Raw genomic sequence first — 114950 nt, 5'->3', positions numbered from 1 at the left:
CCCCGCCGCTCATCTGCGCGCCCGGTCGGTCCAGCAGCCTCTTCAAATTGGGAAATATTTCGATGATGCGGTCCAGCGGCCACCGCGTGTTGCTGCGTCCACGCAGCCGGCCGACCTCAAGATTTTCGCGGACCGTCAACTCGGTAAAGATCCGCCGTTCTTCCGGGACATAGCCAATGCCGGCGCGGCTGACCTTATAGGGCGGCAGCGTAGCGATTTCGGCGCCGTTGAAGCGGATTGATCCGGTCTTCTCGGTGATCAGCCCGATGATGCATTTCATCAAGGTTGACTTGCCGGCGCCGTTGCGGCCGAGGATGGCAACCGTCTCGCCGCGATTTACTGTCAGATCAAGGCCGTCAAGCACGCGGGCCTTGCCGTAACGCGCCACCAGGCCCGAGACTTCGAGAAGCGGCGACGACGTCATGACGGTTGCTTCTCTGCGGACCCGGTATGGTCGTCTCTGCCGAGGTAGATCTCCTGGACCCTGGGATCGGCGCGGATGACATCGGGGGTACCGGTCGCCAGCAACTGTCCACGATTCATCACCACGATTCGATGCGCCAGCGAGAAAACGATGTCGATATCGTGTTCCGTGAACAGCACGCCGATGCCTCGGTCAGCGGCCAAACGCGCCACCAGCGCCATCAGTTCGTTGCGTTCCGCCGGAGCCATCCCGGCGGTCGGCTCGTCCATCAGAAGCAAACGCGGTGCGTTGGCGAGCGCGATCGCCAACTCCAGCCGCTTCAGGTCACCGTAAGCCAGCACGCCACAGGCCCGGTCACGCTGGCCTGTCATCCCGATCAATTCCAACAAGCGGTCGGCTTCCTCGCGATACAATCGCCGCGCCGAGACCCACGGCGAAAACGTCCGCCGGTGATAAGATATCAGCGCGACCTGCACGTTCTCCCGAACCGTCATGGTTGGCACAGTCGCGGTAACCTGAAACGTGCGGCCCACACCGAGGCTAAAGATGGTTTCGGGGAGTAGGCCGGAGATGCTTTTTCCGTCCAGCAACACTTCGCCTGCGTTGGGCGGCCGTTGACCACTGATCGCGTTGAAGCAGGTGCTCTTGCCGGCGCCATTCGGCCCGATGATGGCGATCAGCTTGCCTGCTTCGACATCAAGACTGACGCCGTTCACGGCGAGCGTTTCGCCGTAACGCACCAGAAGGTCTCGGACCTGCAAAAGCGGTGCGGTCGGATGTTGCGGAGTCATCGGGATTCCTCTCCGCGCAGCCGTTGGCTGATAGAGCCAACGACTCCCTTTGGGAACACCAGCACGATCAGAATGATCAATACCCCCAATACCAGCCGCCATCGGTCGGTATAGCGAAGTATCTCGGTCTGCATTAGGTAGAACATGGCCGCCCCCACCACCGGTCCGGCAATCGACTCGACACCGCCCATCAGTACCATGACCAAACCATCGATCGATCGGCCAATGCTGATCGCGGTCGGAAACACGCTGCCTTTGGCGAAAGCCGACAAGCCGCCGGCCAGACCGGCAAAAAGACTCGCGATCACGAACGCGAAGAGCCGTACCAGGCGTACGTCGATGCCGATTGCCGCTGCCCGCGCCGGCGAATCTCGCGTGACACGCAAGGCGTAGCCGAGCGCGCTGTGCGGGATCCAGCCGAGGATTGCGATGGATCCCGCGGTCAGGGCAAGCGTGACGAAATAGAAAACCAGCGGCGACAGGCTGGTTGGCCAAAGTCCGATCAGGCCGTTATCGCCGCCTGTCACATCGTACCACTGGAACACGACCGACCAGACGATCTGCGCCAATGCGAATGTCAGCATGGCGAAGTAGACACCGGAGACGCGAACCGACAGCCAGCCGAAAGCGAGGGCGAACAGGCTCGCCGCCAGCGGTGCCAGCACGAGGGCGCTCGCGAACGACAAACCGGCATAGCGTATCCCCAAAGCGACGGCATACGCACCGACGCCAAAATAGCAGGCGTGGCCGAAGGTCACGAGTCCGCCCGGCCCCAGTATCAAATAGAGGCTGCCGGCAAACACGATCGCAATCATGACATCGACGACGACGCTGAGCCCGTAAGTCCCGAGTACGGCCGGTGCAATGGTCAGCAGCGCGAGCAACGCAATCGCGGCGAAAGCCAGCGGGCGGCTGATGGCCCGCAGCGGCGGTTCGTCCGAAAATTCATGCTGGCGTGTCAACGCCTCGGGCTTGCCGAACAGGCCCGATGGCCGCACAGCGAGAACGGCAGCCATGATCAGGAACATCAGGACCAGGTTAAGCTGCGGAAAATATGCGACACCGAGCGCGGAGAGTTCACCGATCAGGATCGCTGCCACCAGTGCGCCGGTAACGCTTCCCATGCCGCCGATAACGACGACGACGAAAGCTTCAGTGATCGCACTGGTGCCCATGCCGAGATTGGCCGATGTGCGCCCCAGTTGCAGCGCGCCCGCAAGGCCGGCGAGGAATACGCCGAGCGTGAATACACCGGTGAACAGCCATGCCTGATTGACGCCGAGAGCGCCGACCATGTCGCGGTCCTGGGTGGCCGCGCGAATGAGAACGCCCCATCGCGTGCGCGTGATCGCAATGTAAAGAAGCAAGAGCACGATCGCCGCGGCTGCGATCATGTACAGATCGTAGACCGGCATCCGCGCGCCGAAAAGGTCGATACCGCCCCGCAACGACCTCACCCGCGGAGCAAGCAGGTCCTCCGGGCCGAAGATGATCGGAAGGATGTCGTCAATCAGCAATGAAACGGCGAATGTTGCCAGAAGCTGAAACAGCTCCGGCACCTTGTACATGCGTCGCATCAACAGCAGTTCGACCGCCATTCCGATCGCACCGACGATGACGGCGGCGGCAACAACGCAAAGCCAGTAGGACAAGGCATCGCTGGCCGCAAAGTAGTTCGTCAGCGTGTAGCCGACATAGGCGCCGACCATGAAGAACGCGCCGTGAGCGAAATTGACAACCCGGGTAATTCCGAAGACGAGCGAAAGTCCGACCGAAACGAGGAACAGCGTCGCTGCGGATGCCAGCCCCGTGAGGGCTTGCGCGAGAAAGAGGCCAAGCGACATCGCGCTGTTTGTCCGATTCGATCAGTTTTGTGGACGTAGCCGGCGAACTTCGTCGTCGGGGGGCAGGTACTTCGCGCCGTCGGCATAGTGGAAATCGGACATCGTTCCGACGCCGTTCTTGAGGGCGATCCTGCCGACATACATGCCCATCGTGGATTGATGGTCGATGGAGCGGAACGTTACCTTACCAAACGGACTTTCGACGTCGAGGCCGCTCATGGCGTCAACGATACTCTCGGAATCGGTCTTGCCGGCGCGCACCATGGCGGCGGCGAGGGCCTTAATCGTCGTGTAGCCGCTTACCGATCCGGCGCGCGGATAATCGTTGAAGCGTTTGCGATAGGCGGCGAGGAACGCCGTGTGCTCCGGCGTCGTGATCTCGCCCCAGGGATAGCCGGTGACGATCCAACCAACCGGCGCTTCGTCCTTGAGAGGATCGAGGAAGTCCGGCTGACCGGTCATGACGCTGACGATGGCCTTGCCCTTGAAGAAATCGCGATCGTTTCCTTCGCGAACCAGACGAACGAGGTCGGGCAGCACCATGGCATTGAAGATGGCGTCGGGATTCGCCGCGCCGATCGCCTGCAGGGTCGCGCCGGCATCGATCTTGCCCTGGGTCGGAAACTGCTCTGACACCCATTCCACGTCGCTGCGCTTTTCCGACAGCAGCTTCTTGAAGGCGTTGACGACGGCGTGGCCGAACTCGTAGTTCGGCGCGATCACGGCCCAGCGCTTGGCCGGCAATTTTGCGGCTTCCTCGGCCAGCATCGCGGCCTGCATGTAGGTGCTGGAGCGGACCCGAAAAGCGTAGCGATGGCCTTGCTGCCAGGTCAGCGCATCACTGAGCGCTTCGGCGGCCAAAAACGGCACCTTGTTGGTCTTGGCGAAATCCGAAACGGCCAGTCCGACATTGGAAAAGAAGGTGCCGCTCAGGGCGACGACCTTTTGGTTGAAGACGAGGTCGTTGGCGGCGCGCAGCGCGTCTTCCGGCTTGCCGTTGTCGTCACGGCTGACGAGTTCGAGAGGGCGGCCCAGAACGCCGCCGGCAGCATTGATTTCTTCGAGTGCCAGCGTCGCGCCGTTACGATATGGAATCGTGAATGCCGGAATCGCCGAATAGCTGTTGATGTCGCCAATTCGAATGGGATCGGCGGCGAAACCGGACACCGTCGCGGCAAACTGCAACGCTGTCGCAATTCCAAACGCAGCAAATTTCATCGCGCAACTTCTCCATGGCTCGTCGAGGTGATGGAAGGGGCAGCATGCACCCGGGTCGGCTCGCCCCGCGCGAGATGAACTTCCGCAACGGGGTGGAGGCCGCGGATCCAGCTTGGGTGGCGGCTGAATATCTGCGGATCGTGTCCGGGAATGATGCGATCGAGATTGTCAGCGCCGACCGCTTCGAGCAGCCGGCGATAGGTCTTCATCAGGTTCCAGCTATTGCCCTGGACATAACCGGGCGGCCACATGCGTTCGATGTTGAGGTACAGATAGACGCAATCGCTCGCGATGACATAAGGGCCGTCGGCGGTTTCGATCTCGATCCATTGCATGCCGAAAGTGTGGTTATCGGGCGCGAGGTGACAGCGAATACCGGGGCTGATCTCCAGATCGCCATCGATCAATTCGATGCGGCCGGCGTCGACCGCGGCGTCGAAGCGCGCCATCACATCGAGATCGATCGACGACAGTTCCCAATGTTGCCGGCCCTGCGATTTGTCAGGCATCGCGGCAAGATGTTCTTTCCAGCCGTCATATTCACGGCGTTGCACCAGAATGCGGGCATTCGGGAATGCATCGAACGCGCCGGCGTGATCGAAATGCAGATGCGTAAGCACGACGATATCGATGTCTTCGGGGCCGACCCCTACCTTGGCCAATACCGTGGATGGATGCTCATTGCCCTCGAAGGCGCGTCCGGTCATCGAGACGGCGGACAGGAAGCCGGTGTCGACCAGGATATTGAGCGGCACTTCGGCCGCCGGCGCCGTGCGGATCAGCGAATAAACCATCGTGATGTCAACGAGGCCCTGATTGCTGCGGATCGGGGTGCCTCCCATAAAATCACCGGGAAGTTTCCCCGCGCAGTATTCGAAGGTCCAGATCGAATGGTCGCGCATCGTGACGTCTCTTTCAGATCAGGTCGGGGAGAGTCGCAGATGAAACTCTGCGGCGGCTGTTCTTGGCTGACGATGATGGAGGCAGCCCGCGGGAGAGAAGTCCAGAAAAGAAAGGAGGCAGGCCAGCCTTCATGATCAGCAATTTCGAAGTCTTGCGACTTCGAATCCAGCAAGCGGGGGTCGCAGATGATTGCTGACTTCCATGCCGAATTATTTCAGTTATCGGCCATGCCGGGCCAATGAAAAATGGGAACTGCGGTATCGAAAATGCTTATCGGGATCGCTTAATTCCAGGAGGCGGCGGGCCGTCGCCGCTTGTCATCGCCAATAACCAAGTTAGATCGGAGTATTAGTATTTATGCCTTGCGCGGTCCGTGTTCGCGCAGGACCTTGAGGCCTGCAATCGCTCCGGCCGAACCGGCGGCGGCCATGATCCCCGGTTGTCGACAAGAATAAGAGAATCCCGAATATGAGAACTCAAATTGGTATCATCGGCGCCGGGCCTGCCGGGCTGTTTCTGTCCCATCTCCTGCATCGCGCCGGCATCGACTGCGTGGTCCTCGAGGCCCGGAGTCGCGCTTATGTGGAAGGCCGTGTGCGGGCCGGCGTACTCGAGCCGGGGACGATCGAAACCCTTGAATATCTCGGCCTTGATGCACGGATGCGGCGCGAGGGCATGGTCGACGAAGGCCTCGACATCCGCTTTCGCGGCAAGACCATCCACCTCGACCTTCCCGGGCTGACCGGCAAGCGGGTGACGATCTATGGCCAGCAGGAAGTGGTCAAAGACCTTATCGAAGCGAGACTGAAGGATTCGCAGCCGCTGCTGTTCGATGCAAAGGTGTCGGGGATATCCGATCTCGATGGCGATCGGCCGAAGATCCATTTCAACCATGACGGCCGGGACGAGGTGCTTGAGTGTGATTACGTCGCCGGCTGCGACGGCTTCCATGGCGTCAGCCGGGCTGCGGTACCTGCCGGGCGGATCACCGACTTCGAGCGCGTCTACGATTTTGCGTGGCTCGGCGTGCTATCGAGATCGAAGCCGCTTGCCGACATGACCTACAGCAACAGCGACCGCGGCTTTGCACTGTGCAGCCGGCGCTCCGGCACCGTGTCCCGGCTTTATCTGCAGATCGATGCCAATGACGATCATGAATCGTGGTCCGAAGACCGCTTCTGGGACGAACTGCATGCGCGCATGTTCGACGAGAATCGCGACGAAATCGTCGAGGGCGAGATATTCCAGCGCGATATCGCCCGGCTGCGTTCCTTCGTCGCCTCGCCGATGCAATATGGCCGGCTGCTGCTCGCCGGTGATGCCGTTCACATCACGCCGCCGGCGGGCGCCAAGGGCCTCAACCTGGCGGTGGCCGATGTCCGCGTCATGGCGGCGGCGCTGGTCGACTTCTACCGAACCGGCAACCGCGACCGCATTAATGGCTACTCCGGGAAGTGCCTGGATCGGGTCTGGAAAACGGTGCGGTTCTCCACCACGCTGACCGGGCTGCTGCACAAATTTCCGGAGCATTCGCCGTTTGAACGCAACCTTCAACTCGCGGAGCTGGAATATATCTTCGGCTCCCGGGCAGCCCAGACCACCATCGCCGAACGATATGTCGGCACGCCACTCGATCCGCTCTGAGCGGCGTCTGGCATAGCCCGGTCAAAGTTCTCCGATCGCCCTGATATTGGCCATCAGCAGCCGGGCGGCGAGCGAGGGACTGCTGGTCGACCGCTGCAGGATGCCGATCGGCCGGCCCGTCTCCGGCAGCGCCAGAGGTAGCACCTTGAGGTTTCCGGCCTCAATGTCCTCGTAGAACAGGTGCGCGGAAACCGCGGTCACCATGTTGCTGCCGAGCAGGATTCCCCGCGTGATGGCAAGATCGGCGGTCTCCACGGTGACCCTCGGCTCGGGGAGACCATGGGCTTTCATCGCGCCTGCGAGCAGCTCTCGCGTCGGGGAGCCGTGTGGAGGCAGCACCCATTCGGCGGACATCAGATCGGAAAACGAAGGCTGCCGCTTCTTGGCGAGCCGGTGCGATTTTCCGACCACCAGCGACAGCACGTCGTGTGCCACGACTTCTCGCATTAGGCCGATCGTATGTTCCTGTGGGCGCAGGGCGCCAAGGATGAAATCGACGTCGCCGGCGCGAAGCCGCATCGCAAGGTATTCGAACGCACCCTCGATCGTTGAAATCGTGAGATTTGGATAGGCCTGCGTCAACTGGATGATGGCCTTGGGCAGCAGCCGGGTGCGGCCGAGCGACAATGTCCCCACCACGACGCTGCCGGCAATCGCGCCGCGCAGCGACCTGATCTCGACCTCGCCGGCGCGGATCTCGGCGAGGGCACGCCGGATGTGCATGCCCAGCAGCGCCCCCAGCGGCGTCGGCTTCATGCCGCCGGGGCCGCGGATGAACAGCCGGCAGCCGATGCTGGTCTCGATCTCCCGCAGCGACTGGCTGGCGGCGGGTTGCGAAATACCGAGGCTGTCCGCCACCGCGCCCATATGATGCTGCTCCACCAGCTCGGCGAACACCAGCAGCCGCTGCCGGCTGATCGCGAGCGAGAAGATCGGCGCCTTGTCGATCAGGCCGGGCGATGACAGGGCGTCCTTGATGGCGGCTTTCGCCGTTTCCATCTCGAAGAACGCGCGTTCAACCCGGACTCTCAGGACGCGTCCGGCTTCCGTCAGCAGCATGCCCTGGGATCGCCGCTCGAACAGCGGGACGCCGACCTCTGCCTCGAGCTCCTTGATCGAGCGCGTCACGGCGGATTGCGCCCGCCGGATCAGCCGGCTCGATTGAATGACGCTTCCGGAATGGGCGACCGAGACGAAAGCGCGAAGATTTCTGATGTTTAACAAAAGCTGGCTGAACTCCGTCGCCGCCGGACTTGGCCGTCAAGGTCATCATATAACGAATTTAGATATCATCCGGTGGGATTTGCAGCTAGGCAGCGCCATCGGGCAAGCTAATTTACCTGACCTTATGCGCAACCGATGAGCCTTGGGACTGGATCAAGATGACATCACCCGCAGCCTACGAGATGCCGCCTTACGTGATCGATCGGGTTATGAAAAAACGCGGGCGGTTGCGCGTTTTCGACCGCTTCGAAGCCAGCGAGACGGCGCTGGTGGTCATCGATATGCAGAAATTCTATGTCTCCGATGTCCCGGCTGCGGTTGCCATCGTGCCGAACATCAACAAACTGGCCGCGAAGTTCCGCGAGCGGGGAGCGAAGGTGGCGTGGGTCAAGATGACGGCCGGCGATAACGGGAAAAGCCTGTGGCCGCTCTACCATGACTATTTTTTCAGCAAGCAGAATGCCGCCCGCCATCGCGATAATTTGACCGAGGGCGTTGAGGGGCACGAGCTGTATCAAACGCTCGACGCGCTGCCGACGGACATCCATGCGAGCAAATCACGCTTCAGCGCGTTCATGCCGTCAAAATCGGAGCTACCCGAGAAGTTGCAGGAAGCGGGAATCAAGAACGTCGTGATTACCGGGATGTTGACCAACATGTGCTGCGAAACCTCGGCACGCGATGCGATGATGCTCGACTTCCGTGTCGTGATGGTCCCCGACGCCAACGCGGCGCGCTTCATCGAGGATCACAATATCGGCTTCTCCACGGTGTTTCAGAGCTTCGGCGATGTCATGACCATGGAAGATGTACTCAACGACCTGGTGGTGTAAGCCCGGCGTTGGGCAACGGCGCTTCGGCCGCAGGCTGGTGCTCATACGGCGCAGCAAGAAGGAACGACAGATGGCAAGAATTATTGGCGGCATCGGCTCTTCCCACGTACCGACGATCGGGGTGGCCTACGACAAGAACCGGCAGGATTTTCCGGCATGGGCGCCGCTGTTCAAGGGTTTCGAGCCGGCATTCAACTGGCTGCAGGAGAAGAAGCCCGACGTTTTGGTGTTCTTCTATAACGATCATCTCAACGCGTTCTTCTACGATCTGTATCCCACCTTCGCGATCGGCGTGGCGCCGAGTTACGGCGTGGCCGACGAGGGCGCGGGTCTTCGTCCGCTGCCGGCGCTGCCTGGGCATCCGGAATTTGCGCGGCACATCGCCGAGAGCATGATCAACGAGGAATTCGACCTGTCGGTGTTTCAGGACCGGCCGCTGGATCACGGCGTGTTCTCGCCGCTACCGCTGCTCTGGCCGCATAAGGATGGCTGGCCCGGCGCGGTGGTTCCGATCCAGGTCAATGTCGTCCAATATCCGCTGCCGACGGCGATGCGGTGTTTCCGGCTGGGCCAGGCGCTGCGACGTGCCATCGAATCCTATCCTGAAGATCTTAAGGTCGTCGTGGTTGGAACCGGCGGTCTTTCACATCAGATCCATGGCGAAAGAACTGGCTACAACGATACTGATTGGGACATGCGATTCATCGATTTGATCGAGAAGGATCCGATGGTGCTCGCCGAGATGAAGCATGTCGACTACATCCGTCTCGGCGGCGCCGAGAGCGTTGAAGTCATCATGTGGCTGGCGATGCGCGGCGCGCTTAGTAACGACATCAAGAAGGTCCATCAGAACTACTATCTGGCGACCACGACCGCGATGACCGTGCTGGTGTTCGAGGAGAACGATCAGACCGCGAAGAACAACGCCATCGTTTCACAGAATCCTCAACTGACCGGGATCGAGGATATCGCCGGGACCTATGCTTTCGACATCAAGACCGGAACCGAATCCATTCGCCTGAACCGGTTCTTCTGGAACATGAAGACGCCGGCAAGCCGGGCGGAGTTCGAGCAGGACGAAGCCGCAGCCTGTCGCAAGGCCGGGCTGACCGAGGAGGAGACCGCATTGGTGCGCGACCGAAACTGGCTGGGCTTGATCAAGCATGGCGCCAATTTCTTCGTCCTCGAGAAGTTCGCGCGACTGGTCGGCCAGACCAATCTCGAAGTCTACGCCTCGATGCGTGGCGAGACCTTCGATGAATTCCTCGCCACCCGCCAGGTTCCGGAGGCTCGCTGAGCTCAGCCAGCCGCGGGTTCGCTGCGGAGCCTTTGGAGGACCGATCTCAACAGGATTCGGTCCATCTCGCCGCATCCTTTTCTTCAGGGCACCGCTCTGATCGCGAGTCCTGAGGCGCGGATCAGTTGAAACGCCAGGGCATCAGCAGCCGCTCCAGCTCGTTCAACGCCAAAGTCGATACAAAGCCGATCAGGGCAATGGCGAACAGGCCGACATACATGTCTTCGACGGAGAAAGTCTGCCAAGCGTTCCACATCATGAAGCCGAGGCCGTTACGGGCGCCGGTCATCTCGGCAATGGCGATCAATACCAATCCCATGCCGATCCCCAACCGAACGCCGGTCATGATTACGGGCAAAGCGCCCGGCAGCGCGATCGTCCAAAACGTATTCCAGCGCCCTGCCTTGTAGTTTCGGCCGACATCAAGAAAGATTTTATCGATCCCCAGAACGCCGGTGCAGGCGTTGATGACCACGGGGAAGAAAACACCTATCGCGACCATGAATATCTTCGAAGATTCACCGAGGCCGAATATCAGAAGCACCAGGGGTACGATGGAACTCTTCGGCACCGGATAGATCGCGGCAATCAACGGCTCCGTCATGATGCGTAGCGTTCTGTTCAATCCCATCGCGATGCCGAGCACGAGTCCGGGGACGGCGCCGGTAAGGGTTCCCCAGAACAATCGCTGCAACGTCAGCCACGTGTCGCGCTCCAGACTGCCGCTGCGAAGCAGCGACACCATCCTCGACAGGATAGCCGACGGGGCCGGGAAGAACCGGACATCGATCACGCCGGTACGCGCGGAAATTTCCCACAGCATCAACAGCACGACGGGCGACGCGATGCCGATAATGCGTTCGCGTGTGTGGTTCGACAATAACGGCGCGCGTTTAACCGGCCTTGCGGACGCAGGCTCCAGACCAATGCTGCTCATCCGCCCTCCGTCTGTTGTTTTGCCCGGTTCACTTCCTCGCGCAAACTGGTCCAAAGGTTATGGACGAGTTCGCCATAGGCCGGTTCCCGCTGCAGCTCCATGATGTCACGCGGGCGGGGCAGGCTGACGTCGACGAGCGTTTTGAGGGATCCGGGCTGCGCCGTCATCACCATGATCCGGTCGCCCAGGATCACCGCCTCGTCAACGCTGTGGGTGATGAACACCACCGTCTTGCGGTGCTCTTCCCAAATGCGCAGCAACTCCTCTTGCAGCAGCAGCCTGTTCTGCGCATCCAGCGCCGAGAAGGGCTCATCCATCAGAAGAATGTCGGGATCGTTGGCGAAGGCGCGGGCGATAGAGACGCGCTGGCGCATGCCGCCGGAGAGTTGATGCGGATACAATTTGGCAAATCGGGTGAGTCCGGTCCGATCAAGATAATGGCTAACGGCCTCTTGGATCTGGGACGGCGGCGCTCGACGCATTTTCAGGCCGTAGGCGGCATTGTCCCATACCGTCATCCACGGGAAGAGCGAGTCACCCTGGAAAACCATGGCGTTGCCCGGTCTGTCCTGACCGCTTGCACTGATTTCGATTGTGCCGCTGCTCGGCTGATCCAGGCCGGCAAGGATTCGAAGCAGCGTCGTCTTCCCGCATCCCGACGGACCAACGATAACAAAGAACTGCCCGGCGGGGATGTCCAACGTCATTCGATCGAGCGCGACGAAGTCGCCGTAACAGCACATCAAGTCCCTGATACGGATAGCCGTCCCAGCCTCGCGACCGTATGATGCTGACAACCCCGTCACTGTCTAACACCGGCCGATGGCACGCGACAGAATGGCGCCAGCATCGGCTGGAGTCTCCTGACCGGCCCAGGCAACGAATTGGTCCGGACGGACGAGAACCAGGCGGGCTTCGTAGGCCTCCCGGCCTTCCGCCGACGTATCCCGGACCAGCTTGAGCGGGACGCCCAAAGCCGCAGCCGCGTCGCTGAACGCCTTGACGGCATCGTCATCGGCATCGAACCCCAACAACGTGAAATCGCGATCAAGGACATCGAAGATGCTTTGTCCGTTTGAAAGGCGTTGCGGCGCCAAATGATGCCCCGGCCGGGCGCGCAGCATATGCGTCCCGCTGGCGCGACATCTTCCATCCGGCGGTCCCCAGATGATGGGAGAGCCCTCGTAATTAGGTTCATAGTCTCGTACCCGCGTGCCGTCGTCGGCGTCTATCCTGCTCCATTCGCGTTCGAATTCCACCCGGTCGCGCTCGGGGCTGTAGGTTTCCAGGAAAGCCTTCTCGGCCCGGATGCCGGCGGCGATGAAGTCCTCGCCCAGTTCCTTGAAGATCGGACTGCGCTCAAGGCTGTAAGACGGCAACAGGTCTTTGCCGCCCCAGCCGCGCAACGTGGCGGCCAGCTTCCAGCTCAGATTGACGGCATCTTCCAGGCCGTTGTTCAAGCCGAAGCTCCCATAGGGCGGGTGGCTGTGCGCGGCGTCGCCGGCAATGAAGACGCGTCCCGCCCAATATTCATCGGCGACGGACACCGCGAGATCCCAAAAGCCGACATGTTCGAAGGTGCATTCGAACTCGAACCCCGCCGCTTCCTGAAGCAGTCCCTTGAAGTCGAAGTCCTGCGAGCGCGCCGCGCGCGGGACGGGGGCGTGAAAGAACCAGGTTTCATCTGCGTCTACCCGGCCGAAAAATTGCCAAAAGCCCTGCAACGCGGGACTCATCACCCGGTAGGTGGAACGCCCCGGAAAGCGCTTGAGACGTTCATGCAACTCGCGCGAACGGAACACCACGAGCACCATCATTTGCTCGAAATCCGTCCCGAAGCGCTGAATGCCGGCAAGCTCGCGAATGGTGGACCGTCCGCCATCGCAGCCTACGATATAATCGGCCTCCAGCGTCAGGTTTCGTCCATCGTCGGCGACTGCCGAGACGCGCGCACCCGCTGCGTCCTGCTCCAGCGCGGTCACGGTCCAGCCGAAGCGGGTATCGACGCCCTGCACGGTCTGCAGCTTATCGCGCAGCACCTGCTCGAGCTGATATTGCGGCATCCGATCGTTGTCCTGGGCGTAGAAGGCGCGCACGACTTCCCGGCCAGGGGGCGCCTTCCAGTATTCGGACAGGAGATTCCCGTAGGCGGTCACGCCACCGATCGGAAAGCCCGGCGGCATCACCCGCGCGGCGCGCAACGTATCCGCAATTCCCCATACCTGAAAATGCTCCAGCGTCCGTTGAGTCAGATTCTGACCTTTCGGAATGCGCTGGATCGTGTTTCGCCGCTCCAGCAACACGCATGAGACGCCGCGCAGCCCGAGATCGACCGCCAGTCCCACGCCGACGGGGCCGCCGCCTACGATGGCGACCTGGTAGCGCATGTCCGTCATTGCTGTTCTGCTTCCGTGTAATCCAGGCGTATCAATGGGCACCGTTATCGAGCTGGGCATTCGCCGCCGTAACCACCGAAAGATCGACGGCCCGCTTGAGGATGTCAGGGTCCTTGACCCAGCCGTGCTGCACGAAAAAGGCGAGGTCGATGGCCAAACTGTTCATGTCGAGCTGGCCGCTGGGGTCGATCGCGTTGGGAGAGATTCGCCGGAGCAACGCCTTGTCCTTGACGATGGAGTAGCGAGAAAGGATGTCCACGACTTCCTCGCCCTGGTCGCCGAAGAAGTGGCCGTCCTTGAGGGCGCCGTTATAGAAGCGCGCCGCCCTCAGATAGGCGCGCATGAAGCGGGATGCGGCATCGGCATTCTTCAGGAAGTGCTCGGAAAACAGAACGACCGCCGTTTGCTGATTTGGATAGAAGCTCGCCACGCTGGCGAAGCGCACCGCCGTGCCCTGATCCAGAATGCGGGTGGTGGAAGGTTCCGCCGTCAGGCTCGCGTCGATCGCGCCGTTGGCATAGGCCGCGACATGCTGGCCCATGCCCAGAAAAACGATTTCGGCGTCGTCGATGGTGTGATCGCCTTTGCGCATCGCCTGATCGATCGTGGAAAGGTCGGTGATGCCGGGTCCCGCCACGGCAACCTTGAGCCCTTTGAAGTCGGCAAAGGATTTGACCTTGCCGCTGTCGACCAGCGCCTTGCGGACCATGATCGAGGAGTAGCTGTAGCCGGGGGAGTTTCGCGCCTTGTCAGCAACGATTTTGATTCCCAGTCCCCGCTCGATCGCATTGAACAGACCAACCGAGACGGCGCCGGCTCCGACATCCAACTGTCCCATGCCCATGGGTGCGATCATGTTGGCCGCGGAATCGAAGGTTGAAATCTCGACCTTCAACCCTTCGTCGACGAAATATCCCTTGGCTTCCGCGATGAAAAACGGTGCGTCGCTGATCGAGCCGACCACTCCCATGGAAACGCTCTGCTGCGCCTGCGCCATGCCAGCAGTGGCGGAGCAGGCGGCGAGTGCGGCCGCCACCAGGGCACCCACGCGCCGTTTCGATCGCCACATCAGCCGGTCCTCGATTCAGTCATGACGAAATTATCCACCGGCCTTGCTGCATCGCTTGATGCCGGAGGAAGCCTATCGGCGGGTTTTAAACTCGTCAAGAAAATTATAATGTAATTCTATATTGTGGGAATAAGACGACTGAGTGAGCGACCGGGCCGCACGTTCGGATTACTCTCTTCCTCGCCTGAATCGCTGAGCGCGCGCGTAATGGCGCGCGCGCAGAAGGTGGTCTTGTCCGCAATGACGGAGAGGCGCTCTTCCGAAAGATCGGTCCTGCGCAGGACGACGCTGAGGCTTCCGGCCACATTCTCGCGGCCATCGAAGATCGGCGCGGCGACGCCGGTTACGCCGGATGTCACCTGTCCGATGGTGACATCCCAGCCGCGTTGCCGGATCGTTTTCAGGCTTTGACGAACCGCTTCGATATCGCTTCCCAGTCCCGCGAGCCGAAACGCATCGGCGTGATCGTCAAATAGCTTGGCGACCATTTGGTTCGGCAAGTGCGCGAAGATCACCCGCGACGCCGAGCCCATCAGCAACGGCCTGGACTGCCCTTTGAGATATCCGCTGCGGAACCCGTCCGCGCCTTGCTCTTGATGAACGCACAAGACCTTCTGCCGGTAGTTCCGGCACAATGCCGCGACGCCGCCGAATTCCGCGACCAGCTCCTTCATCAAGGGGCGGCTGGCGGTGATCAATGGATCCTGCCGCTGGACGATGCTTTCCAGCTCGATGATCTTGGGGCCCAGCGTGTACCCCATTTCCGGCAGAGAGGTCAGAAACTCAGCGTCAACAAGCTCGCGCAAGTAGCGGTACAGCGTCGATCGGGGGAGGCTGAGCCGGGCCTCCATCTCCTCGATTGTCCAAGCGAACTTCTGGTCGCTGAACAGAGTCATAATTCCCAACATCTTGTTGAGACTGCTCATTCGCGATTCCCCCGTGTGCCATTGATCAGCTTCTTGCCTTAAATACCACAATACGATAATAGATGATAATAACAAGGCGTGTTTGATGCTGCGACGGGTGATGTGGGTGACAAAATGGGTGAGATGATTGTTCTTCAGGCGGCCGACGGGCATCGGCTCTCTGCCTATTGCGCGTCACCGACCGCGCCCTTGGTGGCGCCGCTGGTCGTGTTGCACGAGTTCTTCGGGCTCAACAGCCACATTCGGAACGTGGCCGACCGGTATGCGGCACTCGGCTATGATGTCATCGTTCCCGGCCTGTTCGACCGGATCGAGCCCGGCGTCAATTTCGACTATAGCCCAGAGGGTATCGAAGGCGGCCGGCGGATGCGAGCGCAGGTGCAGCCCGCGGACAGTCTGCTCGACACGCAGGCGGCCATCGATCATGTGAAGTCGCGCGGCAAGCTCGGAATCATTGGTTATTGCTGGGGAGGAACGCTCGCTTTCCTAAGTGCAACGCGTCTTGCGGCGGTTGCTTGCTCGGTCGGCTATTATGGAAGTCAAATTGTCGACTACCTGGGAGAGCCTCTTAAAGCTCCGTTGATGTTACACTTCGGCGACACCGATGCGAGCATTCCCTTGAGCGATGTCGAGCGTATCCGCTCAGCCTATCCGGACATTCCTGTGCACATCCATCCGGGGCGCCACGGTTTTAACTGTGATGAGCGAGCCAACTTCGTGCCTGAATCGTCGGCTGCGGCATTGAAGCTTTCACTTGCTTTTTTTGCCAAGCATCTGACGTAAACGGTCGCTGGTTGGACGCCTTCAAAAACCCCGCTCATTGGGCTGGCGATATGATTCTCTGGAGCTTCGGCTGATTGGGAGCGGCTGAGGGGAATGTTCGGTCATCGTCTGCTATGAATGTTGAAACAAACAGCTTTCTCGTAGCATTACCGATATCTGATCCTTACGCTTCGCAGCGGACGGGAAGTTCCGCACGGGCAATCAATACTGCCCGTAATAATCGGAAGGCCGCGCTTGACCAGTTGCTCCGCCAAAAGCCGCGCCACATGCCTTTCGACTTGTTGCCCGAACTTATAACCTTACGTGAAATCAATGGTCGGCATGCCTATTTAAATCCGCGGCCTGAAGACCTTGCCGCCACACTTGGACCGGGTATTGAACTCAAGCACCTTATTCTCCCACTAACGGATAATCCACTAACGCCGCAGCCGGCGATATGGCCGCAATGGTTAAGGGAGGAGAGGCACTTTTATAGCGGCAAACTTTTTCATATACTCAAGCGCTGACGTGACTTTGTTACATGTGCATCGCGGCAAGATGGGCGACGCTGGTGTCGACGGTAATGACCAGATCGAGGCAGCTGATCAGCGCCGCGGTCTCGTGGAAGTCGGTGAGATCGGCAGTGAGGTCGATGATGTCGGTCTGCGCGAGTAGTACCCGGCCATCGGGTTTCGGATCTTTCTGCAAGCTGATGAACGTCGCGTCAACGTCGAGAAAGCGGGACATCAGCCGGAGAAACGCCGATCAACCGGTTACGATCGTTCACATGGCCCGGATTGCCGGACCAGACCTACCTGCAGCTTGCTGTCATTGCCGAGGCATTCGGAAAGCCGGGTTGCAGATCGAGTGACCGGTCGTACCACAGCAGCGCCTCGTCATCTCTTCCGAGCCGGGAGAGAAAAAGACCGGCATAGTTGCAGATTTCGGCGTTCGCCGGATCGAGTGCGTGGGCGTTTTTGATCTCGGCCAAGCCCTCCTAGACCCTGTTGAGAATGAACAAGACCAACGCATGCATCAGCGGCTTGAGAGCGCTGCCGGCCGCGATCCTTTCGTGCAGGTTGAAGCAGGCCAAGGCTTCTTCGATCCGCCCCAGTTCACGCAGAAGAAGGCCGGACTTATACGCCTTGTCCCCGTCATCGGGATTGAACTTGAGCGCCTGCTGATAGCTCAGCGGCCGCTTCTTCCTCCCTCCGAAGCTGGCCTGGATGATACCAAGTATCCTCCATACGCTTGCGTCGTCCAGCTTCAGCTGCGCTGTCCTGGCTTGAGCGCGCCTTGTGTTCGTGCAGATTAACGCGAATTTAGTAGAAGCGATCAGCAGGCATTCCCATCTCCAGTCCATCGCGATGCTGGCGTTTAACATGCTGAGACACGCCAACGTCTGACAACGACCGGGCGGAAGGTCCGCCCGTCACAACGGAGAGTGTCATGAGAGGACGAGTAACGATGATTTTGGCAAGCGTCATGCTTGCCGGCAGCCTTCTTGCCACGGGTGCACAAGCCCGCGGCGGTGGCGGCGGAGGCGGAGGACACGGTGGTGGCGGCTTCGGCGGCGGTCACATGGGTGGCTTCAGTGAAGGTCACATCGGCGGCTTTGACGGCGGCCACGCCGAAGGTCTTCGCGGAGATCACGTCGATGGAGCTGGCGGCGATCACATGGCCCGCCTGGACCCCGATCATCTCGGCGCTGGACGACGTCGTTTCAGCGGCGGCTACAACGGTTACAGTTATGGCTACGGTCCCGGCTGCCCGTATGACCCATATTACACGTCATACAGCTTGCCATATGTCTGCGCTTACTGAGTAGCAGACCGATCTTGGGCCACCTGGAGAATTGGCGAATAACGTCAACTCTGCCAGGCGAGCCCAACCCACGAACGCGGTGGCTTCGACTCGACGTTATACGAGGCGCAGTTCGATCGGTCTCCTGCGCGCGCTCATTAGCGGTGAACCCGCAGCCAATCAACGGCGATCGGAAATCCGCCAAGCAGCATACGAGATACATGCGTTAATTCGAATTTACGGTCGTTAATTTCAATTTAATGGCAGCTCCGCGCGCTGCACCTATCATTTAATGATCCGATCGAATTTCGAACGATCAAAGTTATTCCATTTCCAACGATGGAGAGATTGATATGAGCATTGAGGGACAATCCGTGAGCCTCACAGCTCGAACAAAACCCGCGTTTGCCAACGACGGACCCGACAAAGGTTATCTCTGCGACATCCGGCGCTTTGCGTTGCTCGAGCGGGAACAGGAGTATGAGCTCGCCAAACGGTGGCGCGACCGCGGTGACCGTGATGCCGCGAACCAGCTTGTCACGAGCCACCTGCGTCTTGCCGCAAAAGTCGCCAGGGGTTATCGCGGTTACGGTCTACCGTTTTCGGAAATCATCTCCGAAGGCAATGTCGGGCTGATGCAGGCGTTGAACCGCTTTGAGCCCGAAAAAGGCTTTCGCTTCGCCACCTATGCGATGTGGTGGATCAAGGCCTCCATCCAGGACTATATTCTGCGTTCGTGGTCGCTTGTTAAAATCGGCACCACCGCGAACCAGAAAAAACTTTTTTTCAAGCTGCGCTCCACGAAAAGCAGGATCGACGCCCTCGAAAGCGGCGATCTGCATCCCGATCACGTCGCTTCGATCGCAAAAAGTCTCGATGTCACCGACCAGGATGTCATCGACATGAACCGACGCCTCGGCGGTGACAAATCGATCAATACCCCTATCAGTGATGATGGAAAAGCCGGCGAATGGCAGGACAATCTCGTCGATCAATCACCTTCGCCGGAAGCCATCATCGCCGACCATGACGAACAGGAATACCGACACAGGGCACTCATCGCCGCAATCGATGTCCTGAACGACCGCGAACGTCGCATCTTCGAGGCGCGGTTTCTCGCCGAAGAGCCGCTTACGCTCGACGAACTGGCGACGAGCTTCAATGTGTCGCGTGAGCGCGTCCGGCAAATCGAGGGGCGCGCGTTCGAGAAGGTACGAAAGGCGGCCAAGCAACCTCAGCGTAAAAGCGCCGACGGCGAGCCATGGGCCATCACCGAGGAGTAACTGATGTCCGATCAAATCACACCGAGCAAGATCGTCGCAAAGCCGATCGATGCGGGTACTCACCGCGGCGACGCGGCTTTCAAACGAAGAAGGCCGAAGCGAATCCCGCTGATTTTTGCGGCTCTTCCAATGCTCTTCGTCTGCAACGTCGCCACGGCTCAAGTTACGGGAATGGCCACGCCGACCCCCATCATCGGCGCGACATCGCCACTTGGCATGGGACCAGCTTCGGCCGTCGCCCGGACCGGCATTCCCCTCGGCTCCACCGAAATCGTATCCCCCGGTATCAGTCCGGCTCCCGCCAACGCAACCGGCACAATTGCAACGCCAAGCGGCACGACATGCTCGACCCTGGGAAGTGCGCCGTCCTCCATGTTCGGATCCACTGCAAGCTTCGATGGCGGTGGCATGTCTCTCGGAACCGCGCCGCCCGCCGCCCCCGCGGGTATCTCGATGTCGTCGGGAGTGCCGACGACATCAGGGATGCTGGAAACTTCGGGGATGTCAGGAATGTGCGGCTCCGGCTCGGGCAGCATTGCGTCGTCTTCGACGCCAATGTCGACACCGACATCAACGTTACCGGTTGTTTCAGGTGGCATCGCCAGAACCGGGATTCCGTTGGGATCGACCGAGATCGGCAATCTCGGCGTCAGCTCCGCCGCGGCGGTACCGATCACATCTGCCATTGCAGGCACCATGGCGCCGAGCCCGGTCATACCCACAGTACCGACCGTCACATCTCCACCAACTGTTACCTCTCCGACGACAAACTTCTTCCCGTGCCTGAACTCGATCAATCCGAGCAACTGCTGAACGGTTCAATTCTCCGAGCAAGAGCCAACCATGAAAAAGAAAATCGCGATTCCCGCTGCATTGCTGGCTGCCGTTCTCATAGCCGGCGGTCTCCTCTATTTCACGCATGCCATGCCCTTTGAGAAGGCGGCAGCTACCGGACAGGCTCTATCCCCGGCAGTGCCGATTGTCGCCGAAACGGTCGCCCAGCATGATGTGCCGATCTATCTCAGCGGCGTCGGCACGGTGATCGCGTATAACACCGACATCGTGCGCGCCCAGATCCAGGGGCAAATCATCAGCATCAATTTCACCGAAGGCCAGGCCGTGCATGCCGGCGACCTGCTCGCCCAGATCGATCCACGCCCCTATCAGGCACTGATCGATCAAGACACCGGAAACCTGGAACGCGATCAGGCCCAGCTCGTGAACGCCCAGGCCAATCTCACGCGTTACACCACATTGGGGCAGCAGGGGTGGGCCACTCCGCAATTGCTGGAAACCCAGAAGGCGCAAGTCGACCAGTTGCAGGCGGCGATCAAGTCGGATCAGGCCCTGATTGACGCCGCGCAGGTCGAACTCAGCTTCACGCGCCTGACGTCGCCGATCGATGGCGTGGCCGGGATCCGTCAGATCGATGTCGGTAATATCATCAGCCCTTCGAGCGCAAACGGGCTCGTCGTCGTCACGCAGACCGATCCGATTTCGCTGATCTTCACGCTGCCGGAGACGGTTCTGCCGCAAATCCAGCAGCGACAGCAGCAAAGCAATGCACCGCTCCCCGTCGTCGCCTACAACCAGGACGATACGATCAGGTTGGGTCAAGGCGTGCTGGGCCTTGTCAACAACGAGATTCTGCAGACAACGGGCTCGATCCAGCTTAAGGCGAATTTTGCCAACAAATCGCGTCGGCTGTGGCCTGGTCAACTCGTCAATGCACGGCTGCTCGTCGAGACCAGGCATAACGGCCTGACTGTTTCCGCGGCGGTCGTACAACAAGGTCCTGACGGACCTTATGCCTACGTCGTCAATCCCGACAATACCGTGGCCATACACCCGATCAAGGTAGCGCAGATCAGCGACGGTCAGGCGCTGATCGAATCCGGCCTCGAGGCCAACGAGCAAGTCGTGGTTGACGGGCAATACAAGCTGCAGCCGGGCACCCGTGTCACGATGGTGCACGGCAAGGCGGCAGCGGAAGTGGCCGCGCAGGACGCAATGCAGGCGCCAATTCCATGAACATTTCCGCACCGTTTATCGAACGGCCGATCGCGACGGCCCTGCTGATGGTGGCGTTGCTGGTGGGTGGTCTGGTCGCTTATCCATTTTTGCCGGTGGCGGCGTTGCCGAACGTCAACTATCCGACGCTTACCGTCACGGCCCAGTTGCCGGGGGCCGACCCGCAGACGATGGCCTCCACGGTGGCGTCACCGCTCGAACTGCAGTTCGGCCAGATCCCGGGCCTGACCCAGATGACATCCGCAAGTGCGCTCGGCTATACCCAGATCACCCTGCAATACGATTTGAATCGCCAAATTGACGGGGCGGTCAGCGACACGCTGTCGGCAATTAACGCCGCGACACCGTATCTGCCGGTGGGCCTGCCGTATCCGCCGACGATCCGCAAGGTCAACCCGGCCGACACGCCGATCCTGGTGCTCGGCATCACGTCCGACAGCTTGCCGCTGACCGTCGTCGACGCTTATGCGCAGAATATCCTGCTGCAAAAGATCTCGCAGATATCCGGAGTCGGCCTCGTGGGCATCGGCGGTCAACAGCAGCCGGCCGTCCGCGTACAGGTTGACCCGGAGGCGCTGGCTGCTCGCGGCATCAACCTCGAGGATGTCCGCACCGTACTCGGTCAGGCCAATGTCGACCTTGCGAAAGGCACGCTCAACAGCCCCCGCCAGACCTACACGCTCAATACCAACGACCAGCTTTTCCACCCCGACGAATACGCCGATCTCGTCGTCGCCTATCGCAACGGATCGCCGGTCCGCATTCGCGACATCGGTCGTGCCATTAGTGCAGGAGAGAACGATCTGATCCGTGGCTGGTACAACACCAAACCGGCCATCCTTCTGTCTGTCCAGCGCCAGCCAGGCGCCAATGTCGTCGAGACCGTGCAGCGGATCAAGGCGATGATGCCGATATTGCAGGCCTCGATCCCGGCCGCCGTCAAAGTCAATGTCATTTCCGACCGCACCCAGACCATCCGCGCATCGCTCCACGACGTGCAGTTCACGTTGCTGTTGACAGTCGCCCTCGTCGTCATGGTGATTTTCATATTCCTGCGCAATTTCTGGGCGACCATTATCCCGGCCGTCACCGTACCGCTGTCACTGATCGGTACTTTCGCGATCCTTTACGAATTGGGCTACAGCCTCGACAACCTCTCTCTGATGGCCTTGTCGATCGCGGTCGGATTCGTAGTCGACGATGCGGTGGTCGAGATCGAAAATATCGTGCGACACATGGAAGAAGGTCTCTCGCCATACGATGCGGCGATGAAGGGATCCGGCGAGATCGGCTTCACCGTCATGGCGATCACATTCTCGCTTATCGCCGTATTCATTCCTTTGTTCCTGATGGGTGGCTATGTCGGCTTGCTGTTGCGTGAGTTCGCGGTGACGGTAAGCGTGGCTCTCGTTCTTTCGTTGGTGATCTCGCGGACACTCACGCCGATGATGTGCGCCTACCTGCTGAAGCCGGAAAGCACGGAGCACGGATGGCTTTACCGGCTGTCCGAGCGCGGCTTCGACGGCCTGCTCAACATCTATGAGGCCGGCCTCAAGATCGCGCTGCGGCACAGTTTCATCACGCTCATGACAATGCTCGGCACCATCGCGCTCACAGGCTATCTCTATATCGTCATCCCAAAGGGCTTCTTTCCCCAGCAGGATACCGGATTGATACTCGGCCAATCAGAGGCGGCGGAGGATATCTCGTACCAGGCCATGGCCGAGCGCCAGCAAGCCCTGCTCGACGCCATCGCGCGAGATCCCGCCGTCGCGGCGACCGGTGCTGCGGTGGGTGCCGGCGGCGGTACTTATACGCTCAATGATGGCCGTGTCTTCATTCAGCTCAAGCCCGCAAACCAACGCGACCCGATCGAGAAAGTGATAGCGCGGCTGCGGACCAGCCTCGGAAAGATCCAGGGAATCACGCTCTATATGCAGGCTGCACAGGACATTACCGTCGGCGCACGTCTGAACAAGACCCAGTTCCAGTATACCATGAACGACGCCGACCCCGGTGAACTCGGCCATTGGACGGCGCTGTTCTACGACCGGATCAAGGCAATCCCCGGCATCGCCGACGTCACCACCGACCAGCTTAATGCCGGGCCGATGCTCGACATCACGATCAAGCGCGAAGTGGCTTCGAGTTACGGCATCTTGCCCAACACGATCGACAACACGCTCGACGACGCCTTCGGCCAACGTATCGTCTCGACCATGTATACCAACCTGCAGCAGTACCATGTCGTCCTCGAGGTCGATCCCAAATTCCAGTACGGACCTGAAGCGCTCAACGGCATCTATGTGAAGTCATCAAGCGGGCAGCAGGTGCCGCTGTCCACGTTGGTCGATTCAGTGGTGAAGGTCGCTCCACTCGTGGTCAACCATCAGGGCCAGTTTCCATCGGTGACGATCTCGTTCAATCTCGCGCCGGGCACCGCGATCGGCGCGGCTGTGAGCCGTATCCAGGCGGTTGAAAAAGAACTCCACCCGCCGCTCTCGCTGCAAACGAGCTTTCAGGGCAACGCCCAGGCGTTCGGCGCATCCCTCTCGAGCACGCCAATCCTCATTGCCGCCTCGCTCTTCGTCATCTACATCATCCTCGGCGTGCTCTACGAAAGCGTCATCCATCCGATCACCATCATCTCGACATTGCCGTCGGCCGGACTTGGCGCACTCCTGCTAATGATGGCGGCTCACTACGACCTCAGCGTAATCGCGATCGTCGGGATCATACTGCTCATCGGCATCGTCAAGAAGAACGGCATCATGCTGGTCGATTTCGCCATACAAGCCGAGCAGCAAGGACTGACAACCGAAGAAGCTATCTACCAGGCCTGCATCAAGCGCTTTCGGCCGATCCTGATGACCACGATGGCGGCGCTGCTTGGTGCCGTGCCGATGATGTTAGGCACGGGAAACGGCTCGGAGATCCGCCAACCGCTAGGCTATGCAATCGTCGGCGGCCTCGCCGTATCGCAGGTTCTCACCCTCTATACGACTCCGGTCGTCTACATCTACCTCGACCGGCTGCAGAGCTGGCTCTTCAGGAACAGGAAGCATGCGGCATCCGGTCATGCAGCGCCCAGCCGCGTTGCTCCCGCGCCTGCCGAATGAATGTCCCTTGACCGGTGACGCTCGATTGTCCCGGAGATGCTGCATCGATCCGAACGATGCATCGTCTCCTGAATTCGCTTGCCCGAGATTTCATGGTGGCATGATCCTGCGGGCATTCTGAACGTAAATTTAATTGGGTCACGATAGTCGCGGCCGACCTTGCTGCAAGTCTTGTCAACTGTGAAAGCCTTCAGCTTGCTGACCCGGAGTTCGCGCTCGACTCTTCAACTGAGCCCACTGTGATGCATGACTAGCGGATCCGCGAAGCGCTATACCGGGATTTAATGAAGTCCAATTTAATGGTGGTGGCGAATTTCGAACCTACATCAGATACATCGTCATCAGATACATCGTCGGCGATCAACCATCACGGTGATCGCGTATTCGTAGGAGCACCAACATGCAAAAGCTTTCCATTTTTTGTGTCGTCCTGTGCGTTGGCTTTTCGACCACCGCCGCGTTTGCCCGGGGCGGCGGCATGGGATCGCACCAGATGTCCGTAATGGGTGGTGCGTTTGGCAGCAGTGCCGCTGCGCCCGGCACCAACTCGTTGGGCACGGCGCTTTCGTCGTCTGGCATCGGCCGCGGCCCCGTGCCAGGGCCACTACTTGGAACCAGTCCCGAAATCGACCGCGAAGAAGCGACGGTCGACAAGATGATAGAAGGAATCTGCCGAGGCTGTTGATCAGAGGGCCGGCTTACGGACGTCAATCGCATAGAGGCAGCGGATTGGTGAGAGAGACATATGCACGATCAAAGAACAGTACCCATACTGGTAGCCGCCCTTCTGGCGGTCGTGGGCACGGCTGTTATCAGCTTCAACAGCTTCAGCTCGAATGACGATCCACAGGATCGCGCCAACGCGAGGATCGTCACGGCCGCAGCAGTATCGAGAGCCGGCGCAATCCAGATTCCCTCGGAGCCAACCAACGATTAGCGTTTTCTTTCACCACGGCGTTCGAAGGCGGACGTGGCGAATATAGTCCTTAGCCTTGGCGACGTCGTTGCCACGTAAGAGCCCGGATGAGATAGCGAAAGCTGTTAAGCAAAATCCTATGACCGTCGATCGCCGTAAGGTTGGTTCAATCTCCAGCCCGATCGAATATGTTTCACGGCCACGCCCGCAGAATAAAGCCAGCACCGCGAATGCTTTCGATCATCGGAGCTTCATTGGGCATGTCGACCTTGCGACGCAATCGGCTCATATGGACGTCCACCAGATTTGTTGTGGGAACAAATTTATAGTTCCAAACCTCCTTGAAGAGCATCGCACGAGTCAGCAACTCGTTGCTTCGCTGCATCATGAAGTCGAGAAGCCGATACTCCCGCGGCAGCAATTCGATTGTACGTTCGCCACGTCTCGCCGTGCGATCGAGGAGATCAAGCTCCAGTGAGCCTACGCGCCGCAGCGTTACGCGCGGCAGATCTGGCCCCAGCGGAGGGGCCTCAATTCTTGCGGCGCGATCGAGGCTGGTGACCGACTCGACTATGATGAATAGTGCATTGACGAGGATATCCTCGTTCTCTTGAAATTTTTCCCAAAGCCGCTCCTTCATCGCCCGCGTAAGGGGCTGGACGAATGTATCTTGAGTGATACCCGATCTCGAGGACGAGCCCTCCCCACGCGCCGTGGCTCGTTTCTCCTGCCGGTCTCCGCTTGCCGATCTCTCTCGTTGCAAACGTTCGAGATTGATATTCATCTTTCGGCGGATGGATGGGAGTGCCACTGGATCGACCTCTAAGTTGGATGTTCGCCTGCGGGAAAGGCGCTCATCGAAGGCGTCGCCGCGCTAGTCGGCTCGTGCTGCTGATATGGAAAAGCGCGAACCGCGGGAGACGACCGAGCTGACGTCGATGCCGTGTCCGAGCACGTCGGCGGTCCGCCGCACGATGAATAAACCAACGCCAATACCGCTACAGCGTGCGTAGTCGAGACGATGGAACGCTTCAAAAATTCCAGGCAATTGATCCTGCGTGATGCCTATCCCGGTATCGTAAACATCGATACGTACATATTCGCTCGAACGGCGGCACCCGATAAGAACCCGGCCTTTGGGCTCGGTATATTTGACGGCGTTGCTGACCAGATTTCGAAGGATTCCGGTGAGGAGCACGGCGTTGCTCATCACCGACACCGTCGTCGGACATACGCTGATTTCCACGCCTTTCTGCGACGCAAATTCCTTGTTTTCACGACAAGCCTGCCAAAATAGCGGCTCAAGAGCGACGGCCGAAATCTTTACGCCCCCGCAGTGATCGTGGAGACGCAGAGCACCCAGTAGTTGATCGAGTTGCCTGGTCAGGCGATCGGTCGCGTGCCGACCCATTCGCAACAGACGCTGTTCGGATTTTGTTCGAATGCCGACGCCAAGGAGATCGCCAACGTTTTGTATTACCTGCAACGGCTGTCGAAGATCATGTGCAATCATACCGAGGAGAACGGCCTGGAAGTCAGCGGCCCGTTGCAGGCCTGCCCTTCCCGTCATCCCCGTATTTACTGGCTGCTCTATTAAGCTCATGGGATTGATCTCTGAGTTAAATGGATAATCTACGACGTAAACTTTACTTCGCTGCTGAATTTCCGGATGTGAGCTATTCCCACGAAAAGCCTTCGGGCGCGACTTAAGAAGTGTGAATCTTTGTGCGTCGGATGTCCGGATCGATCCGGGACGCTTGGCTGTTGTTGCTGAAAGCAACATATGAGCCCGACCTTGCAGGCTCGTGGCCACTGCCGATCCAAATCGGTGTGGAATTCGTCACTCAAAGAAGAGGAAGGATCGATTGTTTGCCCGCTTCTGCCGACAACATCGATTGAATGGCCGCGACTTTCAGGCGCGCGCCCTTGATTCAAATACCAACGCTTATTAGCCGACGATCGTCTGACTCATGTCTTCAAGCGTCTGCTTTGCGGCCCTGAGATCGACCGTATGAAATCCTTCATTGAAACAGGCATAGGTTTCAGCCAATAACTTTCGCGCTTCTTCGCAGCGGCCTCGACTAAACCTCAGTCGGGCAAGGTCGGTCGACGCACGGAGGCGCCAGGATAGCGCCGATTGCCGTCCAGCCAATTCGATCGAACGCAGGAAGCAGGCTTCGGCTCCCCGCTCATCCGCAGTTTGCTCGAGGAGCTTTCCCCGGGCGCGCAACAGCTCCGGCATCAGAAAATTCCCATCGCGGCTTACACGAGCGATTGTTTGGTCGATGGTCGCAAGTGCCTGGTCTATGCGACCCGTCATTGCAAAGCCGTCCGCCAAAGCGGCGTTAAACTCCGTCGCATACAACGTATATTGATCCGCGTGCAGCGTTTGCATGGAGCCCCGCAGCAGATCCATACCGGCCTCGATTTCTCCACGTTTGATCAACATTTCGCCCGCAAGGCCGAAACCGACGGCCCGATACGCCGTCAGAGAATGCCGTTCGGCGTGCGGAATCAGACGTTCAACGCATTCCTCGCCACTCGCCCAATCGCCAGTCCAGCGAAAAACAGAAAAGCCCCAAATGAGCACGATGCAGAGTGTCACGGGTTCAAAGGTCGCGGGTTCGCTAACCACTTGTCTTGCGATTCGAACCGCCTGGTCTGGATAACCCTGAAGCCAAAGCGTCCGGGCCAGAGCGATCCGCGCACGCTCGCGATAAAAGCCGAAATCGCTGGCTTTGGTACGATTGGAAAAAGGCAGCCGCACCAGCGCCATTTCCAGGTGAGCTCTGGAGTCGGTCTGGTTGCCGACGAGATGACGTGAGACGCCGACCAGCGAATTTGCGGCGGCTATTCCAACCGGATCGGCCATTTGCTTCGCTATGGCCATGGCCCGCATTGCAAACTTGAGCATAAGCCTGAGATTGCCTGCTCTTCGATGATACAGGTGCAACCGGCCAATGAGCCGAAATTGGTTGATGCGGTCGGGAAATTTCTCTGCGAGCTCCAAACCTCTCGAAAGCGCAGCATGAGCCTGCTTGTTGTTACCGATCGTGAACATCAGCGACAGGCCGAGCGCCTCCTGGAGTTTCATTTCATCCTGTGTTCCGAGCGCAGCATCATTTAGCATCGAGAGCGCTCGCTCGGTCCAGCGGCGACATTCATTCAAAAGCGACAGTTCGAGGAATAGGCGAGTTGCTACAGCAGCAAGAGCGATGCCGAGCGCCACATCCCCCCGATCGAAGCTCCATTGCAGTGCGGCACGCACATTGCCAAGATGCTCCATATAAATGGAGCGTCTATTGTCATCGCCGTCGGCACGTTCGAGAAATGCTCGACAATAAACGGCATGCCTCCGTGCGACCGCATCTTCCTCGCCGCAATCGACCAACTTCGCGAAGGCGTAATTTCGCGTCGCGTCGAGCAACCGATACCGCATCGTCGGTCCGCAAGCGTCGACGGATATGAGCGACTTGGCAGCCAGCCGCCCTACTGCGTCTGCGATCTGCGTCGCGTCAAGGTCGTCGGCCGCCACCGCCTGCGCCGCTTCGAGTTTGAAGAAGCCGACAAAAATCGAAAGGCGTCGGAGCACTGTACGCTCGACATCCGTCAGGAGATCGTGACTCCAGTCGACCATCGTGGCTAATGTTCGATGGCGCGACAGCGCCGTACGCTGTCCATGCCAGAACAGGCTGAGCCGGTTATCGAGGAGACCCGCAGTTTCAAGGAGCCCGTAAGTGTCCACCCGTCCTGCGGCAAGTTCAATCGCTAGCGCTACGCCATCCAGCTTGCGGCAGATTTCCGCAACGATCGCGGCATCCTCGTCGGTGAGCCTGAACTGAAAGCCTCCCGCTGCCGCCCGCTCGGCAAATAAATGCGCTGCCGGGAAGGCAAGAATCTGCGCCGCCGTCAGTTCGATGCCTTCAGGCGGGCACTCCAGCGCCGAGAGCCGATATATATGCTCGCCTTCCACCTTCAGCACTTCTCGACTCGTCGCCAGAATGGCCACACGTGGGGCTTGTTGGAAAATACGCGCGGCCAGCGTAGCCGCGATATCGATAACGTGTTCGCAGTTATCGAGGATCAACAGCATCCGCCGATTTCTCAGGAAGTGGATGAGGTCTGGAGTCGGATCACTGGATTGAACGGGAAGTCCAAGCGCGGAAGCCACCGCGCTAGGCACGAGACTGGGATTCTTTAGGGTCCCGAGATCAACGAAGCATACGGCTCCCTCAAAGGCAGCAAGCTGGGCGTGGCCGACCCACACCGCGACCGTGGTCTTGCCGATGCCGCCGGGTCCGTGGATGGTCACAAAGCGCTGCGCCTCAAGCCGCTCCGAAATCGTACGCACGGTCGCGTCACGTCCGACCATCCTGCTCAAGCGAAGTGGAAGTGTCTGCGGCTGTTCGGAGCCCGCGGCTTCTCTAATTGAGGGAAATTTCGACTTAACCGCCTGCGTGATTGGCGCCACGAAGCAATAACCGCGGCCAGTGACATTGGTCACGTAACGGGCCCCGGCCTTTCCATCTCCGAGCGCCTTGCGGAGGCTGACGATATGAACGCGCAGGCTGTTTTCATCCACTGTAAGGTCAGGCCACACCCGAGAGATCAAGTCCCTCTTGCTCACCACCTCACCTGCACGTTCTGCCAGAAGAATCAGGATGTCGAGCGCGCGGCTGCCCAAAGGAACGGGAACGCCTGCCTTCTCGAGAAGGCGTTCCGTCACCAACAAACGGAACGGACCAAATGCGATACCTGTCCCAATATCCAAGTCATCACGGTCCTTGAAGTGCTTACTTAACGAGGACAATTTGCCGCAATCGGGTGACCGCGGGAGCGAGATGGACGGGGAAGAACGAAACGACGTCTTCGACAGGCCAACTAACGTTGTCATGCTTCGCTCCGGTCTCGCTTGAAAACGGCATTCCTGAGGACCGCTGGGCATCTCAAGCGGTACCTGAAACATGCGCCGGTCGAACCGACAAGGACGTATCCGCTCAACGCATTCCGGGCGATGGGGACAGATTCGACTAAGCGCTCCGCCTAAGTGCGGCCTCCCGGGCCCTGTCAAATATCTCCGGGGTCAGGACGCCCATCTGAGGGCGCAGACCTTCCGCGCGCAATGCGTCAGGTGTCTTTCCCGTCGCGCCCTTGAGAAATCGTCTGAAACTGCGCGCATCTGAATAGCCCAATTGGGCGGCGATCGATTCGACGCTTCGTGAGCAACTGGTCAGGAGCTGAGTGCTTGCCTCAACAAGAAGCCTTTCTCGCACCAGCCGGAACCCTCCATGCGTCGATGTCATCTGCCGGCGGACGGTTGAGAGGCTGACGCCGGCCTCCCGCGCAAGTGCGTCCAGGCGCAGGTCCCCGAGCGTAACCCAGCGTTCTTCGCTCAGGGTCGATTTCGCTTCACTTAGCATCAGCCACGGGCGGACCATATCCCAATAGACCTCGTCCGTTCCGGCCGTGACACGCTGCGCCGACAGGATCGATTTTGTGAATCGCAGGGCCGCCAGTCGTTCGTAACGTACGGCTGCGAATGTTGCCCAGTGTAATCCGTCGAGATTTGCATGGCAGCGATCTCGCGTTTGGAACATGCGCACGGGCAGCGGACGGCCAAGGAACAAGCTCAGGCATCCGTACAGGAAGGTCAGATGCAGTTCCTCGACAATCGTCGCATTCGGGCCGCTGTCGTCGTCGTCGCTGTATGCGGCCAAAATTGCCTCATCACCATCGAACGTCAGACTGAACCTAACCGGAGCGAATTTGTAGAACCGTATAATGGACGTGATTGCCCGCTCAACGGTTGCGCAGCCCAGCATGACGCGAAGCGCGAGCGTGCTAAATCCCAGTGGCATTCCTTTCCTGGTCAGCCCCAGGCCTTCGTCCTCGACCACGAGCCCTGCATTCAGCCACAACAGGCCGAACTGAGCGAACGAAATCTGGTCACGGTCATCGCCGAACCGCCGGTCAATAAGGCATTCCTGGAACAGGACGTCAGGCGGCACGCCATGCGCGACGACCCCCGCGCAATGCCGGGAGACCCATGACAGCGGTATGCCTTGAGCGAGCACCTTCGCGAACCTCCAATGACTGATCCAAATAGCCAGCTACGGTCGAACTCTGAAACAGAAGCAATGGTTCGACAGTTTCTTCTCAGCAAAGACGCGGGACGAAAGCCGCCAAGGCGCCAAAAAAGACCCCGGCAGCAATAGTCTGGTGGTTCACGCCACCACCACTTTCGCACCCTGGGTGCCTCCGACGCCAACGCCTGACAACAGACTTGCGTCCGCTCAGACTACACGGCACGGACGAGCCTAGCTCTCGACCAAACCATCGTCTATTATATCTTTCCATTAGACGTGAGCGTGATCCGAACCGCTCTCCGGCGGGGCCACGCCGCGCAGCACTAAAATATGCTTCCCAAGAATTGCTGCCCCGACACAGCAGAGCGGCCGAGGCCTTGTGCGATGGAAGTATCATCTTCGATAGGGCGATACGGCTGGATAATTGCAACCTCATGCGGCGGCCTGGTATTGGCTTGGCTATCCGGCGAGCCATCTCCCTTACTCGCCGCTATCGCGGCGATATGCGTTTACGCCGACAGATGGCCGACACCGCTCGCCATCGGATTCGTTGCTTGCATCCTTGGCATTTTCTTTCTCCTCCCCGGATCGGAAATCCAGGCAGAACTCAAGACCTATATTAGATTTTCCACCTTCCTTGCATCGGCGCTCGCTATCAGCCTGCTCATCCGCAACTTTCAGAACATAACTTCATCGCATCGCGTCGAGAGCGACACGCGCCTAATCGTGGAGAGCATGCCTGGACTGGGATGGTCCACCGACCCCGAAGGCAACTTCAAATATGTCAATCGGAGCGTTATGGATTATGTCGGCATCCCCCCCGAAGCTATGAGTCGCATCGAAGGCTCGGATGATTTCGGATGGAGGCAGTTGGTCCATCCCGATGACGTCGATCATGCCGTGGAGCTCTGGTTGCATTGTCTTAAAACCGGCGCGCCTTACGAGACTGAACATCGGGTTCGTCGATTCGACGGCATCTATCGCTGGTTTCGTAACACGGGCCGGTCATCGCGCGATCAAGACGGCCGGATAACCGGCTGGTACGGCACAACGATCGACATTGACGATCAGCGAAAGGCGGAAGAAGCGCTCCGCAAGAGCGAGCAGCAGCTTCGTCTTCTTGTTGACACCATGCCGGCATTGGTCTGGTGCGCCACGCCGGACGGAGAACCGTCCTACCTGAACAAGCGCCTGATAGATTACATCGGTTTGACCCTGGAGAGTTTCGACAATCCGGAAAAAAAGAGCCGCCAGTCGGTAGCGATACGATCTGTTGTTCATCCGGCTGACATTCCGATGATGGCGCGCATATGGTCTAGCGCCGTCGTGACCGGAGAGGCGTTCACCTGCCGGTACCGGCTTCGCCGAGCCGACGGCGTGTTTCGCTGGGTCGATGGACGTGGCGAGGCGCTGCGTGACGAGAAGGGAGGAATCCTCCAGTGGTATTGCGTAACTGTGGATATCGACGACGCGACGCGTATCCAAGACACGCTTCGATCCACGCTGGACAGGCTCGCGCGCGCTTCACAGGCTGCAAGCCTGGCAGAAATGTCGGCTTCGATCGCCCATGAGGTCAGCCAGCCCTTGGCAGCGGTAGTCACCAATAGTTATGCATGCCAGCAATGGCTTTCAGCGAAGCCGCCCAACCTCCCCCGCGCGCTAATCGTCATGGAGCGTATCGTTCGCGACGCGAGCTCGGCTGCGCAGGTTGTGAACCGCACCCGCGCATTGTTCAAGCAAGACGCCATAATCAAGACCGGACTAAACCTCACCGAAGTCATTTCCGAAGTACTTCAACTGATGCACGACGAGGCCATCGCAAAGGGCGTGAGTTTTCAGACCAATTTGGAAGATAACCTGCCTCGGATCGTGGCTGACCGCACGCAATTGCAGCAAGTTCTTGTCAACCTGCTTCGTAACGGCATTGATGCGATCGATACAGAGCACGAAGCAACGCAGCCGCTATTAGTCCGATCGCGACTCGATGGACCTCACATGGTGCTGGTCGAGATACAGGATCATGGCATAGGCGTCGAAGATATCGAGAAAATCTTCGAGCCTTTCTTCACGACAAAGAACAAGGGCATGGGTATGGGGCTCGCCATCTGCCGCTCTATCGTTGAGAAGCACGGTGGCCGGCTGTGGGCCACTGCAAACGATTCCGGAGGAACAACATTTTCTTTCACTATCCCCGCGTACGCGGACGACTCCCAATGATCGAAGACGACCATACCATTTTCATAGTGGATGATGACGATCGTATGCGCGAGGCTCTATGCGAGCTTATGGCGTCACGAAGTCTACGTGCCGTCTCATTCGGCGCGGTCTCTGAATATATGAACTTTTCCAAGCTCGATTTGCCTTCGTGCCTGTTACTGGATGTTGAGCTTCCGGACATCAACGGCCTGGATTTTCAGGAACAAATCGCCGGTGAACAGCACCCACCGATCATCTTCATTACCGCACACGGGGACATTCCAGCTTCGGTGCGAGCCATTAGGAACGGAGCCATCGACTTTCTGACCAAGCCGTTCATTGAGTCGGAATTGTTAGAAGCGATCCGTATAGCGATCGCCCAGGATCGCATATCTCGCTTGGCGAGAGTCGAACTGACCAAGCTGCAGCACTGCCTTTCAAGCCTCACCCCCCGCGAGCGCGAAGTGCTGCCTTTGGTGGTCAGCGGCCTGCTCAACAAGCAGGCCGCCGCGGAGCTTGGTATAAGTGAGGTCACTCTCCAGATTCATCGCAGCAAAATCATGCACAAGATGGAGGCCGGATCCCTTGCAGATTTGGTGAGATTCGCTGAAAAGCTCCAAATACCCTCAGCTTGGGACCGACGGTCAGACACCTCCTGAGATGTAATCCTTCTTGTTTCCCACCGATACACATATCTTAAATTGCGCTACAAACATGTTCAGGTAAAAGGCATTAATCCATCCGATCCTCGCGTGTTCGCCGAACGCTCTTCGTGCAGAAGTCCCAATTCTGCTGAACGGGCCGCTAGCAGTGTTTCGGCTACGACGAGTTATTCAATTGATGGGATGTCGCTCGGCGGTAAAGTTGAGTATGGCACCAGCGCATACGCAGCGTACGCTTGTTCTGCGAGCGAGCAATTTCAACGCTTCACTATCTGCAGGAAAAAAGTAGACGAGCACGAGTCTCGCGGACCATTCGTCTCAAACTACACGATGCTGCACGCCGCAGATGGTACTCTGCGCATATTTGAATCGCAGTTTGGAACCAGCCTTTTTCCGACTGGGTGAAGCGGATGAAGACATCGGGCGTCTATCGAAGAAATATGGCGTTCCGCAAATTCTAAAAATTACTCAAGGCTCGCCTGTCCTGTCTGGCATAATTCCGATTTGGGGACAAATAAAAGTAGAGCCGCTTGCACCGTCGCCCGTGAGCGAGCTTGCCGCGAATAGGGATATTCGCGCAGGATTTTTGGTTAGCTATCTTGGCAGCTTTCGTAGAACTGCGCAGCTCGGATTGCCAATCTATCGTTTGAGTGGTGGCCCGGGATTCATTTGGATCGCAAGCTGGGGCGCAGATGGAAAGGTTTATTGAGATTTCTGGCAGCCAACCCATCAGTATATGATTAATCGTCAACCGAGGTGGTCTCAGATCGGGTTAATGATGGAAACTCTAAAACTTATTCAAGCGAGCCACCGACGACCGCAAATAAATTACCTGACGATTCCAAACGGCAGGCGGTAACGCCGCTCCCAGCCGAGCAACCAGTCGTTGTCGATCAGGCGGAAGCAGACCGCATTGCGGCGGAGAAGGCAGCGGCAACAAAGGCTGCAGACGAATTAGCGGCAAAAGTGAGGATCGAAAAAGAAGCGGCGGAAAAGATAGCAGCCATCGAGCGGGCCGCGGCGGAGAAGTTGAGGCTTGAAAAAGAAGCGACTGAGAGAGCGGCAGCCATAGAGAGAGAGAGCGGCAAGAACCAAGGCTGCTAAACGAAATGACCGATAAAACCGACGTAGTTATAAGATCCTTTCAAAAGAATGATGGCGGCGGCGCAATTGAAATCGTTGGAAACTGCAGAAAAGGCGGCGGTCACATTTTCGGGTCTAATTGTTCATGCCGATGGAAAGGCGATGCGTGTGATACACAATCCAGGAGTGCCCAACGCAGCACCGGTTTTGTGTCGCTTCAATGACGAACAGCCCATCGACAGATACGTGTCAGAGTTGGAATTCAATGATAAATTTGAGCTGATCGTTCTTGGTGATCTGAATAAAGTTCAGACAGAAGACGATTTGACACGCGCAATACAGGCATCAGTAGGCATCGGAGCTGTCGTGCCTCCTTCGAAACTTTGGCGCGTTATGATCCAATTTAGAACCGAAGACGGCGAAATTATAGCGAAAATTCCAATCTTTGCCGAGCCCATTCAAGCACTGATAAATTCCTGCGTTATTAAACAGTAGTCACGTTTCGGCCCGTATCGTGACTTTGAACATTTTGATGAATTTGTATCGAGTTCGATGCCCTCGCCCATGCGTTGCGCCGTAGACGCGACCGAGCGCACCAAATGCCTCGTTGTAAAGCCATGCTCATGCCCACACCGAGGATGAACCATGCAATCGCCATGACGAGCGGGGACGATGAAACACCGCGAGACAGGACCAGCGGCCAGGATGATGTTGGACGCGTACAGAACATCGCCGCCCATTCGATCAATTTGATGTCCAACAAGCGGCCCGAACAGAGCTGAGATCACCAGTGCTGCCCAGAATGCCGCAAACACCCAATTGTTCGACGCGCCAAAGGCCAATAGACGTCGAACTAACGGCCCGATATTTTGTACGATGCAGCAACGTGCCGGTGCAGCAGGTAAACCGGGCCCGTGCCCCAAAGTTTCAACCCGACGCTACAGACTTCAGCTCTTGCGTAGTCTAATCGAGTAATCTGATTTTCAGCCGCAGTTGGAAGATGTCCGTTGGAGAATTTTTTTCGAACGCATTCAGAATGAAAAACAGTCCATGCATCAGGTGTCTGATTTTATTGATCAAATGCCTGGCTGGGGCGGGAGGATTCGAACCTCCGCATGGTGGAATCAAAATCCACTGCCTTACCACTTGGCGACGCCCCAATAACCTGTCTGGAAAGCGGCGGGACGATAGCCGCGCGGATTCCCTCTGGCAACGCCGGTCTATAGGGGGAGTTGAGCCATTTCAACCGGCCAGAACCGCTATTTTCGCCTTAATCCGCACCCGGATTTTCTCTCTCTATAATAGCGGCATTTTTGCCCTCCGAGCGGGCCTTCCCCGGCCCCAAATCGCACCATCCGCCCTGCCCCAGCCAGTTCGCCGCACCCAGCGGGGAGTTGAGGCAATGGCGGTTTCGTGGGAAGACGGCACCCTGCCATTCCCAGTTGAAGCGAGACCACGGTCATGACCTATCGCGCGCCGATCAATGACATGCTGCTGGCCCTCAACCATGGTGCCGGCCTGCAGGCGGCCCTCAAGGCCGGCCATTACGGTGATTTCGACGGCGATATTGCCGCCGCCGTGCTGGAGGAAGCCGGGCGTTTCGCCTCCGATGTGCTGGCGCCCCTGAACAGAGTGGGCGACGAAAACGGCATCAAGCTGGACGCCGGCAAGGTCACCACCGCGCCCGGCTGGCCCGACGCGTACAAGCGCTGGACGCAAGCCGGCTGGAACGCCGTGTCGGGACCCGAAGCATTCGGTGGCCAAGGCCTTCCGCTCGCGGTGAATGCGGCCTGCACCGAAATCTGGAGCGCCTCGAATATCTCCTTCGGCCTTTGCCCGCTCTTGACGCTGAGCGCGATCGAGGCGCTCGACGCCCATGGCAGCGCCGAACTCAAGAAGATCTATCTCGAAAAGCTGGTGTCGGGTGAATGGCCCGGCACCATGCAGTTGACCGAGCCGCAGGCCGGGTCGGATGTCGGCGCATTGCGCACCCGCGCCGAACGCGCTGCTGACGGCAGCTATCGCATCACCGGCACCAAGATCTTCATCACCTATGGCGACCACGACATGACCGACAACATCGTTCATTTCGTGCTGGCGAGATTGCCTGATGCGCCCGCGGGCACCAAAGGCATTTCGCTGTTCCTGATCCCAAAGTTTCTCGTCAATGCCGACGGCTCGCTCGGCGCGCGCAACGACATCTATGCGAGCGGCATCGAGCACAAGCTCGGCATGCATGCCGCGCCGACCTGCACCATGACCATGGGCGACAAGGGCGGCGCAATCGGCTACCTGATCGGCGAGGAAAATCGCGGCATGCTGTGCATGTTCACGATGATGAACCAGGCCCGGCTCGGCGTCGGCCTCGAAGGGGTCGGCATCGCCGACCGCGCCTATCAGCAGGCGCTGGCCTTTGCGCAGGAGCGCCGCCAGGGCCGCGCGATCGGCAAGCAAGGCAGCGGTTCGGACCCCATCATCGTGCATCCCGATGTCAAGCGCATGCTGATGCAGATGCGCTCGATGACCGCGGCCGCACGCACGATCTGCTACGCCACGGCTGTGGCGCTCGATGTGTCGGTCCGCGCGACCGATGCGAAAGTTCGCGCCGCCGCTGCGGCCCGCGGCGCGTTGCTGACGCCGATTGCAAAGGCTTTCTCCACCGATATCGGCAATGAAGTAACCTCGCTCGGCGTGCAGATTCACGGCGGCATGGGTTTTATCGAGGAAACCGGCGCCGCGCAGCATTATCGCGATGCGCGCATCACCGCGATCTATGAAGGCACCAACGGCATCCAGTCGATCGATCTGGTCACACGCAAGCTCGCGGCCAATGGCGGCGAGTCGGTGTGGGCGCTGCTCAGTGAATTGTCCGATATCGTGAGCAAGGTCGAGGCCTCCAACGATCCCGCCTTCGGCACGACCGGCGCCAAATTGCGCGACGCGCTGGGATCGCTCGATCGCACCAGCCGATGGCTCCTGGAGCGCGTCGCCTCTGCGCCGAACGACGCGCTTGCGGGTGCGACGCCCTATCTGCGACTGTTCGGATCGACGCTGGGCGGCTGCATGCTGGCCGGCGAAGCGCTCGCGATGCGCGATCTCGGCGAGAGCGTCGGCGATCCGCAGCGCTATGTCACGCTGGCGAGATTTTTTGCCGAAAACATTTCGGTGCAGGCCGGCGCGCTGGAGCGCACGGTGATGGACAGCGCCGAGGCCGTGAACGGCGCGGATGCGGTGTTGCTGGGCTAAAGATCGCAGGTTCTGCATTTCCCGTTCGTCGTCCCGGCCTTGAGCCGGGACCCATACGCCGTGTCGCCTGAGTTCAACGACGCTGTTCGACGGTTTGCGCGCAACACAACGTCCTGTGGTTATGGGTCCCGGCCTGCGCCGGGACGACGGTGTGAGAGACAGACACACCTTCTCATTCCCGCGGCTCATCACGCCCGAGTCATGCCTGAAATTTCCGCCCATAAACCAGAGGGCGTGGGGAATGCCGGGTGCTCGATGCACCCGCAGCCGCGCGTGTAGTGGGTGGTAGCACGCGCGTTAGTCACCACGGTGCACCGGAGAACCCGGCATTCCCGCACGCGATGGTGTTAACGGTTTCCTTCGTGCTCTCCCCGGTGATCGGGCTCTTTTGTCACCGTCGCTTCGCAAAACGTCCGCAAAACTTGACGCCGGCGTCGAGGCGTCAGGACCACACGACTTCGCCGTCCGCTTCAGTGCCATTCGTCAAAGGCACATCTGCGTCCATCGCATCCCGCCCCGCGTCCGTGACGATCGCGATACGCCCCTCGAGTGGGACGAGACAGCGCGGATTCTGCTTTGATTTGGGTTGCTTTGCGAAGGAGTTTATTTTTGCGCGTCCGACTGGACACACGGAATCATCTTGATCCGGCAAGAGAAATTAGTTTTTGCGCAGAGGACGTAGGGTGGGCAAAGCGAAGCGTGTCCACCAACGTATGCCATCGGAAGACAGTGGGCACGGCGCAAATGCGCCTTTCCTCACCCCGCGAACCATCAGTTGCAGCTTCAGAATATCTACTGCCTCTGCAGTTTCGTAACCGTCTTGCTGCCGCCGGTCTCACTGACCGTGAAGCTGACCTTGTCGCCGGCATGCAAGTCTTCCAGCGACAGGCCCTTTTGCACCTTGAACTCTTCGCCGGCGCCGCCGGTATTCGCGCCAACGGTGCCGCTCTGCGTCTGCTGGATCGCGATGGTGTCGTTGAGCCGGTTAATTCCGGTGATCGTTCCCGTCAGTGTCTGCTGCGCCAAAGCCGCTGAGCTGATGATGAGTGCCGCCGCGGCACCAGCCGAAAGAATCCTGGCGATCTTCATGGCAGTCTCCCGGTCTGTGAGGTATGCGCGATAAGCTACGATGGCCGGATTAGTTCCTGCCATTAACCAATCTTGTCGGGTTCCCTGTTCAGCGCGAAGGGAACTATGGCGTCTGCAGCAACTAATCGAGTTCCATCAGGGGTTTAATACCGACGGCGGCGTCCCCATATAATGTTCATGGCCACATGGACAAAAACCTCCACGCGCGAACCGCCCAAAACAAAAGCTCAGCTTCGCGAGATGCTGACCGAGGCGGTTCGCAATACGCAGCCCGAACCGAAGCGTCCGCCGCAAGCCAAGAAAGACCGCGGCTAGCGGATTGCGACCGGGTAATCGTCTTCCTGGGTTGTGAGTGAAGAGACCTCGGCTATTGCACGGGTTGCGACGGTGGGGATTTTACCTCGGGCAGTTCGACCGGGATATGGCGCGACGAACTCACCACGCGCTCGCTCCCGTCGGGTTGAGCGCGGCTCCTGAGCGTCTCAAGCAGAAGCAAGAACTTCTCGGCGAGCATTGGCGAATTTCCTTCATTGGCAATTCGAATGCTTGTTGTAGCGCGGGTTGCTTGCGGCGAATGTGAACGAAATCACACGCGCGCGGGAAAATGACGCGAATCCGGTCCGTAGGGCGGATTAGCCGAAGGCGTAATCCGCCATTAAATTCGCAACGCGATGATAGGTTACGGTGGGTTACGCTTCGCTAACCCACCCTACGAAGTCCCTACAAACCCCACGCGTCGTTGCGTCACATTCAGGGCCGGCATACCCGGCTTTTGGACGTTGCGGGAGATGATGTAGGCTAGCTGTTGCCGACTCGCTGCTTCCCCTCCCGCTTGCGAAGGCCGCATTATGACCGGGCACCTGATCGTTACCGACGAAGACGCCACGCGCGTGATCACGCTGCGGCGGCCGGAAAAAAAGAACGCGCTGACCCGCGAAATGTATCGCGCGATGAGTGCCGCGATCGACAGCGCGCAGGCCGATCCGGCGATCCGCTGCCTCGTGATCTCGGGCGGTCCGGGCGTCTTCACCGCCGGCAACGATCTGGAGGATTTCCTCAAAGACGGCACCACGAATACCGACACGCCGCGGGCGTCCGACGCGGTGACGTTTCTGTATTCGCTGGCCCACAACACCAAGCCGCTGATCGCAGCGGTCGACGGCATCGCGATCGGCATCGGCACCACGATGCTGTTCCATTGCGATTACGTGGTCGCAAGTTCGGCCGCGACATTTTCGACGCCGTTCATCCATCTCGGTCTGGTGCCGGAAGGCGCCTCCAGCCTGCTGATCCCGCGCAGCATCGGACACCAGCGCGCCTTCGCCATGCTGGTGATGGGGCGCCCCTTGAGCGCGGAGGACGCCCACACCGCCGGCTTCGTCAATGCAGTGGTGGCGCACGGTCACACCGACAGCGAGGCCCGCAAGGTGGCTCGCGAGATTTGTGCGCTACCGGCCGAGGCGGTCGCGATCTCGCGCAAATTGCTGAAATTGCCGCCGGAAGATTTGACCCGCCGGATCGATCAGGAAAGCCATCTGTTTGGCGAACGCATGCGTTCGACGGAAGCGATCGCGGCGTTCAAGGCGTTCTTTTCGAGGAAAAGGGGATGATTGGTCACCTCTCCCGCTTGCGGGTAGGGCTATCGCATATGAAGAAAGAGATTGGGCCTGCAGTCTTTGTGCGGCCATCCTTCGAGACGGCCGCCTGCGGTGTCCCCTCAGGATGAGGACTTTCTGTGCGGCTAAATCTTGAACCCTCATGGTGAGGAGCCTCGTCTTCGAGGCGTCTCGAACCATGAGGCCCCAGGCGATTGCCGCGGCGGAAAGTCATATGCGATAGCCCTGCGCAAGCGCGGGAGAGGGAGCGCATTTTCGATGCTGCGACGACCCGGCCTCGTCGTGCATCAAGCTTCGTGAAATTGTTGCGCGCGCGATCTATAATAAAGTCATGAAACATTTGCTTTCACTACATTTGACCGCTGCTGTACTGACACTCGCGTTCGGCACCGCCTCGCCAATCAACGCCCAAACCGCCGCCCCCGTCGATGTCCGCATTCTCGCGATCAACGACTTCCACGGCAATTTGCGCCCGCCGAGCGGCGGGATCCGGATTGCCGATCCGGCCGACAAGACCAAAAAGATCATGGTGCCGGCCGGCGGCGCCGAGCATATGGCGACGCTGGTGCGGCAACTGCGCGAGGGCCGCAAGAACACGATCTTCGTCGCGGCCGGCGACCTGATCGGCGCCAGCCCGTTCCTGTCGGCGACGTTTCACGACGAGCCCACCATCGAGGCGCTCTCGATGATGGGGCTCGAAGTCGCTTCGGTGGGCAATCACGAATTCGACGAGGGCAAGGACGAGCTGCTGCGCATGCAGAATGGCGGCTGCCATCCCACCGATAAATGCCAGGGGCCGCATCCATTTCTGGGCGCGAAATTCCACTATCTCGCCGCCTCCACCGTCATGACCGATACCGGCAAGACTGTCTTTCCGCCCTATGAGATCCGGATATTCGACGGCATTCCGGTGGCCTTCATCGGCCTGACATTAAAGGGCACGCCCGGCATCATCTCGCCGGTCAGCGCGGCCGGCATGGAATTCAAGGACGAGGCGGAGACCGTGAATGCGCTGGTGCCGGAACTGAAAGCGCGTGGCGTCGAGGCCATCGTGGTGCTGATCCACGAGGGCGGCTGGCCCACCGGCGATTACAATGAGTGTCCGGGGATTTCAGGCGCGATCGTCGACATCGTCAAAAAATTCGATCGCGCGGTTGACGTCGTGGTCAGCGGCCACACCCATCAAGCCTATGTCTGCGAGATCGACGGCCGGCTGGTCACGTCAGGCGACAAATACGGCACCATCGTCACCGCGATCGACCTTAAGCTCGATCCGGCGACGCGCGACATCGTCAGCGCCAAGGCCGACAATGTCATTGTCCGCATAGCGAGCTACGCCAGCGATCCCGAACAGACCGCTTTATTGGACGCTTACGAGAAGCTCGCCGCGCCGATCGCCAACCGCCGCGCGGGATCGATCGTGGAGACGCTGTCGCGCGCGCCCAATGAGTCCGGCGAGAGCGCGCTCGGCGATATCATCGCCGATGCGCAACTGGCCGCGACCAGTTCCGCCGCCAATGGCGCTGCTGTCATGGCCTTCACCAATCCCGGCGGCGTGCGCAGCGACATTACAAAGAAGGACGACGGCGCGGTGACCTATGCCGATGTGTTCGCGAGCCAGCCGTTCCGGAACCAACTGGTCACGCTGACTCTGACCGGCAGCCAGATCAGGACCATGCTCGAACAGCAATGGCTCGATCCGAAGCGGCCCCGAATCCTGCAGGTCTCGAAGGGCTTTGCCTATGCCTGGGACGGCGCCAAGCCGTTTGGCGAGCGCGTCGCGGCCGACAAGATGACGCTGAATGGCGCGCGGATCGATCCCGCCGCGAGCTACCGCGTGACGGTGAATAATTATCTCTCGGTCGGCGGCGATGGGTTCACCGCGCTGAAAGACGGCACCGCGCAGCAGATCGGCATCTACGACGCCGATGCGCTGTTTGCCTATTTCCAGGCCAATAGCCCGATCGCGCCGGTGAAGGCCGACCGGATTGGGCGGGTGAACTGAGAGCTCCGTCATTCCGGGGCGATGCGAAGCATCGAACCCGGAATCTCGAGATTCCGGGTCTGGTGCTACGCACCATCCCGGAATGACGGCTTCTCCCGCGCGGCTCCTAGCTCTGAATATCGTGTCGCTGGGCGCCGAGATCGGTGATGCCACACTCAAGCACGTCACCGACCGCCATAAATCGGTTCTTGCCGAAACCGACGCCCGGCGGCGTACCCGTCGCGATGATGTCGCCGGGAAGAAGCGTCATATGCGATGAAAAATAAGCCACCATTTCGTTGACGCTGAACAGCATATCGCTCGTGTTGCCCTGCTGCTCAAATCGACCGTTCAGTTTCGTCCAGACGTCGAGCTTCATGCCATCGATGCCGGTCGCCAGATAGGGACCGACGGGACTGTAGGTCGGCCGCGACTTGGCGCGCACCAAATGCTGCTGGCCTTCTTCATCGACTTGCGTTGCACGGTCGGAGATGTCGTTGATGCAGACATAGCCGAAGATATGGCCCGCCGCTTCGGCAGTGGAAACGTTCCTGGTCTCGCGACCGAGGACGATCGCAAGCTCCGTTTCCCAATCCAGCTTCACGCTGTTATCGCCGCCCCGGGAGATCGGATCGAAAGGTCCGGTCAGCGACGTTATCGCCTTCAGGAACACCTCCGGCTCCTTGGGCGGCTTCATCTTGAATTCCTCGATGTGCTTTTTGTAATTGAATCCCGTCGCTGCAATCTGCCGCATGCCGTTGATGGGCGCGAGGTAGGTGAAGTCGCCGCCAACAGGGGAAAGGCGCGAGATATCGACATCGATCAACGCGCCGCCTTCTATCGTATCCGGGCTGATGTCGGACACGACCGGACGCAAATCGAGATGCGCCGTTCCTTTCAAGATGACGGGAACAGCGCCCTTGTCCGTCAGTATACGCGCGAATTGCTGCATCGTCTGCTCTCCACCACAAAGCCAAATGACGTTTCAAGGAACGCTCATTGTGGAAGTGAAGGTACGTATTCCGGCTATCTTTGCGAAGCATCCGTGGATCGGCGATGGTCTCTTCATCTTGTTCTGACGAGAAACACCTCGGTTTTGGACGAAAGCCGGTCAGGCAGGCAAAGACGCCTTTGCGCCGGCACGCATGGCAGGTCACGCGGACCATGTTGCAACAGCATGGGCTCCGGAAAAAAATAGTAGCGATTGGTTGGCTACAGTGATTACGACCAATGAAGCCGTCGCCACGCGGTCGGCGTCATCCGCGTCTCCTTGCGAAACGCCACGCCAAAGGCGCTTTGATTGCCAAAGCCGACGCTCGTTGCAATGGATGAGAGGCTCAGTTGCTGATTGCGGAGTAGCGTCTTGGCCACGTCTATCCGCTGACGACGCAGCCAGCCATGAGGGGAAATTCCCATGGACTGTTTGAAGGCGAATGCAAAATGCCCCGCCGAAAGACCGCTGACGGCGGCAAGTTCCGAAAGCGCGATATCGTCGCCGAGGCGGCTGTTCATGTAGTCGCAGGCACGAGAGAGAATTGTAGGCGGAAGTCCGCCGCGACGGAGCAGACTGGTTGGGCGGCTTCGGTTGGAGAGATTGCGGACGACATGTAGCGCCAGCAGAGTCGCCGCCGTCTCGGAATAGAGCAATCCCTGCCGGGCTACGCTTTCACACTCCTCAAAGATGGCCTCGGCCAGATGCCAGGTCAGCGGGTGATCGTGCTCCTAGGTTTCGGCAAATTCGACCGAACCGAGATGCTCGAGTTCCGCGGCTCTCAGAAAAAATTCAGGGTCGAACTCCATCGCGAGAAAGCGGTAGTTCGATTTCTCCTTGATTCTGAACTCCACGTTCGTGCCTGGCGGCAAAACAAGACTGTAGCGCGGCCGGTTCTTGTAGGCCCAGACCCGCTTGCCGGATTCCGCATCCGCCTCCGCAACACCGGAGTTCCACGAGAAATGTAACTCCAGCGACCGCGTCCTGACTTCGGCGGCGCCCGATACCTTGCCGATCGCGTGAGTTGCAGCGACGCCACCGGTCCATTTGATCATTTTCGAATGGACAACGCTGCCTTTCACATCGGACCAGATGGTGTCGCGATGGCCCGGCGCACTGAACATGGCCACGGGAGGCTCGGGCAACCGCAAAACGGAATCCGCTGGAAGCATTCCTCGTTCTCCGAGGCTGGCCGAAACCAAAATTCTATTCTCCCCTCACCTCCCGCGCAATAAGCGCAGCGACTTCTCCGGCACACGAGGTGCGGTGACGTTCCGGCCGTCACCCCGGCTCTTTCCCAACCAGCAACGAACCCTTAAGTTACCCCCTTCTCGAAAAGCGCGTCGAACGCGCCGGGGTATCGCATGACGCTTCTTCTGAGCCATCCCGCCAGCCTCGACCATCTTACGCCGCCGGGACATCCCGAACGGCCGGACCGGATTCGCGCGGTCAACGAGGTGCTCGGCCAAAAGCAGTTCGATGCGCTGGTGCGCGATACGGCGCCGGAGGGGTCGCTCGATCTGGTCACGCTGTGCCATGACGAGCATTACGTCGATGAACTCAGGCGCATCGCGCCCGCCAGCGGCCTTGTCTATCTCGACGGCGACACCTCGATGTCGCCGGGCACCTGGGAAGCGGTGATGCGCGGCGTCGGCGGCGCGGTGGCCGCGGCCGATGCGGTGATGGCGGGCACGCATCATAATGCGTTCGTCGCGACCCGCCCGCCGGGCCATCACGCCGAAACCAACAAGCCGATGGGCTTCTGCTTTTTCGACCAGGCCGCGATCGCGGCGCGCCACGCGCAGCGCAAATATGGCATCGCCCGCGCCGCGGTGGTCGATTTCGACGTCCATCACGGCAATGGCACCCAGGACATCTTCTGGGCCGACCCGACCGTGATGTATTGCTCGACGCACCAGATGCCGCTGTTTCCCGGCACCGGCGCCAGCGGCGAACGCGGCGAGCACGACAATATCGTGAACGCACCGCTGGCCTCCGAAGACGGCGGCGCCAAATTCCGCGCCGCGTTCGAGAATGTGATCCTGCCGCAGTTGAAGAAATTCAGCCCCGAACTGATCATCATTTCGGCCGGCTTCGACGCGCATCATCGCGATCCCCTCGCCTCGCTTAATCTGCAGGCCGAGGATTTCGGCTGGGTCACGCGCAAGCTGATGGACCTCGCCGACGCCAGCGCCGGTGGCCGAATTGTGTCGGTGCTCGAGGGTGGCTATGATCTGCAGGGCCTCAAAGAATCAGTCGCGGCCCATGTCACCGCATTGATGGGCGCGTGATTTCCAGCAAGTAACTTCCCTGGAAATCTCGCCACAATATGCCCGCATAAATATCTTCGAATCCGCGCCGGCAAAGGGCGCATCCGGAAAAGCACAATATGGCCGAAAACACCCAGGCGGACGTCAAGAAGCTGAGCTTTGAGCGCGCGATCGAAGAGCTTGAATCGATCGTCAAGCGGCTGGAAGACGGCAAGGTCCCGCTGGAAGAATCCGTCACCATCTATGAGCGCGGCGAAGCCCTGAAACGGCGCTGCGAAGAATTGCTGCGGCAGGCCGAAGCGCGGGTCGACAAGATCACCACCGACGCCAGCGGCCAGGCCGTCGGGACCGAACCGCTCGACGTGCAGTAACTTCCCCCTCACGGAAGGATCATTGCAAGATCATTTGGCAAGATCATTTGGCAAGATCATTTGGCAAGATCATTTGGCAAGATCATTTGGCAAGATCATTTGGCAAGATCATTTGGGGGGTATGCAATTACGCGACTCTCTGCGGCGATAGTTAATCGCCGGGAGCCAGCGGGCGGCGCGCTAAATCGCCAAAAAGGCGCCATCGGCCGCCTGGATGCCGTCGATATTGCTACAATCGCCCTCCGGGATGCCCCATTGCGATTGAAATCCCGGGTTCCATCACCATCATGCACGCCGGCCTGATACGCTTGGCATATCCTTGGCATGTCCTTGCGGGTTGGCTTTGGCTGCCGCTTTGGTGTAAAGCTTGGGGTTCTGTGGGCTGATGAGGGGCGCCCTTCCGCCGATTTGGGATGGCGGTAAGCGTCTCAAATAGCTTGGAAAAATGATTGGGAAGGGTGAAGTCACCAAAGGTGATGTACATCACATTGAACGATCCGGAGCCGATCTAGACTATTGAAACAGGCCTTGGTGTGCTCCTTGGCCTGCTCAGGTGGCATCCGGCGTCTGGATTATCTTTGCGCTGAACCCGCGCAACCCATCACACGTCGGGCCGCTTTCCCGACATGCAAAATTGGAATATCGCCGTGACCACATTTAGTAAAACGCCGCTCCTCGACACCATCAAGACACCGGAAGATCTGCGCCGGCTCAAGGTGGAACAAGTCCAGCAAGTCGCTGACGAGCTGCGCCAGGAAACCATCGATGCGGTCTCGGTGACGGGCGGCCATTTCGGCGCCGGCCTCGGCGTCGTCGAACTGACCACCGCGCTGCATTACGTGTTCGATACCCCGCGCGATCGCCTGATCTGGGACGTCGGCCATCAGGCCTATCCGCACAAGATCCTGACCGGCCGGCGCGACCGCATCCGCACGCTGCGCACCGCTGGCGGGCTGTCCGGTTTCACCAAGCGCACCGAGAGCGATTACGATCCGTTCGGCGCCGCCCACTCCTCGACCTCGATCTCCGCCGGCCTCGGCATGGCGGTAGCCCGCGATCTCTCCGGCGGCGATAACAATGTGATCGCCGTGATCGGCGACGGCGCGATGTCCGCCGGCATGGCCTACGAGGCCATGAACAATGCCGGCGCGATGAATTCCCGGCTGATCGTCATTCTCAACGACAACGACATGTCGATTGCGCCGCCGGTCGGCGCGATGTCGGCCTATCTGTCGCGGCTGTACTCGGGCAAGACCTATCGCTCGCTGCGCGACGCCGCGAAACAGATCAACAAGCGTCTGCCGAAAGTGCTGGCCGACCGCGCCAACCGTGTCGAAGAATATTCACGCGGCTTCATGGTCGGCGGCGGCACGCTGTTCGAGGAACTCGGCTTCTATTATGTCGGCCCGATCGACGGCCATAACCTCGACCATCTGCTGCCCGTCCTGAAGAACGTCCGCGACATGAAGGACGGCCCGATCCTGGTCCATGTCGTCACCCAAAAGGGCAAGGGCTATGGCCCGGCGGAAGCTTCCGCCGACAAATACCACGCGGTCGTCAAATTCGACGTCGCCACCGGCGCCCAGGCCAAGGCCAAGCCGAATGCACCGTCGTACCAGAACGTGTTCGGCGCGAGCCTCGTCAAGGAAGCGGAGAAGGACGACAAGATCGTCGGCATCACCGCGGCGATGCCGTCGGGAACCGGCATCGACATCTTCGCCAAGGCCTTCCCCGACCGCACCTTCGACGTCGGCATTGCCGAGCAGCACGCGGTGACCTTCGCCGCGGGTCTTGCGACCGAAGGCTACAAGCCGTTCTGCGCGATCTACTCGACCTTCCTGCAGCGCGGCTACGACCAGATCGTCCATGACGTGGCGATTCAAGGTCTGCCGGTCCGATTTGCGATCGACCGCGCCGGACTGGTCGGCGCCGACGGCGCCACCCATGCCGGCTCGTTCGACAACGCCTATCTCGGCTGCCTGCCGAACTTCGTCATCATGGCAGCGTCGGATGAGGCCGAACTGGTTCACATGGTCGCAACGCAAGTCGCGATCAACGATCGCCCGAGTTCGCTGCGCTATCCGCGCGGCGAAGGCCGCGGCGTCGAAATGCCGGAAGTCGGCATCCCGCTTGAGATCGGCAAGGGCCGCATCATCCGCGAAGGCAGCAAGATCGCGCTGTTGTCGTTCGGCACCCGTCTGGCCGAATGCGAGAAGGCCGCCGATGAGCTGGCCGCGCACGGCCTCTCCACCACCATCGCGGACGCGCGCTTCATGAAGCCGCTCGACCTCGACCTGGTGCTGAAGCTCGCGCGCGAGCACGAAATCCTGCTCACGATCGAGGAAGGCTCGATCGGCGGGTTCGGCTCCCATGTGATGCAGACGCTGTCCGATCACGGCATGCTCGACGGCGGCTTGCGGATGCGCTCGATGGTGCTGCCCGACGTATTCCTCGATCACGACTCGCCGACGGCGATGTACGCCCGCGCCGGTCTCGACGCCAAGGGCATCGTCGCCAAGGTGTTCGAAGCTCTCGGCAAGGACTTCAAGGCCGAAACGGTGAAGCTGGCCTGATCCGGCCAGCTTTTGCGGCTGTTGCGGCCGCAATCTGCTCTACACGCGTATCGGATTGAACCGTGGCCAATACGCCCCCTCGCAAGCGCGCGGATTTGTTGCTGGTCGAGCGCGGCCTGTTCGAAAGCCGGGCGCGAGCCCAGGCCGCGATCGAGGCCGGCCTCGTCACCGCCAATGACAGACCGGTGGTCAAGCCGTCCGAGGGCGTTCCCGCCGACGCCGTGCTGCAGGCGCAGCCGGCGCATCCCTTTGTGTCGCGCGGCGGCGTCAAGCTGACGGGCGCGCTGGAGCGATACCCGATCGACATCGAGGATCATGTCTGCCTCGATGTCGGCGCATCGACCGGCGGGTTTACCGAAGTGTTGCTGGCCAATGGCGCCAGCATGGTATTCGCTGTCGATGTCGGGCGCGCGCAACTGCACCCCTCGCTGCATGGCCATCCCAAGATCGTCTCCATGGAGGAGACCGATATTCGCGCCTTCGAGGGCAAGCGCCTGCCGATGCGGCCGGATATTGTCGTGATCGACGTCAGTTTCATTTCATTGAAGACTGTGCTGCCCGTGGCCCTGTCGCTCGCCGCCGCGCCGATGTATTTGCTGGCGCTGATCAAACCGCAATTCGAGGCCGCGCGGAAACATTCCAAGCGCGGCATTATCCGCAGCGCTGAGGTGCACCAGGAAGTCTGCGACGACATCGCGGCATTCGCAGCGTCGCTGGGATGCACGGATATCAGCGTGTTTCCATCATCCATCGCGGGCGGGGACGGAAATATCGAATTTTTCATCGGCGCGCGCCGTGGGTGAACGCCTTGTCATCGATCACGTCGGTCATCTCGGCGACGGCATCGCCCATGCCGGCGACCACACCATATATGTGCCCTACACGCTGGGCGGCGAGACCGTCGAAGTGGCGCCCGTGCCCGGCAATCATCCCGACCGCCGCCGGCTCCTCGCCATAGAACACGCCAGCCCCGAGCGGATCGAACCATTCTGTCCGCATTTTGGAAGCTGCGGCGGCTGCGCGATCCAGCATTGGCAGCCCGACCACTACCGCGCGTGGAAACGTGAACTGGTAGTCTCGACGCTCGCTCAGGCAAAAATCGCCTGCGAGGTGCATCCGCTGGTCGATGCCCACGGTTTAGGCCGCCGGCGGATCACGCTGCACGCCCGCCAGGACGCGCGAAAGGACTCGCAAAAGGACTCGCAAGGCGCGCTCAAGGTCGGCTTCGCCGCCGCCAACTCACACGACATCGTGCCCATCGATCGCTGCCCGATCCTCGATCCCGGCCTGAGCGGCGCGCTGGATGCGGCGCGGGCGATCGCCGAGCTGCTGATAGCGATCGGCAAGCCGCTCGATATCCAGATCACGGCCACCGACAACGGCCTCGATGTCGATGTGCGCGGCTCCGGGCCGCTGCCGACCGCCATGATCGCAACACTATCGCGACTGGCCGAGCAACGCGGGCTCGCGCGGCTGACCCGCCATGGCGAGCTGGTGCTGATGCGAACCCCGCCGACGATCGCGATCGGTACCGCCCGCGTGACGCTGCCGCCGGGTTCATTCCTGCAGGCCACCGTCGCCGGCGAAGAGGCGCTGGCGGCGCTGGTCGCGGAACATTGCAAGCGCGCCAAACATATCGCCGATCTGTTTTGCGGAGTCGGACCGTTTGCGCTGAGACTGGCCGCGAAGTCGCGGGTGTCGGCCTTCGACAGCGATGCCGGCGCGGTCACCGCACTTCAGAAGGCGGCGACCTCGACATCCGGCCTGAAGCCGATCAAGGCCGAGAGCCGCGATCTGTTCCGGCGTCCGTTGGTGCCGCAGGAATTACGCGACTACGACGCCGTCGTATTCGACCCGCCGCGCCAGGGCGCGCAGGCGCAGGCCCAGCAACTCGCCGCCAGCAAAATCCCCGTGGTGGTCGCGGTGTCCTGCAACGTCGCGACCTTCGCCCGCGATGCGCGGATCCTGATCGACGGCGGCTACACCATCGAAGGCGTGACGCCGGTCGACCAGTTCCGCCATACGCCGCATGTCGAGCTGGTGGCGCGGTTCAGGAAGTGACATCCTTATCCTGGGGAGCCGCGCAAGCGGCGTCGTGAAGGATGGCTACAATCCCATGGTTCGAGACGGCGCGGAGTTTATCGTCGGACCGCGCCTTGCGCGGACCCGTTGGCGCCTCCTCACCATGAGGGTTTGCGTTACCTTCCCCAGCGGTCCTGCCAGATCTTCTCGCCGATCAAACACGACACCCGCGGCTCTCTCTCGACCACGGACTTCTCGGCGACCGGGACAACCGGGCGTTCCGGCGTGCGGCCGGCGACTTCGAGCAGCAGCTTGGTGCGGATCGCTTCCTTGAATTTGTCGCGGTCCTTGATCGACACCACGAAAGAACCCGGACCGCCGATCACGCAATCCTCGTAGTAAAAATCGAGGTTCTCGATATCCATGGTCGAATAGGACGGCTCCTTCACCATGATCGGCAGACCGTTGATGGTGATCCCCTTCGACAGCGCGATGTCGCGCGCGCCGGTCACCGGCGAACCGTTGTTGTTGGGACCGTCGCCGGAGATATCGATGACGCGCCGCAGCCCGCGATACGGATTCTCGTCGAACAGCGGCATCGCAAAATAGATCGCGCCCGAGATCGAGGTACGGGAGGCGCGGCGGATCGGGGTTTTCAGGATTTCCTCGGCAACCGCATCGGCGGTTTCCGGACCATCGATCACCCGCCAGGGGATGATGATCTTCTGATCGCTCGAGGCGGCCCATTCGAAATAGGTCACCGAAATCTTGCCGTTCGGCAGGGCCTTGAGCGCCTGCAGAAATTCCTTGGAAACGATCGCCTGCGCGTAGCCTTCGCGCTGGATCGCAAGTTCGTCCATATCCATCGAATAGGAGACATCGACGGCCAGAACGAGTTCGACATCGACCAACGGCGCGTCGTCTTTCGCGGCCGATTGATGGCTGAGCCGGCTTTGCGGATTTGGCGCCGCAATGCCCGCGACGTCACCTCCGGCGAGCGCTCCCGCGACAAGCACCGCTCCGATCGAGACATACCAGCGCATAGCGGCCCTCCCGTCGTGTGACGCGATGTTGACACGCAAAGCGGATTTCGAAAAGCGGGAACATCATGTGACGTTCACATTCGAGTTAGAAACAGACCTGCGAGTTGAAGCAAACCTTGGAGTTAGAAGCGGGCTTGCGAGTTAGAGGGTTAGCCGCGATGCCGCCTAAATCCCGTTTTGCGCGAGATTTAATCAGCCGCCCCCCATGGCCGATCTTCCGCAAAGAATTTTGCGGCAACGGGATTCTCGTGCGATACAGCCCGCCTCAACAGGGGGGCATCATGTTTCGGATCTGCATCGTGGGCTGCGTATGGCTGCTTGGCGCTTTCAGCGGCGCTGCGTTTAACAGAGCTTTGGCTGAAACTCCGGCACAGCGCGGCGATTATTTGGTCAACACCATCATGGCTTGCGGCAATTGCCACTCGCCCCGCGACGCGACCGGCAAGATGATCGCCGAAAAGGCATTTTCCGGTGGGCTGACGTTCGACACGCCGGCCTTTGTCGCCACCGCGCCGAACATTACCCAGGATAAGGAAACCGGAATCGGAAGCTGGAGCGATGCCGAGATCAAGCGCGCGCTGGTCGAGGGCATCCGCCCCGACCATGGCCACTTCGCCGGTGTAGCGCTGGCGGCGATCATGCCGGCCAATTTCTACAAGGCGCTGACGCCGGAAGACCTCACTGCCGTCGTCGCCTACCTGCGCACCGTCAAGCCGATCCGAAACGAAGTCACCGACCCCGTCTACAAGGCCCCGGTGCGTCGCGACCCCTACCCCGCCGCCGAGGCCGGCTTCACCAAGGCGATGTTCGCTGAGCCTGTCGGGCGCGGCGCCTATCTGGTCACCATCGGCCATTGCATGGAGTGCCACACCGCGTGGTCGCGCGGCGTCTCGGATTTCAAAGGCGGGCTCGGCCGTGGCGGCCGGGTGTTCCCGGCTCCCGACGGAACGCCGGGTGCGACCGCGGCCAACATCACGTCGGACCCGAAGGCCGGCATCGGCGCCTGGAGCGATGCGGAAGTCGGCAACGCCATCACCCATGGTGTCTCCCGCGATGGCCACGCGCTCAAGCCGCCGATGGCGTATAAATATTATGCCGCGCTGAAGGTAACCGATCTGGCCGATATCATCGCCTATCTGCGCACGGTGCCGCCGCTGCAATGAAGCCATCGCGAAACGGATGGTTCCGCAGCGGGTTCGGAGGATGTATTTTATATTCTCCGTCATTCCGGGATGGTCCGAAGGACCAGACCCGGAATCTCGAGATTCCGGGCTCGATGCTTCGCATCGCCCCGGAATGACGGATCAACGGTCGCTGCACGTCAGGAGGTGCCCCGCGAATGATCGACGCTGTCACCAAGCCGCGCACCAAGGTACGGCCCAAAACCGAACGGCCGCGCCTGCACAAGGTCATCCTGGTCAACGACGACTTCACGCCCCGCGAATTCGTCGTCACCGTGCTGAAGGCGGAATTCCGCATGACCGAGGACCAGGCCCACAAGGTCATGATCACCGCGCACCAGCGCGGTGTCTGCGTGGTCGCGGTCTTCACCAAGGACGTTGCCGAGACCAAAGCGACGCGCGCCACCGACGCCGGCCGGGCCAAAGGCTACCCGCTACTGTTCACCACCGAGCCGGAAGAATAAGCACTCGGATCACGCCGGGACTGCGACCTCGTCCAGCAATCCGTAAACGCGCTCGGCCTTTGAGAATCCCGCGATCGGAAATTCGCCGAGATCGTCCCAGCCGTCATCGCAGGCGCGCATGAAGGCGGTTGACGCCACCACCGTGCGATGGAGCCGGCCCGCGATCTTTTCCAGCCGTGCCGCCAGATTGACCGCGGGTCCGATGCAGGTGAAGTCCAGACGGCTACCACCGCCGATATTGCCGTACAGAACTTTTCCGACATGCAGCGCGACCCCGAAACGAAAGCGCTCGATGGTTTCGCCGACCGGAAAGTGCATGGCTTCGACGCTGGCGCGGGACTCGCGCGCGGCGGCCAGAACGTGGGTGCAAACATCCTCCGTATCGCCGGGCTGCTCGGCGATCGGAAACACCGCAAGCAATCCGTCGCCCATGAATTTCAGAACTTCCCCGCCACGCGCCGCGATCGCGGCCACCTGGCAATCGAAGTAATTGTTGAGGATGTCGACCACGGTCTCGGCCGGCAGCCGGTCCGACAGCGCGGTAAAACCGCGCAGATCCGACAGCCAGATCGCCGCATGCATGGTTTCGGCGTGGCCTCGCCTGATCTGGCCGCCGAGAATCCGCTCGCCGGCGCGGTTGCCGACATAGGTATCGAGCAGAACCGAGGCGGTGCGTTGCAGACGGGTGACCTCGATCAGCCGGGCCAGCGGCGATATCAACGAACGAAGACCGGACAATTGGTCATCGGTGAAGCCGCCTGGCTGCTTGGTGGTCCAGCTCGACGCGTGAACCGACCCGTCGCTCTGGATCATCGGCAGCGCGATATAATCGGTCACCCCTTCTTCGCGCATGTCATCGAGAAAGGGAAAGCGCTTGCTTTCCGGATCGTCGATGCGGCATCTGACCTCCCGGCCCTCGCCGAATACGATGGCCAGCGGGCTGTTCAGATATTCCGGTGAATCCAGCACCTCGAAACTCGTGGTGCCCATGGTGACTTCGGCATCGGGCCGCCAGATAAAATTGCGGCCGATGATATCGGGATGCAGGGTCCGGACGAAGATGCCGACACGCCAGAGCGGCAAGCCTGCCTGGACCAGGCTCTCGCATAGATGTGACACCATCTGGGCCGACCCGGATGTGGAGCGGGCGCCGTCGATCAGCCAGTCTCTCAATTTGTGCAATTCGAGGGCGTTCATCAGGAGCATATTTGCGGCGCAAGTTACGGGAAGGTCAAGGCGGAGATACCAGCGAAATTACGATTCAATTGCCGAATGTCCCAAGACAGTTTTGTTACAAATGCGCACTGCCCGCACCCGGCTGACAAATGTGCTACTGTTGGAGCATGGTATTGCCGCTACCAGACCTTTTGAAAAGAATAACGATCGACGCTGACCGTATGCATGGCCGTCCATGCGTTCGCGGGATGCGCGTTACGGTCGCAGATATTCTTGGCTTGATGTCGGCGGGCCAATCGCGAGAGAGCATTCTTCAGGAATACCTTTATCTCGAGGATGCTGATCTAGAAGCCGTTCTGGCCTTTCGAACGCAATGAAGAGCTTAGCGATCGAGCGCGCCGGCATGAAGAGAATTACAAAAAAGAAAGCTGATGCCATCGGATCGTCCTTCGATAGCTTCCTCAAGCAAGATGGTGACGGCACGCGCGGTCAAACGCGTCCTTGCCCGGCAATTCGACGACCTGATGAGCGAGAAGCCCGTAGGGCGGATTAGCCGAAGGCGTAATCCGCCACGTGGTGGGCGTAACGGCGGATTACGCTAGCGCTAATCCGCCCTACTCTGCTACACGCCGCCAATTCTATTGCTTCGGATATTGGCCGGCTTTGTACAGGCCGGCCGCTTCGGCTTTCATGTTGCGGTAGCAAGTCGCCGCGGCGGCCTGCATGATCGGGGCGGTCGCGGCGGTGTTGCCCGAGCGGATGTCGGTGACGGTCAGCTTTTCCGCCAGCGCATTCGCATAGCAGCGGCAGTTACCCTCAAACAGCGAGTCCGGAATATCCCGTGTCTCTTTGTTGTTGGGCTTGGTCTGCATGCAGCTTTTGGCCGTGCTTTTGATGAAGTCTTCGCGCGCGGAACCGGTCAGGTATTGCGCGTAGCTTTGCGTGCCAGCGCAAACCGCCACCGCGAAGATCATTGTCAAACCAGCCAGAGCCCGCTTCATGCCATGCGCCTTCTGACTTCTATCCGCCCACCTGCCCGCGATGGCGCAGGAAATGATCCGCCAGCACGCAGGCCATCATGGCTTCGCCGACCGGCACCGCGCGGATGCCGACGCAGGGATCGTGGCGGCCTTTAGTGAGGATGTCGGTGTCGGCGCCCTTGCGATCCACGGTGCGGCGTGGGGAGAGGATCGACGATGTCGGCTTCACCGCAAAGCGCGCCACCACCGGCTGCCCGGTGGAGATGCCGCCGAGAATGCCGCCGGCATGATTGGAGAGGAAACTGACGCCCTGGTTGCCCATCCGCATTTCGTCGGCGTTCTCTTCGCCGGACAATTCAGCCGCGCCGAATCCCGCTCCGATCTCGACGCCCTTGACCGCGTTGATGCTCATCAAGGCCGCGGCCAGTTCGCCGTCGAGCTTGGCATAGATCGGCGCGCCCAGTCCGGCCGGTACGCCTTCGGCGACAATCTCGATCACCGCGCCGATCGACGATCCTTTCTTTCGGATGCCGTCGAGATAGGTTTCAAAAAACGCGGCCTTGTCCTTGTCGGGACAGAAGAAGGGATTGCGCAGAGTCTCGTCCCAGTCCCATTTGTCGCGGTCGATCTTGTGCGGCCCCATCTGCACCAGCGCGCCGCGCACATTCACCCCGGGCACGATCTTGCGCGCAATGGCGCCGGCGGCGACGCGCGAGGCGGTCTCGCGCGCGGAAGAACGGCCGCCGCCGCGATAATCGCGCAGACCATATTTGGCCTCATAGGTGAAATCGGCATGGCCCGGACGAAACTTGTCCTTGATGTCGGAGTAGTCCTTGGAGCGCTGATCGGTGTTCTCGATCAACAGCGCAATCGGCGTTCCCGTCGTCACCTGCTCGCCGGTTTCCGGATGCGCCATCACGCCGGACAAGATCTTTACGGCGTCGGCTTCCTGACGCTGGGTGGTGAAGCGCGATTGGCCGGGACGGCGGCGGTCGAGATCGTGCTGGATGTCTTCATTGGTCAGCGGCAGCAGCGGCGGACAGCCATCGACCACGCAGCCGATCGCAATCCCGTGGCTCTCGCCAAAGGTCGTGACCCGGAACATGTGGCCGAAGGTGTTGAAGGACATGGTGTGGGCTCGATCGCCGAATGTAAGTCAATTCCGACTTGTCGTAACGCGCCCCGGAAGAGGGGTCAAATGATCCACTCTCGTCATGGCCGGGCTTGTCCCGGCCATCCACGCCTTGCTTGTGGCTCGTCCATAAGGAAGACGTGGATGCCCGGCACAAGGCCGGGCATGACGGCGGATGGAGTACGCGCCACTATCTGCGGTTAACTATACTTCTGCAGCGCGCCGTCGCTGAACACATACACCGCGCCCTGCTCGATCGTCAGTTCGGCGGCGCTGTCGGGGGTTTCAACACCCAGCGTCACCATCAGCGCCCGCGCGGTGCCGCCATGGGCCACCGCGACCGTGTCGGTCGTAAGCTGCGCGTACCAGTCGCTCATCCGGGCCTGCACCGCCGCATAACTTTCGCCGTCCGGCGGCGGGACGCTCCATCGGTCGCTCTGGCGCGCGGCAAAGATTTCGGGATCGGACGCCTGCATCTGGGTCAGCGTCGAGCCTTCCCAGCGGCCATAGCCGATTTCGCGCAGCCGGTCGTCGACCGCATATTCACTCGCCGGCAATTTCAGTACGCCGCGCACCAGTTCCATCGTCGAACGGGCGCGGCCGAGTGGACTTGCCACGAATGCCAGCGACGCTTCGCTGCGCCCATCGCGCTCAAACAGGCCGGTCAGAATTGAGCCTGCGGCCGCGGCCTGCTTGCGGCCGAGATCGTTGAGCGGAATATCCTGCGAGCCCTGGAACCGGCCTTGCGCATTCCATTCGGTTTCACCGTGGCGAATATAATAGATGGTCGGCGCGGACATCAAAAACTCTTCTAAACGACGTCATTGCGAGCAAAGCGAAGCAATCCATGCTGCAACAAAGAAAGAATGGATTGCTTCGTCGCTGCGCTCCTCGCAATGACGGAAACCATTCAATCTTTCGCCAGCGAGATATCCGGCGCGTCCGGGCGTTTCATGCCGACGACATGGTAGCCGGAATCGACGTGATGCACCTCGCCGGTGACACCGCGCGACATGTCCGAGAGCAGATACAGCGCGCTGTCGCCGACTTCCTCGGTGGTCACGGTGCGGCGCAGCGGTGTGTTGTATTCATTCCATTTCAGGATGTAGCGGAAGTCGCCGATGCCGGACGCCGCCAATGTCTTGATCGGCCCGGCCGAGATCGCGTTGACGCGGATGTTCTTCTCGCCGAGATCGGCCGCGAGATAGCGCACGCTCGCCTCGAGCGCGGCTTTTGCAACGCCCATCACATTGTAATGCGGCATCCATTTTTCGGCGCCGTAATAGGTCAGCGTCACGATCGAGCCGCCATCGGTCAAAAGCTTTTCGGCGCGCTGTGCGATCGCGGTCAGCGAGTAGCAGCTTATCATCATGGTCTTGGAGAAATTATCCGCCGTGGTTTCGAGATAGCGACCGTCGAGTTGATCCTTGTCGGAGAACGCGATCGCATGCACCACGAAATCGATCTTGCCCCATTTTTCCCTGAGCACGTCGAATACCGCATCGATGGTGGCGGAATCCGTGACGTCGCAATGCCCGAGCAGCAGACCGCCGACTTCCTGGGCCAGCGGCTCGACCCGCTTTTTCAGCGCGTCGCCCTGCCAGGTCAGTGCGATTTCCGCGCCCGCCGCGTGACAGGCCTTGGCGATGCCCCAGGCGATCGAACGGTTGTTGGCGACGCCGAGGATCACCCCGCGTTTGCCCTGCATCAGACCTGAATTTTGCGCCATCCGCTGTTCCAATCGATTTGCGCTGGTATGCCACATTCAACGCTCAACGCCCACCGCCGGTCTGGAGGTACACCAGCCCCCGCGGCCGGTACAGCCCCAATCAGAACCCCGGTTCAGGCTGTTTGCGCCGGAAACCTTAACAGCCGGAATAGCAGCGCCGTGCCGGTGTTAGTTGTGTGAGATGTCAAGGTAGCCGATAGTGAACACCGTCCGGATGATTCAGGATCGAGCTGCAATGACCGCGTTTCGAGAGAGTGTTGAAGCCATGATTCCGGCCCTGCGCCGGTACGCGCGTGCACTCACGCGCGACGCCGACGTCGCCGACGATCTGGTGCAGGACACGCTGGTACGAGCGTTGCGTTCGGAGCGATTGTTTCTCGGTGGAGACGTTCGAAGCTGGCTCTACACGATCCTGACCAACCTCAACAAGAACCGGCGGCGATCGCTGGCGCGGCGGCCGCAATTCATGCCGCTGCTCGACAACAATCCGGACGCCAGCGGCACCGAAGCCGAAGGCCGCGATATTTCCCGCGCCTTGGCAACCCTGGCAGAAGAGCAGCGCGCGGTGCTGCTTTTGGTGATGCTGGAAGGATTGAGCTACCGCGAGGTCGCCGACATCCAGGCGGTGCCGATCGGCACCGTGATGTCACGTCTCGCGCGCGCCCGCGCTCACGTCAAGGCTTCACTCGAGGGCGAGCGCCCGGTGTTGCGGCAGGTGAAATGATGACCGGCATAATAGCAAGCGATATGGCGCATATGAATTTCGGGGAAGCGATAACAAGGCGACGGTTTTTTCTCCTCTCACCTGCAAGGCCTGAGGGGGAGAACACCGGAATGATTTCGACCGAGAGACAAAGACAATGACCGAGCCCATGATTCCCGTCACCGAAGACGAGCTGCATGCCTATGTCGACAATGAATTGCCGGCGGAACGCCGCGGCGATGTCGAGGCTTGGCTGGCGACGCATCCCGAAGACACGGCGCGGGTGCAATCATGGCGCGCGATGTCGGACGCGCTGCATGCGCGGTATGACTCCGTCGCTGACGAGGCGGTGCCAAAGCGGCTTGAGCTCGAACGGCTGGTGCAGCGGCCGCGCTCGTGGATCTATGGCGCGATCGCCGCGACGCTGGTGGCCTTTATCTGCGGTGGCGCCTCCGGCTGGCTGGCGCGCGGCGTGGCGGCGTCGCCGTCGCCGTTCCAGAACCTGACGCTGGATGCACTGGATGCGCATCGGCTGTATGTGGTCGAAGTGCGCCATCCGGTCGAGGTGCCCGGCGACGAGCGCGCGCATCTGCAGGTATGGCTGACCAAGCGCTGCGGCTGGGACGTCCGTGCCCCCGAACTGGACGCGACCGGGCTGAAGCTGGTTGGCGGGCGGCTGTTGCCCGGCCCGACCGGCCCCGCCTCGTTCCTGATGTATGAGAACGCCTCGGGCGAACGCTTCACGCTCTACACCTCGCGCTCCGAAACCGGCACCGCGCAGATGCGCTATACTGCTGCCGACAACTCAGGGGCGATGTACTGGTCCGAAGGCGGGGTCGGCTACGTGCTGAGCGGTCCGGTCGACAAGGATCGGCTCAATCAGGTCGCCAGGCTGGTCTATGACCAGACCGAGAAGAGCGGCGGCTGAACAGCCACGGATAAGGGCACACCGCTCGGTGTCCCAATTCCGACATCAAGAATCTGGAATCAAGACATCGGCGCGTCTCAAAATCGCACCGGGTGATCACGCGAAACTGCGGCGCGTTCGATCCGCCGATCGACGCGAGCAGCCTCGATCGAGGTTTTACCGCGCTGGTCCCCCGGTCGAGGCTGCACCCCTTCGGATCGCACCGCCATGCGATCCTCAACTCATCTAGCCCAAAACCCACTCAAAACGCTTCTGTTTGACGCGTTTTCTTGACGCGAACCGGTCCCATTTCGCTCGAAAACGCTATAGATTGCTGCGCGGATTATAGGGATGTCCGTCGCGCCACTTCTCCATCAACGCCTCCAGTTCGGCATCGTTCCCGTCCGGAAGCATGATCCGGGTGGTGACGAACAGGTCGCCGGTGCCGGCGGCCTTCGGCAGGCCTTTTCCCTTGAGACGGAAGGTCCGGCCGCTTGAGGTATTTTTGGGGATCGACAGTTCGACCGCGCTGCCGAGCGTCGGCACGCGAACCTTGCCGCCGAGCACCGCTTCATAGAGCGTGATCGGCAGATCGACCCGCAGGTCGCTGCCGTCGACCTTGAAAAAGGCGTGCGGCGCGATGCTGACCGTGATCAGGAGATCGCCAGGCTTGTGGCCCGCCGCGGTCTCGCCCTGCCCTTTCAGGCGGATCTGCTGGCCGGCGGTGACGCCGGCAGGAATCTTGACGTTGAGCTCTTTGCCGTTCGGCAGGCGAACACGCTTTTCCCCGCCTTTGACCGCCTCTTCCAGCGACACCGTCATGGCGACGCTGAGATCGAGATCGAGCGCGATCGAACCGGGGTCGAATTCAAAGCCGCCGCCCGGGCCAGGCCGGGCGCCTCGCGCCGCCGCGCCGCCGAACATGCTGTTGAGAATGTCCTCGAAACCGCCGCCGCCGCCAAAGCCGCCCGCACCGCCGCCGGTCCGGAAGGTCTGGCTCTCGAAGCCGCCGCGACCGGCGCCGCGCGCGCGCGGGTCGCCGCCGGGAAAGCCCTGAAAACGGGGCTTGCCCTCGGCGTCGATTTCGCCGCGGTCGAACTGCTTGCGCTTGTCGTCGTCGCCGATGATCTCGTTGGCCGAGTTCAGCTCGGAAAAGCGCTCCGCGGATTTCGGATCGTTCTTGTTGGCGTCGGGGTGATGCTTCTTGGCAAGCTTGCGATAGGCACTCTTGATCGCCGCAGCACTGGCGCCCCGCGGCACCCCCAAGACCTCATAGGGGTCGCGCATCCGTCTCGTCTCCTTCAGGGAAATCTGATCTTAAACGTGTGATCTTAAGTTTGGGCCTGATGGCCCGCTTCGGTTTTCATCTGGGGTGTTCGTGGCATTTTTGCAACGGGTCCCAGTGTAGTTCTAACCCTGTCTCCAGGGTTTCAAAGTATGAATTTCCCACCGGCCCTGGCTGGACTGGCAGGCGGCGCCCTGCAGCCAGCTTTCCGACCGGCCATTGACGTAACTCGCCAGAAAATCCCGGCAGGTCCGTCCTTCCGACGCATAGGCCTTGGCGAGCGGCGTCACCGAGCCCCGCGCGCCGGTTTCAGGATTTTCCCAGGGCTGGCTGGAATCCTTGTCGCCCTTGGTCAGTACGTCGGAAGCGGCGTTACGCGCAAAGGCCAGATCGGTCTCGGTCGGCGTCGCCACCACGGCGCTGACCGGGGTCGGGCTGATCGAGCCGGTCACATCGCTGTCGCCCATTTTGGCGAAGGCGCCCTCGGTGCGGGACATGCTGCAGCCGCCGGAGGAGACGCCAATTAGAATCAATGTCATCACCGCGCCGGTCGGCCCGATCGCCGATAGGCCAACGCGCCCCCATGCCCTATATAGGTTGAGCCTATATAGGGGCTGCAACACGCTCTGGGCCACGGGCGGGCGCAACTCGGAACTCCCTGGATGACGGACACGACCTCCATCAAACACCCGACACCCTTAACATCCGGTGATTTCACCGCCGCCGAGGAGCCATTTGCGCTGTTCAGCGACTGGTTCGCCGAGGCGGTGAAGGCTGAACCCAACGACCCCAACGCGATGTCGCTGGCATCCGTCGATGCCGACGGCCTGCCGGACGTGCGAATGGTGCTGATGAAGGGTTTTGACGCCCAGGGCTTCGTTTTCTACAGCCATATCGCGAGCCAGAAGGGGCGCGAACTTGCCGCCAATCCCAAGGCGGGCTTGCTGTTTCACTGGAAATCGCTGCGCCGGCAGGTGCGAATCCGCGGCAATGTGTCACCAGTGAGCGAGGCGGAGGCGGACGCCTATTTCGCGACCCGCCCGAAACAAGCCCAGATCGGCGCCTGGGCCAGCCAGCAATCGCAACCGCTGGAAAGCCGTTTTGCCTTCGAACAGGCGATCGCGAAATTCGCCGCCAAATACCTTATCGGCGACGTGCCGCGGCCATCGGGATGGAGCGGCTGGCGCATCGCCCCGCTGCGGTTCGAATTCTGGCACGACCGCCCGTTCCGCCTGCACGACCGCATCGAATTCCGCCGCGCGGCGGCGGATCAGCCATGGTCCAAAACGCGGCTATATCCGTAATGACCCGAGCAAGGACGTCCCTCCCATGAATACCGCCAATACGCCACGGCGCACTTTGCTTCTGACCGGCGCCAGCCGCGGCATCGGCCATGCGACCGTGATCCGCTTTTCCAGCGCCGGCTGGCGTGTCCTCACCTGTTCGCGGCATCCGTTCCCGGAACAGTGCCCGTGGGGCGCCGGACCCGAGGATCACATCCAGGTCGACCTTGCCGACCACGCCGACACCACGCGGGCGATTTCCGAAATTCGCGAGCGGCTGGAAGGCGGCGAGCTGCATGCGCTGGTCAACAACGCCGCGATTTCGCCAAAGGCGGCCGGCGGCGGACGGCTCGGCTCGGTCGATACCGATATCGACACCTGGAGCCATGTGTTCCGGGTCAATTTCTTCGCGCCGATCATGATGGCGCGCGGGCTGATCGAGGAATTGAAAGCCGCCAAGGGCTCGGTGGTCAACGTCACCTCGATCGCGGGTTCGCGCGTGCATCCGTTCGCGGGTGCGGCCTATGCGACCTCGAAGGCGGCGCTGGCGTCTTTGACCCGCGAGATGGCGTCGGATTTCGGCCGCATCGGCGTGCGCGTCAACTCGATCGCACCGGGCGAGATCGACACCTCGATCCTGTCGCCGGGCACCGAGAAGATCGTCGACCAGCAGATCCCGCTGCATCGCCTCGGCACCCCGGACGAAGTCGCCAAGATCATCTATGTGCTGTGCACCGAGACCAGTTCGTATGTGAACGGCGCCGAGATCCACATCAACGGCGGCCAGCACGTGTAGGGGTCAGAGCACCCCAATCGTCATTGCGAGCGCAGCGAAGCAATCCATAGCTCAGCAAAAGCAGAATGGATTGCTTCGTCGCTACGCTCCTCGCAATGACGACGAACGCTGTGGCCATCCTTCGAGACGCCATGCTCCGCATGGCTCCTCAGGATGAGGGCGGGAAGTGCGGTGACACTCTCCATCAATCCGCGCGAAACTTTCGCGGGCCGCTGCGCAGATCGCGCGCCTCGATATTGAAGGCGCTCGAGCATTCGTCCTCGCTCTCGCCTTCCGATAGCGCCGCGCCGCAATGCCGACAGGTCCGCGCCGACACAGCAAGTTCCCTCACTGCAGCGTTGCGGTCCTGTTGATAGCGGGCGAAGTCGATGACGTTGCGCCCTTGCGTTATGAGTTTCTCAACCATTGCTTTCCTCGCGACTTGAAACAGCGTTATCGCAGAAAGCCGTCGCGCAAACGTTCAGCGCAACGCTCAAATTTTAGCAGACAAATTGAGGCAGCGGCCGCGCGAAGCGGAACTGCTTTCTTAACCTTTGCCGTGCGGCTAAATGGCTTGTCCTAAAGCCACTTTTTCCACTTGAAGATGAAGTAAGGAAGAATTGCGGCGAACAGCATCATCAAAACCGCCAGGGGATAGCCATGTTCCCATTCGAGTTCCGGCATGACCTTGAAATTCATGCCGTAGATCGAGGCGATCAGGGTCGGCGGCATCAACACCACCGCCATCACCGAAAACAGCTTGATGATATTGTTCTGCTCGAGGTTGACGACGCCGAGCATCGCATCCAGCACGAAAGTGATTTTGTTGGAAAGATAGGAGGCGTGATCGGTCAACGACGACACGTCGCGCTGCATGGTCTTGAGCTGCGCGCGCATCTCCTTCGACCATTTGACGCCTTCGGCCTCGGCGGTGATGAAGGTGACGAGGCGGCCGATCGAAACCAGGCTTTCGCGCACCTTGGAGGTGAGGTCGCCCTTGCGCCCGATCAGGATCAGAATCTCGGAATAGCGTTTGGCGTGGCCGGTGCGCGCAGCCCCCTCGGGTTCGAAGATGGCGTGGCTGACCGTATCGACGTCGGCGCCGGCCCGCTCCAGAATGTCGGCGCAACGATCGATCACCGCGTCGAGCAATTCCATCAGCACGGTCTCGCCATTGGTTCCCGGTGCGGCGCCCCGTGCCAGCTTGTTCTCCACCAGCGTGAACGGCGCCGGAAGGTCGTAGCGCACCGTCACCAGGCGATGACCGGACAGGATGAACGTCACCGGCGTGATCCGCGGCGATTGAGTGTCGGCCGCGCACATCAGGCTGGCGGTCATGTAGCGCGCGCCGTTCTCGATATAGAGTCGGCTGGAAATCTCGATTTCCTGCATGTCCTCGCGGGTCGGAACCGCGATGCCGGCGAGGCCTTCCACCGCGTGGTCCTCCTCCGGGCTCGGCTTGACCATATCGATCCAGACAGCGCTTTCCGGTAACGCCTTGAGATCGACCGAGACAGCCTTTTTCAGCGAGGAGTCGGAGGGGATGAACACCGAAAACATGAAGGGACTCCGAAACTGGACGGGTGACAATCACCCAAGGGACTTAGCTCGATTCTGGCAAGCGCTTCATGACGCGGGCGTGAACGGCTGGCGATTTGCGGCAGCCCGATGGCCACAGGGTGGCGGCCATTCGGCGACCTCGGCTCTCCTGCCCAAAAATGGGACGGAACACCATAGAGTTGCGACAAAAAAGACACAGCCAGCGTCCCGCGTCGCGGGAGAACCCATCTAAACGCGCTGGAATTATTGCCAATTTCGGCGAGACTGATATTAATGGAATCGTCGCGTGTAAGGCGCAATAGGGGCGCCGCAGACGCAGCACTTCAACCGGAAGTACATCATGTCGTCGCTGAAATTAAAACTGGGCGTTCTGGCTGCCGGCCTGCTGCTCTCGGGCTGCATGGAAACCGCCAACTACGAGGCGACCAACACCGCCAATTTCAAGCCGCGTGACAAGGAATTGCTGGCCAAGATTCGATACGAGAACGTGGCCGTTGCCGAACCCTATCGCCGCGCCATTGTCGATTATCACCGCAAGGAAGCGCCCGGCTCGATCGTGGTCGATTCCGACAATCATTATCTTTATCTCGTGCAGAACGACGGCAAGGCTCTCCGCTACGGCATCACGGTCGGCGAAGAAGCGATGGCCTGGTCCGGCATCGCCAAGGTCGGCAGCATGACCGAGTGGCCGGCTTGGCATCCGACCAAGGGTGAAATCGAGCGTCTCGGCGTTCCCACTTTTGTGGCGCCGGGTCCCGATAATCCGATGGGTTCGCGGGCGCTCTATCTTTATTCGGGCGGCAAGGACACGCTGTTCCGCATTCACGGCACCAACCAGCCGGAATATATCGGTCAATCGATCTCCTCCGGTTGTATCCGGATGACGAACGAGGACGTGATCGACCTGTATAATCGGGTGAAGATGGGCACCATCGTGGTGGTGCTGGAACCGCACCATGGCGACTCGCCATTTGCCCCGAAGGTAGCCTCGCAAACCGACACCAATGTCGGCGGCGGACGGTATCAGTAGCCGCCACGGCTACTCTCGATCTGCGATTTCAAAGCGCCGGTTTACCGGCGCTTTTTATTTTGCCGGTTATCATTCGGACCGTTGTCATCTGCGCTTCTTCGCCGGCGGTTTGCCGGCCGGTGGCTCGGCGCCGGCATCCGGCGCGACCGGATCAACGACAGCGTCCGGTTTCGCGGCGTCGGCTTTGGCCGCTTCGCGCTGCGGGGCTTCGTCCGGACGCGCGACCGGCAGCAGCGGCGGGGTCGCAGGCATCGGATCCCAGACATTCCACTGACAGATTTTGTAGTCGTTATGCCGCGCCATCAAATCGAGATGGATGTGATCCTCGTGATACCAGTCCGAGCCCGGCCCCAGCACGGTTGAAAACCGCGCGCAGACCGAATGCAGCACGCTCTCGCGCAACTCGCGGGACACCGTGCGATCCGTCAGCGAAATCGACCGGCCGTTGGCGAGCTTGAAAGAACGAACGTCGAGCGCATTGGCGCGGCCATGTTCGGACAGCGGCGCGCCGACGACCCGGTTACGGCCGCGGCACTCGAACGAATCGAAATTGTCGAGGTCCGTGACGATGCTGCCGAGATTCGTGGCCAGTTGCGCGACATCGGTGCGAACCCAGTCGGCGATCGCCGACGCCATCGAGCAACGCAGGATCGCCGCGGGCTTGAGCGTGACCCGATGCTTGTCCGGCAGCACCACGGCCTCCAGCCGAACCAGATCGGTGCCGCCGCAGCCGCCGGCGCCGTGGATATCGGGAATGCTGGGAGCGATGGCGATCGCCTCCGATAGCGCCAGCCGGCAGGCCGATGGCTGAGGCCCGGGCGCAGGCACAGGCACAGGCGCTGCCTGCTCGGCCGGTTTGACCGCCTCGGCGGGTGGTTGTTTGCCGTCCACAGGCTCGTCCGCCCCGGCTGCCGGCGCCTCTGCCGGACGCGGCCTCGGCAACGGAACCGGTGTCGCACGCGCGCTCCGGCGCGGCTTCGGCCCGAAGTCCCTGAACAGGGTACCCCAAGGGCTCCCTGATGCGGCGCGTGAAGCGTTGCGCGCGGCTGCGGCGGGTTCGGTTTGCCCATACAGCATCAAGGCCACGACGGTAACCAAGCTCGCTGCGCTGCAGCGCAAGCCGACAGAAGGCCTATTGCGGCGTGTTTTTGGCGCGTTAAAGTTCATGCCAAGCCGCGAAGATTTGCGGCAAGCGATAACACGACCCGGAGGGACTTCCGTATGCGCGGATTGATGCAAGACTGGCCTTTGTTGTGTCACCGGATTATCGAGCATGCCGCATTAATACACGGCACGCGGGAGATCGTGACGCGGTCGGTCGAAGGTCCCATCCACCGCACCAATTACGCTGAAATCCGCGATCGTGCACTGAAAGTCTCGCAACGCCTCGATCGCGACGGCATCAAGCTCGGCGACCGTGTCGCCACCATCGCATGGAACACCTGGCGCCATCTCGAAGCCTGGTACGGCATCATGGGCATCGGCGCGATCTGCCATACCATCAACCCGCGGCTGTTCCCCGACCAGATCGCCTGGATCGTCAATCACGCCGAAGATCGCGTGGTCATGACCGATATCACTTTTGTGCCGATCCTGGAAAAAATCGCCGACAAGCTTCCGAGCGTGGAACGCTACATCGTGCTCACCGACAAGGCGCACATGCCGCAGACCACGCTGAAGAACGCGGTGGCCTATGAAGACTGGATCGCGGAAGCCGACGGCGATTTCAAGTGGAAGACCTTCGACGAGAATACCGCGGCCGCGATGTGCTACACTTCGGGCACCACGGGCGATCCGAAGGGCGTGTTGTATTCGCATCGCTCCAACGTGCTGCACGCACTGATGGCCAATACCGGCGACTCGCTGGGCGCCAATGCCGCCGATACGATGCTGCCGGTGGTGCCGCTGTTCCACGCCAATAGCTGGGGCATCGCGTTCTCCGCGCCCTCGATGGGCACCAAGCTGGTGCTGCCCGGTGCCAAGCTCGACGGCGCATCGGTCTATGAACTCCTGAGCACCGAAAAGGTGACGCATACCGCTGGTGTCCCGACGGTGTGGCTGATGCTGCTCAATCATATGGCCGCCAACAATCTGAAATTGCCGGATCTGCGCATGGTGGTCTGCGGCGGGTCGGCGATGCCGCGCTCGATGATCCAGGCGTTCCTCGATATGGGCGTGAAGGCGCGCCACGCCTGGGGCATGACCGAGATGAGCCCGATCGGCACCCTCGCCGCGCTCAAGCCGCCCTTCGACGAACTCACCGGCGAGGCCCGTCTCGACATCCTGCAGACCCAGGGCTACCCGCCGTTCGGCGTCCAGATGAAGATCACCGACGATGCCGGCAAGGATCTGCCGTGGGACGGCAAGACGTTCGGCCGGTTGAAGGTCTCTGGCCCATCCGTGTCAAAAGCGTATTTCCGTGTCGATGTTAACATTCTCGACGATGACGGCTTTTTCGACACCGGCGATGTCGCGACCATCGACCAGCACGGCTATATGCGGATCACCGATCGCTCCAAGGACGTTATCAAATCCGGCGGCGAATGGATTTCCTCGATCGATCTGGAAAACCTGGCGGTCGGCCATCCCGCGGTCGCCGAAGCTGCCGTGATCGGCATCCATCATCCCAAATGGGACGAGCGGCCGCTGTTGATCGTGCAGCTCAAGCAGGGCCAGAACGCCACGCGCGAGGACATCCTCAAATACATGGATGGCAAGATCGCCAAATGGTGGATGCCGGACGACGTCGCCTTCGTCGAAGGCATCCCGCACACCGCGACCGGAAAGATCCTCAAAACCGCTTTGCGCGACCAGTTCAAGGCCTACAGCTTCCCGAACGCGGCGGCGTAGGACTTCTTCCCTTCTCCCCTTGTGGGAGAAGGTGGCGCGCATAGCGCGCCGGATGAGGGGTCTCTATCCGCGGAGACAGACCCCTCACCCGTCCGCGATGCCAGGGCATCGCGTCCACCCTCTCCCACAAGGGGAGAGGGGAAGAGAGCGCTCCCCGACGGCCAAAATCCCTTGAATTTGCCGCAGGTCCGTGGTCTCAAACGGGCCAGTTTGAGCGCCCTGCGCATTTCGCAGGGCCAGGTTCCAACCCGGCAGAATTGAAGCCATGGCCCGCAGGTTTTCCGCCCCCTACCAGTCGGAGCCGGTGTCGGGTCTTGCGTCCTGGGCCCGCAACTTCGCGGTGTTCTCGGTGGTCGCGGTCGTGATCTCGATCATCATCGTTCGTTTCGGTTTTCTCGAGATGAAGCCGGCGCTGGCGACCTTCTTCGGCGCGCTGGCGCTCGCCGGCCTTTCCATTTTGCTCGGCCTCGCCGCCTTTGTCGCGATCTGGCAAAACGGCTCGCGCGGCATGAGCCGCATCCTGCTGGCGCTCCTGATCGACGCGGTCGTGCTGGCCTATCCCGCCTATCTCGGCCTGCAATATCGCAAACTGCCGGCGATCCACGACATCACCACCGATCCGATCGACCCGCCGCGTTTTGAGGCGCTGGCGCGGCTGCGCGCCAGCGACGGCGCCAACACCGCCGTCTATGCCGGACTATATTCCGCCGAACAGCAGCGGCTCGCCTATCCCGACATCGAAACCGTCGAGCTCGAGGTCCCGGTGCAGCGCGCCTATGAGATCACGCTGCAAATCGTCAACCGGCGCAAATGGCTTGTGATCGACGAACGTCCGCCACAGCCACCGCGCCGGATAGCCCGTATCGAGGCGGTGGCGCGCTCGCCGATCATGGGATTTCGCGAGGACGTATCGATCCGCATCACATCCGATGGCGATGACGATTCCCGCGTCGATATTCGCTCGTCCTCGCGCTATTTCGAGAGCGATCTCGGCAGCAACGCCGCCCGCATCACCAAGCTGATCGACGACATCAACAACGCCGCCGAGAATGCCAACCTCAAGGCGGCGAAGAAACCGCAACTGCCGCCCAAGGCGCCGCCGAAGGTGGTGAAGAAGTGACGGGTCAGCCAACCAGCCGATACGTCCCGCCGATCACCGGATCGCCGTCGGTCGCCACGATCCCGCGTCCCACCAGATCCTCCAGATGCGCCAGCACGGAATAACCCGCAGCGTTCAATAGCCTGGGGTCGATGCCGATATAGATCGCGCGCACGATGGTGGGAATATCCGCCTCGCCCTTCGCCAGACGATGCAGGATCGAGGCCTCGCGCGCCTGACGGTGCCGGATCAGGAAGCGCACATAGCGTGGACCTTCCGGGATTTCCGGACCGTGGCCCGAGAAATACAAATCCTCGTCACGCTGCGCCAACCGATCGAGCGAGGCCATGTAGTCGACCATCGATCCATCCGGCGGCGCCACGATCGAGGTCGACCAGCCCATCACGTGATCGCCGACGAAATTGATCTTCCGCTCCGGCCAGGCGAACGCCAGATGATTGGCGGTATGACCCGGCGTCGCCACCGCTTCGAGCTTCCAGCCGTCGCCTTCGATCATTTCGCCATGGCGCACGGTGACGTCGGGCCGGAAGTCGCGGTCTGCGCCGGATTCCGGATTGTGCTTCTCGCTCTCGAAGCGGGGCCGCGAGGCCCGGTGCGACCCCTCGGCATAGACTGTCGCGCCGGTGGCGGCCTTGATCCGCGCGGTGTTCGGCGAATGGTCGCGGTGGGTGTGGGTGACCAGGATATGCGTCACGGTTTCACCGCGCACCGCATCCAACAAAGCCGCCGCGTGCGCTTCGTCGTTGGGACCGGGATCGATGATTGCGACCTTGCCCTTGCCGACGATGTAACTCAGCGTGCCCGTAAAAGTGAACGGACTCGGATTGTTGCAGAGAATCCGCCGCACGCCCGGCCGGACTTCGTCGACGACACCGGGCTTGAGCGGAAAGTCGCGGTTGAACGGGATGTCGTCGTTATCGGCCATATCTGTCATCCATATCAACGCCGCACTCACCACCGGCCCCTCATGCTGAGGAGGCCCGCAGGGCCGTCTCGAAGCATCGGGCACGATCTGTCGCGCGGCCATCCTTAGAGACGCCCGCAAGATGCGGGCTCCTCAGGATGAGGTCGGAGTGTACTTTACGAAAACGCCTGGATACCGGTGATCGCGCGGCCGAGGATCAAAGCGTGGACGTCGTGAGCGCCTTCGTAGGTGTTGACGGTTTCCAGGTTCGCGGCATGGCGCATCACGTGATATTCGATCTGGATGCCGTTGCCGCCGTGCATGTCGCGCGCCATGCGTGCGATGTCGAGCGCCTTGCCGCAATTGTTGCGCTTGACGATCGAGATCATCTCGGGCGCCATCTTGCCTTCGTCCATCAGGCGGCCGACCCGCAGCGAGCCCTGCAGGCCGAGCGCGATATCGGTCTGCATGTCCGCGAGCTTCTTCTGCACCAGTTGCGTCGCCGCCAGCGGGCGATTGAACTGCTTGCGGTCGAGCGTGTATTGCCGCGCGCGCGCCATGCAATCTTCCGCCGCGCCCATCGCGCCCCAGGAGATGCCGTAGCGGGCGCGGTTGAGGCAGCCGAACGGCCCCTTCAGGCCCGACACGTTGGGCAATAATGCGCTTTCCGGAACTTCCACGCCGTCCATCACGATTTCGCCGGTGACGGATGCGCGTAGCGACAGCTTGCCTTCAATTTTCGGAGCCGACAGGCCCTTCATGCCCTTCTCGAGGATGAAGCCGCGGATCTGGTTGTTATGCTCCGGCGATTTCGCCCACACCACGAAAACGTCGGCGATCGGCGCGTTGGAAATCCACATCTTGGTGCCGGTCAGCCGGTAACCGTCGGAGGTCTTGTCGGCGCGGGTCTTCATGCCGCCGGGATCGGAGCCGGCATCGGGCTCGGTCAGGCCGAAACAGCCAACCCATTCCCCGGTGGCGAGCTTCGGGAGATATTTCTTGCGCTGGTTCTCGTCGCCGTAAGCATAGATCGGGTGCATCACCAGCGACGACTGCACCGAATTCATCGAGCGGTAACCGGAATCGACGCGCTCGATCTCGCGTGCCACGAGGCCATAGGCGACGTAGCTCGCATTGGCGCAGCCATATTCCTCCGGCAGGGTGATGCCGATCAGGCCGAGTTCGCCCATCTCGTTGAAAATCTCGCGGTCGGTCTTTTCCTCGAGATAGGCCTTGGTGATGCGCGGCAGCAACTTGTCCTGCGCATAGGCGCGCGCGGTGTCGCGGATCATGCGCTCGTCTTCGGTCAGTTGCTCGTCGAGCATGAACGGATCATCCCACTGGAAATTCACCGGGGATGGCTTGTCCTTGGACTGAGGGCGAACGCTCATGAAAATCCCTTTCGCGTCATTCTATCGGTTGTGGACCAAATTAAAGCGCCAAAGGCCGAAGCGCAATTGAATTGGACGGTACCTGCTTCTCCGTCATTCCGGGGCGATGCGCAGCATCGAACCCGGAATCTCGAGATTCCGGGTTCGCATCTTCGCATCGCCCCCCGAATGACAAATGTTCAGCCTTCGAACATTTCGTTGGAAACGATCTCGATGCCGAAGCCGGACAATCCCTTGTAGTCATGCGCCGACGAGGTGAGATGACGGATCGAGGTGACGCCGAGATCGCGCAGGATCTGCGCGCCGACGCCGACTTCGCGCCATTGCCGGTTGCGATCGGCCTCGGCGGATTTCTCCTCCGGCAGGGGCGCCACGGGAACGCCGGCGGCGCCGTCGCGCAGGTAAACCAGCACACCGCTGCCGGCCTTCTTGAAATGTTCGAGCACGGCCTGCATGCGCTTCGGCCCGGTGAACATATCCCTGACGATATTGGGCTTGTGAAACCGGGTCAGCACGTTCTTGCCATCGCCAACACCATTATAGACGAACGCGACATGCGCGATCGGGTCGAACGGCGAACGATAGGCGTAGCCCTGCAACGGCCCGATCGGGCTTTCCGTGGTGAAGGTCGAGACCCGCTCGATCAGCTTTTCGCGGCCCTGCCGATAGGCGATCATGTCGGCAATGGTGACATGCTTGAGCTTGTGCGCCTTGGCGAACCGCGCCACCTGCTCGCCCTTCATGACGGTGCCGTCATCGTTCATCAACTCGCTGATCACGCCGATCGGCGGCAGACCGCTCAGCTTGCAGAGATCGACCGCAGCCTCGGTATGGCCGGAACGCAGCAGCACGCCGCCGTCGCGCGCAATCAGGGGAAACACATGACCGGGCCGCGCGAAATCATTGGCGCCGACATTCGGATTGGCCAGCGCGCGGCAGCAGGAAGCGCGCTCGTCGGCCGAAATCCCGGTCCCGCCATCGGGCTTGTAATCGATCGAGACCGTAAAGGCGGTGGTGTGGTTGGATTCGTTGTGCGCCACCATCGGATCGAGCCGCAGCCGGCGCGCGTCTTCGGTGGTGATCGGGGCGCAGACGATGCCGGAGGTATGACGAATAATGAATGCCATCTTGTCGGCGGTGCAGAGCGACGCCGCGACAATCAGATCGCCCTCGCCTTCGCGGTCGTCATCGTCGGTCACGACGACGAGTTCGCCGTTGGCGAAGGCATGCAGAACTTCCTGGATCGGGTCGGCCATTCAAGGGGTCTCACATTGTGCGGGGCGAGCATTAGCCGGGTTAGCAAGCCCGCGCCAGCTTCATTACGCAGGGCAGAACGGCTCCGGCGGCGTGGCGGCGATGGCGACAAACCATGCCAATTTGCATATGGTCGGAACCAATAAAGAACAAGGGAGACGCCGTTCATGACCGCTGCTGTATTTGATTTCGCGCCATTGCTGCCAGCGGGATTGCCCGCGGCTGCGGCGAAATGGACCGGGCTGGCGAAATACAGCTTCGTTGGCGGCAACAATGATCCGGATCAGGTCCCCCTCGAGGGCCTGATCGACGCGGTCAATGCCGTGCTCAAGCGCGAAGGCAGGACACTGGCGACCTATGGGCTCGCCAGCGGCCCGCAGGGGTATCTGCCGCTGCGCCAATTCCTCACTGCGAAACTGAAAGCCGACGCCGGTATCGCCTGCACCGCCGACGAGATCCTGATCGTTTCGGGTTCGCTGCAGGCGCTCGACCTCGTCAACGCCACGCTGCTGGCCCGCGGCGATACCGTGATCATCGAGCGCGACAGCTATCAGGGCTCGATCAACCGACTGACAAGGCTCGGCGTCAATATCGTCGGTATTCCGCTCGATCATGAGGGTATGCGGATGGATGCGCTGGCGGAGGCGCTCGCCGACCTCAAGAGCCGCGGCATCACGCCGAAATATATCTACACCATTCCGACCGTGCAAAACCCGACCGGCACCATCATGCCGGTCGCGCGCCGCACCGAACTCCTGAGGCTGGCTGAACAATATGGCGTGCCGATCTTCGAGGATGATTGCTATGCCGATTTGATCTGGGACGGCCAACGCCCGCCGGCGATTCACGCGATGAGCAAAACCGGCAACGTGATCCATATCGGCTCATTTTCAAAATCGATCGCACCGGCGCTGCGCGTCGGCTACATCGTGGCCGGATGGGGCGTGATGTCGCGGATGCTGTCGCTGAAAACCGACGCCGGTTCGGGCGCGCTGGAACAGATGGTACTCGCGGAATATTGCGCGCCGCATTTCAGCACCCATGTGCCGAAACTGACGCGGGGCTTGCGCGCCAAGCTGGAGACGCTGATGGAAGCGCTCAACGAGCAATTCGGCACCTCGGCCGAATTCGAGGACCCCAAGGGCGGCATCTTCCTGTGGGTCAAATTGCCCGATCAGGTCGATACGCTGAAGCTCTATCAGGCTGCACTGGCGGCCGGCGTCTCCATCAATCCCGGACCGGAATGGTCGGTCGACAAGGCCTATGCCGGCAGCCGGCTGCGGCTGTGTTTCGCCAGTCCCACGCATGAAGAAATCCGCGAGGGCATAGCTCTGCTGGCCGAGGTCTGCCACCGGGAATTCGGTGTGCCGGAACGAAGCGCCAATATCGAGAAGCGCGGCCGTGCCTGACGGCTGCAGGCATGGCGGGATTTACGGCAATCCTGTAAGATCACGCCACCCTTAAGGAACTCGCGAGATGGACGCTGCCGACCTTCGAATGTTCCAGTCCGTGGCCAGCACGGGCAGCATGAGCAAGGCCGCGCATGAGCTCAACACCGTGCAATCCAACGTCACCGCGCGCATCAGGTCGCTCGAGGATGAAGTCGGATTCGCATTGTTTGAGCGAACCCATCGCGGGGTCACGCTGACCGCGGCGGGCCAGCGGCTGCTTCCCTTTGCGGCCCGTGCCGCGCGCCTCCTAGAAGACGCCAAACGCGCCGTCGCCGACGAGGGGACGCCTTCCGGGGCGCTTATGATCGGCTCGCTCGATACGACGGCGGCACTGCATCTGTCACCGGCGCTGGCGCGTTACGTCGCGGCCTATCCGGCGGTCGATCTGTCGTTGCGAACGGGAACCACGGCCGAGTTGATCGCGCAGGTGCTCGACCGGCAGCTCGACGGCGCCTATGTCTGCGGTCCGGTCAACCATCCGGATCTGCTCACCGATCCCTTCGTCCGGGAAGAACTGGTGATCCTGACCGGTCCTTCGATTGCGAGCTTCGAATCCTTGAGCAAGAAGCCGGATCTCAAGATCGTGGTATTGAAAGCCGGTTGCTCGTACCGGCAGAAACTCGAAACCATGCTGGCGCGGCGCGGCATTGTCGGCACGCGGCTGCTGGAGTTCGGCACCATCGAATCCATCATCGCCTGTGTCAGCGCCGGCGTCGGCGTGACCTTGCTGCCGCGCGCATTGCTCGGATCGGTGTGGGAGCGCGGACGGCTGCGCGTTCATCCGCTGCCGGGCGACGAGGGACAAGTCGACACCGTCTTTATCCGGCATCGCGAAGCCTTTGCCTCGAGCGCGCTACGCGCCTTCATGGAGTTGGTCCGGCCGGCCCTGACGATGGCGGCGGCTGAATAGTCCACCTGCCATCATTGGGCGCGATGGCGGCCATCTGATCAAACCATTACCCGACGGAATCCCGTTTGCTCTAGTGTCGCCGCAAACAATAGCGGCGGTGAACATCATGCAACGGGATAGCTCGATAGCGCTGGCCTTCGGCGGAATGGCGGCAATGACCGCCGCACTCGGCATCGGCCGCTTTGTCTACACACCGATCCTGCCTTCGATGATCGGCGCGCTCGGTTGGAGCAAATCCAACGCCGGGCTGATCGCCTCGGCCAACTTTGTGGGATATCTCATCGGCGCGGTGCTCGCTGGCCTGCCGTTCGCGGTGCGCCGGCCGCGATTCTGGCTCCTGGCCGCCTTGGCCATCAGCGCGGTCTCGACCGCTGCGATGGCGGTGCCGTCCGATATCGCTTCGTTCGCCGTGCTTCGTTTCATCGGCGGTGCCGCCAGCGCCTTCGTGATCGTGTGCGCGTCCACGCTGGTGCTGGAGCGGCTGGCATTGTCCGGGCGGGGACCGCTGTCAGCCATTCACTTCGCAGGCGTCGGCTTCGGCATCGTGATCTCGGCCATCGCAGTGTCCGCAATGCTGGCATCGGGCATCGGCTGGCGAAACCTCTGGATCGGTTCGGGCGCGATTGCGCTACTGGCGACGATTGTCGCCGCGACGCTGATTCCGGCCGCGCACAGTGTCGCCGCGACGCCTGAACCGGGCGCCGCGCGCAACGGTCCATCCGGCATCGGCACGATGACGCTGGCTTACGGATTGTTCGGTTTCGGCTACGTCATCACGACGACGTTCCTGATTGCCATCATACGGCTCACGCCTGCCGTTCACGCGTTCGAACCCTGGGCCTGGATGGTGGTCGGGATAGCCGCGATCCCTTCCGTCACGATCTGGGTCTGGCTCGGCAAGCGGATCGGCATCATGAACGCGTTTGCGGTGGCCTGCCTGATCGAAGCCGTCGGCGTTGCCGCCAGTGTCGAATGGATGACGATCACCGGCATCTGCCTGTCGGCGCTGTTGCTGGGCGGAACGTTCCTCGGCGTGACGGCGCTCGGACTGATCGCCGCACCAATACTCTCCGCCGGCAATTCCCATCAGGCCATTGGCCGCATGACCGCGAGTTTCGCGATCGGTCAGATGGCGGGACCAACGCTGGCCGGATTCCTGTCGGAGCATCTTGGCGATTTTCGCGTGGCATCGCTGATCGCCGCCGGGGCGCTGGTGATCGCCGCGGTACTTGCTGTCAGGACGTCGCGGATTTTCGCACAATCCCAAATCGTGGTAGCCAAGGCCCGCGAATGCAGCCCCGCCGGCCGCATCGCCGACATACAACCGATCAGGTGTTCGCCATGACGACCCGCCATCCGGCCCTGACGCACGCGCAGACGTTTGCCGACGCCTATGGGCTTCGCTTGCCGATCCTGCTCGCGCCGATGGCAGGCGCATGCCCGCCGTCGCTGTCCATCGCCGTCGCCAATGCCGGCGGGCTCGGAGCCTGTGGCGCGCTGCTGATGCAGCCGGCCGCCATCAAAGCGTGGGCTGCGGAAGTTCGCGCCAAAAGCAACGGCGCCTTCGCGCTCAATCTGTGGATTCCCGATCCCAAGCCGCACCGCCATGCCGAAACCGAAAACGCCGTGCGCACATTCCTGGGCGAGTGGGGGCCGGAGGTCCATCCGCAGGCTGGCGATCCAGCACTGCCGGATTTCGAAGCGCAATGCGATGCCATGCTGGAGGCCGCACCGCCGATCATCTCGTCGGTGATGGGGCTTTATCCCAAAACCTTTGTCGACCGGATGAAGGCCAAAGGGATCAAGTGGTTTGCCAATATTTCCACGGTGACCGAAGCCAGGGCCGCGCAGGATGCCGGCGCCGACGCGGTCGTCGCACAGGGCATGGAGGCCGGCGGTCACCGCGGCGCCTTCGATGCCGCGACCGCCGAAGCCCATATGGTCGGCCTGTTTGCGCTGATCCCGGCGGTGGTCGATGCGGTCGATATTCCCGTCGTCGCGACCGGGGGCATTGGCGACGCGCGTGGCGTCGCTGCCGCATTGCTGTTGGGTGCATCCGCCGTTCAGATCGGGAGCGGTTTTCTCCGCTGCCCCGAGGCCAAACTGCCTCAGGCATGGTCCGATGCCATCGGACAGGCCCTGCCGGAACATACGATGGTGACGCGCGCGTTCTCGGGCCGGCCCGGCCGCACCATCGCGACTGCCTATACGCGTGCCGCGGGTTCGTCTGACGCGCCGAAGCCGGCGCCCTACCCCGTGCAACGCGGACTGACGCAGGCGATGCGCGACGAGGCCGTCAAAGCCAATGACATCGATCGCATGCAGGCATGGGCCGGCCAATCGGGCCGGCTCGCCCGCGCCCAGCCTGCGGGCGAAGTGGTGGGCCATTTATGGGAAGGCGCTCAGAAGCTGTTGGGGTAAGTCCCTTACCTCACCGCAAACGGCGACTGATAGGGCCGTCCGAACGGCACGCCGTTGATCACGGTCTGTACCGGTTTCAACGAGACCTTGCCCTCGCGCTTGTTGTTGCGGGTATCGACAAACGACACCGGCCCTTCCACCAGATCCATGATCGCGACATCGCCGGGCGCGCCGACCTGCAGCGTGCCGATTTTCGGCGCCCGGTTGATGATCTTCGCCGGCGCGGTGGTGGTCATCGTCACCACCTGCTCCAGCGAGAAACCCATCGCCATGAACTTGCCCATCACATTGGGCAGGAACGGCATGCCGGGCGTATTGCCGGAAAATACGTGCATGTCGGACGAAATGGTGTCCGGCGTACAGCCGCCGGGGATCGCGACCTCGGCCACGGTAAAGTCGAAACTGCCGCCGCCATGGCCGACGTCGAAGATCACGCCGCGCTGCTTGGCCGCCAGCGCGGCCGACAACAGTTTGCCGTCCTGCACGATGTTGGTGAAGACACCGGCATTGTTCGGCGCACCGGAATAAGCGTGGGTCAGGACGTCGCCGGGCCGCAACAGATTCAGAATATCGGACATCAGCGCGCCGGTCTCGACGCCGCCGATATGCACCATCATTTTGGCCGGCCAGCCGCACATCTCGCAGGCCTGGATGCCGCGTTTGAGCGGCTCGAGGCCGTGCTTGTAGATCACGTTCTCCGACATCCGCACCTTGACGCCGATCAGGAAGTCCTGATTTTCCGCCAGCCCCATCGCGCAAGCTTCGACCTGCGCATTGTCGATATTATAAAGCTCGGCGACCGGGAAGGCTGACAATCCGTTGTTGGCAATGTGAAGAAACGCGTACATCCGCGCCCGCGTCTGCGCGACGATATAACGCCGCAGCGCCGCCAGATTATTGACGCCGGCATCGCCGGCCGACACCACCGTGGTGGTCCCCTGAAATTGCACCAGTTCGTCGGCCGGAATGCCGATCGCCGAGCCGTAGGGATAGACATGGCAATGCAGATCGATCAGGCCCGGCGTGACCAGTTTGCCCGACGCGTCGATGCTCTTGGAGATGCGCGCGGCGGGAATCTCGGGCTCGATCGCCTCGATCACGCCCCAGCGGATGCCGATGTCGCGCTTGCCGCGCAGCGACTGGCTGGGATCGAGCACGTCGCCGCCCTTGATCACCAGATCGAATTTGTCATTTGGACCCATCGCCGCATCGGCCGGGGAGCGCCCTGATACTGTCGCGACAGCCGCTGAGCCCGTAAGCGCAAGAAAATGACGGCGTGACAATGCGGACATGCTGGCGTTCTCCCCCAAGGGTTATTTCTAAAAGGTTATTTTTATCGTTTGATGATGCGCCGGGCAGCGGATTTGCGCAAGCCGCAGACCGACACCGCGCAAACGCCGCTGGTCTCTGCGGACTGGCTGCCATAGTCTTGCGACACGATTATCGAGGGCCGCAGAGCCCGCACGGGAGACGTCCATGCCGGCACTTAAAATTCTCGCGACCACCTTGTGTCTGCTGGCGTCCGGAGCTGCCTTCGCCGACGAGCCGTTGCCACGCGCCAAACCCGAAGAAGTCGGCCTCTCCAGCGAGCGGCTGGCGCGGATCGGCGAGACACTAAAGGCCGACATTGACGCCGGACGCATTCCCGGCGCTGTCATCGCGATCGCCCGGCACGGCAAACTGGTGATGCTCGATGCCTATGGCTGGCGCGACAAGGCGGCCGGCGTCGCGATGACCACCGATACCATCTTCAACATCGCCTCGATGACCAAGCCGATGACGACAGTCGGCGCGCTGATGCTGTATGAGCGCGGCAAGATCCTGATGAACGACCCGCTCGCGAAATATTTCCCGAAATTCGCACAGATGCGCGTTGCCGTGCGTGACGCCAGCGGAGAACCGACCGCTGAAACCGTGCCAGCCAATCGTCCGATCACGATCCAGGATCTGATGCGCCACACCTCCGGACTTGTCTATGGCGGGCGCGGCAACACGCTGGTGCACAAGATGTACCCGGCCGGCAGCAGCGATGCCGGACGCGACTATGATGGCGCTGGTTTCATCGACAAATTGTCATCGCTGCCACTGTTGTACCAGCCGGCCACCGTCTGGGATTACGGCTTCGGTCTCGATGTGCTCGGCCTCACCATCGAACAGATCAGCAAGCAATCGCTTGGAACATATCTGCAGGCCAATCTGTTTGCGCCGCTTGGCATGACCGATACGGGATTTTCGATATCCGCGGACAAGGCCGCGCGCTACGCCAAACCGTTGCCGATCGATCCCGACACCGGCAGGCCGCAAGCGCGCAGCCCCGAACTGACGCAACCGCTCAAATTCGAATGCGGCGGCGGCTGCGCGGCCTCGACCGCCTCCGACTATCTGCGCTTTGCGATGCTACTGATGAACGGCGGCCGCTCCGGCGAGGCGCGTCTGTTGAGTCGCAAGACCATCGAATACATGCTGTCCGATCAGCTTGGGCCAAATATCAAGAATCTGGTCGGCAACGCCGATCCGACCCGCGCCGATTTCGGATTCGGCCTCGGGCTTGCGGTGCGCACGACGCCCGGCTTGGTCCGGCTGATGGGATCGGTTGGACAATTCACCTGGCCCGGCGCCAGCGGCACCGATTGGTGGGTTGATCCCAAGGAAGACCTCGCTGTCGTGTATCTCTCCGCGGCGCCCGGCCCTGTTCGTTGGCACTATCGCCAAAAGATCAATGCGCTGGTGTATCAGGCCATCATCGAATGACCGGATGAATGGCTGTTCAGAATTCTTTCCGGTTTCGTCTGGAACGTTCCCCGTGACCCGATGTTGGTGTCCCGATCAAATGAGGAGGACATCATGAAGAAGTTTGGATTTATCATTGCCGCGCTTGGCACCATCGCCATTGCCGCACCGTCGATTGCAAGTGCCGAGGAAATGGTGATCAGGCACGGTCACGACCGGATGAACGCGCGTGCGGAAATGCATCGCGATCACGGCTGGCATCGTCACCATCATGATCGCGTCGTGGTCATGCGGCACCGTCATCACGATCGCTAAGGCGTAAGACAAAAATGGCCCCGCAAGGGGCCATTTTCTTTTGGGCTTTTGAATGAATAGCGTACGGCGAGCGATTTAATCCCACGCCGGCGCAAAGCCGGGATTCACAAAATGCTTGTCTTTCGGCAGGCCCGCGATCGCCTTCAGATCCTCCTCGTCAAGCCCGACATTGAGCGCGTCGAGATTGGCCTTCTGGCTTTCGGCGCGTGAGGCCTTCGGAATTGCCGCGACACCGTCCTGATCGAGCAGCCACTTCAACGCCACCTGGGCCGCACTGGCGCCGTGCTTGCGGCCGATCGCAATCAGCGTCTCGTCCGAAGCTACCCGGCCCTGCCCCAGCGGGCAATAGGCCACCAGCGGGATCGCTTTCGACGCCATATATTGGCGCAGCGGGGTCTGATCGAGCATCACGTGATATTCGACCTGATTGCAGGCGATCGGCGCCTTGATCTCCTCGACCACGGTCTTCAACAGCGCGATGTTGAAATTGGCGACCCCAATGGCGCGGGTGCGGCCTTCCTGCTTCAGTTTCTGCAACGTTTCGAACATCGCCGGCAGGTCCATGTTCTTCGCCGGCCAATGCACCAGATAAAGATCGACGTGATCGAGCCGCAGCTTTTTCAGGCTGGCGTCGAACGAGCGGCGCATCGCATCCGGCGCAAGGTTCTCGTTCCAGACCTTCGTCGTGATATGCAGATCCTTGCGCGGGACTTTGGTCGATGCGAGGGCTGCCCCGATGGCCTCCTCATTGCCGTACATTTCCGCGGTGTCGATGTGCCGGTAGCCGAGACCGAGCGCGCTTTCGACCGCCGCACGGCAGGCGTCGCCCTGCAATCGATAGGTGCCGAGCCCAAGCCGCGGCAGGCTGATGCCTTGGGTATGCAATTGTTCCATGATAACTCCTGAAGACCTGAAATCGCCGGATGAGGGGCCGGCGCCGTCATATGAAGTGGGTCGGATTGACCTGACGGAAGAGACAGTGTGACAGTTGCTTCATAGTCTGCCGGAAGCGCAGAGTCCAAATCAAGATCGGGTTAGAAGCGATGGTCAGGGCGCTGCGACAATGGCTGGAGGGCCACCAATTGCTGGCGATTGTTGCCGCCGTGGTGTGCATCCTCGTGCTGCTGTCGATGCTGCTGGTCTTTGGCGGCTATATGATCGTGGCGCGTTAGGCCTCTCCGCGCCTAAATATGTTCCGCCAACATCCGTCCCGGCCGTGCATCCGGCCGCGGCTCGATATCAACCGACCATAGCGAGCGATCATCGACGTCCTTCAGAGTCACGGTCATGACCCCTGATGCGCCGTCGATATCGACCCGGCCGAAAAACTGCAGACCGAAACATGGCGCTAAATTCTCGCCCTGCTCGGCGCTGCAGCCCTTCTGATATATTGCCTGGGGCCCGAAGGTATTGTCGAGTTCGCCGGGGCTCCAGGTCCCCGCATGCAACGGACCGGAGACGAATTCCCAGAACGGCTCGAAATCGCTGAACACAGCCCGGTTGGGATCGTAGTGATGCGCGGCGGTGTAATGCATGTCGGCGGTCAGCCATACGGTATTGCGGACGCCGGCGCGTTTCATGAACGACAAGAGATTGGCGATCTCGTGTTCGCGCCGCTCCGGCGGACCATCGCCAAGTGCGACAGCGTCCAGGCTTATCAACCCGATCGGCAGGTCGGCGGCAATCACCTTCCAGGTCGCGTCGGAAGCCGCGAGTTCGCGCTTCAGCCAGGCCAGTTGGGCCGATCCCAGGATGAAGGCCTCGCCGGGATCGTCGCGCTTGTTCCAGGTCGAGTCACGGTAGCTGCGCATGTCGATCAGGAAAACATCGAGCCGCGGCCCATATGAAATCTTGCGATAGACCCGGCCGGCCTGTTCGGGGGTCGCGCGGATCGGCATGAATTCGAAAAACGCCTGACGTGCACGCGAGACCAGATTGGAGGTGCCGTCCTCCGCGTAGCCGGTGGCATCGACGCTGCCGACCGGCGACCAGTCGTCACATACTTCGTGGTCGTCCCACTGCGCGAACATCGGTACCTGCGCATGGAAGGCGCGCAGATTGTCGTCGAGCCAATTGTATTTATAATTGCCGCGAAACTGCGCGAGGCTGCGCGCCACCACGGATTTCTCCTCGGTGATGATGTTGCGCCAGATCTCGCCGTTCGGCAGTTTTTGTTCTGATGGCACCGTGCAATCCGCATAGATGTGATCGCCGGAATGGATGAAAAAATCAGGACGATTTTCGAGCATGGTCCGGTAGGTTCGCATGCCGCCGCGGGCGGGATCGATGCCCCAGCCCTGGCCTGCGGTGTCGCCCGACCAGACGAACGAAACTGAAGCTGGTTCGGCCGGCGCCGTCTTGAAATGTCCGGTCTGGGTTTCGCCGGATACGCCCTCGGCGAACTCCTCAAACCGCACCCGGTAGAAAATATCCTGCCCGGGCGGAAGCCCGGCGAGTAGCGCTTTCGCGGTAAAATCATGGGTTGGCAGCGCGTCTGACGACGCCTGGCCGAAGATGGTCTTGAAGCTTTCGACGGTAGAATATTCCACCTGCATTCGCGCCGGCCGGTCCGCCCTCGCCCACACCACCGCGGAGCCATCGGATACATCGCCGGATTGAATGCCGCTGACAACAGGCGGGCGATCCGCGGCGCGGCTGAGATAAGGTTTCGCGAGGCTTCCCACGCCAGCGAGCGCGACCGTGGATGCGGAACGCACCAGCAGATCACGCCTTGTCAGCGTCTTTCGCGCGCGGATCGCAATCGCCATGGTGGCCACCTCGTCGAATCACGACGGAGGGTGCCCGCTCAACTTGACTCAGAGCCGAAGGTTTTTTGACTCTGGGCCCAAGGTTTTGCGACAGGGGGATGACTCTGGGGTCTCAAGGACCGTCATTGCGAGCGGAGCGAAGCAATCCATAGCGCGGCACAAAGAAAGAATGGATTGCTTCGTCGCTTCGCTCCTCGCAATGACGAGTAAAAAGGCCTCGTCATCGAGGAATCTCGAGATTCCGGGTTCGATGCTTCGCACCATCCCGGAATGACGGAGTCCTATTTCTTCCAATTACAGATGCCGCCGGACCTGCATGGCCAGACCTGCACCCTCGCATCGAACGCCTGCGCGTCGAGCGGGCTGCCGTGGCGTTTTGCCAGTTTGGTTCTGGCCGAACCGCGCGGCTTCTCCGCCTGCACCATGCGGGCCTTGTGAACCGTAATGGTGGGCGCCGCTTTTGGTTCGGTGCCGGCCGGTTGTGCGTTGGCGGTTTCGGTGTTGGCCGTTGCTGTGTTGGCGTGGAAGCCAGCGCTGCCATTATCGGTTTTCACATCGAGCGGCCCCGGTGTGAATCCCGAGGCCGGCCCAAGCGCCTTCGGCGACAGCACCGCTTTCGACAGATCCAGTGTCAGGAATTCGCCTGGACGGTATTGCTCCGCGCGCGCCAGACCGCTCCAGGCCATGACACCCGCGCAAATAACCGCAATGAATAAATTCCTCGGGACCATACTGGCCTCCTGAAATACCCAAACAGGCAACCCCGATTATCTAGGAAGCGTTCCCTGCGATGCCAGTAGAACTTGTGGGCAAGGTTACCGTATCGGCGGTCCGAACCCCTGAAATTGGGCCAGTTCGGGCAGTTTACGCGCCGCCCGATCCTCGTTACCAAGAAGCGTGCACTGCACGTATGCCTGTGTGACCGGAGGAACTGTGCGACTTCTTCAAATGCTTACCGGCGCCCTGCTGCTGCATTATCCCCTCACTGCCCGCGCCCAAACCGTCTGGGACATGCCGACGGAATATCCGCAAAGCGCCATGCCCGGGCTTGGCGTCACGACATTCGCGCAACATGTCGCCGGACTAAGCGCCGGAAAGCTGCTGATCCATCCGAGCTTCGATGCCTCCAGGGGTATTCGATCGGCCGACATGCTGACCGCCATTGCGGAACGCCGCGTTCAGGCCGGCGACGCCTTTGCCGGGGCGCTCGAAGCAGAAGACGCGATCTTCGCACTGCCTTCGTTGCCGTTTCTGGTGACGTCGATTGCGGACGCCAAGCGGCTCGCCGATCTCGCCCGGCCCTACATCGCAGCGGCACTCCACAATAAAGGCCAGCGGCTGCTTTATCTGACGCCGTGGCCGCCCTCCGGCATCTGGTCGAAGACGCCGCTGAAGACGCCGGCCGATCTGTCCGGCCTGTCGATCCGCACCTACGACAAGATCTCGCGCGAGATTTTTGCCGGCGCCGGCGCCAGGGCCGTATCGATCAGCTTCGCGGATACGATGCCGAAGCTGGTCGACGGCAGCATCAACGCCGTGTTGTCGTCGGGCGATGGCGGCGCCGGTCGCGCGCTGTGGCAATTCCTGCCCTGCTTCAGCGAGATCAATTACACGCTGCCGATGTCGGTCGCGAGCGTCAATCAGGCGGTCTATGATGGATTGACGCCGGAGCTGCGCGACGCCGTCGATGCGGCAAGCCGCCAGACCGAGACCGAATTGTGGGTCGCGCTGTCCACGCGCTTGCAAGAAAATTATGCGCGGATGCGCGCCAATGGCGTGATCATCGATAGCCATCCTGCACCCGAGATCATCGCCGCCTTGCAATCCGGCGCCGTGGCCGCGCAGCAGGCCTGGTGTGTACGATCGGAGACTGAATGCGAGCAGGTTCTCACCGCGTTCAAGGCCGGCAAGCCTTAGACGGTACGCGTTTGGCTGGATCAGCGAGTTTTCGGCTTCATCCTTCGAGACGCCCGCCTTCGGCGGGCTCTCAGGATGAGGGCTGAGCAGGCTGATATCTCCGATCCCTCATGGTGAGGAGCGCGTCTTCGCGCGTCTCGAACCATGGATGCGATCACGAATAAGTCGACCCGGAATACCCCCGAAGCCACCCGCAATTTAGTTCACTCGATCTGACGCCTGCTGTAGGGTGGCGCCGCCGGGTTGCTTCAAGATCGTCCTTTGAAAGGGTCGTTATGTCTGTTGCGCCCAATTCGTTGCTGTCGCGTCTGTTATTCGTGTCATTGGGAGTCCTGTCGCTTCTCGCCGCCACGCCGCAAGCCCAAGCGGATGATCAGGTGCTGCGGGTCGGCACGCTCAAGCTTATTCACGGCATCACGCCCTACTTCTACCAGAAGTTTGCGCCGGCGGGTTATACCGTCGAGGTGGTGCCGTTCGAGAGCCCGACCGATGGCAAGAACGCGGTGCTGACCGGCACGGTCGATACCTGCATCCACGGCATTGCCGCGTTCCTGCTCGGCGCCGCCGCGGGTGAGCCGGTCGTGATCGTCGCCGCGGCGACCAATCGCGGCATGGGGATCATCGCCGACGCCAAATCCGACATCAGGACCATCAAGGATTTGAAAGGCAAACGCGTCGCGATCTTCCCGGGCTCGACGCAGGAAGTCGTGATCCTCGAGCGGCTCAAGGCCGAGGGCATGTCGATCGCGGATATTCAGCCGATCCGTCTGTCGTTCAGCGACATGGCCGGCGCATTGGCGCGTGGCGATATCGACGCCTATGTCGGCGCCGAACCGGGCCCGGGCATCAGCCTTGCCAACGGCACTGGTCGATTGATCGAATATCCCTATTCGACATCGATCGGCTCGCTCAACATGATCCTCTCGACCAGCGAAAAGATGATCAAGGAGAATCCCGACCGGCTCAAGATGATCATCGAGATGCACAAGAAGGCGACCGACTACGCGATGGCGCATCCCGAAGAAATGATCGAGGTCGCGATGCAGAAGCTCGGCCAGCAGCGCAAGTCGATCGAGATCGCGGTACCGAATGTCGAGCTGACCTGGAAGATCGATGACGAGTTCATCAAGCGCGCCAAGTCCTACAGCGCGCTGATGGTCGAGAAGAAGCAGGTTCGCCAGGCCCCGGACATGGCGCGGGCGATCACCGAACAGTTCATGTAGTCCGACGTGAACGACCACGCCACCGTCACGGCCGAAGGTGCGCAACCCAGCGCACCGGTTGCAGCGATCACCAGTCGCCGCCGCAACCGGCAGCGGCTGGAAACGCTGCGTGCCATCGTACTTGGCGCGGGCTTTCCGATCTTGCTGATTCTGATCTGGGACCGTGCCGTCGCGATGACGGGGACGCGGCTCATTCCGAGCCCGTATCAGGTCGCGGTGATGATGTACGATTTCTCGTTCGGCGGCATCTACGACGACGCCTTCAGCGGCACGATTTTGATTCATGTCTGGAAATCCGTGCAGCGCGTCTATGGCGGATTTTTCCTCGCGGCGCTGGTCGGCATTCCCCTGGGGCTGTTGATCGGGCGCATCAAGCTGCTGCGGCAATTGCTCGATCCGACGATCTCGCTGCTGCGGCCGATCCCGGTCACGGCGTGGCTGCCGCTCTCGATGATCTTCTTTGGCCTCGGGCCGAACGCGGCGATCTTCCTGGTGTTTCTCGGCGCGTTCTATCCGATCCTGCTCAACACGATATTCGGCGTGCGCTCGATCGATCCACGATTGTTTGAGGCGGCCTCGATGCTCGGCTGTGCGGGGACCCGCATGTTCCGGCAAATCGTGCTTCCGGCGTCGCTGCCGGCGATCTTCAACGGGTTGCGGGTAGCGCACGGCTTCGCCTGGATCCTGATCGTGGTCGGCGAGATGACGGGCGTTCCGACCGGGCTTGGTTCGGTGGTAATGGACGGCCGCACGCTGTCGCGCACCGATCTCGTGATCACTGGCATGATTGTGATCGGCGCCTGCGGCTTCGTCACCGACCGGATCATCGTCGCGATCAGCAACCGCCTGTTGAGTTGGAGCCCGCAACATCTTGAGTAATGCCCTTCACCCGGAAACCCTGACCGTCCGCGGCGTGACCAAGCGTTTCGCCGTCGGCGACGACGAGGTCGAGGCGCTGGCGCCGGTCGATTTGACGATACCGCAGGGCGAGTTCGTCTGCCTGATCGGCGCCTCCGGCTGCGGGAAATCGACGCTGCTGCGCATCATTGCCGGCTTCGAGGAGCCATCTACGGGAGAGGCTTTGATTGACGGCAAGACCATCACCGGCCCGGGCAGCGACCGCGGCATGGTATTTCAGGATTACGCGCTGTTTCCGTGGATGACGGTGCGGGAGAATATCAGTTTTGGGCCACGGCAGCGCCAATTGCTGCGCGGCGAGATCGAGAAGATCACCGACGAATTCGTCAGGATGGTTGGTCTTACGCCTTTCGCCGACCGCTATCCGAGCCAGTTGTCCGGCGGCATGAAGCAGCGCGTCGCGATCGCACGCGTGCTGGCCAACAATGCCAACATCCTGTTGATGGACGAGCCGTTTGGGGCGCTCGACGCGCTGACCCGCGAGCAGCTCCAACACGAATTGCTGCAGATCTGGACCCGCACCGGCGTCACCACCATCTTTGTCACCCATTCGGTCGAGGAAGCCGTGCTGCTGGCGGATCGCGTGCTGGTCATGAGCGCCGGCCCCGGGCGGATCGACAGCGATTTCCGTATCGAACTGACGAGGCCGCGCGACGTGTCGTCGCCGGAATTCAACGCCCTACGGCGTGCCATCGCGCGCCGGCTCACCAGCCATATTGCGCCCTCAAAGGCGTGATCGCTGGTCTGAACCAATTCATCGAAGGGATTTCCAGACATGACCGACCCAACAACACGCGCTGCTCCGGCCGGAGTTCTTGAACTTCTGCGTCAGTTCAAGGGCGATCCAGCCGCTGCCGATCGCTATGCGGCGGCGTGCCTGGAGAAAACCAAAGCCGTCGAGCCGAAGCTGAGAGCGTTCGAATATCTCCCCGCAGATGTGTCGCGCCGGCCGGGTCCGTTGTCCGGCATTCCCGTGGCGATCAAGGACATCATCGCGACGTCGGATATGCCGACCACGAACGGCTCGCCGATCTACAAAGATCACGTTCCAGCCAAAGACGCCTGGGTGGTCGAACGCCTGCGCAGCCTCGGCGCCACGATATTCGGCAAGACCGTCTCGACGGAATTCGCCTGGCGTCATCCGGGTCCCACGGTCAATCCGTGGAATCATGCTCACACGCCGGGCGGCTCATCCTCGGGCTCCGCGGCGGCGGTGGGCGCCGGCCTGGTACCGCTGGCGCTGGGCACGCAAACGCTGGGTTCGGTGATCCGCCCCGCCGCCTTCAACGGCGTGGTCGGCCTCAAGCCGAGTTTCGGCGCGATCCCGCGCACCGGCGTGCATCCGCTCAGCCCCTCGCTCGATCACGTCGGGTTCTTCGCGCGGCGCGTCGACGATGTCGCCCATGCGCTGTCACTGCTCGCCGCTTCCAGCGACCTCGATCTGCACGGCCGGCCGCTTCCCGGCTTTCAGGTCGATATCGCCGAGGGCGTACCGCCGCTGGAAAAGCCGCGGCTTGCGATCGTGCGGTTCGATAAATGGTCAAAGGCCGACCCCGAACAGCAGAAGCTGTTCGACGCGGCAATTGCCAAATGGCGCGATGCAGGCGCCATTGCGGAAGAGCTTGAACTCGCCGAGCTCGATTCAACCAACTGGAACGCCATCAACACCATCCTCGCCAGCGAGGCTGCGCTGATCTTCAGCGATCTCATTGCGCGCTATCCCGACCGCACCAGCGATCATCTGAAAACCGCGGTCCAGACCGGCAAGGTCCACGCCGCCTGGAATTATCTCGCCGCCAAAGCGCAACAGGAAAAACTGCGATCGCGCCTCGCAGCCGATATCGCGGGCTTCGACGCCGTCGTGACCTTGCCCGCATTCGGCGAAGCACCGAAGGGCCTGAGCTATACCGGCGACGCCGAATATTGCGCGCCATGGACCCTGCTCGGCGCCCCGGCGGTGTCGTTACCGGCAGGCTTTGGCAAGAACGGCTTGCCGCTCGGCGTGCAACTGGTCGGCGCCTACCGGCAGGACTTTCATCTGCTTCGGGTAGCGAAATGGGCCGAAACTGCCCTGCGGTTTGATCCCGGCGTCCCGGCGATCTAAGCCACGACGTTCAGTCCCCGGCGGTTGGCGTCAAGCTTCAAGCAATCGCCTGCGGCCGCGACATCTCATCCCCGGACACGTTTCAGTTCTGGCGACCGCGACATGGTAGAGCCTCGATCCATCAACTCGCCATGAATGAGACGGGTCGTCGGCGACGAAGCTACCTCCGCATCGCCGAAACCAAGTAGCTCGAGCGCCGCATCGGCCATCTGCGAAAAAGGATGACGGATCGTGGTCAGATCATAGGAAGCCCACGCGGCCATCGGCACGCCGTTGAAGCCCGCGATCGAAACATGATCCGGAATGATGAAGCCATTGCGCCTGAGTGCATCCATGCCGCCAAAGGCCATGATGTCGCTGGCAAAAAATATGGCGTCAGGTGGGTTGGACTGCCGCATCAATCGCAGCGCGGCATCGAAACCGGCCTGATAAGTATGGTCGCCGCCCTGCTCGATGAGGCACTCGACACCGTCCTCCTTCAACCGCGCGACAAAGCCGCTTTGGCGATCCATGCTGGTGGAAGCCCTAAGCTGGCCCGTGACGAAGGCCGGACGACGATGGTGCTGGCCCAGCAGGAACTCGGCCATCTGACGGCCGCCCGCAACATTGTCGCACGACACCGCATGAATCTCTAAACCCGGCACATAGCGGTTCAGCAGCACGACAGGCGTTTCGCGTTTGGCGCAAGCACGCGCCATGGAAGACGAAACGGTCGCCGAGGTAATGATGATACCATCGACCTGGTACTGCAGCAGCGTCGGGAGAATCTCGTCCACTTCTTGCCCAGGCGTCGGAACGAAAAGCAAGGTCTGGCAACCACGGGGTTGGAGCCGTTGCGTCAGTTCATCCAGTATGACGGCGTAAAACGGGTCGGTCAGATTGGGTAAAACGATCGCGACGATGTTGGTTCGCCGCGTCATCAGGCTGCGGGCGATCACATTGGGCTGGTAGCCAAGTTCAGCCGCGGTCGCCATGACACGGGTGCGCATCTCATCGGAAATGCTGGCCGTCGCGGTGAAGGCCCTTGAGATGGTGGATTGGGATACACCAAGGACGCGGGCGACTTCGTCAGCCGTCACACGCTGGCTCTGCCGTTTAGCGCGTGTCGATTCATTCATCTCGCATCAGCCCCGCAGTTCGGCGACACCCGTTCCTGATTGTGTTCCGCAACTGCTCGTCCCCGCTCCGCTTGCCGCTCAACCCGCTTTTTTCCGTGGAATCGGCTTCGCTCATTGGTTGTCATGCTTAGTGGATGCCAAAAATCGCGTCAACAATGCATACGAATGCATTTAGTCACTGCGCCAGCGATTATCCAAGCAGGCACACGAATACCCCATCTCTGACTGGATTTCATGAATTGCCGGACATCTCAGCCCGCGATTTTTTGAGCCTGCAAACGACCGGGAATGCTCCGCTCCACGCGATTTAGATGCATTCGCATTCACGCAATGACGTTAAACGCCCCACGTGAGATGCCTGGATTGATCAAAATCTCATCCAAAACTGCAGATATTCGCGGCTTTCTGCGAATAAAATAACCAAATAGCCGATGCATGCGCATGCAATTTGATCTTGTAGCGCCATCGTCGGCTCATTAGGCTTGGCCTCGAAAATCGATCGCCGTCCGTTTGTCTCGCTTGCTGCAACCGTGAGTAACGCCATGACCAAGCACCGTGCCGTCACATCAAATAATCCGAAGCCGCTTGCCCATTATACCGAAGCGACCGTCGCGGGCGGTTTGACGTTTCTGGCGGGGCAACTCGCATCCGACTTCAAGAACGGCGTGCCGAAAGAAGCCCGCAAGGATCCGAACTTTCCGTTTTACGGGTCTGACATCAAACTTCAGACCCGCTTCATCCTGAACAACATCAAAAATACGCTTCAGGCCGCGGGAAGCTCGTTCGAGCATGTCGTAAAGGCGCAGGTTTTCCTCACCGACCTCAACGATTTCGCGGCTTTCGACGAAGTGTGGCGGGAGTTCTTTGCCGTTCCGCCGCCGCGCACGACGGTGGGAACGTCCGGCCTGCTGGTAAAAGATACGCTGATCGAGATCGATTTGATCAGCGCGTTGCCGGAAAGCGGCGGTTTGATTGCGATCAGTTCGGCTAATCCCAAGCCGCTGGCTGCCTATACCGAAGCGACACGCGCGGGCGATCTGGTCTTTGCGGCAGGCCAGCTTGCCTCGGACTTCAAGACGGGCGTGCCCAAGGAAGCGCGCAAGGACCCGAACTTCCCGTTCTACGGTTCCGATATCAAGCTTCAAACCCGTTTCGTCATGGAGCATCTGAAAGCGACTTTCGCGGCCGCGGGCACGACGCTCGATCATGTCGTGAAGGCACAGGTGTTTCTTACCGACCTCGATAACTTCGCCGCGTTCGATGAAGTGTGGCGCGAGTACTTCAAGGTGCCGCCTCCGCGCACCACGGTCGGCGTCACCGGTCTCCTGATCAAGGATTCGCTGATCGAAATCGATCTCATTGCGTATGTGCCGGGCGGCACGACCCGTCACGAAGTGGTCGCCGACACCGGCAATCCGAGACCCCTCGCCAATTATTCCGAAGCCGTGACGGTGGGTGATTTTATCTTTGCCGCAGGCCAGCTCGCCACCGACTTCAAGACCGGCGTACCCAAGGAAGCGCGCAAGGACCCGAACTTCCCGTTCTACGGATCGGACATCAAGCTTCAGACCAAATACATCATGGAAAGCCTCAAGCGAACACTGGCCGCCGCGGGCAGCTCGCTCGAACAGGTCATCAAGGCCCAGGTGTTCCTGATGGACCTGAATGATTTCGCGGGATTCGATGAAGTATGGCGGGAATACTTCGCCGTGCCTCCGCCGCGCACCACGATCGGAACTACGGGACTTCTGATCAAGGACGCGCTGATCGAAATCGACGTCATAGGGGTTCGCTGACACCGCCACGGGCCTGCCTCGCCGATGCTTCCAGGTAAATCGCCATGAATTCCCGTTCGCCATTGCGACACATCGCGATATCCGAAAAGACTTCGGCGCAAAGCTGGCGGTTCGAGGCCTTCAAGGTCTCAAAGAGTTATGGAGCTGTCGTCGCCAATGACGACGTTTCCGTCGATCTGAAGGCGGGCGAGATTCACGCTTTGCTGGGCGAGAATGGCGCCGGCAAATCGACCATCATGAAAATACTCTATGGCATGGAACTGCCGGACGCGGGCCATGTCGCCATTGACGACAAGGTTCTGAAAATTACTTCGCCTGCCGATGCTATCGCGGCCGGTATCGCGATGGTGCACCAGCATTTCATGCTGGTGCCGAACCTGACCGTGCTCGAAAACCTGATCCTCGGAAACCGTCGGTTTGGTGGGATCTTATCCGACCGGCGCGCCGCTCGGGCCGAGATATCAGCCTTGGCCGAGCGTTATCGCATCGAAGTCGATCTTCAGAAAACCGTCAGCAAACTCTCGGTTGGCGAGCAGCAGCGCGTCGAAATCCTCAAAGCACTGGTGAGAGGGGCCCGTATCCTGATCCTGGACGAGCCGACGGCCGTTCTTACCCCGCAGGAAATAAAGGCCCTGGGTTTGACGCTGCGTGAACTCGCGCAAGAGCGGCATGGCATCTTCATCGTGACCCACAAGCTGCCCGAAGCCATGGGGCTGAGCGACCGCGTCAGCGTGATGCGCCGGGGCCGCCTGATCGGAACGTGGCCGACCGATCAGATCACTTCCGCAGAGCTCGTGATGCACATGGTGGGACGCAGCCTGCCTGAGTCCGTCAGCCGGCCGGAAGTGCTCCCAGGTCCCACCGTTCTGGAGTTGCGAGACATCTGCATTGCCGGCCACGCGGGCCGAACCATGCTGCAGAACATCAATCTGGAAATCGCAGAGGGTGAAATTCTTGGTGTTGCCGGGGTCGAAGGTAACGGGCAGCAGGAGCTGACAGAAGCCATTGCCGGATTACGCCAGGTTTCAGCCGGTGATATTTTTCTGTGCGGAAACGTCATCACCAATTCGCCGGCCGCCAGCATTTTGGCAGCGGGCGTCGCGCATATCCCGGAAGACCGGCATCGCGATGGCGTGGTGCTGGATTTTTCCCTGACGGACAATGCGATTTTGGTGGATCACCAAACGCCCGCCTTTCAGAAACGCGGCGTCATCGATCAAGGCGCCGTCATCCAATTTACCGACCGGCTGATCAACGACTACCAAATCCGCTGCAGCGGACGCGAAGCTCCCATGCGCAGCCTCTCCGGCGGCAACCAGCAAAAGCTCGTTCTGGGACGTGAACTCGCCCGCCGCCCCAAAATGCTGATTGCGGTGCAGCCCACCCGGGGGCTGGACGTCGGCGCCATCGATTACGTTCATCGGCAACTGATCGAACAGCGTTCGGCCGGCGTTGCCATTCTACTTATCTCGACAGAACTCGATGAAATCATCGCGCTGAGTGATCGCATTGTGGTCATGCGGGAGGGGCGCGTCACGCAGTTACCGGACAGACCTTCGATCGAAACGATCGGCGCAGCGATGCTCGGCTCCTTTGACGCCCCTGCGGGTGCCGAATGAACGCGCACGTCGATGCTCCCGCTGTCAACCGCTGGCGGCCTTTAGGGCTGGCAGCGGGACTGGTTGTGGCGTCGATGGCTTTGACGGGACTGGTGCTGTTGCCGATCGGGATCAACCCGATCGCCGCATACGCGCAAATCCTCAAAGGCGCTTTCGGCTCGGTCAATGCCGTCACCGAAGATCTCGTTTACGCGACGCCGATCATTCTCACATCACTTTCGGTGATACTCGCCTTCCGATGCGGCTTATGGAATCTGGGATCCGACGGTCAACTCTACCTCGGCGCCATCGCAACGGTTGGACTGGGATTCAATCGATTTGGATTGCCTGGGCCGGCTCTGCTGCCGGCCATGGCTGTCGCGGCATTCGCTGCCGGGGCGGCTTGGGCTGCGGTGCCCGCCGTGCTGCGCCTGCGGTTCGGCGCCAGCGAGGTGATCGTCACCATCATGATGAATTTCCTCGCCGTGACGATTGCAACTTATCTGGTCGGCGGCCCCTGGGCGTCGGGGATAACCCCCGCGACCGCGCCCATCGTGCCGGAAGGATTTCTTCCGGTGTTGATTTCGGGCACGCGCCTGAACGCCAATTTTCTGGTCGCGATTGCGGCGGCTGCCATTCTGTCTTTTGTGCTGCGTCGGACGGTGTTCGGCTATCGGCTGCGGACCATCGGCCAGAATGTGGACGCGGCGCGATATGCCGGCATGCCAGTCACCAAAATACGGTTTTTGAGCTTCGCTTGCGCCGGCGGCCTGGCAGGTCTCGCCGGATTCGGAGAGGTCGCCGGCATCTACCACAATCTGCCCAACGGGCTTTCTCCCGGTTTCGGATTTACGGGTATCGTCGTCGCGCTGCTTGCGCGGCTTAATCCAGTTTGGGCCGTGATCATCGCCTTTGCGCTGGCGGCCTTGAATGTCGGTTCAGGCGGCATGCAGAGAGCGATGGGGATTCCCGTCTCGCTCGTCTCCATCATGGAAGCTGTGTTGATTTTGCTGGTGCTCTCGACGCGGATGCTGGAGCGGCGGGCATGACATTTTCATCGTTCCTTGAACTCAGCTTCTGGATCCCCCTGCTCGCTGCGGGCGTGCGGGTCGCAACGCCATTATTATTTGCCAGCCTCGGCGAAGCGGTGTCCGAACGTGCCGGCGTGATCAACGTCGGCCTCGAAGGCATGATGGCGCTTGGCGCCATCGTCGGTTTCCTCGTCGCCTATTGGACCGGACTGAGCTGGGCAGGATTGCTTGCGGCGGCCGCAGCCGGCCTCGCGGCCAGTCTCATTTTCGGATTTCTCACCATTTTTCGCGGCGCCGATCAGGTCGTTACCGGAATTGTCATGAACATCTTGCTGCTGGGCCTTGCAAGCTTTGCCTATGCCAGCATCTTTTCATCCGCCCACGTCGTGGCGCAGTTGACTGCGATCCCGATTTTCCGGGTACCCTGGCTGAGCGATCTGCCGATCATCGGCCGGCCGTTCTTCGCGCAATCTCCCATCGTTTACGTTGTGTATCTGTTGATCCCCGTATTCTGGCTGCTGCTCGAACATTCGCAGTGGGGATTGAGCGTCCGCGCCGCGGGCGAAAATCCCGAAGCCGTGGACAGTGCAGGCATCAACATCTGGTATCTGCGGCTTCAGGCGGTGGCAATTTGCGGCGCGATGGCCGGTCTGGCTGGCGCCATTCTCGCGGTGATTCAGATTGGCGCCTATGTCGACGGCATGATCTCCGGCCGCGGCTTCATTGCATTGGCGATCGTCGTGTTCGGCGGATGGCGCCCCTGGCGCGTCGCGGCAGCCGCGTTGTTGTTTGGTGTTGTCGACGCCTTTCAGTTGCGGCTTCAGGTCAGCGGCGTGCCGATCCCCAGCCCGTTTCTGATCGGCATGCCGTACATCCTCACGATCGTTGTCGTGGCGTTTGTGGCCGGCCGGGCCGGATACCCCGCAGCAATCAACAAAGCTTATCCGCTGCGGCATTTCTCCCGCAAAGCCCGAAAATTGCTACCGGCTGACAGTGCAGCCGTGCATCCGCTCCCTCAGGAGAATTCGTGAGGTTTGTCCAACAACCAGGAGATAAGAACATGGAAATGAAAAACTTGAAGCGCTTGCGGGCCACATTGGTAATCGGAACCGTCTCTATTCTTGGGACCACCGCCGGCTGGGCCAAGGATGCCAAAGTCGCCTATATCCCCTGCGGTCAGGTCAACGACGGCTCGTGGAGCCAGGCCGGCTATGACGGCGTAAAAGCCGCTAAAGACGCCTTGGCAAAATCCGGCACCAACATCACCGTCGATTACAGTGAGAACCTGTCGCCGTCACAGGCCGAAGTCGCGGCACGTGATTACGCGACCAAGGGCTATCAGACGGTGGTCCTGCACTGCGGGACCTTTGCGAACGCTGCGTATAATGCCGGCAAGGATTTCCCCAATACCAACTTCCTGATCGTCGTCGCACCCAAATCGGTAGGCAACGTCTGGACATACATTCCGGCAATGCAGGACATTTCCTTCGTGGCGGGCTATCTGGCGTCGAAGATGAGCAAATCAGGCGCGGTCGGGGTCGTCGCGAGTTACAACTTCTCCAACATCACCTGGCAGGCCGAAGGTTTCCGGCTCGGTGCCCGCTACGGCAACCCGAAGATCAAGACCTACTCCAACTACATCAACAGCTTCGACGATGCCGGCAAAGCCAAGGAAGCCGCCCAAGCGGAGATCGATAGCGGGGCAGACGTGATCTACAGTGCAACGGATCAGGCGTCGCGCGGCATCTACGCCGCCGCGGAGACGAATGGCAATCTGGCGATCGCGTCCTACTCCGATCAGTCAAAACTCTCGCCGAAAACCGTGCTGGCGAGCGCGCTGGCCAACATTCCGTTGCTGGTCGAGGAAATGGTCAGCAATTCAGTTTCGGGCAAGCTCGTTGCCGACAAGGTTTATTCTGTCGGCATGGCCGGCGGCATTGGCGATCTCGCGATGAATCCTGAACTCTCCAAAACCATCCCGCCGGAAGTGGCAAAGGATGTGCAGACCTTGATGGCGGCCATCAAGTCCGGTCAGATCAAGGTTCCTGCGATCTCGGAGCCGGGTCAGTCGGAGAAATATGATCTGAGCGAGCTGAAAGCAAAGTAACAGGAAGCGTTGATCGATCGGAGCAAGTCAGGGGTATCCCGAATTGCTCCGATCGTCGTCGCATCATCTTTTGTTCGATGCTGTTTTGGCACGAATCGATCGTACCTGCCGCCGAGGCGCATACTCCGCGGCTCGCGACCCAAAATCCGCCTGCAACTGTCCGCCTTCGCTCAGCCGTCGCAAACTGCCATCCAGCACGCGGCGCACCGCCGTCCGTGCGCGCCGCTGATCCCCGGCCTTGATGGCCTCGAAGATCTCGCGGTGTTCCTGATAGGCCGCGATTTCGGTTTCCGGCCTCCGTGCCGAATTGCTGCGCGCCAGCGCAATCGACTCATGCAGATGCGGCTGAAGAAATTCCATGAAGCTGACAATCAGGGGATTGCGCGTCGCCTCTGCAATCGCACGGTGAAAAGCGAGGTCCGCCACCAACGCCTGATCGAACGACTTTGGCGACGGCTGCATCGCCTTTAAATGCTTGGTCATGACAGCGAGATCGCGCGCGGTCCGTCGCTTCGCCGCCAGGCTCGCCGCCTGCACTTCAACCCCCATCCGCAGTTCGAAGATTTCCAGCAGCGCCCGCCGCGTACCATTCGACTTGACTAGGCGAAACGGACGGGCCTTTGAATCATTCGCAACAAAAACCCCCTTGCCTTGTCGCGACGCGACCAGACCGTCTGCCTTGAGGCGGGACAGCGCTTCGCGGATCACGGTGATGCTGACACCGAACGCCTGGGCAAGATCCTTGCCGGCGGGAAGCTGCCGCCCCGGCGCGTATTTGCCACCGACGATGTGCTCGCGCAACGTCACGGTAATGCGATCGGTGAGGCTCTGCGGTGAGAGCGCCTGCTCGGCGCCTTTAGCGACCATGACGATTCTGTTCTCGTAACTTCATTGCAACATTTCACACATAAATCGCTTCCCCCACAACCGCGAACTGCACCGCGTTGCCGGACCGGCTACCGCATTCGCATCGCGCCCCATCCGCGCATACCGCCTGCCTTTGCGTTGTGCAGTCAGCCCAGAATCTGAGCGTCATAACGGGTGAAGTACCTGCAAAACAGGCTCGCCAGACCCGACTTATCATATAAGCTGATAAGATGAATTTCACGGAAGGAGCTGACCTTGACCAACGACAATCAAAGCTTGCGTGGATTTCTTGAAACCGTGGAACAGGAATTTCCCGAAGAAATTCTGCGAATCCGGGAGCCGGTCAGCCGCAACCTCGAAATGACCTCGGTAGTGTTTGAGCTGGATCGCCTCGGCAAGAGCCCGGTTGTGATCTTTGAAAATATCGAGGGCACCAAAACCCCTGTTGTGACCAACATTGCCGGTAATCGAAAGCTGCTGGCGCACTGCCTCAATGCCGAAGCCCGCAATCTGCCCACCGCGTTTCGCGATCGGTGCCAGAACTACATTCCCTGCGAAGTGGTCTCAAGGGGGGCGTGGGACGATATCGTGCTGGAGGGCGATCAGGTCGATCTCACCCAACTGCCGATTCCCTTTCAATTTTCAGTCGACGCCGCGCCCTATATCACCGCGGGCCAGATCTGCGCGCGCGATCCCGAAACCGGCGTCGACACGACAGGCTTTCATCGGCTGATGCTGAAAGGCAAGAACCGGCTCGGAATATCGCTGCATTCGCGCCGGCGCATGTATGAATTTCATCGGCGCGCCGAAGCGCGCGGCCAGTCGCTTCCCGCCGCGATCGTGATCGGAACCCATCCGCTGCATTACATGGGTTCGATGGTCTATGCCTATCCGCCTCATGTTCGAAAGTACGAAATCATCGGCGGATTGTTCGGCGAGCCGTATCGTCTGGCGCGTTGCGGCGTCAACAATATCGAAGTCCCGGCAGGCGCCGAAATCGTCATCGAGGGGGAGATTCTCGCAGGCGTGCACGAGCCGGAGGGTCCGTTCGGGGAATTCACCGGATATGCCTCTTATCGCAGCACGCAAAATGTCTTTGTCGCGCACCGGGTCCGGATGCGTCGCGACGCGCTGTTTCACAGCGTGGTTTCCGGCATGTCGCGCGACCACATCCTGATCTCCTGCATCACCCGCGAGGGTGAAATCCTCAATGCGCTGCGCCGCAACCTGCCCAATGTGAAAGCGGTGCACGTCCCGCACAAAACCTGCGGCGCGTTTCTTGCAATCGTCTCGATGAAGAAGATTGCAGAGGGCGAGCCGAAGATGGCGATGCTGACCGCGCTGGGAACCGAACTTTACACTAAGCACGTCATTGTGGTGGATGACGACGTCGACATCTTCGACATGGAAGATGTGATGTGGGCCGTCGCTACGCGAGTCCGCGCCGAGAAAGACATCTTCCTCGTGCCGGGCGTCAAATCGGCCATCATCGATCCGACCTCCGATCCCAAGACCTTTACGGTCACCAAAATGGGCATCGATGCGACCGCACCGCTCAATGAGAATTTCGCCGAACGCCTGACGATTTCCGACGCGCAGCGCACCAGGGCACGGCAAATTCTGGGTAACGCCGGCGTGACGGCCTGATCCCGGGAATCTCTCTCCATTATCCTTTCAGGAGAATAGCATGACATACCGACGCGGTCTTGCTTTGATCATCGCGGCCGTTCTCGCGATCATCTCGGCGCCCCAAGCCGCCAGCGCCCAAACAAAAATCCGTTTCACGCTCGACTGGATTCCCGGCGCCACCCACAGCGCTTTCTTCGTCGCGCTGCAGAAGGGCTACTACAAGGCCGAAGGCCTCGATGTCAGCATCGATCGCGGAAAGGGCTCGGCCGAAGTGGTCCGCCAGCTCGCATCCGACACCTACGACATGGGCTTCCCCGACATCAATGTCGTGCTGGATTTCAACTCGAAAAACCCGGGTCAGGCTTTTCCCGTGCTGATGAGCGGATACGAGCAGGCTCCGGCTGCGATCATCGTGTTGAAATCGAGCGGGATCACCGATCCCAAACAACTGAATGGCAAAAAACTGGGATCGGCGGCCAACGATGCCACATTCAAGCTGTTTCCGGTGTTCGCCGGCCAAACCGGCATCGATGTCTCCTCGATGCAGATCCAGAATATCGAGCCGAGCCTTCGCGAGGTCCTGCTGGTGCAGGGCAAGGTCGACGCGATCCCCGGGCAAATCTTCAATTCGCTGCTGGAACTGCAAGCCAAGGGCGTCAAGGAATCCGACATCGGCTACTTCATGTACAAGGATTATGGACTTCAGCTCTATGGCAATTCCGTTGCCGCATCGCCGCGCTTCCTCAAAGAAAAGCCCGAAGCCGTCAAAGGTTTCCTGCGCGCGACCGTCAAGGGCCTGCAGGACGTCGCCCGCGATCCCGAGCTGGGCGTGAAAGCCGCGCTGGCGTTCGAGCCGCTATTGAATGCTGATATCGAGCGCGAGCGGCTTCGTGTCGCGATGAACTGCTGCATTCTCACCGAGAATGTTAAAAAATCCGGCTATGGCGACATGGATGCGGAGCGGCTTGGCAAGATGATTGCGGTCATTTCCAAGGCCTACAATCTGCCGAGACAACCCACCGTGGCGGAAGTTTTCGATCCGTCCTTTCTGCCGCCGCTCAAGGATCGAATGATCCAGTAGCATTGCGATTATTTACCCCGAGAATTTGATCCATGACGTTTATCCAGCTGACCGATGTCGATCTGATCTATGGATCTGCTGGTTCAAACCCGGGTGAAGGCACGCTGGCGGTGTCTTCGGCCAATCTCAGCATCGCGCACGGCGAATTCCTCGCCCTTGTCGGGCCAAGCGGCTGCGGAAAATCGACCCTGCTCAAGCTGATTGCCGGGCTGGTCCGGCCCAATCGGGGCAGCGTCAAGGTCGATAATGAGGAAGTGATACGGCCGCTCAAGACGGTCGGCATGGCCTTCCAGAACGCGACGCTGCTGCCGTGGCGCAACATCCGCGACAATGTGATGCTGCCGCTGGAGATCGTCGAGCCCTACCGCAGCCGCCAGAAAGAGGACCGCGCGCAAAATCGCGACCGCGCGGAAACCCTGCTAGCCAAGGTCGGCCTGTCGGACTTCGCCGATCGCATGCCCTGGCAATTGTCGGGCGGCATGCAGCAGCGCGCGCAACTATGTCGCGCCCTGATCCACGAGCCCTCGATCCTGTTGCTCGACGAACCCTTCGCGGCGCTGGACACTTTTACGCGCGAAGAGTTGTGGGACGTGCTGCAGGAATTATGGGCTTTCCGCAAATGCACGATCGTGCTGGTGACGCATGAATTGCGTGAAGCCGTTTTTCTAGCACAAACCGTTCACGTCATGAGTGCGCGGCCCGGCCGGATCATCAAGAGCCGCTCCGTCGATCTGCCCCGCCCATGCACATTGGCGTCGACCTTCCAGCCGCATTTCGTCGAACTGGTCCAGGACCTGCGCAACCACATCGGCCCGGGAAAACAGCCATGAGCGCCAATTCGCTGCAACGCCTTGCGCCATGGCTGACCGCGGCCGTGCTGGTCGCCGCCTGGTGGCTGGCTGTGGTGGCGTTCGACATCAAGACGTTCGTGCTGCCGACCCCCTGGGAAGTGCTCAAGGCGCTGTATACCTATCGCTACGCGCTATTTATCAACGGCCTCGCAACACTCTCCACGACGCTGCTGGGTTTCGTGGTCGCCGTGGTGTTCGGGATGGCGCTTGGGATTGTCGTTGGCTCATCCCGCCTCGCCTACAGCGCGCTGTATCCATTGCTGGTCGGCTTCAACAGCGTGCCGAAAGCCGCATTGGTGCCGATCTTCGTGATCTGGTTCGGCACCGGCACCGTGCCCGCGGTAATCACTGCGTTCATGCTCTCGTTCTTCCCGATCGTCGCCAATATCGCGACCGCATTTGCGACGATCGAACCGGAACTGCTGGAGGTGATGCGGTCGCTCGGCGCCTCGCAGCGTGATATGACGGTCAAGATCGGAATCCCGCGATCGATGCCCTATTTCTTCGCCTCGTTGAAGATCGCGGTGACGCTGGCGTTTGTCGGCTCCGTGATCGCGGAAATCGTTGCCGGCAACAACGGCATCGGCAATGTGATGCTGATCGCGAGCTCGAATTTCAACGTCTCGCTGGTATTCGCGGCCCTCTTCGTCGTCGGCATCATGGGCGTCGGCATGTATGCGATTTTCGATATCTTTGAACGCCGCATGACGGCATGGTCGGTGCGAGGCTCGGCAACGCTTCAGCAATTTGGCGGCTGAACTACCGCCGACGCCATCATGAACGATAGCGGCGCTCGAGTTCGTCGTATTTTGGTTTCGCGACCGCCTGCTGCCGGACTTCAAAATCGGCCAGACGATCGGCCACGGAAGCGAGCGAGCCGTCGCGTTGCAACGCGGCCAGCACATCGTGCGAGGCTTTGAGCGCCGCCTGCAAGGCAGCGTTGGCATAAAGCACGCAGCCGAAACCGAGTTCTGCGAATTTCTCCCGTCCCAATTCCGGGGTGCGGCCACCGAACACCATGTTAGCGACCTGCGGTACGGAAAGCGCGCCGGCGATCTCGGCCAACTCCTCGGCAGAGATCGGCGCTTCGACGAAGGTCACATCGGCGCCGGCTTCGATCATCGCACCGGCCCGATCGATCGCGGCCTGCAGCCCGAGGATCGCCCGCGCGTCGGTGCGCGCCACGATCTGCAGATCGCCATCGCGGCGGGTATCGACGGCGGCCTTGATCTTCGACAGCATCTCTTCCAGGGGAACGACCGCCTTGCCGTCGAAATGACCACACTTCTTCGGGAAAACCTGATCCTCGATCTGAAGTCCGGCAGCGCCCGCCCGCTCCAGCACCTTCACGGTACGCACCATATTGACTGCATTGCCGAAGCCGGTATCGGCGTCGACCAGCAACGGCACCGCAACAGCGTCGGCGATGGCTGCGACGTGGCCCGCTATTTCCGTCAGCGTGGTCAAGCCGATATCGGGCGCGCCGAGATACATGTTGGCGACGCCCGCTCCCGTGACATACACGGCTTCATAGCCGAGATCCTCGATGATCCGGGCAAACAGGCCGTTCGCGGCGCCCGGAAGGATCGTCGCCTTGCGTTTGGTGAATATCGTCTTGAGGATTGTTGTTGGATTTGCCATGCTGTGTCTCCTGTCGCGAGAAAACAATTCAGTCCGTGCGGCGCGCAACGCGCCCGCCGAAGCGCAGCATCAATGTGTTGGCCGCAATCGCCATCACCACAACAGGGAAAAGCCGATCCGCAGACCATCGACGATATCCGGCAGGCAGGCCGGCACCAATACCCAAAGCATTGCGCGGTCCGGCGAAAGCCGCAACACTTTTGCCATCCGGATCAGCACCACGGGCAGGCTGCGCACCGCGATTTTTAAGGGTTATTCGGTAAAAATCAATGTCTCCGCGCTTGGCGCAGCAAGCGCGACCACCCTGCGCCGACTTCGCGACGAACTCATGAAAGGCTTCATGTCAAAGCGCATCGACAAATCATGGACCGTCTTTGTCAGCGTCGAGAATTCCGACCACGACCGATGCGTCGATATTTTCTCGCGACCGGACGGCAGCTACGGGTTCGAGGAATTTCGGCGAGACGTCGAAGACCGCGGGGAATGGACGCCGGTGCAGTACTATTCAGACGTCACCTACCGTTCAGCAGACCAAGCCCTGGACACGGCTGAGCGAACCGTACCGTGGCTGGGCGATGTTCTCGCGCGGCAACCGGAACTCAGGAAACGTATCGGTTCGGGTTAGGCCAGGGTCAGCGACGGATCAATCGCCCAGTTCGCGCATGAACTCAGCGACATGCTTTGACCAAAGCTCCGGGTGAGCCATCGTCAGATGGCCGAATGACTCCGGCGAGCCCGGTTGCACGACGTAACGGCCGTTCTTGACGCGCGGCGTCAACGTCTCGAGTAAATTCAATTCGTCCGGATTGAACTCGTCGTCACCGAAATTCAACGCGAACAGTTTTGCCTTTATCTTGCCGAGTTCCGGCTCGGGATCGTAATCGGCCGACGATTTGAGCGAGTAGAGCACATCCGTGGGATTTGCCGCCGCCGACTGCGCCTTGGCTTCGGCGATGAACTTGTCCGCACCGGCGCCATCTGGCGCAATCGCCTGCATATGCGGAACGCCGTCGATCATCAGGCGCAGCAATTCATAGGCCTGGGTCCAGCCCCTCAACGAGCCTTTATAGTTGCCATCGTTCCACTCGGGATCGCCCTTGATGTAATCGATCGCCATCCGGCGCCAGATCAGATTCCGCCCCGACACCTTGATGGGTAGCGTCACGACGGGCATCACGCCATCCATCGCATCGGGATAGGCTTCCGCCCATTGCCACGCGTTCATGCCGCCCATCGACATCCCCAGGATGGCGTGAAGGCGTTTGATGCCGAGCGTCTCGGTCACCAGCCGGTGCTGCAGATCCACCATGTCGAGGTAGCCGTAATTCGGGAATTTGGTTCGCAGTCCGTCGCTCGGCTTGCTCGACCGGCCATGGCCGACATTGTCGGTGAAGATCAGATAGTATTTCTGAGCGTCCAGCGGCTGACCGGGATCGTACAGGCTTTTCGTGTAGAGCGGCGTCAGCACCGCGCGGCTGTCGGCCCCGGTCCAATGCTGGACCAGCACCGCATTGTCGACTTCGCCGTCTTTCCCGCGATGCGGCGTCCCCATGGTCGCGTAGTGGATGCGAACCTTGTCGAGTTTCTCGCCGCTTCTGAAGGTGTAATTCTCATAATCGACATCGGCCTGTTTGGCGGCGGGATTGTCGCCCCCACCCCATGGTCCGGAATTTTGGGCGGTCGCGGTGCCGACCATCCCTGATCCGCACAACAACGCCCCGACCCCGGCGGCGACCATGGTCCATGTACGAAGTTTCTCCTGAAATGCAGTCGACATGGATCATGCTCCCGTTCAGTCGCTGTAAAACACGTAGTCTATATATAGGCATATGCCTTATATGAGTCTAATGTTTTTATGGCGAGTTCTGATGAGATTCTCTCACCTATGAAGTTTGTTATTTCCAGATGTCCGCATATTCCTATATCTATCCCTCGGAGGAATTTTCCGATGAGCAAGGCGAACCACGGCGATACATCGATCTGTCACGCTTCGGCGCTGCGCAAGGCGTCACGGCGCTTGTCGCAGCTTTACGATGCCGCGCTCGCCCCGACGGGGCTTACCATCACGCAATATGGCCTGTTGACCGAATTGCAGAAGCGCGGAGACAAGGCGCCGACGGTGACGGAGCTTGCCGCCGCGATGGTGATGGAGCGGTCAGGCCTCGGCCATACGCTCGATCCGCTGGAACGCGATGGATATATCGCGCTGGCTGTGAGCGCGCAGGATGCGCGGTCGCGACAGGTGGTGCTGACGGTTCGGGGCAAGGTGATTCAGGCAAAAGCCCGCAAGCTCTGGCTGCAGGCACAGGAAAAATTCGCCGAGGTCGTCGGCAACACCGAGGCCAACAAGCTGCAGGAGACGCTGCTGTCGATTGCCCATGACGACCGCCTTGGTTCGATTTGAGATCCAGCCAACCGCCCGGATCGACAAACGAAACTAGATCTTCGGTGCTTCCATCGCGTGGACCCATGCTTCCGGATAAAGCTGATAGGCGTCGCCGCGCCGGGAGAGCCGCGCGAAGGACGGGAAATGCAGATGCATTCCGGCGATCAACACCCTGTCGGCGCTGACCCGATCGAACATGCGCTTGCGGGAAGCCGCGGCTGCGTCGAGATCGGTATCGAAGGCCATGCCCGCTACCGGCAACGCGGTTTGCACTTCCGGCACATGGACCGTGTCACCCCAGATCATCAACTGCTCATTGCCAGATGACACGAGATAGGCGGTGTGACCCGGTGTGTGACCGTGACTAGGCACAGCGGTCACGCCCGGAAAGACTTCGCCCTGCTTGAACAGCCGCGTCTGCTTCTTGTACGGCGCGACCTGTTCGCGGCCCGCCTGGAAAAACAGCTTCTTTGCCCGCTCATCGGCCTTCGCCATCGCGCCATCGTCGAACCAGTGCGGCAATTCGTTCTCGTGCATGACGAGTTCCGCATTTGGAAACAGCAATTGGTCGTTGGACATGTCGGTCAGCCCGGCCGAATGATCCGGGTGCATATGCGTGAGCAGCACCGTATCGATCGATCCGGGATCGATACCGGCGGCCGCGAGGTTGCGCTGAACGAAGCCCGCGGTCGGCTGCATATAATTGCCGGACCCGGTGTCGATCAGCGCCAGGCGGCCCTTTGAATGGATCAGGAATGTGTTGACGCTGGTGCGCCGCGCCGGCCGGAAGGCATCGCGCAGGATCTGGCTTGCCTTTTCGAGATCGACATTGCGCATCACGTCGAGGGTGCTGTCGAGATAACCGTCGCTGATCGCGGTGACGACGATGTCGCCGATCTTGCGGTGATAGACGCCGGGAATCTGCTGTGCTGGTACCGGGTTCATGCCGGGAGCCCTTGCTGTGATGAAGACATGGCCGGACACATTAAGCGCCGACCGATTTCAGGAAATCGTGGATGCAATCAGCGATCAGATCGGGCGTCTGCACCGCCATATAATGCCCGGTACGGACTTCGATGTAGCGCGCGCCGGGGATGGTTTTGGCAACGGCTTCGGCCATTGGCGGCGGGCGCACGCGATCAAGACTGCCGCCGATCACCAGCACCGGACAACGAAGCATGGCCAGTTCGTTCTGCATGTCGGCGCCCGCCAGCATCCGCCAGATCGCCGCATAGCTGCCGGGGTCGTTACCGAGCCAGCGTGCCTGGAAACGCTCAAAGCGCTTAAGATCGCCGCGAAGCTCCGGCGCGTAACCATTCAGCATCGCACTTTCGACGGCCAATGCCATACCGGCGGCCTCGATCTGCGCGACGCGCTCGAGGGCGGCCGCACGGCGATCCGCCGCGATGCCGGTCGCCGGACTACCCACCACGACGGCGCTTGTGCGCTCCGGGTACCGGGCGGCGAAATGCAACGCAATCGCCCCACCGACGGCGACGCCGGCCAGCGCGACCTTGCCGGTGATCCCGAGCGCATCCAGCAACGCGATAATATCGGCAGCCATGGTATCGAGGGCAAGCATGCCGCGTACTTTCTGCGACAGCCCCGCCCCGCGGGTGTCGTAACGCAACACGCGGCAGGATCCTGCGAAACGCGGGACGATCTCGTCCCAGCTTTCAAGCGAGCCGCCCATTTCGTGCACCAGCACCAGCGTGCGGTCGCCCTTGCCGCTTAGCTCATAGCGCAGCGCGACGCCGTCCAGTTCGATAAAATCCATGCTGCGTTCAGGTCCCCGTTCGTCAGGACGCCAGGATGGCCTTACCGATCGCTTATCTCGCCGCCACCTTCTGATCGGCCACCTGTCTGTGCGGCAGCTTCCAGTCCGGCCGTATGAAGTGACAGGTATAGCCATCCGGATACCGCTCCAGGTAATCCTGATGCTCGGGCTCGGCTTCCCAGAACGGTCCGGCGGGGGCCACCTCGGTAACAACCTTGCCCGGCCAAAGACCGGAGGCATTGACATCGGCGATGGTATCTTCCGCGACCCGCTTCTGCTCGTCATTGGTATAGAAAATCGCCGAGCGGTAGCTCGCGCCCCTGTCATTCCCCTGACGGTTCAGCGTGCTTGGATCGTGGATCTGGAAAAAGAACTCCAGCAGTTGACGATAGCTGATGATCTGCGGATCAAAGCTGATCTCGATGGCCTCGGCATGATTGCCGTGGTTGCGATAGGTCGCGTTCGGCACTTCGCCGCCGGTATAGCCCACCCTCGTTGAAATCACGCCGGGATATCGGCGCAGCAGATCCTGAACACCCCAAAAGCAGCCGCCGGCAAGCACTGCACGTTCCGTCGAAACCGTCATGTCTCTCCTCCTCTACTGCGTTGCGGGGGTCGCTTTGGAGACTTCCTTAAAGGCGCATAATGAGGCCGAACGATGCCATTCGCAATCGTATAACCGGACGCTGCTCCGGCCATCTATACAAAGATACTTGTCCTGCATGCCCTCGGAGAGGTCGCTTCGCGGCCAACGCCACCGCGCCGGCGACACTCACTCCTCAAAAGACGCCATCTCCCGCGGCTCCCGGATGACGCGGCCATTCTTCTCGGCGCGGAATTTCCTGGCCGCTTCATAGACCGCCTTTCGGGCGCGCATAATCCCGCCGAGCGGCCGATGCATGGCGAGCCCGTGCCAGGGAGCAAACGACATACCGTCATCGACCGCTGACGACCTGGCGTCACTCCACGCCAACTGCGGCGCGACCGTTATGCAGCCAATACGCCGGAACGGACTGATCTCCTCGGGCCAGACCACCGCGGCATTCTCGATCGGCATATGTTCAAGGTCGGTGCATAGCTGCGACCTGACCTCCCATTCACCGCCATTTTTTCTGAAAAACTCCACGACTGCCGCTCGAATTCCGTTGGGAACGCCGTTGACGTTCAGGGCCGCCTGCGTGATGGCCTTTAGCTCTGGCGATGCAGGCGCCACGGAAATCTTCGCGATGTAGTCGCCAAATCGAATTGGGGCCTGACTGTAAAAGGTTTCGCCGAGAGGATGGGTTTCCGGCTGGCCGCCAAGGGTCGCCACGGTCACATTCGGTTGCCCGCTGACCGCAACAATGACCTTCTGGACCTGGCGCATGATCGCGGAGAGCGCCTTCTTGAGCCCTTGTGCACGATCGGTGGTTTTTGCCAGCAGCTTTATAACCGCCAGAAATTTCTTTGGATTCGGGGCTCCAAAGGCCGGACCGTTGACCAGCACGAAATCCTGCGTAACGTCTTTCTCGGATCCTTCAAGCCGCTCGCCTTCCACGCCGATCACTTTTATGGCCATTCCACGTGGCGTGGATACGCTGTCATCCAGGATATCTCCCGGGACCGTGGAAATCCGTATCACGACAGGATAGCGACGTGGCTTTGCGAACAGGCCCTGGGCAAGTTCAGCCGGCAAGCCCGCGTCCACTTCCAGATAGCCCTGCAAAATTCCATGGCTCTTGGCGTGAACGCTCCTGATCGCATGACCGCCATCGGCCAGCGTCTTTTCATTGACGTAACGCATGGTTGAGATCAGCCCCTGAATAGTTTCGGCTTCATCGGGCTCGGGCCGTTCCACCGCGGGATTAAACCGAACGGGAATTTTGAACTGAAGATCGGGGATTTTCGCTGCCTGGTTCATGGGAGCCTCGATTGGTCGTTCTACAAGGGCCCGACGAAGCGGCTGACGGTCGGGCGGCAAAAGCAAGTCGCCAGGAGTCACTCGGCTGCTCCAGACAAGTGACTCCTATGCGTTTATCGATGCTGCTTCTGTCGTGCTTTTGCTGCGTTACATCGTGCTGCGCGGCGCTGCCGCCGGAAATGCGCGGCACCGCCGAACCAGAGAACGGAGATTAAACTGCCGTCGCTCTTTCCATCGCCAATTCAGCCTCAAGACTGGCCATATCCCGATAGATCGAGGCCACCGCGAGCACGCGACCCTTGCTCTTGTATTTCAGCAGGCAATCCCTGCCCTTGATGTCGCCGTCGATCGCGATCTCGTCCCATTTTTCGGCGTGACCGACATAGTTGATCGGCACGTCGTAGTGCTGGCTCCAGAAAAACGGCACCGCGTCGAACGTTTCGCGCTGTCCCAGCATATTGCGCGCGGCGGTCTGTCCCTGACGTTCAGCGACGACCCAGTGTTCGACCCGGATGTTTTCAAGGGAATGCGGATCGGGCCAGCGCGCGATGTCGCCCGCCGCGTAGATGCCGGGAGCGCTTGTTTCCAGAAATGCGTTCACGACGACGCCACGGTCAAGTGCAAGGCCGGCCTGCTCGGCCAGCGCCAACCGCGGACGCACCCCCACGCCGACAACGATCAGATCCGCTTCCAGCACGCCGCCGCTCTTGAGCGTCGCGCGTTGGCCGTCGATCGCGACCACGGTATCCCCAAGGTGAAAGATGACGCCGTGCTCCTCATGCAAGGCGCGGACAAAATCGCCCATCTCGGGACCCAGTATGCGTTCCATCGGCCGCTGCTCGGGGGCGACGATGTGAACCTCGATGTCGCGCGCGCGCAAAGCCGCCGCCGCCTCAAGACCGATAAAACTGGCGCCGATCACGATCGCGCGGCGCGCCCCGCTCGCAGAATCGATGATCGCCCGGCAATCCGCCAGCGTGCGCAGCGTATGGACATGCCGCTGGTCCGCACCGGGGATAGGCAACCGAACCGGTTCAGCACCCGTCGCCAACAGCAGACGATCATAGGGAATATTGCCGCCGCCAGCGACGACAACATTGCGTGCAGCAACATCGATGGAGGTCACCTCAGCTTTGAGCCGCAGGTCGATGCCGGCTTCCGCGTAATAGTTGTCAGGCCGCAGCGGCAACCAGTCCTCCGGCGCGCTGCCGGCCAGGTAGTCCTTTGACAGGTTCGGTCGATCGACCGGCGGCGCCGTATCGCCGCTTAGCATTACAATATCGCCGCCAAACTCCTGCCGCCGCAGCATTTCGGCCGCGGCAAAGCCGGCCGCACCGCCGCCGATGATCACGATCCTGCCGGGCGCACCGCCCGCTTCCCTGCCGCGGGACTTCGGCTGCTCGCGCTTTTGTCGAACGAAGATGCGATCGCCCTCGTGCTCCACCTGCCAGACCGCGAGCGGCGTCAGCGCCGGCGCGCGGGATGCTTCTCCGGTGCGTAAATCGAAACACGCGTGATGCCAGGGACAACGAATGCCCTCCCCGACCACAAGTCCCTCTGCGAGCGGCCCATGGTAATGACTGCAATGTGCGTCGATCGCAAAAACCTCCGCAACCGAGCGCACCAGCAACACATCCTGATCGCCGACATGTCCAAGCAAGGTCTCGCCGGTGAAGTCGCTTGATGCAACGCCTTGTGCGAGGTCCGGCCCGGCGGGCGGGGTTTGCTCTTCAGCCATGTTCGCTCCCTATGCTGTCGTAGAGATATCGGCGAGCGGCATTCTATACCAGCTCGCCGTGCCGAGAAACTCCCGGCGCGTCAGGCTGAGAAGTCCCCGAATTTCCACGGCTACGAATTCCCGAGTTGGCCGACATAATGGCCAAGCCGCGTCTCGACGTCGCCCGGCTGATGAAAGCCGAGTTCCATCAACTTGCTAATTCGCGCCTGCGTGGCGGGGCGCTGCAGCGACGAAATGAAAGCGTCCCATTCCGGCGCGATTTCGGCGTCGGGCGGCAGGCTGGCGATATTGACCAGTCGTTTTGTTTCAGCGATCGCATGCTTATCGAAAGATGCAATTCTCACTGCAAGCGCATCGACAAACGCGTCAAGCTCGGAATCCGGCAGCGAACGGTTCACATAACCGTACATCTGCGCGATATCCCCATTGATATCGTCAGCGCCCAGCAGCACTTCCAGCGCCCGGCCACGGCCCATCAAACGCGGCAATCTCGCCATCGGACCGCCGCCGGGCACCAATCCGGCGCCGACCTCCCATTGCGACAGAATGGCCTTTTCCCGGCTCGCAAACCGCAGATCACTGGCGAGAGCAAGCTCACTCCCCACGCCGGTCGCGCGCCCGCGAATGGATGCAATCGAAACCACGGGCGCACGGCTGAGGCGCGCCAGCATGTCCGGCAAAGGCTGCAGGCCGGTTTGGCCAAGCGGCAGGCTCGTCGTTTCCTCAAGCTTCGACAGGAAATCATAATGCGTCAGAAAGACACCTTCGATCGCGCTGTCGAAAACCACCACTTTCACACGATCATCGGATTCGATGGCCTCGATGATCGCTTCCAATTGCGGGATCTCTTTCGGACCAAAGATATTCAGTGGGGGTAGATCAAACGTGACCCGCCAGTAAGACGGCAAATGCCGCTCAAGCCTGATCTGGCGGTCGCTGTTGGGTTTGCTCATTTGCTTGCTCCTGAAAATGGATGAGACGATCCGTCCCCTGTCGGCCTCAGTACTTGTCCGAACACGGCCGGACCATTCAACGCAGGTTCTGTTGCGCCATACGTTAGTGTTAGTCGCGACCATTTCGCGCGACCGCCCGACTCATACATTGATATGAGTCGCCCCTTCCCAAGGCTGAATGGCAGATCGAAGGATTGCGTCGCAGATTACGGCGATCGGAACCGCAATCGTCGGGCCTCGCCAGTGCGCTGGCGTACTGGATTCAATCGAACTGGAGAAGGACGATGAGCCTGGAAGTTTCAAATACGCAGAAAACGGTGATCGTGACCGGGGGATCGCAGGGGATTGGAGCCGGCGCCGTCAGGGCTTTTCTGGATCGCGGCTATCGGGTGGTAGCGAGCTCCCGCACCATCACCAGATCGCACCAGTTCGAGGCGTCGGACAGACTGGCATTGGTCGACGGAAACATCTCCGAAGCCAAAACGGCAGAGGCGATCGTGGGCGCGGCCGTCAGCAAATTCGGATCGATCGATGCGCTAATCAACAACGCCGGCATCTATTTCTCGAAGTCCTTTGTCGAATACACCATCGACGACCTGCGCGCGTTGACCGCCGTCAACATCGAGGGCTTTCTCTTCATCAGCCAGCTTGCGATCAAGCGGATGCTGGCTCAGAAATCCGGCGGCAGCATCGTCAATATCTCATCGACAATGGCGGGGCACCCGATCGCCGGAGCAAACGCGTCAATTCCGATGATCACCAAGGGCGGCCTCGAAGCCGTCACCCGAAGTCTGGCGATCGAATACGCCAAACAGGGTATCCGCGTGAACGCGGTCGCGCCGGGTATCGTCGATACGCCGATGCACACCAATAATCCCAAGGATGTCCTCAAGACGTTGCAGCCGATGGGGCAGATTTCCAGCGTCAAAGATATCGTCGACGCGATCGTCTATCTGAGCGAAGCCGGCCAGGTCACCGGGGAGGTGTTGCACGTCGATGGCGGCGCACATGTCGGCAAATGGTAGTTCTCGAAAACGCCAGGCCAGCCAGCGCCGAGCGATGGTTGAAGGAATTTTCCATCAAGCTGCCGGCGCCACCTCAACCGTTCGGTGTTTATGTGGAAGCCGTGCAGACCGGAAACCTGCTTTTCCTGACCGGCATGTTGCCGACGGAAGGCCGCGAGGCAAAATTCATCGGGCGGATCGGCGCGGAGCTCGATGTCGAAACCGGACAAAAAGCAGCGCGTCTTGCGGCCCTCAACGGTCTCGCCGTGGCGCGGCAGCATCTGGGATCACTCGATCGGGTGACGCGGATCGTGCGGCTTGGTGTATCGGTGGTCACCTC

107 protein-coding genes, 1 tRNA gene and 2 pseudogenes (1 of these 110 running past the window's edge) are annotated in these 114950 nt (G+C 60.6%); 56 read left to right on the top strand and 54 right to left on the bottom strand.

The features are described from left to right. The 5 genes in view from HB676_RS03195 to HB676_RS03175 are tightly spaced (at most 21 nt apart) and all read right to left on the bottom strand, a layout consistent with a single transcriptional unit that may run on beyond the window. A protein-coding gene (locus HB676_RS03195; RefSeq protein WP_213736226.1) for an ABC transporter ATP-binding protein crosses the window boundary here: on the bottom strand, positions 1-424 show its 5' portion. Its footprint begins 290 nt before the window's first position; the window shows 424 of its 714 coding nt (coding positions 1-424); the start codon lies at positions 422-424; its stop codon lies off the left edge, out of view. Then, positions 421-1215, bottom strand: a complete 795-nt coding sequence (locus HB676_RS03190; protein ID WP_213736225.1) for an ABC transporter ATP-binding protein — start codon at positions 1213-1215, stop codon at positions 421-423. Before HB676_RS03190 ends, HB676_RS03195 begins: the two co-directional genes overlap by 4 nt. After that, a complete protein-coding gene (locus tag HB676_RS03185; protein ID WP_213736224.1) occupies positions 1212-3059 on the bottom strand; it encodes an ABC transporter permease in 1848 nt (615 codons plus the stop codon). Before HB676_RS03185 ends, HB676_RS03190 begins: the two co-directional genes overlap by 4 nt. A gap of 21 nt (positions 3060-3080) precedes the next feature. Then, a complete protein-coding gene (locus tag HB676_RS03180) occupies positions 3081-4277 on the bottom strand; it encodes an ABC transporter substrate-binding protein (protein WP_213736223.1) in 1197 nt (398 codons plus the stop codon). Further along, positions 4274-5179: an N-acyl homoserine lactonase family protein gene (locus HB676_RS03175; RefSeq protein WP_213736222.1), complete on the bottom strand. Its 906-nt coding sequence runs from the start codon at positions 5177-5179 to the stop codon at positions 4274-4276. Before HB676_RS03175 ends, HB676_RS03180 begins: the two co-directional genes overlap by 4 nt. A 469-nt stretch (positions 5180-5648) precedes the next feature. Here HB676_RS03175 and HB676_RS03170 point away from each other — a divergent pair, with 469 nt between their 5' ends. Next, positions 5649-6824, top strand: a complete 1176-nt coding sequence (locus tag HB676_RS03170; RefSeq protein WP_213736221.1) for a 4-hydroxybenzoate 3-monooxygenase — start codon at positions 5649-5651, stop codon at positions 6822-6824. A gap of 21 nt (positions 6825-6845) precedes the next feature. Here the strand turns inward: HB676_RS03170 and HB676_RS03165 are convergent, their stop codons facing one another. Then, positions 6846-8048 carry a LysR family transcriptional regulator gene (locus HB676_RS03165; protein ID WP_213736220.1) on the bottom strand — a complete coding sequence of 401 codons (1203 nt, stop codon included), beginning with the start codon at positions 8046-8048 and terminating at the stop codon, positions 6846-6848. Between the two features lie 158 nt (positions 8049-8206). On the opposite strand from HB676_RS03165, the gene HB676_RS03160 reads away from it, so the two are divergent. After that, positions 8207-8881: a cysteine hydrolase gene (locus HB676_RS03160; protein WP_213736219.1), complete on the top strand. Its 675-nt coding sequence runs from the start codon at positions 8207-8209 to the stop codon at positions 8879-8881. Between the two features lie 70 nt (positions 8882-8951). Continuing rightward, positions 8952-10178 carry a gallate dioxygenase gene (locus HB676_RS03155; RefSeq protein WP_213736218.1) on the top strand — a complete coding sequence of 409 codons (1227 nt, stop codon included), beginning with the start codon at positions 8952-8954 and terminating at the stop codon, positions 10176-10178. Positions 10179-10299: 121 nt separating this feature from the next. Here HB676_RS03155 and HB676_RS03150 read toward each other — a convergent pair whose 3' ends face one another. From HB676_RS03150 to HB676_RS03130, 5 genes are all read right to left on the bottom strand, one after another. After that, on the bottom strand, positions 10300-11115 hold the full coding sequence (locus HB676_RS03150; RefSeq protein WP_218625621.1) for an ABC transporter permease: 816 nt from the start codon (positions 11113-11115) through the stop codon (positions 10300-10302). Next, positions 11112-11822 (bottom strand): ABC transporter ATP-binding protein, encoded by a 711-nt coding sequence (locus tag HB676_RS03145; RefSeq protein WP_249780036.1) that lies wholly within the window; start codon positions 11820-11822, stop codon positions 11112-11114. The genes HB676_RS03150 and HB676_RS03145 overlap by 4 nt, the downstream gene beginning before the upstream one ends. A 102-nt stretch (positions 11823-11924) precedes the next feature. Next, entirely contained in the window at positions 11925-13511 is a 1587-nt protein-coding gene (locus HB676_RS03140) for an FAD-dependent monooxygenase (protein WP_213736216.1), read from the bottom strand. Between the two features lie 31 nt (positions 13512-13542). After that, the gene (locus tag HB676_RS03135) at positions 13543-14580 is read right to left on the bottom strand and encodes an ABC transporter substrate-binding protein (RefSeq protein WP_213736215.1); all 1038 of its coding nucleotides are present in this window, start codon (positions 14578-14580) and stop codon (positions 13543-13545) included. 116 nt (positions 14581-14696) lie between these two features. Continuing rightward, positions 14697-15659 (bottom strand): IclR family transcriptional regulator, encoded by a 963-nt coding sequence (locus HB676_RS03130; protein ID WP_213736214.1) that lies wholly within the window; start codon positions 15657-15659, stop codon positions 14697-14699. Between HB676_RS03130 and HB676_RS03125 the strand changes: the two genes are divergently transcribed. Then, the gene (locus tag HB676_RS03125; RefSeq protein WP_213736213.1) at positions 15621-16289 is read left to right on the top strand and encodes a dienelactone hydrolase family protein; all 669 of its coding nucleotides are present in this window, start codon (positions 15621-15623) and stop codon (positions 16287-16289) included. The genes HB676_RS03130 and HB676_RS03125 overlap by 39 nt on opposite strands. Positions 16290-16805: 516 nt before the next feature. Here the strand turns inward: HB676_RS03125 and HB676_RS03120 are convergent. The 3 genes from HB676_RS03120 to HB676_RS03110 form a co-directional block, all read right to left on the bottom strand. After that, entirely contained in the window at positions 16806-17015 is a 210-nt protein-coding gene (locus tag HB676_RS03120) for a glycosyltransferase family 9 protein (protein ID WP_213736212.1), read from the bottom strand. Positions 17016-17079: 64 nt separating this feature from the next. Next, entirely contained in the window at positions 17080-17259 is a 180-nt protein-coding gene (locus tag HB676_RS03115; protein WP_213736211.1) for a hypothetical protein, read from the bottom strand. 6 nt (positions 17260-17265) lie between these two features. Beyond that, the gene (locus HB676_RS03110; RefSeq protein ID WP_213736210.1) at positions 17266-17652 is read right to left on the bottom strand and encodes a hypothetical protein; all 387 of its coding nucleotides are present in this window, start codon (positions 17650-17652) and stop codon (positions 17266-17268) included. A gap of 65 nt (positions 17653-17717) precedes the next feature. On the opposite strand from HB676_RS03110, the gene HB676_RS03105 reads away from it, so the two are divergent. After that, entirely contained in the window at positions 17718-18092 is a 375-nt protein-coding gene (locus tag HB676_RS03105; protein WP_213736209.1) for a hypothetical protein, read from the top strand. Positions 18093-18424: 332 nt separating this feature from the next. After that, complete coding sequence (rpoH, locus tag HB676_RS03100) at positions 18425-19354, top strand: RNA polymerase sigma factor RpoH (protein ID WP_213736208.1); 930 nt, start codon at positions 18425-18427, stop codon at positions 19352-19354. A 158-nt stretch (positions 19355-19512) separates the two neighbouring features. Here rpoH and HB676_RS03095 read toward each other — a convergent pair whose 3' ends face one another. Continuing rightward, a complete protein-coding gene (locus HB676_RS03095) occupies positions 19513-20091 on the bottom strand; it encodes a hypothetical protein (protein ID WP_213736207.1) in 579 nt (192 codons plus the stop codon). Positions 20092-20197: 106 nt separating this feature from the next. Between HB676_RS03095 and HB676_RS03090 the strand changes: the two genes are divergently transcribed. The 3 genes from HB676_RS03090 to HB676_RS03080 all read left to right on the top strand — a co-directional run bounded on the left by HB676_RS03090 (position 20198) and on the right by HB676_RS03080 (position 25189). Next, entirely contained in the window at positions 20198-21385 is a 1188-nt protein-coding gene (locus HB676_RS03090) for an efflux RND transporter periplasmic adaptor subunit (RefSeq protein ID WP_213736206.1), read from the top strand. Further along, positions 21382-24504 (top strand): efflux RND transporter permease subunit, encoded by a 3123-nt coding sequence (locus tag HB676_RS03085; RefSeq protein ID WP_213736205.1) that lies wholly within the window; start codon positions 21382-21384, stop codon positions 24502-24504. The genes HB676_RS03090 and HB676_RS03085 overlap by 4 nt, the downstream gene beginning before the upstream one ends. 400 nt (positions 24505-24904) lie before the next feature. After that, positions 24905-25189, top strand: a complete 285-nt coding sequence (locus tag HB676_RS03080) for a hypothetical protein (RefSeq protein ID WP_213736204.1) — start codon at positions 24905-24907, stop codon at positions 25187-25189. 424 nt (positions 25190-25613) lie between these two features. Here the strand turns inward: HB676_RS03080 and HB676_RS03075 are convergent, their stop codons facing one another. From HB676_RS03075 to HB676_RS03060, 4 genes are all read right to left on the bottom strand, one after another. Further along, a complete protein-coding gene (locus HB676_RS03075) occupies positions 25614-26204 on the bottom strand; it encodes a winged helix-turn-helix domain-containing protein (protein ID WP_213736203.1) in 591 nt (196 codons plus the stop codon). Positions 26205-26294: 90 nt separating this feature from the next. Next, entirely contained in the window at positions 26295-27023 is a 729-nt protein-coding gene (locus HB676_RS03070) for a HAMP domain-containing sensor histidine kinase (RefSeq protein ID WP_213736202.1), read from the bottom strand. A gap of 345 nt (positions 27024-27368) precedes the next feature. Further along, positions 27369-30314, bottom strand: coding sequence for a winged helix-turn-helix domain-containing protein (locus HB676_RS03065; RefSeq protein ID WP_218625620.1), 2946 nt, complete (start codon positions 30312-30314; stop codon positions 27369-27371). Positions 30315-30450: 136 nt separating this feature from the next. After that, a complete protein-coding gene (locus HB676_RS03060; protein ID WP_213736201.1) occupies positions 30451-31494 on the bottom strand; it encodes an AraC family transcriptional regulator in 1044 nt (347 codons plus the stop codon). Between the two features lie 396 nt (positions 31495-31890). On the opposite strand from HB676_RS03060, the gene HB676_RS03055 reads away from it, so the two are divergent. The 5 genes from HB676_RS03055 to HB676_RS03035 all read left to right on the top strand — a co-directional run bounded on the left by HB676_RS03055 (position 31891) and on the right by HB676_RS03035 (position 35942). Further along, positions 31891-33723: a PAS domain-containing sensor histidine kinase gene (locus tag HB676_RS03055; protein ID WP_213736200.1), complete on the top strand. Its 1833-nt coding sequence runs from the start codon at positions 31891-31893 to the stop codon at positions 33721-33723. After that, a complete protein-coding gene (locus HB676_RS03050; protein ID WP_213736199.1) occupies positions 33720-34361 on the top strand; it encodes a response regulator in 642 nt (213 codons plus the stop codon). The genes HB676_RS03055 and HB676_RS03050 overlap by 4 nt, the downstream gene beginning before the upstream one ends. A 379-nt stretch (positions 34362-34740) precedes the next feature. Beyond that, positions 34741-35073, top strand: coding sequence for a hypothetical protein (locus HB676_RS03045; RefSeq protein ID WP_213736198.1), 333 nt, complete (start codon positions 34741-34743; stop codon positions 35071-35073). 47 nt (positions 35074-35120) lie between these two features. Continuing rightward, positions 35121-35468, top strand: coding sequence for a hypothetical protein (locus HB676_RS03040; protein ID WP_213736197.1), 348 nt, complete (start codon positions 35121-35123; stop codon positions 35466-35468). A gap of 51 nt (positions 35469-35519) precedes the next feature. Further along, a complete protein-coding gene (locus HB676_RS03035) occupies positions 35520-35942 on the top strand; it encodes a hypothetical protein (protein ID WP_213736196.1) in 423 nt (140 codons plus the stop codon). Positions 35943-36020: 78 nt separating this feature from the next. Here the strand turns inward: HB676_RS03035 and HB676_RS33700 are convergent. Together HB676_RS33700 and HB676_RS03030 are read right to left on the bottom strand one after the other, a co-directional pair. After that, a pseudogene (locus HB676_RS33700) lies at positions 36021-36280 on the bottom strand (MFS transporter); the annotation flags it as partial. A gap of 252 nt (positions 36281-36532) precedes the next feature. Next, positions 36533-36607, bottom strand: a tRNA-Gln gene (locus tag HB676_RS03030). A 301-nt stretch (positions 36608-36908) separates the two neighbouring features. On the opposite strand from HB676_RS03030, the gene HB676_RS03025 reads away from it, so the two are divergent. Continuing rightward, entirely contained in the window at positions 36909-38693 is a 1785-nt protein-coding gene (locus HB676_RS03025) for an acyl-CoA dehydrogenase (RefSeq protein WP_213736195.1), read from the top strand. Positions 38694-39485: 792 nt separating this feature from the next. Here the strand turns inward: HB676_RS03025 and HB676_RS03020 are convergent. Further along, on the bottom strand, positions 39486-39782 hold the full coding sequence (locus tag HB676_RS03020; protein WP_213736194.1) for a copper-binding protein: 297 nt from the start codon (positions 39780-39782) through the stop codon (positions 39486-39488). Between the two features lie 848 nt (positions 39783-40630). Between HB676_RS03020 and HB676_RS03015 the strand changes: the two genes are divergently transcribed. Next, positions 40631-41392, top strand: coding sequence for a crotonase/enoyl-CoA hydratase family protein (locus tag HB676_RS03015; protein WP_213736193.1), 762 nt, complete (start codon positions 40631-40633; stop codon positions 41390-41392). Positions 41393-41729: 337 nt separating this feature from the next. After that, positions 41730-43403: a bifunctional metallophosphatase/5'-nucleotidase gene (locus HB676_RS03010; protein WP_213736192.1), complete on the top strand. Its 1674-nt coding sequence runs from the start codon at positions 41730-41732 to the stop codon at positions 43401-43403. Positions 43404-43509: 106 nt separating this feature from the next. Here HB676_RS03010 and HB676_RS03005 read toward each other — a convergent pair whose 3' ends face one another. The 3 genes from HB676_RS03005 to HB676_RS02995 form a co-directional block, all read right to left on the bottom strand. Continuing rightward, positions 43510-44334 carry a fumarylacetoacetate hydrolase family protein gene (locus HB676_RS03005; RefSeq protein ID WP_213736191.1) on the bottom strand — a complete coding sequence of 275 codons (825 nt, stop codon included), beginning with the start codon at positions 44332-44334 and terminating at the stop codon, positions 43510-43512. Between the two features lie 269 nt (positions 44335-44603). Beyond that, the gene (locus tag HB676_RS03000; protein ID WP_213736190.1) at positions 44604-44894 is read right to left on the bottom strand and encodes an AraC family transcriptional regulator; all 291 of its coding nucleotides are present in this window, start codon (positions 44892-44894) and stop codon (positions 44604-44606) included. Positions 44895-45104: 210 nt separating this feature from the next. Beyond that, a complete protein-coding gene (locus HB676_RS02995) occupies positions 45105-45503 on the bottom strand; it encodes a hypothetical protein (RefSeq protein WP_213736189.1) in 399 nt (132 codons plus the stop codon). Positions 45504-45737: 234 nt separating this feature from the next. Between HB676_RS02995 and HB676_RS02990 the strand changes: the two genes are divergently transcribed. From HB676_RS02990 to HB676_RS02970, 5 genes are all read left to right on the top strand, one after another. Continuing rightward, on the top strand, positions 45738-46664 hold the full coding sequence (locus HB676_RS02990; RefSeq protein WP_213736188.1) for a histone deacetylase family protein: 927 nt from the start codon (positions 45738-45740) through the stop codon (positions 46662-46664). A gap of 98 nt (positions 46665-46762) precedes the next feature. Beyond that, on the top strand, positions 46763-47014 hold the full coding sequence (locus HB676_RS02985) for an exodeoxyribonuclease VII small subunit (RefSeq protein WP_213736187.1): 252 nt from the start codon (positions 46763-46765) through the stop codon (positions 47012-47014). A gap of 626 nt (positions 47015-47640) precedes the next feature. Further along, positions 47641-49587 (top strand): 1-deoxy-D-xylulose-5-phosphate synthase, encoded by a 1947-nt coding sequence (gene dxs / locus HB676_RS02980; protein WP_213736186.1) that lies wholly within the window; start codon positions 47641-47643, stop codon positions 49585-49587. Positions 49588-49649: 62 nt separating this feature from the next. Then, positions 49650-50390, top strand: a complete 741-nt coding sequence (locus HB676_RS02975; protein WP_213736185.1) for a TlyA family rRNA (cytidine-2'-O)-methyltransferase — start codon at positions 49650-49652, stop codon at positions 50388-50390. After that, positions 50383-51648: a methyltransferase gene (locus tag HB676_RS02970; protein ID WP_213736184.1), complete on the top strand. Its 1266-nt coding sequence runs from the start codon at positions 50383-50385 to the stop codon at positions 51646-51648. The genes HB676_RS02975 and HB676_RS02970 overlap by 8 nt, the downstream gene beginning before the upstream one ends. Positions 51649-51785: 137 nt before the next feature. On the opposite strand, the gene HB676_RS02965 is transcribed toward HB676_RS02970, so the two are convergent. Further along, positions 51786-52652: a DUF1194 domain-containing protein gene (locus tag HB676_RS02965; protein WP_213736183.1), complete on the bottom strand. Its 867-nt coding sequence runs from the start codon at positions 52650-52652 to the stop codon at positions 51786-51788. Positions 52653-52933: 281 nt separating this feature from the next. Here HB676_RS02965 and HB676_RS02960 point away from each other — a divergent pair, with 281 nt between their 5' ends. Continuing rightward, positions 52934-53815 (top strand): c-type cytochrome, encoded by an 882-nt coding sequence (locus tag HB676_RS02960; protein ID WP_213736182.1) that lies wholly within the window; start codon positions 52934-52936, stop codon positions 53813-53815. 176 nt (positions 53816-53991) lie between these two features. Continuing rightward, positions 53992-54297: an ATP-dependent Clp protease adapter ClpS gene (clpS, locus tag HB676_RS02955; protein WP_213736181.1), complete on the top strand. Its 306-nt coding sequence runs from the start codon at positions 53992-53994 to the stop codon at positions 54295-54297. 9 nt (positions 54298-54306) lie between these two features. On the opposite strand, the gene HB676_RS02950 is transcribed toward clpS, so the two are convergent. Further along, positions 54307-55494: an adenylate/guanylate cyclase domain-containing protein gene (locus tag HB676_RS02950; protein ID WP_213736180.1), complete on the bottom strand. Its 1188-nt coding sequence runs from the start codon at positions 55492-55494 to the stop codon at positions 54307-54309. Positions 55495-55622: 128 nt separating this feature from the next. On the opposite strand from HB676_RS02950, the gene HB676_RS34025 reads away from it, so the two are divergent. Then, positions 55623-55850 carry a DUF433 domain-containing protein gene (locus tag HB676_RS34025; protein ID WP_346347245.1) on the top strand — a complete coding sequence of 76 codons (228 nt, stop codon included), beginning with the start codon at positions 55623-55625 and terminating at the stop codon, positions 55848-55850. Positions 55851-56111: 261 nt separating this feature from the next. Here HB676_RS34025 and HB676_RS02940 read toward each other — a convergent pair whose 3' ends face one another. The 4 genes from HB676_RS02940 to fabI form a co-directional block, all read right to left on the bottom strand. Beyond that, positions 56112-56474: a hypothetical protein gene (locus HB676_RS02940; protein ID WP_213736178.1), complete on the bottom strand. Its 363-nt coding sequence runs from the start codon at positions 56472-56474 to the stop codon at positions 56112-56114. 19 nt (positions 56475-56493) lie between these two features. Beyond that, entirely contained in the window at positions 56494-57582 is a 1089-nt protein-coding gene (aroC, locus tag HB676_RS02935) for a chorismate synthase (protein ID WP_213736177.1), read from the bottom strand. Positions 57583-57785: 203 nt separating this feature from the next. Further along, on the bottom strand, positions 57786-58385 hold the full coding sequence (locus tag HB676_RS02930) for a histidine phosphatase family protein (protein ID WP_213736176.1): 600 nt from the start codon (positions 58383-58385) through the stop codon (positions 57786-57788). Positions 58386-58495: 110 nt separating this feature from the next. After that, positions 58496-59314, bottom strand: a complete 819-nt coding sequence (gene fabI, locus HB676_RS02925) for an enoyl-ACP reductase FabI (protein WP_213736175.1) — start codon at positions 59312-59314, stop codon at positions 58496-58498. Between the two features lie 235 nt (positions 59315-59549). Between fabI and HB676_RS02920 the strand changes: the two genes are divergently transcribed. Both HB676_RS02920 and HB676_RS02915 read left to right on the top strand, forming a co-directional pair. Then, on the top strand, positions 59550-60038 hold the full coding sequence (locus HB676_RS02920; protein ID WP_213736174.1) for an RNA polymerase sigma factor: 489 nt from the start codon (positions 59550-59552) through the stop codon (positions 60036-60038). 136 nt (positions 60039-60174) lie between these two features. Beyond that, positions 60175-60945, top strand: coding sequence for an anti-sigma factor (locus tag HB676_RS02915; protein WP_213736173.1), 771 nt, complete (start codon positions 60175-60177; stop codon positions 60943-60945). Positions 60946-61248: 303 nt separating this feature from the next. Here HB676_RS02915 and HB676_RS02910 read toward each other — a convergent pair whose 3' ends face one another. Then, positions 61249-62211 carry a J domain-containing protein gene (locus tag HB676_RS02910; protein ID WP_213736172.1) on the bottom strand — a complete coding sequence of 321 codons (963 nt, stop codon included), beginning with the start codon at positions 62209-62211 and terminating at the stop codon, positions 61249-61251. A 123-nt stretch (positions 62212-62334) separates the two neighbouring features. Next, entirely contained in the window at positions 62335-62748 is a 414-nt protein-coding gene (locus HB676_RS02905; protein ID WP_213736171.1) for an RT0821/Lpp0805 family surface protein, read from the bottom strand. 123 nt (positions 62749-62871) lie between these two features. Here HB676_RS02905 and pdxH point away from each other — a divergent pair, with 123 nt between their 5' ends. Continuing rightward, positions 62872-63513: a pyridoxamine 5'-phosphate oxidase gene (gene pdxH / locus HB676_RS02900; RefSeq protein WP_213736170.1), complete on the top strand. Its 642-nt coding sequence runs from the start codon at positions 62872-62874 to the stop codon at positions 63511-63513. 25 nt (positions 63514-63538) lie between these two features. Beyond that, positions 63539-64288, top strand: a complete 750-nt coding sequence (locus tag HB676_RS02895) for an SDR family oxidoreductase (RefSeq protein ID WP_213736169.1) — start codon at positions 63539-63541, stop codon at positions 64286-64288. A gap of 184 nt (positions 64289-64472) precedes the next feature. On the opposite strand, the gene HB676_RS02890 is transcribed toward HB676_RS02895, so the two are convergent. Beyond that, the gene (locus HB676_RS02890; protein WP_213736168.1) at positions 64473-64694 is read right to left on the bottom strand and encodes a hypothetical protein; all 222 of its coding nucleotides are present in this window, start codon (positions 64692-64694) and stop codon (positions 64473-64475) included. 152 nt (positions 64695-64846) lie between these two features. Further along, on the bottom strand, positions 64847-65827 hold the full coding sequence (locus tag HB676_RS02885; RefSeq protein WP_213736167.1) for a magnesium transporter CorA family protein: 981 nt from the start codon (positions 65825-65827) through the stop codon (positions 64847-64849). A 340-nt stretch (positions 65828-66167) separates the two neighbouring features. Between HB676_RS02885 and HB676_RS02880 the strand changes: the two genes are divergently transcribed. Continuing rightward, positions 66168-66857, top strand: coding sequence for a L,D-transpeptidase (locus HB676_RS02880; RefSeq protein ID WP_213736166.1), 690 nt, complete (start codon positions 66168-66170; stop codon positions 66855-66857). An 84-nt stretch (positions 66858-66941) separates the two neighbouring features. Here the strand turns inward: HB676_RS02880 and HB676_RS02875 are convergent. Then, positions 66942-67805 (bottom strand): annotated as a pseudogene (locus HB676_RS02875) (extensin family protein); the annotation flags it as partial. A 273-nt stretch (positions 67806-68078) separates the two neighbouring features. Between HB676_RS02875 and HB676_RS02870 the strand changes: the two are divergent. After that, the gene (locus HB676_RS02870) at positions 68079-69707 is read left to right on the top strand and encodes a fatty-acid--CoA ligase (protein WP_213736165.1); all 1629 of its coding nucleotides are present in this window, start codon (positions 68079-68081) and stop codon (positions 69705-69707) included. A gap of 265 nt (positions 69708-69972) precedes the next feature. Beyond that, on the top strand, positions 69973-70827 hold the full coding sequence (locus HB676_RS02865; protein ID WP_213736164.1) for a DUF1499 domain-containing protein: 855 nt from the start codon (positions 69973-69975) through the stop codon (positions 70825-70827). Positions 70828-70831: 4 nt separating this feature from the next. Here HB676_RS02865 and HB676_RS02860 read toward each other — a convergent pair whose 3' ends face one another. From HB676_RS02860 to ribB, 3 genes are all read right to left on the bottom strand, one after another. Continuing rightward, positions 70832-71752: an MBL fold metallo-hydrolase gene (locus HB676_RS02860; protein ID WP_213736163.1), complete on the bottom strand. Its 921-nt coding sequence runs from the start codon at positions 71750-71752 to the stop codon at positions 70832-70834. A gap of 155 nt (positions 71753-71907) precedes the next feature. After that, a complete protein-coding gene (locus HB676_RS02855) occupies positions 71908-73122 on the bottom strand; it encodes an acyl-CoA dehydrogenase (protein ID WP_213736162.1) in 1215 nt (404 codons plus the stop codon). 179 nt (positions 73123-73301) lie between these two features. Next, positions 73302-74378, bottom strand: a complete 1077-nt coding sequence (ribB, locus tag HB676_RS02850; RefSeq protein WP_213736161.1) for a 3,4-dihydroxy-2-butanone-4-phosphate synthase — start codon at positions 74376-74378, stop codon at positions 73302-73304. A 165-nt stretch (positions 74379-74543) separates the two neighbouring features. On the opposite strand from ribB, the gene HB676_RS02845 reads away from it, so the two are divergent. From HB676_RS02845 to HB676_RS02830, 4 genes are all read left to right on the top strand, one after another. After that, positions 74544-75785 (top strand): PLP-dependent aminotransferase family protein, encoded by a 1242-nt coding sequence (locus HB676_RS02845; RefSeq protein ID WP_213736160.1) that lies wholly within the window; start codon positions 74544-74546, stop codon positions 75783-75785. A 67-nt stretch (positions 75786-75852) separates the two neighbouring features. Further along, positions 75853-76737, top strand: a complete 885-nt coding sequence (locus HB676_RS02840; RefSeq protein ID WP_213736159.1) for a LysR family transcriptional regulator — start codon at positions 75853-75855, stop codon at positions 76735-76737. 106 nt (positions 76738-76843) lie between these two features. After that, positions 76844-78082: a YbfB/YjiJ family MFS transporter gene (locus HB676_RS02835; protein WP_213736158.1), complete on the top strand. Its 1239-nt coding sequence runs from the start codon at positions 76844-76846 to the stop codon at positions 78080-78082. Further along, entirely contained in the window at positions 78079-79158 is a 1080-nt protein-coding gene (locus HB676_RS02830) for a nitronate monooxygenase (protein ID WP_213736157.1), read from the top strand. Before HB676_RS02835 ends, HB676_RS02830 begins: the two co-directional genes overlap by 4 nt. Positions 79159-79163: 5 nt before the next feature. Here HB676_RS02830 and HB676_RS02825 read toward each other — a convergent pair whose 3' ends face one another. Continuing rightward, positions 79164-80450, bottom strand: coding sequence for an amidohydrolase/deacetylase family metallohydrolase (locus HB676_RS02825; protein WP_213736156.1), 1287 nt, complete (start codon positions 80448-80450; stop codon positions 79164-79166). Positions 80451-80634: 184 nt separating this feature from the next. Between HB676_RS02825 and HB676_RS02820 the strand changes: the two genes are divergently transcribed. Then, complete coding sequence (locus HB676_RS02820) at positions 80635-81909, top strand: serine hydrolase domain-containing protein (protein ID WP_213736155.1); 1275 nt, start codon at positions 80635-80637, stop codon at positions 81907-81909. A 93-nt stretch (positions 81910-82002) separates the two neighbouring features. Further along, positions 82003-82203 (top strand): hypothetical protein, encoded by a 201-nt coding sequence (locus tag HB676_RS02815; RefSeq protein ID WP_213736154.1) that lies wholly within the window; start codon positions 82003-82005, stop codon positions 82201-82203. A gap of 75 nt (positions 82204-82278) precedes the next feature. Here the strand turns inward: HB676_RS02815 and HB676_RS02810 are convergent, their stop codons facing one another. The 3 genes from HB676_RS02810 to HB676_RS02800 all read right to left on the bottom strand — a co-directional run bounded on the left by HB676_RS02810 (position 82279) and on the right by HB676_RS02800 (position 85702). Further along, positions 82279-83097 (bottom strand): aldo/keto reductase, encoded by an 819-nt coding sequence (locus tag HB676_RS02810; RefSeq protein ID WP_213736153.1) that lies wholly within the window; start codon positions 83095-83097, stop codon positions 82279-82281. Between the two features lie 290 nt (positions 83098-83387). Continuing rightward, positions 83388-84971, bottom strand: a complete 1584-nt coding sequence (locus HB676_RS02805; RefSeq protein WP_213736152.1) for an alkaline phosphatase D family protein — start codon at positions 84969-84971, stop codon at positions 83388-83390. 281 nt (positions 84972-85252) lie between these two features. Beyond that, positions 85253-85702 carry a hypothetical protein gene (locus HB676_RS02800; protein WP_213736151.1) on the bottom strand — a complete coding sequence of 150 codons (450 nt, stop codon included), beginning with the start codon at positions 85700-85702 and terminating at the stop codon, positions 85253-85255. Positions 85703-85904: 202 nt separating this feature from the next. Here HB676_RS02800 and HB676_RS02795 point away from each other — a divergent pair, with 202 nt between their 5' ends. From HB676_RS02795 to HB676_RS02775, 5 genes are all read left to right on the top strand, one after another. Next, positions 85905-86888 carry a TRAP transporter substrate-binding protein gene (locus HB676_RS02795; RefSeq protein WP_213736150.1) on the top strand — a complete coding sequence of 328 codons (984 nt, stop codon included), beginning with the start codon at positions 85905-85907 and terminating at the stop codon, positions 86886-86888. A gap of 275 nt (positions 86889-87163) precedes the next feature. Beyond that, on the top strand, positions 87164-88111 hold the full coding sequence (locus HB676_RS02790; RefSeq protein ID WP_213736149.1) for an NrtA/SsuA/CpmA family ABC transporter substrate-binding protein: 948 nt from the start codon (positions 87164-87166) through the stop codon (positions 88109-88111). A 138-nt stretch (positions 88112-88249) separates the two neighbouring features. Beyond that, complete coding sequence (locus HB676_RS02785) at positions 88250-88990, top strand: ABC transporter permease (protein WP_346347256.1); 741 nt, start codon at positions 88250-88252, stop codon at positions 88988-88990. Continuing rightward, a complete protein-coding gene (locus HB676_RS02780; RefSeq protein WP_213736148.1) occupies positions 88983-89765 on the top strand; it encodes an ABC transporter ATP-binding protein in 783 nt (260 codons plus the stop codon). The genes HB676_RS02785 and HB676_RS02780 overlap by 8 nt, the downstream gene beginning before the upstream one ends. Positions 89766-89804: 39 nt before the next feature. Then, positions 89805-91133 carry an amidase gene (locus HB676_RS02775; protein WP_213736147.1) on the top strand — a complete coding sequence of 443 codons (1329 nt, stop codon included), beginning with the start codon at positions 89805-89807 and terminating at the stop codon, positions 91131-91133. 65 nt (positions 91134-91198) lie between these two features. On the opposite strand, the gene HB676_RS02770 is transcribed toward HB676_RS02775, so the two are convergent. Beyond that, positions 91199-92071 (bottom strand): substrate-binding domain-containing protein, encoded by an 873-nt coding sequence (locus HB676_RS02770; protein WP_346347242.1) that lies wholly within the window; start codon positions 92069-92071, stop codon positions 91199-91201. 547 nt (positions 92072-92618) lie between these two features. Beyond that, positions 92619-92795, bottom strand: a complete 177-nt coding sequence (locus HB676_RS02765; protein ID WP_213736145.1) for a hypothetical protein — start codon at positions 92793-92795, stop codon at positions 92619-92621. Between HB676_RS02765 and HB676_RS02760 the strand changes: the two genes are divergently transcribed. From HB676_RS02760 to HB676_RS02740, 5 genes are read left to right on the top strand one after another with little or no spacing between them, the layout of a single operon-like run. Beyond that, positions 92794-94047, top strand: coding sequence for a RidA family protein (locus tag HB676_RS02760; RefSeq protein WP_213736144.1), 1254 nt, complete (start codon positions 92794-92796; stop codon positions 94045-94047). The two genes, HB676_RS02765 and HB676_RS02760, sit on opposite strands and share 2 nt — an antisense overlap. Positions 94048-94091: 44 nt before the next feature. Continuing rightward, positions 94092-95666: an ABC transporter ATP-binding protein gene (locus HB676_RS02755; protein ID WP_213736143.1), complete on the top strand. Its 1575-nt coding sequence runs from the start codon at positions 94092-94094 to the stop codon at positions 95664-95666. Beyond that, the gene (locus HB676_RS02750; RefSeq protein WP_213736142.1) at positions 95663-96694 is read left to right on the top strand and encodes an ABC transporter permease; all 1032 of its coding nucleotides are present in this window, start codon (positions 95663-95665) and stop codon (positions 96692-96694) included. Before HB676_RS02755 ends, HB676_RS02750 begins: the two co-directional genes overlap by 4 nt. Then, positions 96691-97707 (top strand): ABC transporter permease, encoded by a 1017-nt coding sequence (locus tag HB676_RS02745; RefSeq protein ID WP_213736141.1) that lies wholly within the window; start codon positions 96691-96693, stop codon positions 97705-97707. Before HB676_RS02750 ends, HB676_RS02745 begins: the two co-directional genes overlap by 4 nt. Positions 97708-97736: 29 nt before the next feature. Then, a complete protein-coding gene (locus HB676_RS02740; protein ID WP_213736140.1) occupies positions 97737-98783 on the top strand; it encodes a BMP family protein in 1047 nt (348 codons plus the stop codon). A gap of 63 nt (positions 98784-98846) precedes the next feature. On the opposite strand, the gene HB676_RS02735 is transcribed toward HB676_RS02740, so the two are convergent. Beyond that, complete coding sequence (locus HB676_RS02735) at positions 98847-99650, bottom strand: FadR/GntR family transcriptional regulator (protein ID WP_213736139.1); 804 nt, start codon at positions 99648-99650, stop codon at positions 98847-98849. 255 nt (positions 99651-99905) lie between these two features. On the opposite strand from HB676_RS02735, the gene HB676_RS02730 reads away from it, so the two are divergent. Genes HB676_RS02730 through HB676_RS02715 form a run of 4 tightly spaced genes read left to right on the top strand, consistent with a single transcriptional unit; the run spans position 99906 to position 103969 of the window. Continuing rightward, the gene (locus tag HB676_RS02730; RefSeq protein WP_213736138.1) at positions 99906-101297 is read left to right on the top strand and encodes a UbiD family decarboxylase; all 1392 of its coding nucleotides are present in this window, start codon (positions 99906-99908) and stop codon (positions 101295-101297) included. A gap of 40 nt (positions 101298-101337) precedes the next feature. Then, on the top strand, positions 101338-102360 hold the full coding sequence (locus HB676_RS02725) for an ABC transporter substrate-binding protein (RefSeq protein WP_213736137.1): 1023 nt from the start codon (positions 101338-101340) through the stop codon (positions 102358-102360). A 32-nt stretch (positions 102361-102392) separates the two neighbouring features. Further along, positions 102393-103190 carry an ABC transporter ATP-binding protein gene (locus tag HB676_RS02720; protein ID WP_213736136.1) on the top strand — a complete coding sequence of 266 codons (798 nt, stop codon included), beginning with the start codon at positions 102393-102395 and terminating at the stop codon, positions 103188-103190. Beyond that, a complete protein-coding gene (locus HB676_RS02715; protein ID WP_213736135.1) occupies positions 103187-103969 on the top strand; it encodes an ABC transporter permease in 783 nt (260 codons plus the stop codon). The genes HB676_RS02720 and HB676_RS02715 overlap by 4 nt, the downstream gene beginning before the upstream one ends. A gap of 16 nt (positions 103970-103985) precedes the next feature. Here the strand turns inward: HB676_RS02715 and HB676_RS02710 are convergent, their stop codons facing one another. Then, a complete protein-coding gene (locus tag HB676_RS02710) occupies positions 103986-104852 on the bottom strand; it encodes an isocitrate lyase/phosphoenolpyruvate mutase family protein (RefSeq protein ID WP_213736134.1) in 867 nt (288 codons plus the stop codon). On the opposite strand from HB676_RS02710, the gene HB676_RS33690 reads away from it, so the two are divergent. Further along, positions 104806-105477, top strand: coding sequence for a hypothetical protein (locus HB676_RS33690; protein WP_249780035.1), 672 nt, complete (start codon positions 104806-104808; stop codon positions 105475-105477). The two genes, HB676_RS02710 and HB676_RS33690, sit on opposite strands and share 47 nt — an antisense overlap. Before the next feature lie 18 nt (positions 105478-105495). Here the strand turns inward: HB676_RS33690 and HB676_RS02700 are convergent, their stop codons facing one another. Then, positions 105496-106629 carry an alpha/beta fold hydrolase gene (locus HB676_RS02700; RefSeq protein ID WP_213736133.1) on the bottom strand — a complete coding sequence of 378 codons (1134 nt, stop codon included), beginning with the start codon at positions 106627-106629 and terminating at the stop codon, positions 105496-105498. A 171-nt stretch (positions 106630-106800) separates the two neighbouring features. Here HB676_RS02700 and HB676_RS02695 point away from each other — a divergent pair, with 171 nt between their 5' ends. After that, on the top strand, positions 106801-107256 hold the full coding sequence (locus HB676_RS02695) for a MarR family winged helix-turn-helix transcriptional regulator (RefSeq protein WP_213736132.1): 456 nt from the start codon (positions 106801-106803) through the stop codon (positions 107254-107256). Positions 107257-107289: 33 nt separating this feature from the next. Here HB676_RS02695 and HB676_RS02690 read toward each other — a convergent pair whose 3' ends face one another. The 6 genes from HB676_RS02690 to HB676_RS02665 all read right to left on the bottom strand — a co-directional run bounded on the left by HB676_RS02690 (position 107290) and on the right by HB676_RS02665 (position 113606). Beyond that, entirely contained in the window at positions 107290-108183 is an 894-nt protein-coding gene (locus tag HB676_RS02690) for an MBL fold metallo-hydrolase (protein ID WP_213736131.1), read from the bottom strand. 40 nt (positions 108184-108223) lie between these two features. After that, entirely contained in the window at positions 108224-109015 is a 792-nt protein-coding gene (locus HB676_RS02685) for an alpha/beta hydrolase (protein WP_213736130.1), read from the bottom strand. Between the two features lie 52 nt (positions 109016-109067). Beyond that, a complete protein-coding gene (gene msrA / locus HB676_RS02680; RefSeq protein WP_213736129.1) occupies positions 109068-109601 on the bottom strand; it encodes a peptide-methionine (S)-S-oxide reductase MsrA in 534 nt (177 codons plus the stop codon). Positions 109602-109787: 186 nt separating this feature from the next. After that, the gene (locus HB676_RS02675; RefSeq protein WP_213736581.1) at positions 109788-110915 is read right to left on the bottom strand and encodes a catalase family protein; all 1128 of its coding nucleotides are present in this window, start codon (positions 110913-110915) and stop codon (positions 109788-109790) included. 211 nt (positions 110916-111126) lie between these two features. Further along, the gene (locus HB676_RS02670; protein ID WP_213736128.1) at positions 111127-112653 is read right to left on the bottom strand and encodes an FAD-dependent oxidoreductase; all 1527 of its coding nucleotides are present in this window, start codon (positions 112651-112653) and stop codon (positions 111127-111129) included. Positions 112654-112763: 110 nt separating this feature from the next. Further along, a complete protein-coding gene (locus tag HB676_RS02665) occupies positions 112764-113606 on the bottom strand; it encodes an enoyl-CoA hydratase/isomerase family protein (RefSeq protein ID WP_213736127.1) in 843 nt (280 codons plus the stop codon). Between the two features lie 284 nt (positions 113607-113890). Here HB676_RS02665 and HB676_RS02660 point away from each other — a divergent pair, with 284 nt between their 5' ends. After that, positions 113891-114631, top strand: coding sequence for an SDR family oxidoreductase (locus HB676_RS02660; protein WP_213736126.1), 741 nt, complete (start codon positions 113891-113893; stop codon positions 114629-114631). A 38-nt stretch (positions 114632-114669) separates the two neighbouring features. Then, positions 114670-114950 (top strand): RidA family protein (locus HB676_RS02655; protein ID WP_213736125.1); only part of this gene is annotated, 281 nt, incomplete at its 3' end.

The organism is Bradyrhizobium sp. dw_411 (assembly GCF_018449695.1).
Classification (GTDB): Bacteria; Pseudomonadota; Alphaproteobacteria; order Rhizobiales; family Xanthobacteraceae; genus Bradyrhizobium.
Note: the sequence above shows the minus strand (reverse complement) of the source record. Positions and strands in the feature narration are given on the sequence as shown.

Bases quoted from the DNA above. Each gene is read 5' to 3' on its own strand.
- HB676_RS03190 (WP_213736225.1), bottom strand. From the start codon at position 1,215: ATGACTCCGCAACATCCGACCGCACCGCTTTTGCAGGTCCGAGACCTT.
- HB676_RS03185 (WP_213736224.1), bottom strand. From the start codon at position 3,059: ATGTCGCTTGGCCTCTTTCTCGCGCAAGCCCTCACGGGGCTGGCATCC.
- HB676_RS03180 (WP_213736223.1), bottom strand. From the start codon at position 4,277: ATGAAATTTGCTGCGTTTGGAATTGCGACAGCGTTGCAGTTTGCCGCG.
- HB676_RS03175 (WP_213736222.1), bottom strand. From the start codon at position 5,179: ATGCGCGACCATTCGATCTGGACCTTCGAATACTGCGCGGGGAAACTT.
- HB676_RS03170 (WP_213736221.1), top strand. From the start codon at position 5,649: ATGAGAACTCAAATTGGTATCATCGGCGCCGGGCCTGCCGGGCTGTTT.
- HB676_RS03160 (WP_213736219.1), top strand. From the start codon at position 8,207: ATGACATCACCCGCAGCCTACGAGATGCCGCCTTACGTGATCGATCGG.
- HB676_RS03155 (WP_213736218.1), top strand. From the start codon at position 8,952: ATGGCAAGAATTATTGGCGGCATCGGCTCTTCCCACGTACCGACGATC.
- HB676_RS03150 (WP_218625621.1), bottom strand. From the start codon at position 11,115: ATGAGCAGCATTGGTCTGGAGCCTGCGTCCGCAAGGCCGGTTAAACGC.
- HB676_RS03145 (WP_249780036.1), bottom strand. From the start codon at position 11,822: ATGACGTTGGACATCCCCGCCGGGCAGTTCTTTGTTATCGTTGGTCCG.
- HB676_RS03140 (WP_213736216.1), bottom strand. From the start codon at position 13,511: ATGACGGACATGCGCTACCAGGTCGCCATCGTAGGCGGCGGCCCCGTC.
- HB676_RS03135 (WP_213736215.1), bottom strand. From the start codon at position 14,580: ATGTGGCGATCGAAACGGCGCGTGGGTGCCCTGGTGGCGGCCGCACTC.
- HB676_RS03125 (WP_213736213.1), top strand. From the start codon at position 15,621: ATGGGTGAGATGATTGTTCTTCAGGCGGCCGACGGGCATCGGCTCTCT.
- HB676_RS03130 (WP_213736214.1), bottom strand. From the start codon at position 15,659: ATGCCCGTCGGCCGCCTGAAGAACAATCATCTCACCCATTTTGTCACC.
- HB676_RS03120 (WP_213736212.1), bottom strand. From the start codon at position 17,015: ATGTCCCGCTTTCTCGACGTTGACGCGACGTTCATCAGCTTGCAGAAA.
- HB676_RS03110 (WP_213736210.1), bottom strand. From the start codon at position 17,652: ATGTTAAACGCCAGCATCGCGATGGACTGGAGATGGGAATGCCTGCTG.
- HB676_RS03105 (WP_213736209.1), top strand. From the start codon at position 17,718: ATGAGAGGACGAGTAACGATGATTTTGGCAAGCGTCATGCTTGCCGGC.
- rpoH (WP_213736208.1), top strand. From the start codon at position 18,425: ATGAGCATTGAGGGACAATCCGTGAGCCTCACAGCTCGAACAAAACCC.
- HB676_RS03090 (WP_213736206.1), top strand. From the start codon at position 20,198: ATGAAAAAGAAAATCGCGATTCCCGCTGCATTGCTGGCTGCCGTTCTC.
- HB676_RS03085 (WP_213736205.1), top strand. From the start codon at position 21,382: ATGAACATTTCCGCACCGTTTATCGAACGGCCGATCGCGACGGCCCTG.
- HB676_RS03080 (WP_213736204.1), top strand. From the start codon at position 24,905: ATGCAAAAGCTTTCCATTTTTTGTGTCGTCCTGTGCGTTGGCTTTTCG.
- HB676_RS03075 (WP_213736203.1), bottom strand. From the start codon at position 26,204: ATGAATATCAATCTCGAACGTTTGCAACGAGAGAGATCGGCAAGCGGA.
- HB676_RS03070 (WP_213736202.1), bottom strand. From the start codon at position 27,023: ATGAGCTTAATAGAGCAGCCAGTAAATACGGGGATGACGGGAAGGGCA.
- HB676_RS03065 (WP_218625620.1), bottom strand. From the start codon at position 30,314: ATGACAACGTTAGTTGGCCTGTCGAAGACGTCGTTTCGTTCTTCCCCG.
- HB676_RS03055 (WP_213736200.1), top strand. From the start codon at position 31,891: ATGGAAGTATCATCTTCGATAGGGCGATACGGCTGGATAATTGCAACC.
- HB676_RS03050 (WP_213736199.1), top strand. From the start codon at position 33,720: ATGATCGAAGACGACCATACCATTTTCATAGTGGATGATGACGATCGT.
- HB676_RS03035 (WP_213736196.1), top strand. From the start codon at position 35,520: ATGGCGGCGGCGCAATTGAAATCGTTGGAAACTGCAGAAAAGGCGGCG.
- HB676_RS03025 (WP_213736195.1), top strand. From the start codon at position 36,909: ATGACCTATCGCGCGCCGATCAATGACATGCTGCTGGCCCTCAACCAT.
- HB676_RS03020 (WP_213736194.1), bottom strand. From the start codon at position 39,782: ATGAAGATCGCCAGGATTCTTTCGGCTGGTGCCGCGGCGGCACTCATC.
- HB676_RS03015 (WP_213736193.1), top strand. From the start codon at position 40,631: ATGACCGGGCACCTGATCGTTACCGACGAAGACGCCACGCGCGTGATC.
- HB676_RS03010 (WP_213736192.1), top strand. From the start codon at position 41,730: ATGAAACATTTGCTTTCACTACATTTGACCGCTGCTGTACTGACACTC.
- HB676_RS03005 (WP_213736191.1), bottom strand. From the start codon at position 44,334: ATGCAGCAATTCGCGCGTATACTGACGGACAAGGGCGCTGTTCCCGTC.
- HB676_RS03000 (WP_213736190.1), bottom strand. From the start codon at position 44,894: ATGAACAGCCGCCTCGGCGACGATATCGCGCTTTCGGAACTTGCCGCC.
- HB676_RS02990 (WP_213736188.1), top strand. From the start codon at position 45,738: ATGACGCTTCTTCTGAGCCATCCCGCCAGCCTCGACCATCTTACGCCG.
- HB676_RS02985 (WP_213736187.1), top strand. From the start codon at position 46,763: ATGGCCGAAAACACCCAGGCGGACGTCAAGAAGCTGAGCTTTGAGCGC.
- dxs (WP_213736186.1), top strand. From the start codon at position 47,641: ATGCAAAATTGGAATATCGCCGTGACCACATTTAGTAAAACGCCGCTC.
- HB676_RS02965 (WP_213736183.1), bottom strand. From the start codon at position 52,652: ATGCGCTGGTATGTCTCGATCGGAGCGGTGCTTGTCGCGGGAGCGCTC.
- HB676_RS02960 (WP_213736182.1), top strand. From the start codon at position 52,934: ATGTTTCGGATCTGCATCGTGGGCTGCGTATGGCTGCTTGGCGCTTTC.
- clpS (WP_213736181.1), top strand. From the start codon at position 53,992: ATGATCGACGCTGTCACCAAGCCGCGCACCAAGGTACGGCCCAAAACC.
- HB676_RS02950 (WP_213736180.1), bottom strand. From the start codon at position 55,494: ATGAACGCCCTCGAATTGCACAAATTGAGAGACTGGCTGATCGACGGC.
- HB676_RS34025 (WP_346347245.1), top strand. From the start codon at position 55,623: ATGTGCTACTGTTGGAGCATGGTATTGCCGCTACCAGACCTTTTGAAA.
- HB676_RS02940 (WP_213736178.1), bottom strand. From the start codon at position 56,474: ATGAAGCGGGCTCTGGCTGGTTTGACAATGATCTTCGCGGTGGCGGTT.
- aroC (WP_213736177.1), bottom strand. From the start codon at position 57,582: ATGTCCTTCAACACCTTCGGCCACATGTTCCGGGTCACGACCTTTGGC.
- HB676_RS02930 (WP_213736176.1), bottom strand. From the start codon at position 58,385: ATGTCCGCGCCGACCATCTATTATATTCGCCACGGTGAAACCGAATGG.
- fabI (WP_213736175.1), bottom strand. From the start codon at position 59,314: ATGGCGCAAAATTCAGGTCTGATGCAGGGCAAACGCGGGGTGATCCTC.
- HB676_RS02920 (WP_213736174.1), top strand. From the start codon at position 59,550: ATGACCGCGTTTCGAGAGAGTGTTGAAGCCATGATTCCGGCCCTGCGC.
- HB676_RS02915 (WP_213736173.1), top strand. From the start codon at position 60,175: ATGACCGAGCCCATGATTCCCGTCACCGAAGACGAGCTGCATGCCTAT.
- HB676_RS02910 (WP_213736172.1), bottom strand. From the start codon at position 62,211: ATGCGCGACCCCTATGAGGTCTTGGGGGTGCCGCGGGGCGCCAGTGCT.
- HB676_RS02905 (WP_213736171.1), bottom strand. From the start codon at position 62,748: ATGACATTGATTCTAATTGGCGTCTCCTCCGGCGGCTGCAGCATGTCC.
- pdxH (WP_213736170.1), top strand. From the start codon at position 62,872: ATGACGGACACGACCTCCATCAAACACCCGACACCCTTAACATCCGGT.
- HB676_RS02895 (WP_213736169.1), top strand. From the start codon at position 63,539: ATGAATACCGCCAATACGCCACGGCGCACTTTGCTTCTGACCGGCGCC.
- HB676_RS02890 (WP_213736168.1), bottom strand. From the start codon at position 64,694: ATGGTTGAGAAACTCATAACGCAAGGGCGCAACGTCATCGACTTCGCC.
- HB676_RS02885 (WP_213736167.1), bottom strand. From the start codon at position 65,827: ATGTTTTCGGTGTTCATCCCCTCCGACTCCTCGCTGAAAAAGGCTGTC.
- HB676_RS02880 (WP_213736166.1), top strand. From the start codon at position 66,168: ATGTCGTCGCTGAAATTAAAACTGGGCGTTCTGGCTGCCGGCCTGCTG.
- HB676_RS02870 (WP_213736165.1), top strand. From the start codon at position 68,079: ATGCGCGGATTGATGCAAGACTGGCCTTTGTTGTGTCACCGGATTATC.
- HB676_RS02865 (WP_213736164.1), top strand. From the start codon at position 69,973: ATGGCCCGCAGGTTTTCCGCCCCCTACCAGTCGGAGCCGGTGTCGGGT.
- HB676_RS02860 (WP_213736163.1), bottom strand. From the start codon at position 71,752: ATGGCCGATAACGACGACATCCCGTTCAACCGCGACTTTCCGCTCAAG.
- HB676_RS02855 (WP_213736162.1), bottom strand. From the start codon at position 73,122: ATGAGCGTTCGCCCTCAGTCCAAGGACAAGCCATCCCCGGTGAATTTC.
- ribB (WP_213736161.1), bottom strand. From the start codon at position 74,378: ATGGCCGACCCGATCCAGGAAGTTCTGCATGCCTTCGCCAACGGCGAA.
- HB676_RS02845 (WP_213736160.1), top strand. From the start codon at position 74,544: ATGACCGCTGCTGTATTTGATTTCGCGCCATTGCTGCCAGCGGGATTG.
- HB676_RS02840 (WP_213736159.1), top strand. From the start codon at position 75,853: ATGGACGCTGCCGACCTTCGAATGTTCCAGTCCGTGGCCAGCACGGGC.
- HB676_RS02835 (WP_213736158.1), top strand. From the start codon at position 76,844: ATGCAACGGGATAGCTCGATAGCGCTGGCCTTCGGCGGAATGGCGGCA.
- HB676_RS02830 (WP_213736157.1), top strand. From the start codon at position 78,079: ATGACGACCCGCCATCCGGCCCTGACGCACGCGCAGACGTTTGCCGAC.
- HB676_RS02825 (WP_213736156.1), bottom strand. From the start codon at position 80,450: ATGTCCGCATTGTCACGCCGTCATTTTCTTGCGCTTACGGGCTCAGCG.
- HB676_RS02820 (WP_213736155.1), top strand. From the start codon at position 80,635: ATGCCGGCACTTAAAATTCTCGCGACCACCTTGTGTCTGCTGGCGTCC.
- HB676_RS02815 (WP_213736154.1), top strand. From the start codon at position 82,003: ATGAAGAAGTTTGGATTTATCATTGCCGCGCTTGGCACCATCGCCATT.
- HB676_RS02810 (WP_213736153.1), bottom strand. From the start codon at position 83,097: ATGGAACAATTGCATACCCAAGGCATCAGCCTGCCGCGGCTTGGGCTC.
- HB676_RS02805 (WP_213736152.1), bottom strand. From the start codon at position 84,971: ATGGCGATTGCGATCCGCGCGCGAAAGACGCTGACAAGGCGTGATCTG.
- HB676_RS02800 (WP_213736151.1), bottom strand. From the start codon at position 85,702: ATGGTCCCGAGGAATTTATTCATTGCGGTTATTTGCGCGGGTGTCATG.
- HB676_RS02790 (WP_213736149.1), top strand. From the start codon at position 87,164: ATGTCTGTTGCGCCCAATTCGTTGCTGTCGCGTCTGTTATTCGTGTCA.
- HB676_RS02775 (WP_213736147.1), top strand. From the start codon at position 89,805: ATGACCGACCCAACAACACGCGCTGCTCCGGCCGGAGTTCTTGAACTT.
- HB676_RS02760 (WP_213736144.1), top strand. From the start codon at position 92,794: ATGACCAAGCACCGTGCCGTCACATCAAATAATCCGAAGCCGCTTGCC.
- HB676_RS02765 (WP_213736145.1), bottom strand. From the start codon at position 92,795: ATGGCGTTACTCACGGTTGCAGCAAGCGAGACAAACGGACGGCGATCG.
- HB676_RS02755 (WP_213736143.1), top strand. From the start codon at position 94,092: ATGAATTCCCGTTCGCCATTGCGACACATCGCGATATCCGAAAAGACT.
- HB676_RS02750 (WP_213736142.1), top strand. From the start codon at position 95,663: ATGAACGCGCACGTCGATGCTCCCGCTGTCAACCGCTGGCGGCCTTTA.
- HB676_RS02745 (WP_213736141.1), top strand. From the start codon at position 96,691: ATGACATTTTCATCGTTCCTTGAACTCAGCTTCTGGATCCCCCTGCTC.
- HB676_RS02740 (WP_213736140.1), top strand. From the start codon at position 97,737: ATGGAAATGAAAAACTTGAAGCGCTTGCGGGCCACATTGGTAATCGGA.
- HB676_RS02735 (WP_213736139.1), bottom strand. From the start codon at position 99,650: ATGGTCGCTAAAGGCGCCGAGCAGGCGCTCTCACCGCAGAGCCTCACC.
- HB676_RS02725 (WP_213736137.1), top strand. From the start codon at position 101,338: ATGACATACCGACGCGGTCTTGCTTTGATCATCGCGGCCGTTCTCGCG.
- HB676_RS02720 (WP_213736136.1), top strand. From the start codon at position 102,393: ATGACGTTTATCCAGCTGACCGATGTCGATCTGATCTATGGATCTGCT.
- HB676_RS02715 (WP_213736135.1), top strand. From the start codon at position 103,187: ATGAGCGCCAATTCGCTGCAACGCCTTGCGCCATGGCTGACCGCGGCC.
- HB676_RS02710 (WP_213736134.1), bottom strand. From the start codon at position 104,852: ATGGCAAATCCAACAACAATCCTCAAGACGATATTCACCAAACGCAAG.
- HB676_RS02700 (WP_213736133.1), bottom strand. From the start codon at position 106,629: ATGTCGACTGCATTTCAGGAGAAACTTCGTACATGGACCATGGTCGCC.
- HB676_RS02695 (WP_213736132.1), top strand. From the start codon at position 106,801: ATGAGCAAGGCGAACCACGGCGATACATCGATCTGTCACGCTTCGGCG.
- HB676_RS02690 (WP_213736131.1), bottom strand. From the start codon at position 108,183: ATGAACCCGGTACCAGCACAGCAGATTCCCGGCGTCTATCACCGCAAG.
- HB676_RS02685 (WP_213736130.1), bottom strand. From the start codon at position 109,015: ATGGATTTTATCGAACTGGACGGCGTCGCGCTGCGCTATGAGCTAAGC.
- msrA (WP_213736129.1), bottom strand. From the start codon at position 109,601: ATGACGGTTTCGACGGAACGTGCAGTGCTTGCCGGCGGCTGCTTTTGG.
- HB676_RS02675 (WP_213736581.1), bottom strand. From the start codon at position 110,915: ATGAACCAGGCAGCGAAAATCCCCGATCTTCAGTTCAAAATTCCCGTT.
- HB676_RS02670 (WP_213736128.1), bottom strand. From the start codon at position 112,653: ATGGCTGAAGAGCAAACCCCGCCCGCCGGGCCGGACCTCGCACAAGGC.
- HB676_RS02665 (WP_213736127.1), bottom strand. From the start codon at position 113,606: ATGAGCAAACCCAACAGCGACCGCCAGATCAGGCTTGAGCGGCATTTG.
- HB676_RS02660 (WP_213736126.1), top strand. From the start codon at position 113,891: ATGAGCCTGGAAGTTTCAAATACGCAGAAAACGGTGATCGTGACCGGG.